This window comes from Mycolicibacter nonchromogenicus (assembly GCF_002101775.1).
Taxonomy (GTDB): domain Bacteria; phylum Actinomycetota; class Actinomycetes; order Mycobacteriales; family Mycobacteriaceae; genus Mycobacterium; species Mycobacterium nonchromogenicum.
This window is the reverse complement of record NZ_LQPI01000042.1, coordinates 1-113,935: the sequence shown is the minus strand read 5'-3', so window position 1 is coordinate 113,935 and position 113,935 is coordinate 1. Positions and strand designations below refer to the sequence as shown.

Annotated in this window: 108 protein-coding genes, 2 tRNA genes, 3 pseudogenes and 1 other annotated feature (1 of these 114 cut by a window edge); of the genes and pseudogenes, 62 read left to right on the top strand and 51 right to left on the bottom strand. The window is 67.5% G+C overall.

The features are described from left to right. The 5 genes from AWC18_RS11125 to AWC18_RS11105 all read left to right on the top strand — a co-directional run. Positions 1-564: the 3' portion of a histidine phosphatase family protein gene (locus AWC18_RS11125; protein WP_085138830.1), read on the top strand. It extends 543 nt beyond the left edge of the window; only the last 564 of its 1,107 coding nucleotides appear in the window; its start codon lies off the left edge, out of view; the stop codon is at positions 562-564. 161 nt (positions 565-725) lie between these two features. Beyond that, positions 726-1,778, top strand: a complete 1,053-nt coding sequence (locus tag AWC18_RS11120) for a histidine phosphatase family protein (RefSeq protein WP_337333727.1) — start codon at positions 726-728, stop codon at positions 1,776-1,778. Between the two features lie 75 nt (positions 1,779-1,853). Then, positions 1,854-2,831, top strand: coding sequence for a class I SAM-dependent methyltransferase (locus tag AWC18_RS11115; protein ID WP_064999745.1), 978 nt, complete (start codon positions 1,854-1,856; stop codon positions 2,829-2,831). Then, on the top strand, positions 2,828-4,042 hold the full coding sequence (locus AWC18_RS11110; protein WP_085138751.1) for a THUMP-like domain-containing protein: 1,215 nt from the start codon (positions 2,828-2,830) through the stop codon (positions 4,040-4,042). The genes AWC18_RS11115 and AWC18_RS11110 overlap by 4 nt, the downstream gene beginning before the upstream one ends. A gap of 77 nt (positions 4,043-4,119) precedes the next feature. Next, positions 4,120-4,818 carry an esterase gene (locus tag AWC18_RS11105; protein WP_085138750.1) on the top strand — a complete coding sequence of 233 codons (699 nt, stop codon included), beginning with the start codon at positions 4,120-4,122 and terminating at the stop codon, positions 4,816-4,818. On the opposite strand, the gene AWC18_RS11100 is transcribed toward AWC18_RS11105, so the two are convergent. Then, positions 4,815-6,077, bottom strand: a complete 1,263-nt coding sequence (locus tag AWC18_RS11100) for a BamB-related PQQ repeat family beta-propellar protein (protein ID WP_082961295.1) — start codon at positions 6,075-6,077, stop codon at positions 4,815-4,817. The two genes, AWC18_RS11105 and AWC18_RS11100, sit on opposite strands and share 4 nt — an antisense overlap. A gap of 127 nt (positions 6,078-6,204) precedes the next feature. On the opposite strand from AWC18_RS11100, the gene AWC18_RS11095 reads away from it, so the two are divergent. Further along, complete coding sequence (locus AWC18_RS11095; RefSeq protein WP_064999749.1) at positions 6,205-6,945, top strand: acyltransferase; 741 nt, start codon at positions 6,205-6,207, stop codon at positions 6,943-6,945. An 84-nt stretch (positions 6,946-7,029) separates the two neighbouring features. Beyond that, positions 7,030-7,428 (top strand): PPOX class F420-dependent oxidoreductase, encoded by a 399-nt coding sequence (locus AWC18_RS11090; protein ID WP_076048238.1) that lies wholly within the window; start codon positions 7,030-7,032, stop codon positions 7,426-7,428. 14 nt (positions 7,429-7,442) lie between these two features. Here AWC18_RS11090 and AWC18_RS11085 read toward each other — a convergent pair whose 3' ends face one another. Further along, positions 7,443-8,288: a class I SAM-dependent methyltransferase gene (locus AWC18_RS11085; protein ID WP_064999751.1), complete on the bottom strand. Its 846-nt coding sequence runs from the start codon at positions 8,286-8,288 to the stop codon at positions 7,443-7,445. Between the two features lie 35 nt (positions 8,289-8,323). Beyond that, positions 8,324-9,301: an LLM class flavin-dependent oxidoreductase gene (locus tag AWC18_RS11080; RefSeq protein ID WP_085138749.1), complete on the bottom strand. Its 978-nt coding sequence runs from the start codon at positions 9,299-9,301 to the stop codon at positions 8,324-8,326. Between the two features lie 93 nt (positions 9,302-9,394). Between AWC18_RS11080 and AWC18_RS22220 the strand changes: the two genes are divergently transcribed. Together AWC18_RS22220 and AWC18_RS11075 are read left to right on the top strand one after the other, a co-directional pair. Beyond that, the gene (locus AWC18_RS22220) at positions 9,395-9,520 is read left to right on the top strand and encodes a hypothetical protein (RefSeq protein WP_272937691.1); all 126 of its coding nucleotides are present in this window, start codon (positions 9,395-9,397) and stop codon (positions 9,518-9,520) included. Then, positions 9,520-10,467, top strand: a complete 948-nt coding sequence (locus tag AWC18_RS11075) for an alpha/beta hydrolase (protein WP_085138748.1) — start codon at positions 9,520-9,522, stop codon at positions 10,465-10,467. Before AWC18_RS22220 ends, AWC18_RS11075 begins: the two co-directional genes overlap by 1 nt. Positions 10,468-10,491: 24 nt before the next feature. On the opposite strand, the gene AWC18_RS11070 is transcribed toward AWC18_RS11075, so the two are convergent. The 3 genes from AWC18_RS11070 to AWC18_RS11060 are packed head-to-tail and all read right to left on the bottom strand — an operon-like array spanning position 10,492 to position 14,121. After that, positions 10,492-11,736, bottom strand: a complete 1,245-nt coding sequence (locus AWC18_RS11070; RefSeq protein WP_064999754.1) for a glycosyltransferase family 4 protein — start codon at positions 11,734-11,736, stop codon at positions 10,492-10,494. Positions 11,737-11,791: 55 nt separating this feature from the next. Beyond that, complete coding sequence (locus AWC18_RS11065; protein ID WP_085138747.1) at positions 11,792-13,327, bottom strand: 1,4-alpha-glucan branching protein domain-containing protein; 1,536 nt, start codon at positions 13,325-13,327, stop codon at positions 11,792-11,794. Further along, the gene (locus AWC18_RS11060; protein ID WP_208858352.1) at positions 13,324-14,121 is read right to left on the bottom strand and encodes a class I SAM-dependent methyltransferase; all 798 of its coding nucleotides are present in this window, start codon (positions 14,119-14,121) and stop codon (positions 13,324-13,326) included. The genes AWC18_RS11065 and AWC18_RS11060 overlap by 4 nt, the downstream gene beginning before the upstream one ends. A gap of 196 nt (positions 14,122-14,317) precedes the next feature. Between AWC18_RS11060 and AWC18_RS11055 the strand changes: the two genes are divergently transcribed. The 9 genes from AWC18_RS11055 (at position 14,318) to mnmA (ending at position 24,699) form a co-directional block, all read left to right on the top strand. After that, a complete protein-coding gene (locus tag AWC18_RS11055) occupies positions 14,318-15,109 on the top strand; it encodes an electron transfer flavoprotein subunit beta/FixA family protein (RefSeq protein WP_064999757.1) in 792 nt (263 codons plus the stop codon). Positions 15,110-15,147: 38 nt separating this feature from the next. After that, positions 15,148-16,104: an electron transfer flavoprotein subunit alpha/FixB family protein gene (locus tag AWC18_RS11050; RefSeq protein ID WP_064999758.1), complete on the top strand. Its 957-nt coding sequence runs from the start codon at positions 15,148-15,150 to the stop codon at positions 16,102-16,104. Between the two features lie 10 nt (positions 16,105-16,114). Continuing rightward, positions 16,115-18,913, top strand: a complete 2,799-nt coding sequence (locus AWC18_RS11045; protein WP_420093326.1) for an AAA family ATPase — start codon at positions 16,115-16,117, stop codon at positions 18,911-18,913. A gap of 116 nt (positions 18,914-19,029) precedes the next feature. Then, positions 19,030-19,773, top strand: a complete 744-nt coding sequence (locus AWC18_RS11040; RefSeq protein WP_085138745.1) for an SDR family oxidoreductase — start codon at positions 19,030-19,032, stop codon at positions 19,771-19,773. Next, a complete protein-coding gene (locus tag AWC18_RS11035; RefSeq protein WP_234806496.1) occupies positions 19,770-20,498 on the top strand; it encodes an SDR family NAD(P)-dependent oxidoreductase in 729 nt (242 codons plus the stop codon). The genes AWC18_RS11040 and AWC18_RS11035 overlap by 4 nt, the downstream gene beginning before the upstream one ends. Positions 20,499-20,708: 210 nt before the next feature. Next, positions 20,709-21,578 carry a GNAT family N-acetyltransferase gene (locus AWC18_RS11030; RefSeq protein ID WP_085138828.1) on the top strand — a complete coding sequence of 290 codons (870 nt, stop codon included), beginning with the start codon at positions 20,709-20,711 and terminating at the stop codon, positions 21,576-21,578. Continuing rightward, positions 21,575-22,378, top strand: coding sequence for a lysophospholipid acyltransferase family protein (locus AWC18_RS11025; protein ID WP_085138743.1), 804 nt, complete (start codon positions 21,575-21,577; stop codon positions 22,376-22,378). The genes AWC18_RS11030 and AWC18_RS11025 overlap by 4 nt, the downstream gene beginning before the upstream one ends. A 63-nt stretch (positions 22,379-22,441) precedes the next feature. Then, positions 22,442-23,626, top strand: coding sequence for a cysteine desulfurase family protein (locus AWC18_RS11020; RefSeq protein WP_064999762.1), 1,185 nt, complete (start codon positions 22,442-22,444; stop codon positions 23,624-23,626). Then, positions 23,623-24,699: a tRNA 2-thiouridine(34) synthase MnmA gene (mnmA, locus tag AWC18_RS11015; RefSeq protein ID WP_085138742.1), complete on the top strand. Its 1,077-nt coding sequence runs from the start codon at positions 23,623-23,625 to the stop codon at positions 24,697-24,699. The genes AWC18_RS11020 and mnmA overlap by 4 nt, the downstream gene beginning before the upstream one ends. Before the next feature lie 85 nt (positions 24,700-24,784). Here the strand turns inward: mnmA and AWC18_RS11010 are convergent, their stop codons facing one another. After that, positions 24,785-25,417, bottom strand: coding sequence for a sensor domain-containing protein (locus AWC18_RS11010; RefSeq protein ID WP_234806495.1), 633 nt, complete (start codon positions 25,415-25,417; stop codon positions 24,785-24,787). 52 nt (positions 25,418-25,469) lie between these two features. Here AWC18_RS11010 and AWC18_RS11005 point away from each other — a divergent pair, with 52 nt between their 5' ends. Further along, the gene (locus AWC18_RS11005) at positions 25,470-26,486 is read left to right on the top strand and encodes a uroporphyrinogen decarboxylase/cobalamine-independent methonine synthase family protein (protein ID WP_085138827.1); all 1,017 of its coding nucleotides are present in this window, start codon (positions 25,470-25,472) and stop codon (positions 26,484-26,486) included. 10 nt (positions 26,487-26,496) lie between these two features. Here the strand turns inward: AWC18_RS11005 and AWC18_RS11000 are convergent, their stop codons facing one another. Beyond that, entirely contained in the window at positions 26,497-26,892 is a 396-nt protein-coding gene (locus AWC18_RS11000; protein ID WP_085138740.1) for an MmcQ/YjbR family DNA-binding protein, read from the bottom strand. A gap of 35 nt (positions 26,893-26,927) precedes the next feature. Between AWC18_RS11000 and ligA the strand changes: the two genes are divergently transcribed. Continuing rightward, complete coding sequence (gene ligA, locus AWC18_RS10995; protein ID WP_085138739.1) at positions 26,928-29,003, top strand: NAD-dependent DNA ligase LigA; 2,076 nt, start codon at positions 26,928-26,930, stop codon at positions 29,001-29,003. A 149-nt stretch (positions 29,004-29,152) separates the two neighbouring features. Beyond that, positions 29,153-31,537, top strand: coding sequence for a PGRS repeat-containing protein (locus AWC18_RS22215; RefSeq protein ID WP_085138738.1), 2,385 nt, complete (start codon positions 29,153-29,155; stop codon positions 31,535-31,537). A 29-nt stretch (positions 31,538-31,566) separates the two neighbouring features. Here the strand turns inward: AWC18_RS22215 and AWC18_RS10985 are convergent, their stop codons facing one another. Together AWC18_RS10985 and AWC18_RS10980 are read right to left on the bottom strand one after the other, a co-directional pair. Then, positions 31,567-32,712 carry a zinc-binding dehydrogenase gene (locus AWC18_RS10985; RefSeq protein WP_085138737.1) on the bottom strand — a complete coding sequence of 382 codons (1,146 nt, stop codon included), beginning with the start codon at positions 32,710-32,712 and terminating at the stop codon, positions 31,567-31,569. A gap of 61 nt (positions 32,713-32,773) precedes the next feature. Then, a complete protein-coding gene (locus tag AWC18_RS10980; protein WP_085138736.1) occupies positions 32,774-34,381 on the bottom strand; it encodes a flavin-containing monooxygenase in 1,608 nt (535 codons plus the stop codon). A gap of 119 nt (positions 34,382-34,500) precedes the next feature. Between AWC18_RS10980 and AWC18_RS10975 the strand changes: the two genes are divergently transcribed. Continuing rightward, positions 34,501-35,094 carry a TetR/AcrR family transcriptional regulator gene (locus AWC18_RS10975; protein WP_085138735.1) on the top strand — a complete coding sequence of 198 codons (594 nt, stop codon included), beginning with the start codon at positions 34,501-34,503 and terminating at the stop codon, positions 35,092-35,094. Positions 35,095-35,128: 34 nt separating this feature from the next. Here AWC18_RS10975 and AWC18_RS10970 read toward each other — a convergent pair whose 3' ends face one another. After that, positions 35,129-35,794: an ACT domain-containing protein gene (locus AWC18_RS10970; protein WP_064999769.1), complete on the bottom strand. Its 666-nt coding sequence runs from the start codon at positions 35,792-35,794 to the stop codon at positions 35,129-35,131. Positions 35,795-35,906: 112 nt separating this feature from the next. On the opposite strand from AWC18_RS10970, the gene gatC reads away from it, so the two are divergent. The 4 genes from gatC to AWC18_RS10950 all read left to right on the top strand — a co-directional run bounded on the left by gatC (position 35,907) and on the right by AWC18_RS10950 (position 39,247). Beyond that, on the top strand, positions 35,907-36,206 hold the full coding sequence (gatC, locus tag AWC18_RS10965) for an Asp-tRNA(Asn)/Glu-tRNA(Gln) amidotransferase subunit GatC (RefSeq protein ID WP_046319516.1): 300 nt from the start codon (positions 35,907-35,909) through the stop codon (positions 36,204-36,206). Then, on the top strand, positions 36,203-37,684 hold the full coding sequence (gene gatA / locus AWC18_RS10960) for an Asp-tRNA(Asn)/Glu-tRNA(Gln) amidotransferase subunit GatA (RefSeq protein WP_064999771.1): 1,482 nt from the start codon (positions 36,203-36,205) through the stop codon (positions 37,682-37,684). The genes gatC and gatA overlap by 4 nt, the downstream gene beginning before the upstream one ends. A 103-nt stretch (positions 37,685-37,787) precedes the next feature. Continuing rightward, complete coding sequence (locus AWC18_RS10955; protein ID WP_064999772.1) at positions 37,788-38,819, top strand: ATP-dependent 6-phosphofructokinase; 1,032 nt, start codon at positions 37,788-37,790, stop codon at positions 38,817-38,819. An 80-nt stretch (positions 38,820-38,899) separates the two neighbouring features. Further along, positions 38,900-39,247: a hypothetical protein gene (locus AWC18_RS10950; RefSeq protein WP_064999810.1), complete on the top strand. Its 348-nt coding sequence runs from the start codon at positions 38,900-38,902 to the stop codon at positions 39,245-39,247. Positions 39,248-39,267: 20 nt separating this feature from the next. Here AWC18_RS10950 and AWC18_RS10945 read toward each other — a convergent pair whose 3' ends face one another. Then, the gene (locus AWC18_RS10945) at positions 39,268-39,654 is read right to left on the bottom strand and encodes a DUF2237 family protein (RefSeq protein ID WP_064999773.1); all 387 of its coding nucleotides are present in this window, start codon (positions 39,652-39,654) and stop codon (positions 39,268-39,270) included. A 37-nt stretch (positions 39,655-39,691) separates the two neighbouring features. On the opposite strand from AWC18_RS10945, the gene tenA reads away from it, so the two are divergent. Together tenA and gatB are read left to right on the top strand one after the other, a co-directional pair. Beyond that, positions 39,692-40,360, top strand: coding sequence for a thiaminase II (gene tenA, locus AWC18_RS10940; RefSeq protein ID WP_085138734.1), 669 nt, complete (start codon positions 39,692-39,694; stop codon positions 40,358-40,360). 37 nt (positions 40,361-40,397) lie between these two features. After that, positions 40,398-41,903, top strand: coding sequence for an Asp-tRNA(Asn)/Glu-tRNA(Gln) amidotransferase subunit GatB (gatB, locus tag AWC18_RS10935; protein ID WP_085138733.1), 1,506 nt, complete (start codon positions 40,398-40,400; stop codon positions 41,901-41,903). A 298-nt stretch (positions 41,904-42,201) separates the two neighbouring features. Here the strand turns inward: gatB and gjpA (AWC18_RS10930) are convergent, their stop codons facing one another. The 4 genes from gjpA (AWC18_RS10930) to AWC18_RS10915 all read right to left on the bottom strand — a co-directional run bounded on the left by gjpA (AWC18_RS10930) (position 42,202) and on the right by AWC18_RS10915 (position 47,602). Then, positions 42,202-43,281 (bottom strand): outer membrane porin GjpA, encoded by a 1,080-nt coding sequence (gene gjpA, locus AWC18_RS10930; protein ID WP_085138732.1) that lies wholly within the window; start codon positions 43,279-43,281, stop codon positions 42,202-42,204. Between the two features lie 340 nt (positions 43,282-43,621). Beyond that, the gene (gene gjpA / locus AWC18_RS10925) at positions 43,622-44,659 is read right to left on the bottom strand and encodes an outer membrane porin GjpA (protein ID WP_085138731.1); all 1,038 of its coding nucleotides are present in this window, start codon (positions 44,657-44,659) and stop codon (positions 43,622-43,624) included. A 379-nt stretch (positions 44,660-45,038) separates the two neighbouring features. Continuing rightward, positions 45,039-46,103 carry an outer membrane porin GjpA gene (gene gjpA / locus AWC18_RS10920; RefSeq protein WP_085138730.1) on the bottom strand — a complete coding sequence of 355 codons (1,065 nt, stop codon included), beginning with the start codon at positions 46,101-46,103 and terminating at the stop codon, positions 45,039-45,041. 377 nt (positions 46,104-46,480) lie between these two features. Beyond that, entirely contained in the window at positions 46,481-47,602 is a 1,122-nt protein-coding gene (locus AWC18_RS10915; protein ID WP_064999811.1) for a PQQ-dependent sugar dehydrogenase, read from the bottom strand. Positions 47,603-47,738: 136 nt separating this feature from the next. Between AWC18_RS10915 and AWC18_RS10910 the strand changes: the two genes are divergently transcribed. Continuing rightward, positions 47,739-48,554: a DoxX family membrane protein gene (locus AWC18_RS10910; RefSeq protein WP_085138729.1), complete on the top strand. Its 816-nt coding sequence runs from the start codon at positions 47,739-47,741 to the stop codon at positions 48,552-48,554. 36 nt (positions 48,555-48,590) lie between these two features. Here AWC18_RS10910 and AWC18_RS10905 read toward each other — a convergent pair whose 3' ends face one another. Continuing rightward, positions 48,591-48,929 carry a PH domain-containing protein gene (locus AWC18_RS10905; protein ID WP_064999812.1) on the bottom strand — a complete coding sequence of 113 codons (339 nt, stop codon included), beginning with the start codon at positions 48,927-48,929 and terminating at the stop codon, positions 48,591-48,593. A 156-nt stretch (positions 48,930-49,085) separates the two neighbouring features. On the opposite strand from AWC18_RS10905, the gene AWC18_RS10900 reads away from it, so the two are divergent. From AWC18_RS10900 to ilvC, 5 genes are all read left to right on the top strand, one after another. After that, a complete protein-coding gene (locus AWC18_RS10900) occupies positions 49,086-49,736 on the top strand; it encodes a TetR/AcrR family transcriptional regulator (RefSeq protein ID WP_064999780.1) in 651 nt (216 codons plus the stop codon). Next, entirely contained in the window at positions 49,733-50,587 is an 855-nt protein-coding gene (locus AWC18_RS10895) for a metal-dependent hydrolase (RefSeq protein WP_076049507.1), read from the top strand. The genes AWC18_RS10900 and AWC18_RS10895 overlap by 4 nt, the downstream gene beginning before the upstream one ends. Positions 50,588-50,787: 200 nt before the next feature. Beyond that, on the top strand, positions 50,788-52,656 hold the full coding sequence (locus AWC18_RS10890; protein WP_085138728.1) for an acetolactate synthase large subunit: 1,869 nt from the start codon (positions 50,788-50,790) through the stop codon (positions 52,654-52,656). Next, complete coding sequence (gene ilvN / locus AWC18_RS10885) at positions 52,656-53,168, top strand: acetolactate synthase small subunit (RefSeq protein ID WP_046284693.1); 513 nt, start codon at positions 52,656-52,658, stop codon at positions 53,166-53,168. The genes AWC18_RS10890 and ilvN overlap by 1 nt, the downstream gene beginning before the upstream one ends. Positions 53,169-53,200: 32 nt before the next feature. Continuing rightward, positions 53,201-54,214, top strand: coding sequence for a ketol-acid reductoisomerase (gene ilvC / locus AWC18_RS10880; RefSeq protein ID WP_085138727.1), 1,014 nt, complete (start codon positions 53,201-53,203; stop codon positions 54,212-54,214). A gap of 80 nt (positions 54,215-54,294) precedes the next feature. Here the strand turns inward: ilvC and AWC18_RS10875 are convergent, their stop codons facing one another. After that, positions 54,295-54,885: a hypothetical protein gene (locus tag AWC18_RS10875; RefSeq protein WP_085138726.1), complete on the bottom strand. Its 591-nt coding sequence runs from the start codon at positions 54,883-54,885 to the stop codon at positions 54,295-54,297. 180 nt (positions 54,886-55,065) lie between these two features. Next, positions 55,066-56,496, bottom strand: coding sequence for a phytoene desaturase family protein (locus tag AWC18_RS10870; RefSeq protein ID WP_085138725.1), 1,431 nt, complete (start codon positions 56,494-56,496; stop codon positions 55,066-55,068). A 100-nt stretch (positions 56,497-56,596) separates the two neighbouring features. Here AWC18_RS10870 and serA point away from each other — a divergent pair, with 100 nt between their 5' ends. Both serA and AWC18_RS10860 read left to right on the top strand, forming a co-directional pair. After that, the gene (gene serA / locus AWC18_RS10865; protein WP_085138724.1) at positions 56,597-58,183 is read left to right on the top strand and encodes a phosphoglycerate dehydrogenase; all 1,587 of its coding nucleotides are present in this window, start codon (positions 56,597-56,599) and stop codon (positions 58,181-58,183) included. Then, on the top strand, positions 58,180-59,196 hold the full coding sequence (locus AWC18_RS10860; RefSeq protein WP_064997326.1) for a 3-isopropylmalate dehydrogenase: 1,017 nt from the start codon (positions 58,180-58,182) through the stop codon (positions 59,194-59,196). Before serA ends, AWC18_RS10860 begins: the two co-directional genes overlap by 4 nt. A 135-nt stretch (positions 59,197-59,331) precedes the next feature. Here the strand turns inward: AWC18_RS10860 and AWC18_RS10855 are convergent. The 12 genes and pseudogenes from AWC18_RS10855 to AWC18_RS10795 all read right to left on the bottom strand — a co-directional run bounded on the left by AWC18_RS10855 (position 59,332) and on the right by AWC18_RS10795 (position 69,829). After that, positions 59,332-60,484, bottom strand: a pseudogene (locus AWC18_RS10855) (PE-PPE domain-containing protein). A gap of 508 nt (positions 60,485-60,992) precedes the next feature. After that, the gene (locus AWC18_RS10845) at positions 60,993-61,655 is read right to left on the bottom strand and encodes a 3-oxoacid CoA-transferase subunit B (RefSeq protein ID WP_420093329.1); all 663 of its coding nucleotides are present in this window, start codon (positions 61,653-61,655) and stop codon (positions 60,993-60,995) included. A 5-nt stretch (positions 61,656-61,660) separates the two neighbouring features. Then, on the bottom strand, positions 61,661-62,329 hold the full coding sequence (locus tag AWC18_RS10840) for a 3-oxoacid CoA-transferase subunit A (RefSeq protein ID WP_085138720.1): 669 nt from the start codon (positions 62,327-62,329) through the stop codon (positions 61,661-61,663). After that, positions 62,326-63,483, bottom strand: a complete 1,158-nt coding sequence (gene pcaDC, locus AWC18_RS10835) for a bifunctional 3-oxoadipate enol-lactonase/4-carboxymuconolactone decarboxylase PcaDC (protein ID WP_085138719.1) — start codon at positions 63,481-63,483, stop codon at positions 62,326-62,328. The genes AWC18_RS10840 and pcaDC overlap by 4 nt, the downstream gene beginning before the upstream one ends. Continuing rightward, positions 63,480-64,682: a lyase family protein gene (locus AWC18_RS10830; RefSeq protein ID WP_085138718.1), complete on the bottom strand. Its 1,203-nt coding sequence runs from the start codon at positions 64,680-64,682 to the stop codon at positions 63,480-63,482. The genes pcaDC and AWC18_RS10830 overlap by 4 nt, the downstream gene beginning before the upstream one ends. Then, the gene (gene pcaG, locus AWC18_RS10825; RefSeq protein ID WP_085138717.1) at positions 64,679-65,227 is read right to left on the bottom strand and encodes a protocatechuate 3,4-dioxygenase subunit alpha; all 549 of its coding nucleotides are present in this window, start codon (positions 65,225-65,227) and stop codon (positions 64,679-64,681) included. Before pcaG ends, AWC18_RS10830 begins: the two co-directional genes overlap by 4 nt. Continuing rightward, positions 65,220-65,969 (bottom strand): protocatechuate 3,4-dioxygenase subunit beta, encoded by a 750-nt coding sequence (gene pcaH, locus AWC18_RS10820; RefSeq protein ID WP_085138716.1) that lies wholly within the window; start codon positions 65,967-65,969, stop codon positions 65,220-65,222. Before pcaH ends, pcaG begins: the two co-directional genes overlap by 8 nt. Beyond that, on the bottom strand, positions 65,966-66,688 hold the full coding sequence (gene phtC, locus AWC18_RS10815; protein ID WP_109560053.1) for a 3,4-dihydroxyphthalate decarboxylase: 723 nt from the start codon (positions 66,686-66,688) through the stop codon (positions 65,966-65,968). The genes pcaH and phtC overlap by 4 nt, the downstream gene beginning before the upstream one ends. A 9-nt stretch (positions 66,689-66,697) precedes the next feature. After that, on the bottom strand, positions 66,698-67,513 hold the full coding sequence (gene hcaB, locus AWC18_RS10810; protein ID WP_085138714.1) for a 3-(cis-5,6-dihydroxycyclohexa-1,3-dien-1-yl)propanoate dehydrogenase: 816 nt from the start codon (positions 67,511-67,513) through the stop codon (positions 66,698-66,700). Beyond that, entirely contained in the window at positions 67,510-67,770 is a 261-nt protein-coding gene (locus AWC18_RS10805; protein ID WP_064996993.1) for a dihydrodiol dehydrogenase, read from the bottom strand. The genes hcaB and AWC18_RS10805 overlap by 4 nt, the downstream gene beginning before the upstream one ends. Next, positions 67,767-68,393 carry a 3-phenylpropionate/cinnamic acid dioxygenase subunit beta gene (locus AWC18_RS10800; RefSeq protein WP_085138713.1) on the bottom strand — a complete coding sequence of 209 codons (627 nt, stop codon included), beginning with the start codon at positions 68,391-68,393 and terminating at the stop codon, positions 67,767-67,769. Before AWC18_RS10800 ends, AWC18_RS10805 begins: the two co-directional genes overlap by 4 nt. Further along, entirely contained in the window at positions 68,390-69,829 is a 1,440-nt protein-coding gene (locus tag AWC18_RS10795; RefSeq protein WP_085138712.1) for a Rieske 2Fe-2S domain-containing protein, read from the bottom strand. The genes AWC18_RS10800 and AWC18_RS10795 overlap by 4 nt, the downstream gene beginning before the upstream one ends. Positions 69,830-69,951: 122 nt before the next feature. Between AWC18_RS10795 and AWC18_RS10790 the strand changes: the two genes are divergently transcribed. Further along, the gene (locus AWC18_RS10790) at positions 69,952-70,770 is read left to right on the top strand and encodes an IclR family transcriptional regulator (RefSeq protein ID WP_085138711.1); all 819 of its coding nucleotides are present in this window, start codon (positions 69,952-69,954) and stop codon (positions 70,768-70,770) included. A gap of 101 nt (positions 70,771-70,871) precedes the next feature. On the opposite strand, the gene thpD is transcribed toward AWC18_RS10790, so the two are convergent. From thpD to AWC18_RS10765, 5 genes are all read right to left on the bottom strand, one after another. Then, positions 70,872-71,783 carry an ectoine hydroxylase gene (gene thpD, locus AWC18_RS10785; protein WP_208858351.1) on the bottom strand — a complete coding sequence of 304 codons (912 nt, stop codon included), beginning with the start codon at positions 71,781-71,783 and terminating at the stop codon, positions 70,872-70,874. Then, positions 71,780-72,181, bottom strand: a complete 402-nt coding sequence (locus AWC18_RS10780; RefSeq protein WP_064996997.1) for an ectoine synthase — start codon at positions 72,179-72,181, stop codon at positions 71,780-71,782. Before AWC18_RS10780 ends, thpD begins: the two co-directional genes overlap by 4 nt. Continuing rightward, positions 72,178-73,455 carry a diaminobutyrate--2-oxoglutarate transaminase gene (gene ectB / locus AWC18_RS10775; RefSeq protein WP_085138710.1) on the bottom strand — a complete coding sequence of 426 codons (1,278 nt, stop codon included), beginning with the start codon at positions 73,453-73,455 and terminating at the stop codon, positions 72,178-72,180. The genes AWC18_RS10780 and ectB overlap by 4 nt, the downstream gene beginning before the upstream one ends. A gap of 186 nt (positions 73,456-73,641) precedes the next feature. Next, a complete protein-coding gene (gene ectA / locus AWC18_RS10770; protein WP_085138709.1) occupies positions 73,642-74,151 on the bottom strand; it encodes a diaminobutyrate acetyltransferase in 510 nt (169 codons plus the stop codon). Positions 74,152-74,177: 26 nt separating this feature from the next. Then, positions 74,178-75,431 (bottom strand): MFS transporter, encoded by a 1,254-nt coding sequence (locus AWC18_RS10765; protein WP_085138708.1) that lies wholly within the window; start codon positions 75,429-75,431, stop codon positions 74,178-74,180. Between the two features lie 194 nt (positions 75,432-75,625). Between AWC18_RS10765 and AWC18_RS10760 the strand changes: the two genes are divergently transcribed. The 4 genes from AWC18_RS10760 (at position 75,626) to AWC18_RS10745 (ending at position 78,200) form a co-directional block, all read left to right on the top strand. Continuing rightward, positions 75,626-76,414, top strand: coding sequence for a fumarylacetoacetate hydrolase family protein (locus AWC18_RS10760; protein ID WP_085138707.1), 789 nt, complete (start codon positions 75,626-75,628; stop codon positions 76,412-76,414). Further along, positions 76,411-77,883 carry a glutamate--tRNA ligase gene (gltX, locus tag AWC18_RS10755; protein ID WP_085138706.1) on the top strand — a complete coding sequence of 491 codons (1,473 nt, stop codon included), beginning with the start codon at positions 76,411-76,413 and terminating at the stop codon, positions 77,881-77,883. Before AWC18_RS10760 ends, gltX begins: the two co-directional genes overlap by 4 nt. Before the next feature lie 99 nt (positions 77,884-77,982). Further along, a tRNA-Gln gene (locus tag AWC18_RS10750) sits at positions 77,983-78,054 on the top strand. Between the two features lie 73 nt (positions 78,055-78,127). Continuing rightward, positions 78,128-78,200: transfer RNA gene (locus AWC18_RS10745), tRNA-Glu, on the top strand. A gap of 63 nt (positions 78,201-78,263) precedes the next feature. Here AWC18_RS10745 and AWC18_RS10740 read toward each other — a convergent pair. Beyond that, positions 78,264-78,764: a pyridoxamine 5'-phosphate oxidase family protein gene (locus AWC18_RS10740; RefSeq protein WP_064997003.1), complete on the bottom strand. Its 501-nt coding sequence runs from the start codon at positions 78,762-78,764 to the stop codon at positions 78,264-78,266. 99 nt (positions 78,765-78,863) lie between these two features. Then, the gene (locus AWC18_RS10735; RefSeq protein WP_064997004.1) at positions 78,864-79,565 is read right to left on the bottom strand and encodes an IclR family transcriptional regulator; all 702 of its coding nucleotides are present in this window, start codon (positions 79,563-79,565) and stop codon (positions 78,864-78,866) included. Between the two features lie 45 nt (positions 79,566-79,610). Between AWC18_RS10735 and leuC the strand changes: the two genes are divergently transcribed. The 3 genes from leuC (at position 79,611) to AWC18_RS10720 (ending at position 82,468) form a co-directional block, all read left to right on the top strand. Further along, on the top strand, positions 79,611-81,029 hold the full coding sequence (gene leuC, locus AWC18_RS10730; RefSeq protein ID WP_064997005.1) for a 3-isopropylmalate dehydratase large subunit: 1,419 nt from the start codon (positions 79,611-79,613) through the stop codon (positions 81,027-81,029). Positions 81,030-81,057: 28 nt separating this feature from the next. After that, positions 81,058-81,654 (top strand): 3-isopropylmalate dehydratase small subunit, encoded by a 597-nt coding sequence (gene leuD, locus AWC18_RS10725; RefSeq protein WP_064997006.1) that lies wholly within the window; start codon positions 81,058-81,060, stop codon positions 81,652-81,654. A 187-nt stretch (positions 81,655-81,841) separates the two neighbouring features. After that, positions 81,842-82,468 (top strand): HU family DNA-binding protein, encoded by a 627-nt coding sequence (locus tag AWC18_RS10720; protein WP_085138705.1) that lies wholly within the window; start codon positions 81,842-81,844, stop codon positions 82,466-82,468. A 48-nt stretch (positions 82,469-82,516) separates the two neighbouring features. Here the strand turns inward: AWC18_RS10720 and mutT1 are convergent, their stop codons facing one another. The 3 genes from mutT1 to cofC are packed head-to-tail and all read right to left on the bottom strand — an operon-like array spanning position 82,517 to position 86,348. After that, positions 82,517-83,449, bottom strand: coding sequence for an 8-oxo-(d)GTP phosphatase MutT1 (gene mutT1 / locus AWC18_RS10715; RefSeq protein WP_064997008.1), 933 nt, complete (start codon positions 83,447-83,449; stop codon positions 82,517-82,519). A gap of 36 nt (positions 83,450-83,485) precedes the next feature. Continuing rightward, a complete protein-coding gene (locus AWC18_RS10710) occupies positions 83,486-85,678 on the bottom strand; it encodes an RNA degradosome polyphosphate kinase (RefSeq protein WP_064997009.1) in 2,193 nt (730 codons plus the stop codon). Continuing rightward, positions 85,668-86,348, bottom strand: a complete 681-nt coding sequence (gene cofC / locus AWC18_RS10705; RefSeq protein WP_064997010.1) for a 2-phospho-L-lactate guanylyltransferase — start codon at positions 86,346-86,348, stop codon at positions 85,668-85,670. Before cofC ends, AWC18_RS10710 begins: the two co-directional genes overlap by 11 nt. A 183-nt stretch (positions 86,349-86,531) precedes the next feature. Between cofC and AWC18_RS10700 the strand changes: the two genes are divergently transcribed. Both AWC18_RS10700 and AWC18_RS10695 read left to right on the top strand, forming a co-directional pair. Next, positions 86,532-87,557 (top strand): NAD(P)H-dependent glycerol-3-phosphate dehydrogenase, encoded by a 1,026-nt coding sequence (locus AWC18_RS10700; RefSeq protein ID WP_064997011.1) that lies wholly within the window; start codon positions 86,532-86,534, stop codon positions 87,555-87,557. 24 nt (positions 87,558-87,581) lie between these two features. Continuing rightward, on the top strand, positions 87,582-88,694 hold the full coding sequence (locus AWC18_RS10695) for a D-alanine--D-alanine ligase family protein (protein ID WP_064997012.1): 1,113 nt from the start codon (positions 87,582-87,584) through the stop codon (positions 88,692-88,694). Between the two features lie 96 nt (positions 88,695-88,790). Here the strand turns inward: AWC18_RS10695 and AWC18_RS10690 are convergent, their stop codons facing one another. Then, entirely contained in the window at positions 88,791-89,336 is a 546-nt protein-coding gene (locus tag AWC18_RS10690) for a DUF3515 domain-containing protein (RefSeq protein WP_085138704.1), read from the bottom strand. Positions 89,337-89,375: 39 nt separating this feature from the next. Here AWC18_RS10690 and AWC18_RS10685 point away from each other — a divergent pair, with 39 nt between their 5' ends. Continuing rightward, positions 89,376-90,353 carry a thiamine-phosphate kinase gene (locus AWC18_RS10685; protein ID WP_272937690.1) on the top strand — a complete coding sequence of 326 codons (978 nt, stop codon included), beginning with the start codon at positions 89,376-89,378 and terminating at the stop codon, positions 90,351-90,353. Between the two features lie 6 nt (positions 90,354-90,359). Beyond that, positions 90,360-91,040, top strand: a complete 681-nt coding sequence (locus tag AWC18_RS10680) for a uracil-DNA glycosylase (RefSeq protein ID WP_085138703.1) — start codon at positions 90,360-90,362, stop codon at positions 91,038-91,040. Positions 91,041-91,100: 60 nt separating this feature from the next. Here the strand turns inward: AWC18_RS10680 and rpmB are convergent, their stop codons facing one another. Then, positions 91,101-91,292 (bottom strand): 50S ribosomal protein L28, encoded by a 192-nt coding sequence (gene rpmB, locus AWC18_RS10675; protein ID WP_064997015.1) that lies wholly within the window; start codon positions 91,290-91,292, stop codon positions 91,101-91,103. Between the two features lie 193 nt (positions 91,293-91,485). Here rpmB and fakA point away from each other — a divergent pair, with 193 nt between their 5' ends. Genes fakA through AWC18_RS10660 form a run of 3 tightly spaced genes read left to right on the top strand, consistent with a single transcriptional unit; the run spans position 91,486 to position 96,082 of the window. After that, a complete protein-coding gene (fakA, locus tag AWC18_RS10670; RefSeq protein ID WP_085138824.1) occupies positions 91,486-93,135 on the top strand; it encodes a fatty acid kinase ATP-binding subunit FakA in 1,650 nt (549 codons plus the stop codon). Positions 93,136-93,137: 2 nt separating this feature from the next. Further along, positions 93,138-95,369, top strand: coding sequence for an ATP-dependent DNA helicase RecG (gene recG, locus AWC18_RS10665; RefSeq protein WP_085138702.1), 2,232 nt, complete (start codon positions 93,138-93,140; stop codon positions 95,367-95,369). Next, positions 95,366-96,082 (top strand): HNH endonuclease family protein, encoded by a 717-nt coding sequence (locus tag AWC18_RS10660; protein ID WP_064997017.1) that lies wholly within the window; start codon positions 95,366-95,368, stop codon positions 96,080-96,082. The genes recG and AWC18_RS10660 overlap by 4 nt, the downstream gene beginning before the upstream one ends. A gap of 27 nt (positions 96,083-96,109) precedes the next feature. Here AWC18_RS10660 and AWC18_RS10655 read toward each other — a convergent pair whose 3' ends face one another. Further along, positions 96,110-96,949, bottom strand: coding sequence for an aldo/keto reductase (locus tag AWC18_RS10655; protein ID WP_064997018.1), 840 nt, complete (start codon positions 96,947-96,949; stop codon positions 96,110-96,112). 1 nt (position 96,950) lies between these two features. Next, the gene (locus tag AWC18_RS10650) at positions 96,951-97,796 is read right to left on the bottom strand and encodes an aldo/keto reductase (RefSeq protein WP_207504728.1); all 846 of its coding nucleotides are present in this window, start codon (positions 97,794-97,796) and stop codon (positions 96,951-96,953) included. On the opposite strand from AWC18_RS10650, the gene AWC18_RS10645 reads away from it, so the two are divergent. The 6 genes from AWC18_RS10645 (at position 97,795) to coaD (ending at position 104,848) form a co-directional block, all read left to right on the top strand. Then, complete coding sequence (locus tag AWC18_RS10645; RefSeq protein ID WP_085138701.1) at positions 97,795-98,898, top strand: alpha/beta hydrolase; 1,104 nt, start codon at positions 97,795-97,797, stop codon at positions 98,896-98,898. The genes AWC18_RS10650 and AWC18_RS10645 overlap by 2 nt on opposite strands. A gap of 66 nt (positions 98,899-98,964) precedes the next feature. Continuing rightward, positions 98,965-99,720: a DsbA family protein gene (locus AWC18_RS10640; protein WP_085138700.1), complete on the top strand. Its 756-nt coding sequence runs from the start codon at positions 98,965-98,967 to the stop codon at positions 99,718-99,720. Then, positions 99,717-100,328, top strand: coding sequence for a vitamin K epoxide reductase family protein (locus tag AWC18_RS10635; protein WP_085138699.1), 612 nt, complete (start codon positions 99,717-99,719; stop codon positions 100,326-100,328). The genes AWC18_RS10640 and AWC18_RS10635 overlap by 4 nt, the downstream gene beginning before the upstream one ends. Positions 100,329-100,337: 9 nt before the next feature. Beyond that, positions 100,338-103,721 (top strand): pyruvate carboxylase, encoded by a 3,384-nt coding sequence (locus tag AWC18_RS10630; protein WP_085138823.1) that lies wholly within the window; start codon positions 100,338-100,340, stop codon positions 103,719-103,721. Positions 103,722-103,764: 43 nt separating this feature from the next. Then, entirely contained in the window at positions 103,765-104,319 is a 555-nt protein-coding gene (rsmD, locus tag AWC18_RS10625; RefSeq protein WP_085138698.1) for a 16S rRNA (guanine(966)-N(2))-methyltransferase RsmD, read from the top strand. Between the two features lie 52 nt (positions 104,320-104,371). Then, the gene (gene coaD / locus AWC18_RS10620) at positions 104,372-104,848 is read left to right on the top strand and encodes a pantetheine-phosphate adenylyltransferase (protein ID WP_085138822.1); all 477 of its coding nucleotides are present in this window, start codon (positions 104,372-104,374) and stop codon (positions 104,846-104,848) included. Between the two features lie 301 nt (positions 104,849-105,149). Here the strand turns inward: coaD and AWC18_RS10615 are convergent. Further along, positions 105,150-106,410, bottom strand: a pseudogene (locus tag AWC18_RS10615) (IS3 family transposase). Then, positions 105,980-106,111: a sequence feature (AL1L pseudoknot), on the bottom strand. (Overlaps the previous pseudogene by 132 nt.) Before the next feature lie 215 nt (positions 106,411-106,625). Here AWC18_RS10615 and AWC18_RS10610 point away from each other — a divergent pair. Continuing rightward, positions 106,626-107,894, top strand: coding sequence for a GIY-YIG nuclease family protein (locus AWC18_RS10610; protein ID WP_064997023.1), 1,269 nt, complete (start codon positions 106,626-106,628; stop codon positions 107,892-107,894). 97 nt (positions 107,895-107,991) lie between these two features. Here the strand turns inward: AWC18_RS10610 and AWC18_RS10605 are convergent, their stop codons facing one another. The 4 genes from AWC18_RS10605 to purU form a co-directional block, all read right to left on the bottom strand. After that, complete coding sequence (locus tag AWC18_RS10605; RefSeq protein ID WP_085138697.1) at positions 107,992-108,228, bottom strand: hypothetical protein; 237 nt, start codon at positions 108,226-108,228, stop codon at positions 107,992-107,994. A gap of 78 nt (positions 108,229-108,306) precedes the next feature. After that, positions 108,307-108,960: a TetR/AcrR family transcriptional regulator gene (locus AWC18_RS10600; RefSeq protein ID WP_085138696.1), complete on the bottom strand. Its 654-nt coding sequence runs from the start codon at positions 108,958-108,960 to the stop codon at positions 108,307-108,309. A 75-nt stretch (positions 108,961-109,035) separates the two neighbouring features. After that, positions 109,036-109,590, bottom strand: coding sequence for a DUF4334 domain-containing protein (locus tag AWC18_RS10595; RefSeq protein ID WP_085138695.1), 555 nt, complete (start codon positions 109,588-109,590; stop codon positions 109,036-109,038). Between the two features lie 40 nt (positions 109,591-109,630). Continuing rightward, positions 109,631-110,563 carry a formyltetrahydrofolate deformylase gene (purU, locus tag AWC18_RS10590; protein WP_234806494.1) on the bottom strand — a complete coding sequence of 311 codons (933 nt, stop codon included), beginning with the start codon at positions 110,561-110,563 and terminating at the stop codon, positions 109,631-109,633. Between the two features lie 144 nt (positions 110,564-110,707). On the opposite strand from purU, the gene sepIVA reads away from it, so the two are divergent. From sepIVA to mutM, 4 genes are read left to right on the top strand one after another with little or no spacing between them, the layout of a single operon-like run. Beyond that, positions 110,708-111,445, top strand: a complete 738-nt coding sequence (sepIVA, locus tag AWC18_RS10585; RefSeq protein WP_064997027.1) for a cell division protein SepIVA — start codon at positions 110,708-110,710, stop codon at positions 111,443-111,445. A 39-nt stretch (positions 111,446-111,484) separates the two neighbouring features. Beyond that, positions 111,485-112,093: a YceD family protein gene (locus tag AWC18_RS10580; RefSeq protein ID WP_082960988.1), complete on the top strand. Its 609-nt coding sequence runs from the start codon at positions 111,485-111,487 to the stop codon at positions 112,091-112,093. Next, on the top strand, positions 112,090-112,809 hold the full coding sequence (gene rnc / locus AWC18_RS10575; RefSeq protein WP_064997028.1) for a ribonuclease III: 720 nt from the start codon (positions 112,090-112,092) through the stop codon (positions 112,807-112,809). The genes AWC18_RS10580 and rnc overlap by 4 nt, the downstream gene beginning before the upstream one ends. 2 nt (positions 112,810-112,811) lie before the next feature. Beyond that, a complete protein-coding gene (gene mutM, locus AWC18_RS10570; protein WP_085138694.1) occupies positions 112,812-113,657 on the top strand; it encodes a bifunctional DNA-formamidopyrimidine glycosylase/DNA-(apurinic or apyrimidinic site) lyase in 846 nt (281 codons plus the stop codon). 41 nt (positions 113,658-113,698) lie between these two features. Here mutM and AWC18_RS10565 read toward each other — a convergent pair. Further along, positions 113,699-113,935, bottom strand: a pseudogene (locus AWC18_RS10565) (IS110 family transposase); the annotation flags it as partial.

Sequence of the window (113,935 nt, the reverse complement as noted above, 5' to 3'; positions counted from 1 at the left end):
TCGGACATCAATCCCAATGGAATGGCGTTCCAGGACAACTACAGTGGCGCCATTCAGGCGATCTACGACGCCGACACCGCCGACCCCGACAGCACCGGGAACAACGTCGCGTTCTCGCACGGCGCGGCGATCATGACGTGGACGATGATGAACGTCAAGAACCCCGATTGGGGGCTGTTCTTAGAGACGCTGGTCGGCGACCGCGGGCTGCCCAACACCGCACAGGTCGTGGTCGAGGGCAACCCGACCGACGGCTGGACGCTGGTCAGCTGGAACGGAACGGAGGTCGCCGAGAACCCGGACCTGCTCACCGGGCTGTTCGTCGACTTCCGTGACCTGATCACCGCGCCGCAGATGGCCGGCTGGCACATCTGGGAAGCCCTCTTGAGCGGCGACCCCGGCGATGTTCTCGCGGCACTGCAGACCGGCGTCAACGACGTGTTCTCGGCGCTCGTCGAGTTCCCGCAGGCGGTGATCGACACCTTCACCGGCGCGTTCAGCGATGCCGCAGACAGCGGCTCCGCTGATGCGTGGGCCGATCTGCTGGGGGCCCTGGCGATCTGAGTCCCGGCCGGGACGAAGTCCGGACCCGGGGCGGTGCGCCCGGGCTTCGGACTCCCTGAGCGTCAGCCGACGCTTCGCTGAAGGTGAGGTATTGCCCACCTCGTCGCGCCATAGATAGGATGTGACATCAGACACACCGCGTCCTATCTGGGGGGATGGACATGAAGCGAGTCGTCAGCTCTACGTGGGTATTCACCGGGATTGCACTGGCTGGTCTGGGGGGCGTCACCGCCACGCCGGTGGGGGCGGCACCGCCGCCTGCGCGTGCCTTCGACATCGCGCTGACTGCCGAAAACATCACGCTGGATCTGGTGCGGCACGGACAATCGACGGACGATCTGAACGACATCCTTGGCACGCTGCCACCCGGTGCTCACCTCACGGAGCTGGGCGAGCAGCAGGCGCAGGAAGTGGCCGCCGCCATCCAGCAGGCGTTCCCCGGAGGTATCGCCGGCCTCTATGCCTCGGAACTCATCCGGACCCAGGAGACCATAGCGGCGCTGGCCCAGCTGCCCGGAATGCCGGCTGTGCAGGTCTTGGCGGACCTCAACGAGATCCCCGCCGGGTTGTTCGAAGAACAACCCCGCAACCTGCTCACCCAGGCGTCCTACTTCCTGCCGATGGCGTCGTGGATCCTGGGCAACCTGTTGGTCTCCGAGCCCGGCACCAATTACAACGGGGTGGTATTCGACGAACAGGTCGAGCGGGCCATCCAGACGATGTACGACAACACCATCGCCGCGGACGGCACGACCGCGGTGGCGTCCTCCAGCGGAGGAGTCATTGCCATCTGGACACTGATGAACGTCAAGAACCCCGATATCTGGCCGATCATCCAGACGGTGATCGAAAACGGCGGTCCGCCCCCCAACGGCGGTCAGGCCATCCTCGAAGGCAACCCCATCGACGGCTGGACGCTGGTCAGCTGGGACGGCATACCGGTCTCGCCGACCCCGGACCTGTTCACCGGGTTGTTCGTCGACTTCCGCGACCTGATCACCGCGCCGCAGATCGCCGCCTGGCACGTTTGGGAGGCCATCCAGGGGGGCGAATCCGCAGACATCTTCGCTGCGCTGCAGACCGGCTTCACCGACGTCCTCGCCGCGTTCGCCGCGTTCCCCCAGGCCGTGATCGACACCATCACCGGTTCCCTGGGGGACAGCGCCGCCTCAGCCGCCGATGTCGTCGCAGACGGTTTGGTGGGAGCAATCTGAGCCACAGCGGCGTCAACGGTGAGGAGTCTGCGCCCGGCTTCGTCGTGCGGATATCACCGATTAGGCTGACCTACCATGACCAGTACGGACCCGACGCCGAACCCGCACGCCACCGCCGAGCAGGTGGAGGCCGCCCGGCACGACAGCAAGCTCGCCCAGGTGCTCTACCACGACTGGGAAGCCGAGCAGTACGACGAGAAGTGGTCGATCTCCTACGACGAACGCTGTATCGACTACGCCCGGGGCCGCTTCGATGCGATCGTGCCGGCCTCGGAGCGGCAAAGCGCGGACGGGCCGCTCTATGACCGGGCACTGGAACTGGGCTGCGGCACGGGATTCTTTCTGCTCAACCTGATGCAGTCCGGGGTGGCGCGGCGCGGCTCGGTCACCGACCTGTCGCCCGGCATGGTCAAGGTCGCCACTCGCAACGGCCAGGCCCTCGGCCTGGACGTCGATGGGCGGGTCGCCGACGCCGAGGGCATCCCGTACGAGGACAACACCTTCGACCTGGTGGTCGGCCATGCGGTCCTGCACCACATTCCCGATGTGGAACTGTCCCTGCGCGAGGTGGTCCGGGTGCTCAAGCCCGGTGGCCGGTTCGTCTTCGCCGGTGAGCCCACCACCGTCGGCAACTTCTACGCCCGCCGGCTGGCCGACCTGACCTGGAAGACCACCGTCGCCGCGATGAAGCTGCCCGGCATGGGCTCGTGGCGCCGGCCGCAGGAAGAGCTCGACGAGAACTCCCGGGCCGCCGCCCTCGAATGGATCGTGGACCTGCACACCTTCGAGCCGAGCGACCTGGAGCGGATGGCCACCAACGCCGGCGCGGTCGACGTGCGCACCGCCAGCGAAGAGTTCACCGCCGCCATGCTGGGCTGGCCGGTCCGCACCTTCGAGTCGACGGTCCCGCCGGGCAAGCTCGGCTGGGGCTGGGCACGGTTCGCCTTCCGCAGCTGGACCGCTTTGAGCTGGGTAGACGCCAACATCTGGCGCCGGGTAGTGCCCAAGGGCTGGTTCTACAACCTGATGATCACCGGGGTTAAGCCGTCCTGAAAGCCGGCTTCAGATTTGAAGTCGACGATGTCGGCTATCTGAGCTCCCCGGCCGGGAGCACCGCCCTGGCCGAGGTCGGCGGATTCGCACTCACCGACGCCACCCGGATCGCCGACGTCGCCGCCCTTCGGGGTCGCTTCGGCGCCCGGACACCGGCGTTGGTCGAGACCGTCCTGCTGCGCCGGCGGGCCGCTGCAAAACTGGCCGAGCTGCCCGAGACGTCGCGGTGGCTGTTCACCGACGAGGCCCTGCAGCAGGCCAGCGCGGCGCCGGTGGCACGGCACCGGGCCCACCGGATCGCAGCCGCGGCCCCGGGTGCCGTGGTACACGACGTGACCTGCTCGATCGGCACCGAGCTGGCAGCGTTCCTGGCAGCCGGCCTGCCGGCGGATCGGATCCTGGGCAGCGACCTGGACCCGGTCCGGCTGGCGATGGCGCGCCACAACGTGGCCGGCGTTGTCGTCGCCCGCGCCGATGCGCTGGCGCCGGTCAGTCGCGGCACCGTGGTCCTGGCCGACCCCGGCCGGCGCGGCGGCGGGCGGCGTCAGTTCGATCCGGCCGACTATCAGCCGGCTCTGGACCGGTTGCTGGATGTCTACGACGACCGTGACATGGCGGTGAAGGTTGCTCCCGGAATCGACTTCGAGAAGCTCGGGGCACTCGGCTTTGCCGGCGAGATCGAAGTCACCTCGTGGCGTGCCTCAGTGCGAGAGGCCTGTCTGTGGTCGCCGGGGCTGACCGAATCCGGGGTGCGCCGCCGGGCGGTGATCCTCGACCGCGACGAGCAGATCACCGACGCCGACCCGTCGGACTGCGATGTGCGTCCGGCGGGGCGCTGGCTGATCGACCCCGACGGCGCGGTGGTGCGGGCCGGCCTGGTCCGCCAGTACGGCGCCCGGCACGGGCTGTGGCAGCTCGACCCCGACATCGCCTATCTGTCCGGCGACGAGTTGCCGCCGGGAGTCCGCGGCTTCGAGGTGCTCGAAACCCTGGCCTACAGCGAAAAGCGCCTCCGTCAGGCATTGGCGGCCCGCGACTGCGGTGCCCTGGAAATTCTGGTGCGGGGCGTACGCGATGTGCAGGCCGATCCGGACGGTCTGCGGCGCCGGCTGCGGTTGCGGGGGACACAGGCCCTGTCGGTGGTGATCACCCGCCTCGGGACCGGGGCAGCAGCCCGCGCGATTGCCTTCATCTGCCGTCCGTCGCGTTGAGGCTCCCGGTAGGCTGGCGGCTTAGGGGCCATTCCTGCTTGCTGCGGCAAGTCGAGACAAAGCGAGACAATCCGACAATGCGCATTCTGGTGGCCGCCCTGTTGGCGGGCGGTGCAATGGGCAGCTGGCTGGGGATGACCGGTGTGCCCGCTGCGGGCGCGGTGTCGCCGTGTGCCGAACTGGGCGGCACGCTCGACGCAGGGCAGTGCCACGTGCACTCGTCCAACGCCAGCTACACCCTCGACATGCGGTTTCCGGTCGACTATCCCGACCAGCAGACCCTCACCGACTACCTGGTGCAGAACCGCGACGGATTTCTGACCGTGGCCAAGTCACCGGGGTCGCGCGACATGCCCTACGAAATGGACGCCACATCCGAGCAGCATCGCTCGGGTCAGGCTCCCAAGGGCACCCAGAGCGTGGTGCTGAAGATCTTCCAAGACCTGGGCGGCCCGCAGCCGTCGACCTGGTATCAGTCGTTCAACTACGACCTCGGAGCCCGTAAGCCGATCACCTTCGAGACCCTGTTCGCACCCAACAGCAAACCACTGGAGGCGATCTTTCCGGTGGTGCAGCGCGACCTCGAGCGCCAGACCGGAGTGCCGGCGATCCTGATCTCCTCCGGCTCGGGGATGGACCCGGGGCATTACCAGAACTTCGCCATCACCGACGACGACGTGATCTTCTATTTCGCTCCCGGCGAACTGTTGCCGCTCAGCGCCGGTGCCGCCTCGGTGAAGGTGCCCCGCACGGCGCTTCCGCCGCTGGAGGTCTAGGCGGGGGCGAAGCTGAACACCTGACCTGCGCTGGTGGCCACCGCCACCCGCCGGTCATTGCCGACCGACACGCCGAGGGGAAACCCGCGCGCTTCGGGCAGCGGATAGCTGTTGAGGGTGTGGCCGTCGGAGGGGTCGAACACCAACAGCGACAGACCCGCGGGCCCGAGGCTGGTGCCGGCGACCACGGTGTAGCCGACCTCGCCGGCCAGACTCGACGACGACAGCGGCACGGTGTCCTCGCGGCGCCATACCTGCTCGGCGTAGTCGCCGCGGTCGGCATAGGCCACCAGTTCGGTGTCGGGGCCACCGCCTGAGACGATCAGCCCGCCGGGCGTCACCGCAGGGGGTGTCTGGGCCAGGAACTTCAACGGCACCGACCATTTCGCTTTGCCGTCCGCGGCGTTGATCGCCCACAGCCGCTGGTCGCGTCCGTTGACGTAGACCGTCGAACCGTCGGCGGACAGGACGGGACTGGCCAGCACCCCGGCCGCGACGGCATCGCTGGCCCACTCCTGAGTGAGCAGCGGAACACCACCCGGGTGGTATCTGAGACCGACCAGGCCGGACTCCTTGGCGCCCGGCTGCCACAGGCTCACCACCGCGATGTTGCTCTGCGGCGAGAAGGCAGGTGCGGCGGCGACCGGACAGTCCGGCCGGGCCGCGGCACAGTCGGACAGCCCGCGCCGGAAGTCGTTCGGGTCGACACCGTCCACCAGGTCCAACGGCGTCCCGACGACCGTGCCGCGATGCGCGTCGAAAATCAGCACCTGGCCCAGATGGGTGACGACCAGCAGCAGGCCGTCACCGAGGATCCGCGGCGTGGAGGGCATGCCGATCACCGGGGCGCGCCAGCGGATCCACTGGGTGGGCGGAAACGACAGCATGGCGCCCGGTTGCCCGACGTAGACGTTGTCGAAGCCATCGATGAGCGCACCGAAGAACCCACCGCCCTGATGCAGTCGCGTGCACCAGCGCTGCCGGCCGCGGTCGGCGTTCTCCCACTGCATCAGCGAGCAACCGGACTCCGTCGCCGCGTTGAGCACCATCCAGCCGTGGACGCCCAGCGCGGGCTGGGCCCCCAGCTCACCTTTGACCGAGCGGATCCAGTCCAGCTGCAGGTCGGTGGCTCCTGCTGTGGCGGTATGACTGCTGTTCGCGGCGTCGGCGTACTGGGCGGGCCAGCCCGGCGCGGGTGCGGCCTGAACCCACGAATCGGTGTTGGCGCAGCCGCCGAGCAGCCCTGCCAACGTCACCATGGCGATTCCGGCCAGGACACCACGTCGCCGCAACACAGTGGAAATCCCCAATCCTCGGCCGGGTGTGTGAACGAGTCCTGGTGAGGGTAGCGCGTGGCGCGAACACGCTCGCGTAGGCTTTCCGGCCATGACGACGATGTGGGGTGCTCCGATCCACAAACGCTGGCGGGGTTCGCGCCTGCGTGACCCGCGCCAGGCCAGGTTCCTGACGCTGGCCTCGTTGCGCTGGGTGCTGGCCAACCGGGCGTACACGCCGTGGTACCTGGTGCGCTACTGGCGGCTGCTGAAGTTCAAGCTGGCCAACCCCCACATCATCACCCGTGGCATGGTCTTCCTGGGCAAGGGCGTGGAGATCCAGGCCACCCCGGAGATGTCGTACATGGAGATCGGCCGCTGGGTGCACATCGGCGACAAGAACACCATCCGGGCACACGAGGGCTCACTGCGGTTCGGCGACAAGGTGGTGCTGGGACGCGACAACGTCATCAACACCTATCTCGACATCGAGCTCGGTGATTCCGTGCTCATGGCCGACTGGTGCTACGTCTGCGACTTCGACCACAAGATGGATGACATCAACGTGCCGATCAAGGACCAGGGCATCATCAAGAGCCCGGTGCGCATCGGCCCGGACACCTGGATCGCGGCGAAGGTCACCATCCTGCGCGACACCAGCGTCGGCCGCGGGTGCGTACTGGGCGCACACGCGGTGGTCAAGGGCGTCATTCCCGACTATTCGATCGCCGTCGGCGCGCCGGCCAAGGTGGTCAAGAACCGCAAACTGGCCTGGGAGACCTCGGCCGCGGAGCGGGCTGAGCTGGCCGCCGCGCTGGCCGACATCGAGCGCAAGAAGGCCGCCCAGGGCTGAGTCGCGAGCGCGGACCCGGCTGTTCGCGCCCGTCGGGGCGCGCGTATGCCCCAACTATTCGTCGAAACCTGCCAGAATCGGCTGATGACGACACCGGCATTCTCCGATGTGTACCGGGAGAAGTACCTGCTGCTGACGACGTTCACAAAAGACGGCAAGCCCAAGCCCACCCCGGTCTGGGGCGCGCCGGTCGGGGATCGGCTCTGGGTCATCACCGACGACGGGTCGTGGAAAACCAAGCGGATCAACAACACTCCACGGGTCACCATCCAAAAATGCGGAGTCCTGGGTAAACCCAAGGGCGATCCCGTTGAGGCAGTCGCCCGTGTCCTGCCCAAGTCCGAGACCCGACAGGTCTACCGTGCCGTCGTCAAGCGGTACTGGTGGCACGCCTGGTGGTTCGTCCCGCACTCGCTGGTGCGCGGCGGAATAGACAAGGTGCACATCGGCCTGGAAATCGTCGCCGCACCCGGCAGCAGCTGACTCGCCCGGTGTGCTCAGCCGAACTCGAGCAGGGTGTATGCGCCCCGGAGGTTCTTGGCTGGTCCCCACTGCCAGAGGGCCGGGTACAGCGTTCCGAAGAACAGGCCCCGCCCCTTCGGTATCGGCACATCGTGCACGGCGCTGATACCGGGCACCGTCTGGGGCAGTCGCGCGAGCTGACCTGCCGACAGGCTGAACGGCATCGGGGGCACGCGATAGTGCTTCGATGCGCGCATTCCCCGCGGAGCCAACCGCTTGACCAGGGTCGGTGGCACATCGAAGAACATCTGACCGCCGGGGAAACGTTGCGCGCACGCCGAGATGAGGTCCATCGCCTCGTGCGGCTGCAGATACATCAGCAGACCTTCGGCGGTGATGAAGACGCCGGAACTGGAGTCGACCTGTTCCATCCAGCTGTAGTCCAACGCCGACTGCGCCAGGTTGGTGATGCGCGGGGAAGCCGGCAGCAATTGTTCGCGAAGCCGCATCACCGGCTCCAAATCCACTGACACCCACCTGAACCGCGGATCGGGGATGGCACGGTTCAAGCGCCAGAAGCTGGTTTGGAAGCCCTCGGCGAGCGCGACGACCGTCGCATCGGGGTGCTCACGCAGATACGCTGTCGCGCATCGATCGACGGCCAGCGACCGCAAGGCCATCTCCTGGCCACGACGCCCGAATTTGTCGAAGTCGAACGCGATGGATTCGACGAGTCGAATCGCCTCCGGGTCGTCGATGATGGCGTCGGGGAGTGCGGCCTGGTGTGCCCGCCCATTGAGCGTCATCAGGGCGGTTTCCGAAACCCCATTCAGTGCACTGGCGTCGACTCTGGGTTCGGCTGGATGGTCCACCGCGCCCATGGTATCGGAGAAGCAGCAGCGCTGGGCCGGCTCGGCTAGGGCGCCAGCGCCGGCAGCACCTTTTCGACCAGAAGGCGCAGGCTCTCCCACCCGTCGTCGAGGGGCAGGCCGCCGATCAGCGGGTGCAGGGTCACCCCGCTACGGCCGGCGCGACACTGCGCGACGAGCTCTTCGGGAGTCAGCACCTCGATCTTGGTGGACGCGCGCATCTCATCGATCGTGGCGGTAGGCGCCTCGTTGGGGCGGGGCACCTCCGGCACAGCCCACGAGCTGTATTCGGTTGCCTCGTGCAGGAAATACCGGCCACATCGCGCCCACGTCGCCTCCGGATCGGTGGTCAGGTGAGTCACGGTGTTGCCGTTCTCGGGACTGAATACGAAACCCTGTCTGCCGTTGCGGGCCAGTTCCTCTCGATACGTCGCCTCGATCTCGGGCATCGGCATCGGCGGCGAGAACGGCAATCCGAATCGGGCGGCACGGCGGGCGGCCGCGGTGCTCATCCCGCCGATGAAGAACATCGGATGCGGCTTGGTGTACGGCTTGGGCGTCACATCGATCATCCGACCGTGGTATTCGAACGGCTCATCGCCCCAGGACTTGAGGAGCACCTGAAGGCATTCGTCCATCAGTCGTCCCCGACGCCGGAAATCTTTGCCCACGGCGTGGTATTCCTCAGGGCGGTAACCGATTCCGGCGACGAAGCTGACCCGCCCGGCAGACAACTGGTCGAGCACCGCGATGTCTTCGGCAAGGCGCACCGGGTCGTACAGCGGTACCAGCAGCGCGTTGACGCTGATGCGGATATCGGTGGTGCATCCCGCGACGGCGGCGGCCATCATCAGCGGGGCCGGCAGCCAGCCGGTGGCCGCAAGATGATGTTCTTCGCAACCGATCGCGGTGACGCCGTTGGCGTCGGCATAGGAGGCCATCGCCAATGCTGCCCGGTAGCGTTCGGCATGTCCGGCGCCGGGGGCATTCGTCATGTTCAGGCGTAAGGCACTCAGCAGTGGCATGGGAATCGACCGGTCACCTCCTGGGCGTCACCGTAGCGCACGAATTGATCAATTGACTGATCACGTCAGTCCCGCGCCGTTAGCCTGGGGGCTGTGACCGGTGTGCTGACCCCGCTGCTGACCGGTGCGCCGCGGATGGTCAACGACTCACCATATGGGTTGTCCGCCAAAGCGGATCCGGAGACCGAGGCCCCCGCGGCGCCCGGGGCGCGGCCCTGATGGCCGGACCTCCCGACCCGCAGGTGCTGGCGGCGTTGCTGGCGATGCGCGACGGTGCGGGTGATGAGCCGGCGCCGCCGGTCGGCGATGTCGCCGGCCGGCGGCGCAGTGTTGGCCACCAGTTCGATCAGGTATTGGAGTCGCGGCCGCCGATCACCGGGGTAGAGACGCAGGAGTTTTCGCTGACCTACGGCGGCGGTGCACTCGCCCTGCGTTGGTACCGGCGATCCGGCGCTGATCAGCCCGGCAGTGCCGTGCTGTACCTGCACGGCGGCGGCATGATCTTCGACTGGGGACACCTGGGTCGGCTCTACGACGTGGCGGTGCGCGGCTACGTCGCAGCATCCGGCGTGCCGATGCTGGTGGTGGATTACCGTGTCGCCCCGGAATTCCCGCATCCGACTCCACTTGAGGACTGTTACGCGGCGTTGTGCTGGCTGAGCGACAACGCCGGGCAGCTGGGCGTCGACCCATCCCGGTTGGCCGTGATGGGCGACAGCGCGGGCGGGGGACTGGCCGCGGGTGTGGGTCTGCTGGCCCGCGACCGGGGTGGTCCGGCGATAGCGGCTCAGCTGTTGATCTATCCCATGCTCGATGACCGCACCCGCGAGGCAGGCGCGGCGGGCGCCACCCTGCTCACCTGGAGCTACGAGGACAATGTCACCGGCTGGACAGCGCTGCTGGGTGAGGGCGACGCCGACGGCTACGCCGCGCCGGCCCGCGCCGGCGACCTGTCCGGCCTGCCGTCGACCTACGTTGACGTCGGCGGGCTGGACATCTTCGCGCCCGAGGACGTCGCCTTCGCACAACGGCTGATCGCCGCCGGAGTCCCCGTCGAGTTGCACGTGTACCCCGGATGCCCGCATGCGTTCGATCTGCTGGCCCCCGACGCCGAAGTGTCCCAACGGGTTATCGCCCACCGAGTGCGGTATCTGGCAGCACTGTAGGGATAGCGGTACCTGACGGCGCGGTTACCGGTCCGGCAGTGCGTGCTCGATGATCGGCCGACGGGGCTGCGGTTCCCGCTCGCGGCGTTTGGCCGCCAGGTACACCTGGGCGGTTTCTTCGGCGACGGTGTGCCAGTCGAAGTCGGAGCTGAGCCGTTCCCGGGCCGCGACAGCGCGGCGCTGGGCGGCGGCCGGGTCATCGAGCACGTGGCAGACCGCCGCGGCCAGGGCCGGTACGTCGCGCGGGGGGCAGGACATGCCGGTTTCGCCGTTGATCACCGCTTCGCCCAGTCCGCCCACATTGGCCACCACCAGCGGGGTTCCGGCGGCAGCGGCCTCCAGTGCCGCCAGACCGAACGGTTCGTAGTGACTGGGCAGTGCCGCCGCGTCGGCCCGGTGCAACAGTGCCAACAGATCGTCGTGATCGACCCGGCCGATGAACCGGGTCGCCTTGAGAACCCGGTTCTTTCGGGCGCACTCGACCAGCCAGTCCTGCTGGGTGCCGTCGCCGGCGACGGTCAGTGTGGTCCCGGGGTAGGCGCGCCGGATCCGCGGCAGGGCCGCGATGATGTCGTGCACGCCCTTCTCGTATTCGAGGCGCCCGACGAACAGGATCTCCGGCGGACCGCTGCGGGGCTGCCGGCGGGCGAACGGCCACCGGGCGGCGTCAATGCCGTTGCGGATCACGGTGGTTTCGGCCAGCCCGGGACCGAACAGGGCGGTGATCTCATCCCGCATCGAGGCTGAGCAGGTGATCAGCGAATCGGATTCGCGGACCAGCCACGACTCCACGGCGTGCACCTGACGGCTCAGTGCCCCGGAAACCCACCCCGAGTGGCGTCCGGCTTCGGTGGCGTGGATCGTGGAAACCAAAGGCACATCGTAGAATTCGGCCAGTGCAATGGCTGGGTGTGCCACCAGCCAGTCGTGGGCGTGCACCAGATCGGGGCGCCACACGCTTTGGCCGCCATCGGTCTTGAGCGACAGTCCGGCGCGGACCATCGAATGACCCATCGCCAACGTCCAGGCCATCATGTCGTCGGCGAAGGTGAACTCGTGCGGGTCTTGGGCCGCGGCGACCACTCGCACGCCCTCGCTGATCTCGTCGGACGAGGGGTGCGTGCTGGGGTCGGTGCCGTAGGGGCGCCGGCACAGCACGACGACGTCGTGCCCGGCGGCGGCCAGCGCGGTGGACAGGTGATGCACATGCCGGCCCAGCCCGCCGATCACCACTGGCGGGTACTCCCATGACACCATCAGGATCTTCACGCGGCGGGTCCGTTCTGACGCGCACCATCGCGGTGCGAGGTCCGGTGGCGGGGGGTCACCGTGGCAGCCTACGGGCATCGAGTGCGCCGAAGAGACCGTCGGCCTTATTCCAGCCGTCGGCCAAGCGCTGTGCGGTGTCTCGGTGGCCGCCGGCCAGTGCGCCGGCGATCTCGCGGGTGGCGTGTGCGTGCAGCTGCGCGCGGTAGCGGGCGTAGTCGGCGGCGGAGTCCTTGCTGACCATGAACGGCCAGTCACTGGAGACCGTCAACAGTGCCTCACGCAGGATCTGATCGGCGACCCGGTCGCGCGGGGTGGGACCCGACGGCGCCGCGGTCTGCGCCAGGGCCTTGTCAACCGCGCCCAGGGCAGTCTCGGTCACCTCGGAGTTCAACTGCACCAGGTCGGCCACCTTCTCGCCGGACCACACCCGCCAGTCCTTGCCCGAGCCCCAGGAACTGGGCGGCAGTTCGACGGATTCGCCGACGAATCCGGCGTTGATGGCATCGGTCAGGGTGCCGACGCGAACCCCCGCCTCCGGCAGTGCCCGCAACACCCGGGCCAGCCAGGTCGGGCCCTCGTACCACCAGTGGCCGAAGAGCTCGGTGTCGAATGCCGCGACCACATGGGCCGGGCGGCCGATCCGCTCGGACTCGGACTGCAGCCGGTTGCGGACCACCGCGACGAAATCGGCGACGTGGGCATCGATGGCGGCATCGGCGCGCTGCGGGTCGTACGGCGCCTTCTGCTCGGGCGAGACGTTGCGGCCCGTCACCCGGGACGGCTTCAAACCGGTGCGGTGGTCGTAGGTGTGGAAATCCCGATAGGCCTCATGCCCGGGGTAGCCCGACTTCGGCGACCAGACCCGGTAGCTGACCGCAAGGTCGCGGCCGAACGCGATCACGTCGGAGTCAGCGACCGGCCGGCCCAGAGTGGTGTCGCCGTGCAGCGACGGGCCGTCGACCATGAAGTGCGAAACCCCGGCGGCGGCGTACTCGGTCTCCAGCCCGGGCGTATACGCGCATTCCGGCGCCCAGATTCCGGTGGGGGTGTGCGCCAACCGGGCCTGGGCGTCGGCCAATCCCTCCTGCAGCGCGAACTGGCGCAGTCGCGGCGCCAGCAGCGGCTGGAACGGGTGCGCCAGCGGTCCGCCGAGCAGTTCGACCGTCTGCGCCTGAACCAGTTCCCGCAGCATCGGGCTGGCGCCGTGGCGCCACAGCAGCGAGAACTCCTCGAGTGCCTTTTCGGCTGCCGCGCATTCGTGGAGCCCGAAGGGGCGGATGTCGGCCAAGGTGGTGGCCTGGGTGGCGCGCAGTTGCCAGTTCGCCAGCCAGTGGTGCATCCCGTCCAGGCAGTACGGATCGTCGAGCTGGGCGGCGACCACCGGTGTCACCCCGAGCGTGAGCAGGTTGCTCCGGCCTTCGGCGGCCAGCGTCCGCAGCACCCGCACCAGCGGCAGGTAGGCCGCCGACCAGGACTGGTAGAGCCACTCCTCACCGACCGGCCAGCGGCCGTGGTGCGCCAGCCAGGGCAGGTGGGTGTGCAGCACCAGGGTGAACAGGCCCGGGACGGAGCCGGGGGATTCTTCGGTCACCGGCGCACCGCGATCGCAACCAGGTCCAGGCTCTCGTCGATGTCGCGTTGGGCGGCTTCGAGGATGTCGAAATCGTCGCTGGTGACCCCGGCGACATCGGCCAGCAGGTCGTCCGGCCAGGGCGCGTCGGCCACTGCCCGCGCGATCTGGGCATCGATGATCGAGCCGCCGTGGCGGGCGTCCAGCTCCTGCAGCGCCGGCCCGTGGAAGACCCCGTACACCCCTTCGATCTCGAAGCCGCCCGCGAGCAGCAGCTCGCGCAGTTCGGCGGCATTGAGTTCGCGGGTGTGGAAGGGGTTGATCGGAGTGTCGCGGCCGGGGGAGAAGGTGATCCGGTTGGGGGTGGACACCATCAGCAGTCCGCCGGGCCGCAGCACCCGGGCGCATTCGGCGATGAACTGCCCCTGGTCCCAGAGGTGCTCGATGACTTGGAAGTTGACCACCACGTCCACGGCCGCGTCGGGCAGCGGCAGCTCGGCGAGGTTTCCCTGCACGGCTTCGACACGCGGGTAGCGGGCCCGTACGTGGGCCACCGCCGCGTCGTCGTAATCCACGCCGATCACCCGCTGGGCCACACCCGCGATCAGGTCGGCGCCGTAGCCCTCGCCGAAACCGGCCTCCAGGACCTCAAGGCCGCGACACCGGGGCGCGAGCTGCTGGTACACCACCTCGTGACGCCGGAACCAGTAGTTCTCAACGTCGAGTCCGGGGATGGTGCGTTCCCCGGTCAGCGTCAGCGTGCTGTCGCCGAGCGGCATGCCGGTGGGGTCTCCGGCGGCATTCGTAGAATTCATCGCACAGGCAGGCTAACGCGAAGGGCACGGTCCACGAACCGGCTACCCCGCACTGGCATTATCACGACCCGCTACGCTGTACAGGCGAACCGCATTAAGTTACCGGTGAGTAACATTCTCGTGCGGCTGCGTGAATCGCTACCCAGTCTTGTGGCCTGCCGCTGCAGGACCCCTTCGAGGAGGACGAACCACACTCATGACGAACATCGTGGTCCTGATCAAACAGGTCCCAGACACCTGGTCGGAGCGCAAGCTCACCGACGGTGACTTCACGCTGGACCGTGACGCTGCCGACGCCGTGCTCGATGAGATCAACGAGCGGGCCGTCGAAGAGGCACTGCAGATCCGGGAGGCCGAAGGCGCCGAAGGCACCGTCACCGTGCTGACCGCCGGCCCGGAGCGGGCCACCGAGGCGATCCGCAAAGCACTGTCGATGGGCGCTGACAAAGCCGTGCACATCCTCGACGATGGCATCAAGGGCTCCGACGTCATCCAGACCGCTTGGGTGCTGGCGCGCGCGCTGGGCGCCATCGAGGGCACCGAGCTGGTCATCGCCGGCAACGAGTCCACCGACGGTGTCGGCGGCGCGGTTCCGGCGATCATCGCCGAGTACCTGGGTCTGCCGCAGCTGACCCACCTGCGCAAGCTGACCGTCGAGGGCGGCAAGGTCACCGGTGAGCGCGAGACCGACGACGGCGTGTTCACGCTGGAGGCCTCGCTGCCGGCCGTGGTGAGCGTCAACGAGAAGATCAACGAGCCGCGCTTCCCCTCCTTCAAGGGCATCATGGCCGCCAAGAAGAAGGAAGTCACCGTGCTCACCCTGGCCGAGATCGGGGTCGAGCCCGACGAGGTCGGTGTCGCCAACGCCGGTTCCAAGGTGACCGCTTCGACCCCGAAGCCGCCGAAGACTGCTGGTGAGAAGGTGACCGACGAAGGCGAAGGCGGCACCAAGATCGCCGAGTACCTGGTTGCCCAGAAGATCATCTAAGCGATCCCCGGACCTGGAAGAAGACGGAAGAAATAGACATGGCTGAAGTACTTGTGCTCGTTGAGCACGCTGACGGAGCGCTGAAGAAGGTCAGCTCCGAACTGATCACCGCCGCGCGTGAGCTCGGCGAACCGTCTGCCGTCGTGGTCGGTGCCCCGGGCACCGCCGCCCCGCTGGTGGATGGTCTGAAGGAGGCCGGCGCCGCCAAGATCTACGTCGCCGAGTCCGACGTCGTGGAGGGCTACCTGGTCACCCCGACCGTCGACGTGCTGGCCGGGCTGGCCGAGTCGGCTTCCCCGGCTGCCGTCCTGATCGCCGCCAACGCCGAGGGCAAAGAGGTCGCCGGCCGGTTGGCGGCCCGGATCGGTTCCGGTCTGCTGGTCGACGTGGTCGACGTGAAGGCCGGCGCCAAGGTGGTGCACTCGATCTTCGGTGGTGCCTACACCGTGGACGCCGAGCCCACCGGCGACACCCCGGTCATCACCGTCCGTGCGGGTGCTGTTGAGCCCGCGCCGGCCGCTGGTGCGGGCGAGCAGGTCACCGTGGAGGTGCCCGCACCCGCCGAGAACGCCACCAAGATCACCTCGCGTCAGCCGGCCGTGGCCGGTGACCGCCCGGAGCTCACCGAGGCCGCCATCGTGGTGTCCGGTGGTCGCGGTGTCGGCAGCGCCGAGAGCTTCTCGGTGGTCGAGGAGCTGGCCGACTCGCTCGGTGCGGCCGTCGGCGCCTCGCGTGCCGCGGTGGACTCGGGCTACTACCCGGGCCAGTTCCAGATCGGCCAGACCGGCAAGACGGTTTCGCCGCAGCTCTACATCGCACTGGGCATCTCCGGCGCGATCCAGCACCGGGCCGGCATGCAGACGTCCAAGACCATCGTGGTGGTCAACAAGGACGAGGAAGCGCCGATCTTCGAGATCGCCGACTTCGGCATCGTCGGTGACCTGTTCAAGGTCGCCCCGCAGCTGACTGAGGCGATCAAGGCCCGCAAGGGTTAATTTCGTCTGCGTGAGCAGACGCGAAAGCCCCCGCACGCCGAGCGTGTCGGGGGCTTTGGCGTCTGTTGGCGGGCCTGGGCAGCTGCGCGGTCGCGACGCCGAATGCAGCCGGCTGCGTCAACTGCTCGCCGACGCCCGTGCCGGACACAGCCAGGTGCTGGTGTTGCGAGGCGAGGCCGGGATCGGCAAGACCGCCCTGCTGGACTACCTGGCCGAATCCGCCCCGGAGTTTCAGGTGATCCGGGCGGCCGGGGTGGAGTCCGACATGGAGCTGGCGTTCGCCGGCTTACAGCAGCTGTGCGCACCTGCCGCCGACGGCATCGACCTGTTGCCCGAACCGCAGCGCGATGCGTTGGCCATTGCGTTCGGTATGAGCAGCGGGTCGGCGCCCGACCGGTTTCTGGTGGGGCTCGCGGTGCTGGGGTTGCTCGCCGGGATTGCCGCGCGACAGCCGGTGTTGTGTCTGATCGACGACGCCCAGTGGCTCGACCGGGTGTCGGCTCAGACGCTGGGATTCGTGGCGCGCCGACTGCGGGCCGAACCCCTCGCCCTGGTGTGCGCACTGCGCGAGCCGGTCGAGGGGCTGACCGGGCTGCCGAAACTGATGCTGCGCGGCCTGGCCGAGTCCGACGCTCGCGCCGTGCTCGACTCGGCCTTGCCGGGCCCGATCGATCCCCAGGTGGCCGACCGGATTGTCGCCGAGACCCACGGCAACCCCCTGGCGCTGCTGGAGCTGCCGCGGGGACTGTCCACGGCCGAGCTGGCCGGCGGCTACTACCGCCCCGACGTGGTGCCGGTGGCCGGACAGCTCGAACGCCACTACTTGACCAGGGTTCAGGCGTTGCCCGGCGATACCCAACGACTGTTGTTGCTGGCCGCCGCCGAACCGGTGGGCGATGCGGCGCTGCTGCTGCGGGCGGCGAATCTGGTGGGGCTGACGGCTTCGACCATGGCTCCGGCCGAGGAGGCCGGTCTGATCGAAGTGGGCGCACGGGTGCGATTCCGTCATCCCTTGGTGCGCTCGGCGATCTACCGCGCGGCCAACCTGGAGGACCGCCGGGATGCCCACCGCGCTTTGGCACAGGCCACCGACCCCGCGCACGACCCCGACCGGCGGGCGTGGCATCGCGCCCACGCGGCTGCCGGCCCGGACGAATCGGTCGCCGCGGAGCTGGTGCGCTCCGCTGACCGAGCGGCGCTGCGCGGCGGAACAGCCGCGGCGGCAGCGTTTTTGGCCCGTGCCGCCGAACTGACCCCCGACCCGCTGCAACGCGGATCTCGTGCGCTCGATGCCGCCGAAGCCAAGCGGTCGGTGGCGGAGCTGGACGCGGCCGATGCACTGCTGGGCGCCGCCGAGCTGGCGCCCCTTGACGAGCTGCAGCGCGCCCGAGCAGGCCGGATGCGCGCGCAGCTGGCATTCACCCGCGGCCGCGGCAGCGGCCACGCGCCCACCATCCTCGAGGCAGTTCATCAATTCTTCAGCGCAGCAAGCAGTTTGGAGACCATCGACGAGGCGATGGCGCAGGAGACCCTGTTGGAGGCCGTCAGCGCGGCGATGTATGCGGGCCGGGCGTTCGGAGCGCAGGTGCGCCACCACACCGCGGCGGCCTTGGCCGCAGGTACGCGCACGTCCTCGAACCGGCCCGCCGATCTGCTGCTGCTTGCGTTGACCACCCGGATCAGCGGCGGCTGCCGGGCCGGGCTTGAGCCGTTGCGCGCCGCAATCGCCGCACTGACCCCGAACACCTGGTCATGGCAGGCATTTCCGATCGGCTACGAAGCCGCCGTCCACGACGTGTGGGACGACGAGGCCTGGTATCGGATCGCCAGGGACGCCGTCCGGGTCGCGACCGACACCGGCGCGCTGGCCATGCTGCCGGTTGCGTTGACGACCCGGGCCGGCGTGCACGTGCAGGCGGGTGAGTTCGCCGCGGCGCGCGCGCTGATCGCCGACGCCGACACCCTGACCGCAGCGGCCGGACAGGCGCCGGTGCGCTACCACGCGTTGGTGTTGGCCGCCTGGAGGGGCGATGAGGCCGAGGCGACCGTGCTGATCGACGCCGCCGCCCGCAGCGGGGCGGCTCGCGGAGAGGGCCGCATCACCGCACTGATCGGATACGCCTCCGCGTTGCTCTACAACGGCCTGGGTCGCTACCAGGCGGCATGCGAGGCGCTGCGCCGGGTGCTGGACTACGAGGACCTCGGCCTCTACGGCATGAACCTGGCTGAACTGGTCGAGGCAGGGGTGCGCGGCGATGAGCCGACGCTGGCCGCCGAGGCGCTGCGGCAGCTGGATGAGCGCGCTACGGTCAGTGGAACCGATTGGGGACTGGGTGTGCTGGCCCGATCGCGAGCACTGATGTGTGACGATCCGGCCGCCGAGGACCACTATGTCGAGGCCATTGAGCGGCTGGGTCGAACCCGGATCGCCGTGGACCTGGCTCGTGCGCACCTGGTGTACGGCGAATGGCTCCGTCGGGAGAAGCGGCGCGGCGACGCGCGCACGCAGCTGCGTACGGCGCACGAGATGTTCACCGGATTCGGGGCGCAGGCGTTCGCGCAGCGCAGCCGCCGCGAACTGCAGGCGCTCGGCGAGAAGGTCAGCAGCCGACCGGCGACCGGTGGTGACGTGATGACCCCGCAGGAGCGCCAGATCGCCGAGCTGGCCGGTGCCGGCTTGACCAATGCCGAGATCGGGGCGCAGCTGTTCATCAGCGCCCACACCGTGGAATGGCACCTGCGCAAAGTCTTCGCCAAGCTGGGAATCCGCTCCCGCCGGGAACTGCGCGACACCGCTGCCGGCCGCTGAGCAGGCTTCCGCACCCCGCGGGGCGGGGGACAGACTACGGACTTTCCGGGGTTCCCCCACGGGTCGCACGGTGCCAGGGTCGAAGTATCGAAACCGTGAGCGGAGAGGGTGCCGAAATGAAGATCACTGTGATGGGTGCCAGCGGGCAGATCGGCACCAAAGTCGTCGAGCTGCTGCGTGCCGCCGGCCATGAGACCGTGGCAGCCGCCCGTAATTCAGGTGTCGACGTGCTGACCGGAGAGGGCTTGGCCGAGGCGCTGTCCAGCGCCGATGTGCTGGTCGATGTGGTGAACTCGCCGGACTTCGCCGACGGACCGGTGCTGGACTTCTTCACCAAATCCACCACCAACCAGGTGGCCGCGGCCAAAGCCGCCGACGTCGGCCACTACGTGGTGCTGTCCATCGTGAACTGCGACGGCCTGCCCGACAGCGGCTACATGCGTGCCAAGGTCGCCCAGGAACGCATCATCGCCGACTCCGGGCTGCCCTACACGATCGTTCGTGCCACCCAGTTCGATGAGTTCGCCGACGGCATCACCGCCTCGCTGACCGTCGACGGCGAAGTCCGGGTGCCCGAAGGCCTGATCCAGCCGATCGCCGGTGCCGAGGTGGCCGCCGAAGTGGCCCGCGCTGCTCAGGCCGCACCGGTCGACGGGATCGTCAACATCGGCGGCCCGGAGAAGCTGACCTTCGCTGAACTGGCCGCTCTGACGCTGGCCCATCGGGGCGAGGACATCCCGATCGTCGTCGACCCGGATGCGGTCTACTTCGGCACCAAGATCGGCGACACCGGCCTGGTCACCGGCGACGACGCGACCCTGGCGGCCACCCGACTGGTCGAATGGCAGGCGGCCCAGTGAACGAGCTGGCGGGTCAGACCGCTCTGGTGACCGGCGGGACCGCGGGCATCGGACTCGAATCCGCGCGGTTATTGGCACGACACGGCGCCTCGGTGATCATCACCGGCCGTTCCGCCGCGCGTGGCGCCGCCGCGGTCGCCGATCTCGGCGCCGGGGTGCGATTCGTGGCCGCGGATCTGTCCGACCTCGATTCGGTGAAGTCTCTGGTGCACCACTGCGGCGATGGCGTCGACATCGTGGTGAACAACGCCGCCAGCTTCCCCGGGGCGCTGACCGTGGAACAGGACGTGGCCTCGTTCACCGCGACGTTCGACACCAATGTGCGGGGCGCCTACTTCCTGGTGGCCGCTCTGGCGCCGGGGATGATGCGCCGCGGGCGCGGCAGCATCGTCAACGTCACCAGCATGGTCGCCTTCAAGGGCGTTCCCGGGGCGTCGAGCTACAGCGCCTCCAAAGCCGCACTGGAGTCGCTGACCCGCACCTGGGCCGCTGAGTTCGGCCCGCACGGTGTGCGGGTCAACAGCGTTGCTCCGGGGCCGACCGCCACCGAGGGCGTCGTCGCCGAATGGGGTGACGTCAACGACGAACTGGGCCGGGCTCTTCCACTTGGGCGCACCGCCCGCGCCGTCGAGATCGCCGAAGCCGTGCTGTTCCTCGCGTCGCCGCGCTCCAGCTTCATCACCGGATCGACGCTGCACGCCGATGGCGGCGGGGCCGCCGCCTGACCCGCGCCCGCATTTCAGCGGTGGGCGTTGAGATTGCGCTGAGGGTTGTGCACGCCGTGAATTCACGACCCTAGATGCAATCTCAACTGCCATGGCATCGTCCATGGGCGCTGCGCTGACGAGTGGTGCGCACAACTCGTCACCAAGAGTGCATCGACAGGTCATCCCGTGCTTGCCTCGTCGCTGCCTGGCTGCGCGACCGTGCAGCGTGTGAGCACTCCTTCTGTTCTCATCGCCCCTGAGGCCGCCGCCGATTCTCCCGCTTCTGGGACCGACAACACCCCGCGCTACTCGCTGCTGTTGTCCACCGACCCCGACATGATCGAAGCCGCGCAGCGGATGCGATTCGAGGTGTTCAACACCGAGCCGGGATTTCGCCTGACCGACTCCCGCGACGGCCCGCCCGGCCTGGACGCAGACCATTTCGACCAGTACTGCGACCATCTGCTGGTGCGCGACGACGCCACCGGCGAGCTGGTCGGCTGCTACCGAATGCTTCCTCCCACCGGGGCGGTCGCCGCCGGAGGTCTGTACAGCGCAACCGAATTCGATGTCACAGCGCTGGATCCGCTGCGGCCGTCACTGGTCGAGATGGGCCGCGCGGTGGTCCGGCCGGCGCACCGCAACGGCGCGGTCGTGCTGCTGATGTGGGCCGGAATCCTGGCCTACCTCGACCGCCACCAGTACGACCACATCGCCGGCTGCGTGTCGGTGCCGGTGTGCGGGCAGGGCGCCCCCGGCGCGCAGATCCGCGGTGTCCGCGACTTCGTTCGGCGGCGCCATGCCTCCCCGCACCGGGTGCGGCCGTATCGGCCGGTGATGGTCGACGGCAAGGGCATCGACGAGATCGCGCCGCCGGCTCGCCCGACCATGCCACCGCTGCTGCGCGGCTACCTAAGGCTGGGTGCGCGGGTCTGCGGCGACCCGGCCCACGACCCGGCCTTCGGGGTCGGGGACTTCCCGGCCCTACTGCACCGCAGCGAGGCCGACACTCGCTACCTGCGCCGGCTGCGGTCGGTTTCCGCGGCGTCGGCGCTGGCCGGGCCTGCAGAGACCGCTGACACCGCGGCGCACGCGTGAACGCGTGGGCTCCCCGGGCCGTCTGTACGCCGCGATGCGTCGGCGGCCCCAGCGAGCGGCCGTTCCCGGCGGTGGTGGCACTGCGGATGGCACTGGCGGTGCTGCTCGTGCCGCTGCTGCCCCTGCTGGCAGCGCCGGTTCCAGGCCGCGTCCGGCTGCAGCGCGGCGGCTGCCGAGTGGTGTTGCGCTGCTTCGGGGTGCAGGTCAGCACGACCGGCGGGCCGGTGCGCAACCTGCGCGGCATGTTGGTGGTCAGCCCGCATGTGTCCTGGCTGGACGTGTTCGTCATCGGTGCGGTTTTGCCCGGGACGTTCGTGGCGCGCGCCGACCTGATCAGCTGGCCCGGCATCGGAGCGCTGGCCCGTCTCATGCGCATCATCCCCATCGAGCGGGGCAGTCTGCGGGGGTTGCCGGCCGTGGTGGACACGGTGGCGGCCCGACTGCGGGCCGGCCGCACGGTCGTGGCCTTCCCGGAGGGCACCACCTGGTGTGGACGGGTCCATGGCCGGTTCTATCCGGCGCTGTTTCAGGCAGCCGTGGACGCGGGCCGGCCGGTGCAGCCCGTGCGGCTCACCTACCACCACCAGGACGGGGCGCCGTCGACCGTGCCCGCCTTTGTCGGTGACGACACTCTGCTGGCCTCGATGCGGCGTCTGATCACGGCGCGGCGCACCGTCGCGCGGGTGCATGTCGCTGCCCTGCAGTTGCCGGGAACCGATCGGGGTGAGCTCGCCGCGCGTTGCCAGGCGCAGGCGGGTGAGCCGCTCCGGCCCTGCCGAGGACCCCACGTCGCCTGTTGAGCAGGGCTGTGGCCTCGCCGCAGCGCCGGGACGGCAGCGCGAGCCCGGTATCCTGGGCAGGTCATGGTCTATCTGGATCACGCCGCCACCACCCCGATGCACCCTCAGGCCATCGAGGCGATGGCTGCTGTGCTGGGCACCGTGGGCAACGCCTCCTCGTTGCACGCCGCAGGCCGCGCCGCGCGCCGGCGGATGGAGGAGTCCCGGGAGTCCATCGCGGCGCGACTGGGCGCGCGGCCCTCGGAGGTGGTCTTCACCTCCGGCGGCACCGACGGCGACAATCTCGCCGTCAAGGGCATCTACTGGGCTCGCCGCGACGCCGATTCGAAGCGGCGCCGGATCATCACCACCGAGGTCGAACACCACGCCGTCCTGGATTCGGTGGGCTGGCTCGCCGAACACGAGGGCGCCGAGGTCACCTGGCTGCCCACCGAGGCCGACGGGTCGGTGTCACCGGACGCGCTGCGCGAGGAGTTGGACGGTGGCCGGGCCGACGATGTCGCCCTGGTTTCGGTGATGTGGGCCAACAATGAAGTCGGGACGGTCTTGCCGGTCGCTGAACTGGCCGCGATCGCTGCGCAGTTCGGGGTGCCGATGCATTCTGACGCCGTCCAGGCCGTCGGGCAGCTGCCGGTCGACTTCGGTGCCAGCGGGTTGTCCGCGCTGAGCCTGACCGCGCACAAGTTCGGCGGGCCGTGCGGAACCGGTGCACTGCTGATCCGTCGCGACGTGACCTGCGTCCCGCTCACACACGGCGGGGGACAAGAACGTGACATCCGTTCGGGTACGCCCGATGTGGCCGGGGCGGTCGGAATGGCGGCCGCACTTGAGATCGCCGTGGGCTCGTTGGAGGCCACCGCCGAGCGGGTTGCGGGCCTGCGCGACCGGCTCATCGACGGAGTGCTCGCCCGGATCGACAACACCCGTGTCAACGGGTCGCTCACCCGGCGACTGCCCGGCAACGCGCACTTCACCTTCGCCGGCTGCGAAGGCGACTCCCTGCTGATGCTGTTGGACGCCAACGGAATCGAGTGCTCCACTGGATCGGCCTGCACCGCCGGTGTGCCGCAGCCCTCCCATGTGCTGATCGCGATGGGCGCGGACCCGGTCGCTGCCCGCGGATCGCTGCGACTGTCGTTGGGGCACAACAGTGTCGAGGCCGACGTTGATGCTGTGCTGGCCGTACTGCCCGGCGCGGTGGACCGGGCTCGCCAGGCGATGCTGGCCGCAGCGGGAGCAGTGCGATGAAGGTCGTGGCCGCGATGAGCGGCGGGGTGGACTCCTCGGTGGCGGCAGCCCGCATGGTCGATGCCGGGCACGAGGTGGTCGGCGTGCACCTGGCGCTGTCGCGCAACCCGGGCACCCTGCGCACCGGCTCGCGCGGGTGCTGCTCGCGGGAGGACTCCGACGATGCCCGCCGCGTCGCCGACGTGCTGGGCATCCCGTTCTACGTGTGGGACTTCTCCGAGCAGTTCAAAGAAGAGGTGATCGACGACTTCGTCGACTCCTACGCACGCGGCGAGACCCCCAATCCGTGCATGCGGTGCAACGAGAAGATCAAGTTCGCCGCGGTGGCCGCGCGAGCCCTCGCGCTGGGCTTCGACATGGTCGCCACCGGTCACTATGCCCAGCTCACCGATGGTCGACTGCGCCGCGCGGTGGACGCCGACAAGGACCAGTCCTATGTGCTCGCGGTGCTGTCCGCCGAACAGCTCCGTCACGCTGCGTTCCCGATCGGGGACACCCCCAAGCCACAGATCCGTGCCGAAGCCGCCGAACGTGGCCTGGCGGTGGCCAGCAAGCCCGACAGTCACGACATCTGCTTCATCCCGACCGGTGACACCCGCACCTTCCTCGGTGGCCACATCGGGCTACGGCCAGGGGCCGTGGTGGACACCCGCGGGTCGGTCTTGGCCGAACATGAGGGTGTGCACGGCTTCACCATCGGTCAGCGCAAGGGCCTGGGCATCGCTGGGCCCGGCCCGGACGGTCAGCCGCGCTACGTGACCGACATCGACGCCGCCACCGGCACGGTGACTGTGGGATCCGCCGCCGATCTGAACGTGGTGGAGCTGACCGGGCGGGCACCGGTGTTCACCTCGGGGCAGCCGTGGCGTGGCCCCGTCGAGTGCGAGGTGCAGGTGCGTGCTCACGGTGAGACGGTCGGTGCGGTGGCCGAATTGGTCGGCGAGAAGTTGCAGGTGCGGCTTCGTGAGCCGCTGCGTGGCGTGGCCCGCGGCCAGACGCTGGTCTGCTACCGCCCCGACGCGCGAGGCGATGAGGTGATCGCCAGCGCCACCATCGCCGCCACCCGCGCTTAGCGGTGGCACGTGCACCGACCGTGCACGCAGATCGGCGGTGGGGCGTTCTTCTCGGTCTGGATGCACGTTCGGCGCGGGTGCGGGCCTACCCGGGTACCGCGGCAGCCATGTTCGTCACCACCAGCTCGGCGTCGGACTCCGAAAAGCCGCAGTAGGTGACCTCCAGCAGGACCACCGACTTGACCAGGTAGGACCGGCCACAGTCACCGGCCTGGGTGCGCAGCGAGTCCTCGTCGGAATCCCAGTCGCTGACCAGGCCCTGGCCGGCGGAGGTGTCGGCGCACTCGACGACCACGTTGACCAGCGCGGCCAGCGCCTGGCGGGCCGTCGCGGGGTCGGGGTAGACGGCAGCGCCCTCGGAGACCATTGCGGCTTTCGGTGGGTATTGGTAGGTGGTCTTGTGGAAACGTGTCGCCGCGGACCCGAACACCGCGGTCTCGGCGAAGATGAAGCGGCACGGCGGCGGGACGGTGGCGGCCAGGTCGTCGATGTCGGTGGGTGCACTGGAATCCATGGTGGGGATGACCGTGAGCCGCTCGTCGGCGCCGACGATGGCCCGCATCCGGGGTGTGCCGAGCATGATGCGGCTGAGATCCACCGCGCCGACGGGGACCGGCAACGCCACGAGGGGCAGCGCCGTGCCGTCGACCAGCCGGGTGCAGCCCACCAGCGCTGAGGCCACCGCCCAGATCGGCACCAGCCGCGACATCCTCACCATCGAAGGCTAGCCCGCTGTCAGCGGGGCCATGTCACTTCAATACGGTTGCCCGGTGAGTGCTTTCGCCACCGGGACGGGGCTGGGTTCGTGGCCGGGCACCTCGGCGCGTGCAGCGGCTGAGGTGGTGGTCGGCGAGTTGGGCGGTGGTGGCCTGGCCCACCTGGTCGAGCTGCCGGACCGTGGAGTGGGCGCCGACATGATCGGCCGGACCGGCGCGCTGCTGGTCGACATCGCCATCGACACCGCCCCGCGCGGCTACCGACTGGCAGCGCGTCCCGGAGCTGTGAACCGCCGCGCGGTGAGCCTGCTCGGCGAGGACGCCGACGCGCTTGAGGAGGCGTGGGAAGTCGCCGGCCTGCGCGGTGGCGGACACCCGGTCAAGGTGCAGGCGGCCGGTCCGCTGACCTTGGCCGCAGAGCTGGAGCTGGCGAACGGGCACCGGGCGATCACCGATTCCGGTGCGTTGCGAGATCTGGCCGCATCGCTGGCCGAGGGCCTCAGGTGGCACCGGTCGGAACTGTCCCGCCGGCTCGATGCGCCGGTGATCGTGCAGCTCGATGAGCCATCTCTGGGCGCCGCAGTCACCGGCCGGCTGGCCGGCGTCACCGCATTGAGCCCGGTGGCCCCCATCGACGAGGCGGTGGCAACCGCCTTGCTCGACAGCTGTGCCGACACCATCGGAGGCGAGGTGCTGGTGCACAGTTGTGCGTCGGGACTTCCCTGGAAGGTGTTGCAGCGTAGCGCGATCACGGCATTGGCGCTGGACTGCACCGGATTGGATTCTGCCGACTACGACCAGATCGGTGCATTCGTCGATTCCGGCCGCACCGTGGTGATGGGGCTGGTTCCTGCGCGTGCTCCGGAGCGGACGCCCGCTGCCGAAGAGCTGGCGACCGCGGTCGCGGCGATCACCGACCGGATCGGGTTCGCCCGCTCGGTGCTGGCCGAGCGGGTCGGGATCAGCCCGGTGTGCGGGATGGCCGGCGCGGGCGCCGCGTGGGCGCGCACCGCACTGGGGCTGGTGCGCAAGGTTGCCGAGGCCCTGGCCGGCGACCCCGAAGCGATCTGACCGCGGTAGCTCAGGCCCCGTCCAGGCAACGGATCAACCGCGGCGGTGCGGCCAGCCGAAACGACGCGTCGACCAACTCGCGGACCTCGTCCCAATCCACCGCCGCCGCGTCGAAGTCGAGTCCGAGCCAGCCGAACGGGCCCATGTACATCGGATAGAAGAACCGCGGATCCTGCTCCAGGGCCCGCCGCTCGGACTCCTCCACCTTGACCAGCAGCGCATGCGGATGGGACACCACCTCGCCGGCGGCCTTGCTGTTGCCGCCGTAGATCGCGAACATTTTCCGGGCGCTGAACACCGGGCGGCCCCAGGAGATCTTCTCGATCGCTTCGGGAAAGCCCAGCGCGAGCCGCCGGAGCTCCGGCAGGCCGGGGTCGTCGTCGCGGAACATGATCGGGTGCGGCATGCCGCCAGGGTAGCCAGAACAGATAACCTGCGAAGGTGAGTCCAGAGGTCGACAACGTGCCCCCCGACCTCCGGCGGCAGTGGTATGACCTGGCTGAAGAGGTGCGCGAACACCAGTTTCGCTACTACATCAAGGACGCGCCGATCATCACCGACGGCGAGTTCGACGAGCTCTTCAACCAGCTGCTCGCGCTGGAGGAGGCGCATCCGGAGCTGCGTACCCCCGACTCGCCGACCCAGCTGGTGGGCGGCGCCGGTTTCACCACCGATTTCACGCCCGCTGAGCATCTGGAGCGAATGCTGTCGCTGGAAGATGTGTTCTCGCCCGATGAACTGATGGCCTGGGCGGGCCGCGTCAGCGCGGAGATCGGCGGCGACACCACCTATCTGTGCGAACTCAAGGTCGACGGCGTGGCTCTGGGGCTGGTGTACCGCGACGGCAGACTGATCAGCGGAGCCACCCGCGGCGACGGCCGGGTCGGTGAGGATGTGACGCTGAATGCGCGCACCATCGCCGACATCCCCGAATTCCTCAACCCCGACACCGAATTCCCGGTCCCGGCCGTGTTGGAGGTACGCGGGGAGGTGTACTTCCGGCTGGAGGACTTCGCGAACCTCAACGCTGGACTGGTCGCCGAGGGCAAGCCGCCGTTCGCCAACCCCCGCAACAGCGCGGCAGGCTCGCTGCGGCAGAAGAATCCGGCGGTCACCGCCCGGCGCAACCTGCGCATGGTCTGCCACGGGCTCGGCTACGCCGAGGGATTCAGCCCCGACACCCTGCACTCGGCCTACCGCGCGATGGCAGCCTGGGGGCTGCCCGTCTCACCGCACACGGTCCGCGTCGAGGGCGTGGCCGCCGTGGCCGAACGCATCGCCTACTGGGGCGAACACCGGCACGACGTCGACCACGAAATCGACGGTGTGGTGGTCAAGGTCGACGACCGGGCGCTGCAGCGCCGGCTCGGGGCCACCTCCCGGGTGCCGCGCTGGGCGGTGGCCTACAAATACCCGCCGGAGGAGGCGCAGACCACGCTGCTCGACATCCGGGTCAGTGTCGGGCGCACCGGTCGCGTCACCCCGTTCGCCTACATGACACCGGTCAAGGTCGCCGGCTCCACGGTGAGCCTGGCCACCTTGCACAACGCCTCTGAAGTGCAGCGCAAGGGCGTGCTGATCGGCGACACCGTGGTGATCCGCAAGGCCGGTGACGTGATTCCCGAGGTGCTGGGCCCCGTGGTGGATCTGCGCGACGGCACCGAGCGGGAGTTCGTCATGCCGACGCAGTGCCCGGAATGCGGAACGCTGCTGGCGCCGGCCAAGGAAGGCGACGTCGACATCCGCTGTCCCAATTCCCGCTCCTGCCCGGCGCAGCTGCGCGAACGGGTCTTTCACGTGGCCGGCCGGGGCGCGTTCGACATCGAGGCCCTGGGCTACGAGGCGGCCACGGCGCTGTTGAGCGCGGGGGTCATCACCGACGAAGGCGATCTGTTCACCCTCACCGAAGACGACCTGTTGCGCACCGCGCTGTTCACCACCAAGGGCGGTGCGCTGTCCAAGAACGGCCGGCAGCTGTTGGCCAACCTCGACAAGGCCAAGTCCCAACCCTTGTGGCGGGTGCTGGTGGCGTTGTCGATCCGGCACGTCGGACCGACCGCAGCCCGGGCACTGGCGACGGAGTTCGGCAGCCTGGATGCGATCACCGCGGCATCCACGGAGCAGCTGGCTGCCGTGGAGGGCGTCGGCCCCACCATCGCCGCCGCGGTCACCGAATGGTTCGACGTCGACTGGCACCGCGCGATCGTCGACAAGTGGCGGGCCGCCGGGGTCCGGATGGCAGACGAGCGCGACGCGAGCATCGAGCGCACGCTGGAGGGGCTGAGCATCGTGGTGACGGGGTCGCTGACCGGATTCTCCCGCGACGAGGCCAAGGAGGCCATCATCGCGCGCGGCGGCCGTGCGGCCGGGTCGGTGTCGAAGAAGACCGCTTATGTGGTGGCAGGCGACGCCCCCGGCTCGAAGTACGACAAGGCCGTCGAACTCGGGATCCCCATCCTGGACGAGGAGGGGTTCACCCGGCTCCTGGCAGAGGGGCCCGTGTCCAGCGAGGATTAGCCAGCTCTCAGCTTATTGACAGTCTCGGTGAAGTATGGCAGCGTTCCCAAGCGAAGTGCAACATACTGTTGCAGTTCATCGGGTGGGGTGCCGCTGACCGCAGCGCGTCAGCTCCTGCGTCGTTCACAGGCCGGAAGAGCGGGGACACGATGAGCACGAGTGACAACGTCTTGTGGGGCACCGACACGCAGTCCCGCGGAAGGGCGCGCAAACGGGTTCGCCAGGCCAATCTCGCGATCGGGGCGTTCTTGAGCTGCGGCATGCTCCCGCTGGCCGCCGCGCCCGCGGCACAGGCCGATCTCGAGGACGTGTTCGACCAGCTGTTCTCGCCGTTTGTCGACACCGCCAGCAGCAGCCTCGACTGGGAGGCGTTCTCCGACGCGACGGCGTGGGAGACCTTCTTCGACCCGGCGCACTGGGATGCCGCATGGGCCGGGCTGAACGACCTCGGCACTGTGCAGGCGGCGCTGGCTTCGCCGGTCGGTCTGACCAGCTTGTTCGATGACTTGATCTACACCCCGATCCACACCGGCGTCGACAATTTCATCAACAGCGATCTGGGCCAGCAGGTCGGCGGGCTGATCAATTCGCTGGTGGGTTCGTATGCGATCGGTGACGGCGCGGACGGCACCGCCGAGAACCCTGACGGCGGGGCCGGCGGTTGGCTGTTCGGCGACGGTGGTGCCGGCTACTCCAGCACCACCGACGGTGTTGCCGGGGGTGCCGGTGGAGCTGCGGGGTGGTTCGGCAACGGTGGCGCCGGCGGGGCGGGCGGCGAGGGTGCCGCCGGTGGGGCCGGCGGCAGCGGCGGTTGGTTGCTGGGCATCGGTGGGGCCGGCGGTGACGGTGGCGACGGGGAGATCGGCGGAGCCGGTGGGGTCGGCGGTGCCGGTGGCTGGCTGTTCGGCATCGGTGGCGCCGGCGGCGTTGGCGGTGATGGTGTCGACGGCGGGCGCGGTGGTGACGGCGGCAACGCCATCGGCCTTTTCGGCAGCGGTGGTGACGGCGGCGACGCCGGCGACAGTGGCGTGGGCGGCAGCGCCACCCGGCTGCCCGCCCTGGGCGGGACCGGAGGCAACGGCAGTCAGTTGGGGCTCGGCGCCCACGGCGATGTCGGCCGGTTCGGCACCGGTGTTCCGCTGAGCGGCGGTACTGGCGGCTACTCGACAGTGGGCTCGTGGATGATCGACAGCGAGGGCCGCGTGGTGATCCTGCACGGTTTCGACCACGTGAACAAGCTGGCCCCTTATGAGCTGTCGGCCAACGGATTCGGCGAGGACGACGCTGCGTTCCTGGCCGCCAACGGCTTCAACAACATTCAGCTGGGCCTGATCTGGGCAGCGGTGGAACCGGAGCCCGGGGTCTATGACTACGACTACCTGGCCTCGGTCGCGCAGACCGTACAGACCCTGGCCAACCACGGCATCACCAGCAACATCTACCTGCATCAAGATCTCTACAGCACTCCGTTCGGGGGCGAGGGGGCGCCGGAGTGGGCGGTGCAGACCGGCGGGCTGCCCAACATCGACGTGGGCTTCCCGTGGAGCTACTTCGTCAACCCCGCGCAGAACCACGCCTGGGATGCGTTCTGGGGTAACGCCAAGGCACCGGATGGAATCGGGTTGGAGACCCATCACGCGCAGATGCTGCAGGTGGTGGCGCACTACTTCAAGGACAACCCCGGCGTGGCCTCCTTCGGTGTGATCGCCGAACCGCACGCCGGATCGCACTGGCTGTCAACCGCGTTGGGTAATCCCTACTTCGACGCCCAGCAGCTGACGCCCTTCTACAACCAATCAGTCGCGGCCATCCGGTCGGTGGACCCCGATACGCCGATATTCGTGCAGCCCAATGTGCTCTTCAACCTGGGGATCCAGACCCAGCTGGGCGAGGTCGACGACGACAACGTCATCTACTCGTTCCAGCACTTCTGCCCGTCCGTCGACCTGTTCGGTGTCGACTTCTTCTGCAGTTTCTTCGCCGACATCGGGATTCAGAACGCCTCGACCTACCCGGATACGTACAACATCCCGGCACATATCGGTGGGTTCGGCGCCAGCAACGTTCCCGGCGCGCACAGCTCCGTGGTGGATGCCGCGGCGCGACACCAGTACGGCTGGGCGACGTGGGTCTACAACGGCATGAACGACATCACCACCACCTCCAAGTCACGCGATGCCGAATCGATCGTGTACGACACCAACCTGCCGCCGACCGGAGACAATGTCGACGCCACGAAGCTGGCGATACTCGCCGAGCCGTACCCCCAGGCGGTGGCCGGGATCCCGACCGCCTGGACATTCGACAACGGCACGTTCCAGTTGAGTTACTCGACCGACATGGCCGGTGGGGGAGTCTTCGGCGCCGGATCCCAGACCAACATCGCGGTACCTGAGGTCATCTACCCCAACGGCTACGAAGTGAGTGTCACCGGCGGCCACGTGGTCTCGGCGCCCAACGCCACCGTGCTGGTGATCGCGTCGGATGACGGAGCCGCCACCATCAACGTGACCGTGACCGCCGCGGCCGGCTGAGCGCCACCGGCCGCGGCGCGACGCGCGCCTTACGACGTCGGGTCGATGAGGATCTTCGCGTGGTCGTCGGGAGAGGCCAGCGACTCGAACGCCGCATCGACCTCGGCCAGCGAGACGGTGGCGGTGATCAGCGGGGTCGGGTCTACCTTCTTTTTGGCGAGCATTCTGACGGTCTTGCGGAACTCGACCGGGGTGTATCCCAGGGCGAAATGAATGTCGAGTTCCTTGTTGATCGCCATCGCGAGCCGCAGCCGGTCCTCGCCCATGCACACCCCGGCGACGACGATGCGCGACATGATCGGCGCGGAGGTGATCACCGAATTCAGGACTCCGGGGACGCCGACACATTCGAAGATCACCGGGGCTTTGGGGCCGATCCCCAGGGATTCCAGCGCCCGCCAGGTCTGCCACAGTGGGACCGGCACGGTGTTCGCCGCTTCGGTGGCGCGCAGCAGCAGGCGCATCGCGGCTACTGAGCTGGTGAAGTACCCGGGCCGTTTCTCGACGTAGTCGATGGGGGATTCGGTCGCCGGATCGACGACGATGTCGGCCCCGCATCTCTTGGCCAACGCGCGTCGCGCCGCGCTGTAGTCACTGGCGATCACCGTGCGGACGCCCCGCGCCTTGAGCATGAGCACGACTGCGAGCCCGATGGGGCCCGCGCCGATGACGACGGCGATCTGGCCTCGCCGGATCTTGGAGCGCCGCACGGTGTGCAGTCCGACCGCCATGGGCTCGGTCAGCGCGGCGATGTCGGTGCTGAGTTCGTCGGGGACGGGCACCATCAGCGATTCTTCGACGAGCAGTTCCTCGGCGTAGCCGCCCGGCGCGGACGCCGAGAGCCCGATCGGATGGATGCCCTCGCCCGCGCGCCGCAGCGGAAACGCCACGACGCGGCTTCCGATCGGGGCCCGCTTCTTGCACCGCGGACCGTATTCGAGGATCTCGCCGCAGAACTCGTGCCCGAACACGGTGTGGTCGGTCGAGCGCATCGCCCCCAGGTACCCCATGTCGGCGGCGACGTCGGCGAGATCGTCGCTGTGGTGCCGCGCGTGTAGGTCAGACCCGCAGATGCCGCACCGGAGCACCTTCAGGCGGACTTGACCGCGGCCCGGACGCGGTGAGGGAAGTTCGGAAACCGACAAAGTGCCGTCGTGGCAAACAACTGCTTTCACGCTGTACTGGCCTGTCTGGGTGGGTCGGCGGGTCGTGGAACGGAAGTGCTGCTGGGACGCCTCAGCCGGTGCCGGCTACGTCGAAGTCGGTGTGGTGCGCATCGGCCGACGGGCGGCCGGTGGCGAACAGGTAGTCGTTGAGCGGAAACCGCTTGGCGCGCCTCGCGGTATGCCAGGTCGTGGTGGGCCGGATGGGCACGTCGCCGTGCTTGTCGAAGTAGTAGCTGTTCGAATTCTGGCAGCCGGTCTGCCAGAAGATCTGACGGTACCGGCGGGACAGCATGTCTTCGAAGAACCGGGCGTTGGCGTCGGCCGTGACCTCGACGTAGTTGCTGTGGGTGTCGCGGGCATGGGTCAGGCAGCGCACGATATGCGCGGTCTGGGCTTCGATCAGGTTGAAGTAGGACGAACCGTTGTATCCGTAGGGGCCGTACACGGAGAAGTGGTTGGGGAACCCCGGAACGCTCACCCCTTCGTAGGCCTGCAACCGGTTGGTGTCCCACCAGTCCGCCAGCCGCCGACCGGAGTTGCCGATCAGCTCGTAGGTCGGATTCGCATCCGGGGAGGCGATTTTGAATCCGGTGGCAAGGATGAGCACGTCGAGTTCGTGTGTGGTCCCATCGGCGGTGATGACGCCACCCGCATCGACGCGGCTGATCGCATTGGTCTCCAGATGGACGTTGGCTCTGTTGTAGGTCGCGTAGTAGGTGTTGTGGAAACTCGGCCGCTTGCATCCCAAGGTGTACTTCGGCAGCAGTTTGTCGCGGAGCTCGGGGTCCTTCACCTGGCTGTACAGGTAGAGCTTCGCCTGGCTCTGCGCGACCTTTCCCACGGGGAAGAACTTGTGATAGTGCGCCACGATGGGAAAGGTGATCTCGACAAACGCCTGACTGGCGCCGCGGAGAGCGAGTTCGAGGGCGGGGACTTTGCCGATCCAGTTCTGGAGGCGCCGCGGAATCTTGAGGTCCAGCTTCGGCATACACCAGATCGGAGTCCGCTGGAATACGGTGAGACTGCGGGTTTGAGCAGCGATTGCGGGAATGATCTGAACCGCGGAGGCTCCGGTTCCGATTATTCCGACACGGGCGTCGGAGTAGTCGACCGACGCATCCCAGCGGGCGCTGTGCATGACAGTCCCGGCGAAGAGTTCAATGCCCTCGATGTCGGGCATCTTCGGCGTGGTGAGCGCGCCGGAGGCGTTGATCACGAACCGCGCACTGATTTCTCCATGGCGCTCGGTCTCCAGTCGCCAGAGTGAATTGGCCTCATCAAAGCGGGCCGATGTCACGCTCGTGTTCAGCCGCAGTTTGTCGCGGAGGCCGTATTTGTCCACGCAGTGGTTGGCGTAGTCGGCAAGTTCTTCGCCGTTGGCATAGGAACGTGACCAGGTGGCCCGCTTCTCGAACGAGAATTGATAGCTGTACGAGGGGATGTCGACGGCGACCCCGGGGTAGGTGTTCCAATGCCAGGTGCCGCCCACCCCGTCGCCGTCGTCGATGATGACGAAGTCGTCGAAGTTGTTCTCGCGGAGCTTGATTGCCGCACCGATGCCGGAGAATCCGGCGCCGATGATGACGACCTCATGGTCGGGGGTGGGGGACCGGTCCGGCCGGGCGTCGGCCGCACGACTGTCGTGTGGTGGCGCCCCGGCGTGATCAGTGGTGGCCATGTGTCCTCGCTAGTTGCCCGGGGTCCGGGTACCGGCGGACCACCCGAGGGGGGTTGAAATGCAACAAGGTGTTGCATTTCGGTGCTGGAAGTGTGGCACGCGTCGATTAGGCTGTCAACATGGCGCGAGGGGGTTCGTCGGTCGATACGACCCGGATGCGATCGGACGTGGTCGAGAACCGACTGCGGATTCTCGACGCGGCAACGGCAGTGCTCGCGGGCGATCCGAATGCGTCCATGCAGGAGATCGCTGACGCCGCCGAACTCAATCGCGGCACCCTCTACCGGCATTTCCCGAGCCGCGAACGGCTCGTCGGCGCAATCCACCAGGCCGCGGTCGCGAAAATGCGCGAGCTGTATCTCTCGCTGCCGAAAACCGCGCCGGTGCTGCCGAGCCTCATCGAGTTGGTCGGACCCACAGTCGAGGTCGCCAGTCGCTACCGGGTGTTGATCCTGGCCCCGATCGCCGATCCCAGCCGGTTGGTGGCCGAGGCGCAGTCGGTCGAGGTGCTCGCCGGCGCAATGCGCCGGGCCCAGGTGGCCGGCGAGATCGACCAGCGGATTTCGCCCATCGCCGCGGCCACCACCTTCGGCATCCAGATTCTGGCGGCTGCCACGCTGATCGCCCGCGGCGGTGTCGCACCGGACGACGCGATCGCTCAGACCCGCCTGGTCCTGCACAAGGCGTTGCAGGCGCCCACGCACGACACCTGAACAGCCCGGTCGCGGTTGCCGGCGAGTCGGCCGCTCAGCGCAGCAGGGTGGCCACGATCCCGGCCAGGTAGCCCAGGCGGACCACTTCGGCCGGCAGGAAAGCGGGTCCGCCCGTGCGGCCCAGCACCACGGCGGTGCTCGGATTGCCCAGTGGCGCGGCCGCCAGGGCGATGTCCATGTCCCGCCATACCGTGGGCACCCAGTCGGCGGTGTTGTCCAGGGAAGTGGCACGTTCGATCGGCAGCCACGGCACCGCGGCGACGTCGGTCTCCGGGGTTCCCCGACTGCCCGCCAGCCGGCGGAAGGATCCGTCGGCCCCCTCGCTGGCCAGCACGGTGCACCAACTGACCCGCAGCACCCGCGGCGCCTCGTCAGCCAGCTTCTGCAACTTGGCGTTGCGGTCCCCGGCCGCTGCGACGTGATCGATGAGCTCGAGTTCGCGGTGGGCGTCCAGCAGGCCGGTATGCGGGCGCACACTGTGCACCCGCACTCCGGGCAGCCGCTCGGCGGCGGTGATCAGCACATCTGGCATCGATCCCCGTGGCAACTCGACCACCAGGTCATCGATCGCCGAGCCGGTGCCGCGTTCCACGACGTCCAGCGACAGGATGTCGGCGCCCACCGAGCCCAGGCCCACGGCCAGCGAACCCAGGCTGCCGGGGCGATCGTCGAGTTCGACGCGCAGCAGATAGGAAGGCATGGGCAAACTTTCCCACAGCGCCCGCCGCCCCGCGGAGAGTGAGGCTGAGGTCACGCTCGCTACCCCCGCTGGCTTCACGCTCCGGGCGAGCGGACGACTAGGCTTTGCACCCGTGTCCCAGATCTCTCGTGACGACGTAGCCCACCTGGCCCGGTTGGCCCGGCTGGCACTGACCGACGCCGAGTTGGACGGCTTCGCAGGCCAGCTCGACGCCATCCTGACCCATGTCAGCACAATCCAGTCAGTCGACGTCACCGGCGTCGAGGCGACCGACAATCCGCTCAAAGCCGTCAACGTCACCCGGCCCGACGAGATCGTGCCCTGCCTGACCCAAGAGCAGGCGCTCGCGGCAGCCCCCCGCGCCGAGGACGGCCGTTTCGCGGTTCCGCAGATCCTGGGAGAGAGCCAGTGAGTGAGCTGATCCGATCCGACGCGGCCACCCTGGCGGCCAAGATCGCCGCCCGCGAGGTGTCCTCGGTCGAGGTCACCCGCGCCCACCTCGACCAGATCGCGGCCACCGATGATCGGTACGGGGCGTTCCTGCACGTCGGGGCCGAGGAGGCGCTGGCCGCGGCGGAGGCCGCCGACAAGGCGATCGCCGCCGGCGAGGCGCCGTCGGCGCTGGCCGGGGTGCCGCTGGCCCTCAAGGACGTGTTCACCACCATCGACGCGCCCACCACCTGCGGATCGAAGATCCTAGAAGGCTGGCGGGCCCCCTACGACGCGACCGTCACCGCGCGGCTGCGCGCGGCCGGCATCCCGATCCTGGGCAAGACCAACATGGACGAGTTCGCCATGGGCTCCTCGACCGAGAACTCCGCCTTCGGCCCGACCCGCAATCCGTGGGATGTGGAGCGGGTGCCGGGTGGTTCCGGCGGTGGCAGCGCCGCGGCGCTGGCGGCGTTTCAGGCGCCATTGGCCATCGGCACCGACACCGGCGGCTCCATCCGCCAGCCCGCCGCGCTCACCGCGACCGTCGGTGTGAAACCCACGTACGGCACCGTGAGTCGTTACGGGCTGGTGGCGTGCGCGTCGTCGCTGGACCAGGGCGGGCCGTGCGCACGCACCGTGACCGACACCGCGCTGCTGCACTCGGTGATCGCCGGGTATGACCCGCGTGACTCCACGTCGCTGGATGTGCCGGTGCCCGACGTCGTCGGCGCCGCGCGAGCCGGGGCCGGCGGCGATCTGTCGGGTGTGCGGATCGGAGTCGTGCGCCAGCTGCACACCGGCGAGGGCTACCAGCCGGGCGTGCTGGCCTCGTTCAACGCCGCCGTCGAACAGTTGAAAGCGCTGGGCGCGCAGATCTCCGAGGTGGACTGCCCGCACTTCGACTACTCGCTGAGCGCCTACTACCTGATCCTGCCGTCCGAGGTGTCGTCGAACCTGGCCCGCTTCGATGCGATGCGCTTCGGTCTGCGGGTAGGCGACGACGGCACCCACAGTGCCGAAGAGGTGATGGCACTGACTCGCGCGGCCGGTTTCGGCCCGGAAGTCAAGCGCCGCATCATGCTTGGCACCTACGCGCTGTCGGCGGGCTACTACGACGCCTACTACAACCAGGCGCAGAAGGTGCGCACGCTGATCGCCCGCGACCTCGACGAGGCGTACAAGTCGGTGGATGTGCTGATCTCGCCGACCACGCCCACCACGGCGTTCCGGCTGGGGGAGAAGGTCGATGACCCCCTGGCGATGTACCTCTTCGACTTGTGCACGCTGCCGCTGAACCTGGCCGGACACTGCGGGATGTCGCTGCCGTCCGGGCTTTCCGGCGATGACGGGCTGCCGGTGGGCCTGCAGATCATGGCGCCGGCGCTGGCTGACGACCGGCTGTACCGGGTGGGCGCGGCCTTCGAGGCCGCCCGCGGGGAGTTGCCGTCGCCCGTCTGACGCGGCCAATTCCGTGCGCGAGCAGACACGCATTCACGAGACGCTCGCCACGATTCTGTGTCAGCTCGCGCGGGAACGGAATTCGCGCGGCAAGATAGGCGTCATGCGGATCGGAGTGCTCACCGGCGGCGGCGACTGTCCGGGACTGAATGCGGTGATCAGAGCGGTGGTGCGCACCTGCGACTCCCGCTATGGCTCCACGGTGGTCGGATTCCAAGACGGCTGGCGCGGCCTGTTGGAGAACCGTCGCATTCAGTTGGCCAACGACGACCGCAACGATCGGCTGCTGGGCAAGGGCGGCACCATGCTCGGGACAGCCCGGGTGAACCCGGACAAGCTGCGCGCCGGCCTGGATCAGGTGAAACAGACCCTCGATGACAACGGCATCGACGTGCTCATCCCGATCGGGGGCGAGGGCACTTTGACCGCGGCGCACTGGCTGTCGCAGGAGAACGTCCCGGTGGTCGGGGTGCCCAAGACCATCGACAACGACATTGACTGCACCGACGTCACTTTCGGCCATGACACCGCGCTGCAGGTCGCCACCGACGCCATAGACCGGCTGCACTCCACCGCCGAATCGCACCAGCGGGTGATGCTGGTCGAGGTGATGGGCCGCCACGCCGGGTGGATCGCGCTCAACGCCGGCCTGGCCACCGGTGCGCACATGACGCTGATCCCCGAGCAACCCTTTGACGTCGAAGAGGTGTGCCGGCTGGTCAAACAGCGCTTCCAGCACGGGTCGTCGCACTTCATCTGCGTCGTCGCCGAAGGGGCCAAACCCGCGTCCGGCTCCATGGAGCTGCGGGCCGGCGGGGTCGATGAGTTCGGCCACGAGCGGTTCACCGGCGTGGCCGCCCAGCTGGCTGTTGAAATCGAAAGGCGCGTCAAGAAAGAAGTCCGCACGACAGTGCTGGGTCACGTCCAGCGCGGTGGCACCCCGACCGCCTACGACCGGGTGCTCGCGACCCGCTTCGGCGTGAACGCCGCGGATGCCGCCCACGCGGGCGAGTACGGGATGATGGTGTCGCTGCGCGGCCAGGAGATCGGCAGGGTGCCGTTGGCCGACGCCGTCCGGCAGCTCAAAGTGGTGCCGCAGAGCCGCTACGACGATGCGGCGGCGTTTTTCGGCTGACCCGCGATGTGACAACGTCGCGAAAAAGCCTCACACTGGTGAGGTTGTGCTTGTTGCTGCCGAAGTGGTTGGAGGTGAGTATGGGAAAGATGGCTTGGTGTGCCGCGGTGCTGTGCGGTCTGCCGGTGGGGCTGGTGCTGTCGATTCCGGCTCACGCCAACGGTGACCAGATCGGTGACTACGTCGCCGATCACGGAGGCGATGTCTGCGCCTTGATCAAGGACCAGCCGAACCTGGTAGGGGTCAAACTCGCTGTGAGCCACATCCTGGCTACCAGTGGCCTGCCCGCGGACCAGACCGGGCGCCTGCTGGCCGGGTCGGTGCGGGCCGACTGCCCCGAGGACGGCGCACTGGTCGACGAATTCGTCTGGTACGAGAAGCGCCGTCAGCAGAGCAACACCGGTGTGGGAGCAACCCTCGGCAACTGACCGGCGAACGCCGGCCGGGCTCAGAGGTCGCTCGGGTCGTCGGGCACGTCGACGGCGTATTCCGCCAGCACCTCGAGGGCGACCACTTCCAGGGTGCGTTCGTGGGTGGACGCCAGCACCACAGGAGCGGCGCAGCCGTCGCGGTGGGCCCGCAGCCAGTTCAGCGCGGTGACGCACCAGCGATCACCGGGCGTCAGCCCCGGGAACCGGTAGGCCGGCATCGGGGTGGACAGATCGTTGCCGATCGAGCGCTGGTGTTCCAGGAATTCGCCGGTGACGACGGCACAGATCGTGTGCAGGCCGATGTCTTCGGGTCCCGAGGAGCAGCAGCCGTCGCGGTAGAAACCGGTGATCGGGTCGTTGCCACACGGCTCCAGGGGGCCGCCCAGTACGTTGCGCTCGGGCATGCGGCTCAGTCTAGGGCGGTGTCACCTACCGTGAGGTATGACCGAGCGGAACCGTGAGCGGCTGTGGGCCCCCATCGACGGCATCTACCGGCAGATCTGCGAGCATCCGTTCGTCACCGAGCTGACCAAGGGAACGTTGGGGCGCAATCAGTTTCGCCACTACCTTGTGCAAGACGGGCATTACCTGCGCGGATATGCACGCGCACTGGCGGCTTGCGCGGCCAAGGCGCCGATCGAGTCGGAGCTGACGATGTTCACCGAACACGCGGGTGTGGCGATCACCGCCGAAGCGGACCTGCATGCCGGGCTGCTGGCGGATCTGGGGCTCGACGCCCAGGCCGCTGCCGCGCTGCCGATCGCCCCGACGACCCAGGGCTACACCAGCTATCTGCTGGCGGTCACCGCTTACGGCTCCTACGCCGAGGCCGTCGCCGCCGTGCTGCCCTGCTATTGGGTCTACGCCCGGGTGGGTGAGCACCTGCAGCGCCATGGCTCGCCGGAGCCGCTGTTCCAGCGGTGGATCGACACCTACGCGGGCCAGCAGTACCAGGCGGTGGTCGAGGCGGTACTCGCCGTCACCGACCGCATCGGGACTCATGTTCGCGGTGCGGAGTGGGAGCTGATGCGCCGGCATCTGCACACCGCCGCGCGTTATGAATGGATGTTCTTCGACGCCGCCTACCGGATGGAGGACTGGCCGGTGTGACCAAGTCTGACTGAGCGGGTCACCTAGACTTTGCGGCATGACCGCTGCTGTCGCCGAACTGCTCGATTACGACGACGTCGTCGCCCGCTTCGATCCGGTGCTGGGCCTGGAAGTGCATGTCGAGCTGTCCACCGCCACCAAGATGTTCTGCGGATGCTCGACGGCATTCGGCGCCGAGCCCAACACCCAGGTGTGCCCCGTGTGCTTGGGCCTGCCCGGCTCGCTGCCGGTGCTCAATGCCACGGCGGTCGAATCGGCGATCCGGATCGGGTTGGCGCTCAACTGCGAGATCGCCTCCTGGTGCCGGTTCGCGCGCAAGAACTACTTCTATCCCGACCAGCCGAAGAACTACCAGATCTCCCAGTACGACGAGCCGATCGCATTCAACGGCTACCTGGACGTACCGCTGGAGGACGGCTCGGTGTGGCGGGTGGACATCGAGCGCGCCCACATGGAGGAGGACACCGGCAAGCTCACCCACGTGGGCAGCGACACCGGTCGCATCGAGGGCGCCAGTGAGTCCCTCGTCGACTACAACCGCGCCGGCGTGCCGCTGATCGAGATCGTCACCAAACCGATCACCGGCGCAGGCGAACGCGCACCCCAGATCGCTCGGGCCTATGTGACCGCGCTGCGGGATCTGCTGCGGGCGTTGGATGTTTCCGACGTGCGGATGGACCAGGGGTCGATGCGCTGTGACGCCAATGTCTCGCTGAAGCCCACCGGGGCAGCCGAATTCGGCACCCGAACCGAGACCAAGAACGTCAACTCGCTCAAGAGTGTCGAGGTGGCGGTGAGTTACGAGATGCGCCGCCAGGGTGCGGTGTTGACCAGCGGCGGCACCGTCGTTCAGGAGACCCGGCACTTCCACGAGGCCGGCTACACCAGCCCGGGCCGGGCCAAGGAGACCGCGGAGGACTACCGCTACTTCCCCGAACCCGATCTGGAGCCGGTGGCGCCGTCGGCGGACTGGGTCGCAGAGCTGCGGGAGACCATTCCGGAGCTGCCGTGGTTGGCTCGCAAGAAGATCCAGGAGCAGTGGGGCGTCTCCGACGAGGTGATGCGCGACCTGGTCAACGCGGGCGCGGTTGAGTTGGTGGCCGCCACCGTGGCAGCCGGCGCATCCAGCGAGGCGGCGCGGGCCTGGTGGGGAAACTTCCTGGTGCAGAAGGCCAACGAGGCCGGCGTCGAACTCGACGCGTTGGCGATCACGCCGAAGCAGGTCGCCGAGGTGGTGGCACTGGTGGAATCGGGTGAGCTGTCCAACAAGTTGGCCCGGCAGGTGGTCGAAGGTGTGCTGGCCGGCGAGGGGGAGCCCGCGCAGGTGATGGCCGACCGGGGCCTGGTCGTGGTGCGGGACGACTCAGTGATCCAGGCGGCGATCGACGAAGCCTTGGCCGCCAATCCCGATGTCGCCGAGAAGATTCGGGGCGGGAAGGTGCAGGCCGCCGGCGCTATCGTCGGCGCGGTGATGAAAGCCACCAAGGGTCAGGCCGATGCTGCCCGGGTGCGGGAACTGGTGCTGGCCGCCTGCGGCGGATAGTGCGCCGCCTGCCTCAGCCGGCGGTGATGGCGCGTGTCTGCGACAGGCGGCGGGAGCCCCGGTGGTCGAAGATGAACTGCAACCACCGGAAGTCGATCAACATCGTGGGCCATCCTTTTCGCTCGTCGGGCTGGTGCGGCGGTGACGTGGTGAGTCACCGCTGTCGACCCGTTGAAACCCAAGGTAAGCCCGATATTTAAGGCGTCAGGGCGGAGTCAGTAATACTTCTGTGAGAACCGGCGCCGACCGGGTGGCCCCTGTGTCGGAGACCACCCGGCCGGAATCGATGTGCCGGTTACTAGAACAGGCCGGAGAGGATGTCGCTGACGCCGTCCCAGCCCAGCGACATTGCGATCGACTGGCCGAGCTCGACGAGCGAGGCGATCGGACCCACCGCCAGGCCGGACAGGTCCAACGAGCCGAAGTCGGGGCCGCCGTCGGCACCCAATCCGATGGCGTCGAACAGTGAACCCCCGCCGCTGAGCAGCCCGCCCAGTTCCAGGTCGAGCCCGGTGACGTCGGTCGGCAGACCGGCGATGAGTTCGATGGTCGGCAGGCTGATGCCCAGCTGATCCAGCAGTGGCAGCAGGTCCACCGATCCGTAGCCGTTGAGGTAGGCGTCGGTGATGTTCGCCGGCATATTCGCCAGGCTCTGCAGGGCGGTGTCCCAATCCGGGGTGGCGCCGAAGAGCGCATCGGAGATGGCGTGGACGTCGTCGTTGAACTGCAGGACCGGGCTGAGCATGGTGCCGATCTGGCCGACTAATACGCCGCTCAGCGGGGATTCGGAGAAGTCGAGCAGCGACTGCACCAACGGCAGCGCCGACTCGTCGAGGCCGAGGGGTTCGAGAAGGTTCGGAAGTGCGCCGCCCAACAGGAGCGATAGTTGCTCGTGGTTGAGCGTGATGATCTCGAACAGGCCGGTACCGGTGCTGTTGACCGTGGTGTCGAGCGACTGGTACAGCGTGTCGGTGGGACCGCCCTCGGGCAGGAACGGCCCGAACAGCGCGCCGGGGTCGGCGGGGGTGTCGCCGCTCGCGGGTGCACCGAACACCGCAGTCGCGTGGTCCGCGATGTCCTGGATCACGTCGTTGAAGTTCAGTGAACCGTCGAGCAGGCCCTGGACGTAGCCGATCTGGTTGGCCAGTTGCTGCTCCAGTGCCGGGAACGGCACGGCGGAGAAATGGTTCCAGATGTCCCCGGCGTTCGCCTCGGCGGCGGCGAGCACGTCGGACCAGCTGGCGGTCAGTTCTACGGGATGAGCCTGCAGACGCGGTAGCGAGGGGAGCGGGACGTCGACCGGGGTGGCGGCGATAGCGCCGGCGCCGACCAGCGCCACCCCGGCGGCGACCCAGGGGGAGGGGATGGTGTGTTGCATTGGTCTCCTTATTACGCAGCCGTGACGGGTGCCACGACCGCCGTAACCCTACTTGAAAGTAGGGTAATAGAGGTTGTGACCATTAACGTCGAGAAACCGTTCGGGCGAAGCGCAAATGCGCAGCTCAGAGGGTGTATTGGGGCCTGGATCCGTGGCCCATTCCTGTGAGCACAGCCAAAAATCGGTAGGAGATTCCCAGTGCTCGCGCAGCAATTCTGTCGAGCTGGGCGCCCAGACAGCGCAAAGGCCGCCGCAACGTCCGGGAAGGACTGTTGCGGCGGCCATGCGGGCTCGGTAACCGCTGGGGCCACCTGGCGATTCCGAGCGGAGTTATGCGGACTCAGAAGCCCCAGGAACTCGCGAACGCGGCAAACAGATCGGCGTCCACGCCGCCGCCCAGGTCGTCAAGCGGGCTGCTCACGCCGTCCCAGCCGAGCGTCATGGCGATGATTTCCTGCATGCTCTGCCACGCGCCCATCAGCCCGACTCCTTGCCCCTCAACCACCAGCGGGAATCCCATGAGGCCGGTGGTGAGGCCCAGGCCGTTGATGATCGAGCCGCCGATCCCGGGCGAACTGCCGTCGGAGATCTCGTTGATGAAGCCCTCGACATCGGAGGCGGTGAGGCCGGGCGACAGCAGTCCGCCGAAGGTGTAGCTCAGCGCGGTGACGTCCAGGTCCTCGGGCAGCAGGCCGGCCTCGGTCAGGCTCGGCAGCAGCGCATCCAGATTGATGGTGGCCCCGTTGAGGAACCCACCGACCATGTTGGGCGGGATGTTGACCAGATCCTGCAGCGCCGCGGTCCAGTCCGGGGTGTCGCCGGACAGAGCGGTGCTGATGTCGTCGATGCTGTTGCCCAGTGCCACCAACGGGCTGATGGACGGGGCGAGCGCACCGATCAGGACCCCGCTGAGCGGTGACGCCAAGAACGACAGAATCGGCGTGAGCTCATCGGTGGTGAGGGGGAAGTCCTCGGGCATGAACTGAGGCATCACCAGCGTGATCAGTGCCTGCAACGCGTCGTTGCTCAGCAGCAGCGGCGACATCGGCAGGTCGGTCGCCATGTTGGGCTGAACGATCGCCCCGAGTACCGCCTGCGGGTCGATCGACGTGCCGTCGATGAGGTCGGCGATCAATTGCTGGGCGGCCACCCCCGGGACCGCGGACATGTGGTCCCACAACGTGCTGGCGTTGTCCTGGGCGGTGGTGAACACGTCCTGCCAGGCGGCGAACGGGTCGATGCCGGCGGTCAGCGTCACAGCGGCGGGCGTGCCGGTCGGACCGGGCGCCGATACGACGACCGGAGTGGCGGCGATGGTGCCGGCGCCGACGAGAGCGACGCCTGCTGCGACCCAGGGAGCGGGGGCGAAGTGTTGCATTGGTCTCCTAGTTACGTAAGCGTGACGAGTGCCACGGGAACGAAACGCTACTTGAAAGTAGCTTAGGTGTAAATGAGAATCTCAGCTAACAAAAGCCAAGGTCAGCTCATATTCACCTGATATGACCAGGCATTTTCGCGCAACGAGAAAATTGATTGTCAGCTAACTCACAGAAACTTAATTTCCCTGGGGTGGACGAGTGTGCGAACGCGGTGAACCAAAGTGGCATCAGGTAGCCGTCTGGCCTCGCTGCTGTGGCGCTGCTCGGCGACGGGGCCGCAGGACTTGGCAGAGGCGGGTGGGCCGCAACGGCCGGTGGCCCCTTTCCCGTCGGGAAAGGGGCCACCGGTTCCGCCCAGCCGGGCGGGTGCTGCTCTGACTAGCCTTCGCCGCCGAACCAGTCCAGGATCGGGAAGCTCAGGTCGGCGAGCGGGTTCACCCCGCCCTCCCAGCCGATCGCTCCGGCGATGATCTGCGGCAGCGCCACCAGCGAACCGAGCGGGCCGACGGCATTGCCCACGATGTCGATCCCGATGACGCTGAGGCTCAGGGCGTTCCACAGCGAGCCACCGATGAAGAGGTCCTCGCCCAAGTCGACAGTCTCCTCGATGTCGGCGCCGATCGGCAAGATGGTCTGGCCGGGGGTCAGCAGCCCGCCCAGCGACAGGCCCAGCGCGTCGATCGTGATGCCCTCGGGCAGAATGCCCGCGTCGGCGATCAGGGGGATCAGGAAGCTGAGGTCGAGCTCGCTGCCGTTGAAGAACGAACCGATCACCCGGGCCGGCAGGTCGAAGAGGTCCTGCAGCGCCGCGGACGGGTCTTCGTCCAGGTCGGCGACGATGTCACCGACGACGTTGCCGAACTCCACCAGCGGGCTCAGCACCGGACCGAGCGCGCCGATCAGGGCGCCGGTCAGCGGCGAGGCGAGGAAGTTCAGAGCCTCGGTGACGATCGCGAGGGTCTCCGGGTCCAGGTCCCCGCCCATGATGTCCGGGAATGCCAGGGCCATGACGCTGTGCATGACGTCGTTGGCCTGTGCCAGCGGCACCAGGCTGCTCCAGTCCCCGAGGTCGAACTCCGCCCCGAGCAGGGTGGTGTTGGTGAACACGTTTCCGATGTTGTCGCGGATGTCGGAGAACACGTCGAGGATGCTGCCCGGGTTGTTGAGGAAGTCACCGAGGTAGCCGAACTGGTTGACCAGGATCTGCTGGCCGACGGCGCCCGGTGCCACGAAGAAGGTGTCGGCCAGCGCCTCGGCATTGGCCGACGAGGTGTTGAACACGTCGATCCAGGCGCCGAACGGGTCGAATGCCGTCAGCTGCACGTCGGGCAGGTGCAGGTCGGTGGTGGTGGGGGTGGGTGCGACCGGGGCGACGGCGATCAAGCTCGCGCCGACGACGGCTATTCCAGATGTGACCCAGGGGCGGGTGGTGAGCGACTGCACTGGCAACTCTCCTTTGATTTTGCTGTGATAATGCTTCGAGAAACCAACGTAACGTAACTCATGTTAGCGCGTATTTGTTTTGCCCGATAATTTTTGACGGGTTTCTGAAGGGGTGCGGCCGGCGGTGGCATCGAACAAGGCGGGGGCGTCGATTGTGAGCGACACAATGGGATCTACCAGGGATTATGTCTGGATCTTCAGGGGAAGGGGCTTGGTTGCCCCGGGTGCGCCGCTGGGCGGGGCGAGGGTCTGAATGTTTGTTACTCGCGGTTAGCAAAGCTAAGGCTAAGCTGAGGCCAGCCTTGGTTGAGCGCAGGGTGTCGCACCGTCAACGCCACCGCATGCGCCGTCATCCGGCGCCGAATCACGGCGGGCCGCTAGTCCTTGTCGTCGTTGGCGCGCGGGAATCCGCCGCCGGACGGGAACAGCGGGAAGACCACGTCGTCGAGCTTCTCGGCATCCCCGGCGGTCTTGTTCACCGTCGCGCCCCAGACGTTGCCGTCCGGCGACATCTTGACGGCCCAGACATGGCCGTGGGTGTCTTGGCGCATGACCTCGGGCTCGCTGGTGACCGATCCGGTGCCGGCGGCCAGTCGCACGGCCACCGTCTGCTTGGTGTTGACCAGGTTGACCAGCACGATGCCGTCCATCGCGGCGCAACCGGCAACGCCGGGTTTGTCCGGCCACGTCCACACCGTCGACACCCGGGAATCCTTGGTGATGCGCTGCAGTCGGTCGCCGCTCGGCGTGCGGTCGGTGATGTAGAGCGAGCCGTCGATGTGGTCGATGCACAGCCCGCCCCCGGCACCCATCCCGCTCAGTGCGGTGGTCGGTGGAGCCTGGCCGATGGTCGTGGGCTGCTCGATGCGCAGCACCTTGCCGGCGGTCGAGCCGGGATCGGCGGCCGCGGCAGGATTGCCCGCGTCGCCGGTCAGCACCACCAGGGTGGTCGGGCTGGTGAAGATCAGCGCACCGGTATTGCCCGTGGCGCCCTTGGGGATCCCGGTCAGAATGTCCTTCGGGACGTCGCCGTCGGCGATCCGGATCACCCGATTGTCGGTGGGCGTGCTGATGTAGGCGTACATCAACCGGTCTTGGGTGTAGGTCGGTGACAGCACGATGTCCATCAGGCCGCCGTCGCCGGACGGGTCCACGTCGATGACGGTCTTCACCTTGGGTTCGGCGGACAGCGAGACTTCTTTGACCGCACCGGTGGTGCGTTCGGCGACCAAGGCCGATTTGCTGTCGCCGTGCATGATCAGGCCACTGGTGCTCTCCAGGCAGCCCTGCATCACACCGGGCGCCGGGCACTGCTTGGGGAAGGGGTTGGCGGGCAGCGGCGGCGGCGGCGGAGTAGACGTGGGCGGCACCATGCCTCGTCGCGGCACGGTGGTGAACGGTTGAGACTGAGCGTCGTCGAAGTGTGCGCAGCCGGTCAGAACGAGCAGTGCCGCGCACAGTACGACAGGCACCCGGTGAACAGCCCCGCGCATCCGCATGCCCGTCAGGTTACGGACACCGGGTCGGGTTTCGCCACGACGGTCCACCGCAGCGTGCCGCACCGGGCCGGAATCGATTCGCTAACGAAGCCGTTCAAATCCCCAATCCAGCCGGGGTTGCCCTTACTCTGGCAGGGTGACCAGTCATGGTGAGGGCTCGCTTTGGCGTCGGCCGGGTGAGACTGCCGACGCAGGCAAAGGGCGGCCCAAGTCGGCACGTCTGGTAGATCCGGAGGACGACATGCCATCGCCGACCTACACCGGTGATTTCGAGACCGCGGCCATCCCGCCGTATGACCCCACCGGCACGCGCGCGGCCGGCACCGGCTACCACCCGCTGCCCTACGCCGAACCGCAGGCCAACCCCGGTCGCGTCGGAGTCGCCATCGGTGGCGACACCGACGCCGACGAGCCGTTTCGGGCGCTGGACCGGCGCGGCACCCAGGATCTCGGTCTGCTGGTGCTGCGGCTGGGGCTCGGCGTGCTGCTGGTGGCCCATGGGCTGCGCCAGCTGTTCGGGTGGTGGGGAGGCCAGGGGCTGGCCGACTTCAAGAGTTCCATCGCCGCGGCCGGCTACCAGCACGCCGACATCCTGACCTACGCGGCGGGGGGCGGGCAGATCGCCGCCGGCCTGCTGCTGGTACTCGGACTGTTCACGCCGGTCGCCGCGGCCGGCGCGCTGGCCTACTTCATCAACGGTGTGCTCACCGGCATCTCGTCGCACAACGAGGGGCGGTTTGGCCTTTTCCTGCCCGACGGCCACGAATACCACCTCATGCTGATCGTGGTGGCGGTGGCGATCGTGCTGGTCGGACCGGGGCGGTACGGCCTCGATGGCGACCGCGGCTGGGCCCGCCGACCCTTCATCGGATCCATCGCGGCTCTGGTGCTCGGGTTTGCCGGGGGTGTCGCGATGTGGGTGTTCCTCAACGGGGCCAACCCGCTGGGTTAGCAACGGGAGCGACGGTTTGGGCGTCGCTCTGATGGTTCAGCGATAGGGATTCGGCACCCGCCCACCGCTGGCCTCGGTCAGCAGCGGCAGGGTGGCGAAAGTTACCGCGGGCAACCGCACTGTCTCGCCGTCGCGCAGGTGCGCCCGCGCCCAGGATCCCCGGGTGAATCCCAGGCCGTCGATGTCATCCCAGCTCATCGAGCGGCTGCCGAACAGGGTCCGCACGCTGATCTGCTGAGCATCGGCGACCGTCTGCCACCGGACCACCAGCACGGAGAGCAGAATCGGCAGCGCCAACAGGGGCGCGGTCACTGACCAGGTCATCACCGGGATCAGCAGGCCGAGGGCCAGGAAGCCGACCGCGAAGTGGGCCATCGGCGAGATGCGGATCACCAGGGGAGCGGACTCGGGAGAGGGTGGGGCCACCCTCGCATGATGTCACCGCCGGAGTATCGCGACTCGGTGGGTGGCAGCGGCACCGCGGTAAGAATAAATATTGACTACTTATTTTAAGTGCCCCATCATGGACGCGTGGCCCGGACCAAACCCCGTCGAACCCAGGCGGAGCGCACTGCCGAGACCCGGCACGCACTGCTCAACGCGACGCTCGACGCGCTGGTGGAGGTCGGTTTCAAGGGAACCACCACGACCGAGGTGGCGCGCCGGGCCGGCGTGTCGGTCGGAGCGCTGCAGGGACACTTCCCGACGAAGGTCGGTCTGTTGACCGCCGCCATCGAGTTCTCGCTGAACCGCCGCATCGAAGAGTTCGAGGTTCTGATGGCGGGGCTGGATTCAGCCGCGGACAAGCTCGACGAGGCCATCGATCTGCTGTGGTCGATGTATTCCGGCCCGACCTTCACCGCGACGTACGAACTGTGGGTGGCGGCTCGCACCGACCCGGACCTGGCGCCCGCGGTCATCGAGACGGATCGCCAGTTCTCCGAGGCCTGCGACCGGATATACACCGAACTGCTCGCCCCGGCGGACACTGCCGGCGGTGACACCCCGCCGTCGCGGATCGGGCCGCAGATGACCTTCGCGCTCATGAACGGCCTGGCGATGTCCCGATCGATCGCCGGCTACCAGCCGCTGGCCGCCGACGAAATTCTTGACGCCTTCAAAATGCTGGTTCGTCCGTTGGTGACCGGCCTTGCAGACCCACAACCCGAGAGAGAGTCATGACCGCCAACGAGAACCGCCAGCCGGCGGTACAGCCGCGCCGCATCCGGTTCAACTACCCCGTCGCGGCCCTGGATCGTCACTTCGTCCAGGGCGACCTGGTGATGAGCCACATGATCGCGCATCTGTCGGCCGTGTTCCCCCCGGGTGAGGACTTCTTCATTCGCTCGGTGCGTCGCTACGCCGACCAGATCACCGACCCCGGCCTCAAAGAACAGGTCAAGGGATTCATCGGTCAGGAAGTGACCCACGGACGCGAGCACCGCGCACTCAATGAGCGGCTGCAGGAGATGGGTTACCCGACCCGCAGGGTCGCGCAGCTGGTCGATCGCCGTCAGCAGGCCATCGAACGGCGGTTCTCGCCGCTGACCTGCCTGGCCATCACCGCCGCGCTCGAACATTTCACCGCCGTGTTCGCCGAGACCCTGCTCTCGGATGAGAAGGCGCAGGAAGTGCTGGGCACCAGCGAGGTGCGGTCCATGCTGTTGTGGCACGCCATCGAGGAGTCCGAGCACCGGGCGGTGGCATTCGACGTCTATCGGGCCGTCGGTGGCGGCGAGACCCGGCGTATCCGGACCATGCGGATCATTCGCTTCAGTTTCCCCCTTGCCGTCGTGATCAACACCCTGATCTCCCTCTTCGGCGACCGGGCCGCCTACCACCCGGTGCGTCTGTTCCGCAGTTTCGCGGCCCTGCGGCATTCGCCGTTTCTGACTCGCGCCGTCTTCAGCCGACTCGGCGAGTACATGCAGCCGGGCTTTCACCCCAACGACCGTGACAACACCGACCTGCTCGAGCATTGGGAGGCGAAGCTGTTCGGCGAGCAGGGATCGCTGGTCGACCACCTGAACTGAGCGCTTGCTCATTTGACGCGCGCTCGGTCCAGGGGCTACCGTCGTCTGCTATGGACAACGGCATGCTCGTAGTAGCCCACTGCGCGTTGGTTGTTGCCTGAACTACCAACACCGACGCGCAACCCTCGTGCAGCAGCTGAGCTGGCGGGGGTTTTTTGTTGCCACCAGTTCTGTAGCACCGAGGAATTGAAGAGGAAACCGTGAGCGCACCCACCACCCGGCCGCCGGAGCGGTCGGCCCCGGCGCAAGCCGCCAACGGGGCTTCGGCCCCGGACGCCGTTTCAGGCAAGGCCAAGTCATCGGCCAAGCGGGTCCAGGCCGAGCAGATGACCGGTGCCCAATCGGTGATCCGATCGCTGGAAGAGCTCGATGTCGACGTGATCTTCGGCATCCCCGGCGGCGCGGTTCTGCCGGTCTATGACCCGCTGTTCGACTCGAAGAAGTTGCGTCACGTGCTGGTTCGGCACGAGCAGGGCGCCGGGCACGCGGCCAGCGGCTACGCGCACGCCACCGGTCGGGTCGGGGTGTGCATGGCCACCTCGGGGCCCGGTGCCACCAACCTGGTCACCCCGCTGGCCGACGCACAGATGGACTCCATTCCGGTGGTCGCGATCACCGGCCAGGTCGGCCGTTCGCTGATCGGCACGGACGCCTTCCAGGAGGCCGACATCTCCGGCATCACCATGCCGATCACCAAGCACAACTTCCTGGTCAGCAATGGCGATGACATTCCCCGGCTGATCGCCGAGGCCTTTCACATCGCGGCCTCGGGGCGTCCCGGCGCGGTGCTGGTCGACATCCCCAAGGACATCCTGCAGGGACAGTGCACGTTTGCCTGGCCACCCCGGATGGATCTGCCCGGCTACAAGCCGACCACCAAGCCGCACAGCCGGCAGGTCCGCGAGGCCGCCAAGCTGATCACGGCTGCGACCCGCCCAGTGCTCTATGTGGGCGGCGGCGTGATCCGTGGGGAGGCCTGTGCGGAACTGGCCGAACTGGCCGAGCTGACCGGTATCCCGGTGGTCACCACGTTGATGGCGCGCGGCGCATTTCCGGACAGTCACCGTCAGCACCTGGGTATGCCCGGCATGCACGGCACGGTGGCCGCGGTGGCCGCGCTGCAGCGCTCGGATCTGCTGATCACCCTGGGTGCCCGCTTCGACGACCGGGTCACCGGCCAACTGGATTCGTTTGCCCCGGACGCCAAGGTGATTCACGCCGACATCGACCCCGCCGAGATCGGTAAGAACCGGCACGCTGACGTGCCGATCGTCGGTGACGTCAAGGCCGTCATCACCGAGCTGCTCGAGGTGCTTCGCCACGGCAAGCTGGAGCTGGATATGGCGGACTGGTGGAGCTACCTCGACGGGGTGCGCTCGACCTACCCGCTCAGTTACGGGCCGCAGAGCGACGGCAGCCTGTCGCCGGAGTTCGTGATCGAGACGCTGGGCCGCATCGCCGGACCCGACGCGCTCTATGTCGCCGGCGTCGGCCAGCACCAGATGTGGGCCGCGCAGTTCGTGAAGTACGAAAAGCCGCGCACCTGGCTGAATTCCGGCGGCCTGGGCACCATGGGATTCGCGGTCCCCGCAGCGATGGGCGCCAAGATGGGCCGCCCGGAGGCCGAGGTGTGGGCGATCGACGGCGACGGCTGCTTCCAGATGACCAACCAGGAACTGGCCACCTGCGCCATCGAAGGGCTGCCGATCAAGGTGGCGTTGATCAACAACGGCAATCTCGGCATGGTGCGGCAGTGGCAGACGCTGTTCTACGGCGAGCGCTACAGCCAGACCGACCTGGCCACCCACTCACACCGCATTCCCGACTTCGTGTTGTTGGCCGAAGCGCTCGGTTGCGTCGGATTGCGTTGCGAGCGTGAGGAAGACGTCGAAGACGTGATCAACCAGGCGCGCGCGATCAACGACCGCCCGGTGGTGATCGACTTCATCGTCGGCGCCGACGCGCAGGTCTGGCCGATGGTGGCCGCCGGCACCAGCAATGACGAAATCCAGGCGGCACGCGGCATTCGGCCGCTGTTCGACGACGAGAACAACGAGGGGCACGCGTGATGGCGACAGGTTGGAAGACCCACACGCTCTCGGTGCTGGTCGAAGACAAGCCCGGTGTGCTGGCGCGGGTGGCTGCCCTGTTCTCGCGCCGCGGCTTCAACATCGAGTCGCTGGCCGTCGGCGCCACCGAGACCAAGAACATGTCGCGCATGACGATCGTGGTCTCGGTGGAGGACACCCCGCTGGAGCAGATCACCAAGCAGCTCAACAAGCTGATCAACGTCATCAAGATCGTGGAGCAGGAGGAGGACAATTCCGTCTCCCGCGAGATTGCGCTGATCAAGGTCCGTGCGGACGCCAGTACGCGCGGACAGATCGTCGAAGCGGTGAACCTGTTCCGCGCCAGGGTGATCGACGTCTCTCCGGAGTCGCTGATCATCGAGGCCACCGGCACGCCGGCCAAGTTCGATGCGCTACTGCGGGTGCTGGAGCCCTATGGCATCCGCGAAATCGTCCAATCGGGTCTCGTATCGTTGTCTCGCGGTCCGCGCGGCATCGGCACCACCAAATAGTCCCCCAGTAAAGATAGTTAGGAAGAAATCCAGTGGCAGTTGAGATGTTCTACGACGACGACGCTGACCTGTCGATCATCCAGGGCCGCAAGGTCGGCGTGATCGGTTACGGCAGCCAGGGACACGCGCACTCGCTGAGCCTGCGTGACTCCGGTGTGCAGGTGAAGGTGGGCCTGAAGGAAGGGTCGAAGTCGCGCGCCAAGGTCGCCGAGCAGGGCCTCGAGGTCGACACTCCCGCCGAAGTCGCCAAGTGGGCGGACGTGATCATGCTGCTGGCCCCTGACACCGCCCAGGCTGAGATCTTCACCAACGACATCGAGCCGAACCTGGTGGCTGGCAACGCGTTGTTCTTCGGCCACGGCCTCAACATCCACTTCGGTCTGATCAAGCCGGCCGCCGAAATCACCGTCGGGATGGTCGCACCGAAGGGCCCGGGGCACCTGGTTCGGCGGCAGTTCGTCGACGGCAAGGGCGTGCCCTCGCTGATCGCGGTCGCCCAAGACCCCAAGGGTGAGGGCGAGGCGCTGGCCTTGTCCTACGCCAAGGGCATCGGCGGCACCCGTGCCGGTGTCATCAAGACCACCTTCAAAGAGGAGACCGAGACCGACCTGTTCGGTGAGCAGGCCGTGTTGTGCGGCGGCACCGAAGAATTGGTGAAGACCGGTTTCGAGGTCATGGTCGAGGCGGGCTACGCCCCCGAGATGGCCTACTTCGAGGTGCTGCACGAGCTCAAGCTGATCGTCGACCTGATGTATGAGGGCGGCATCGCACGGATGAACTACTCGGTGAGCGACACCGCGGAATTCGGCGGCTACCTGTCGGGTCCGCGGGTGATCGATGCGGGCACCAAGCAGCGGATGCGCGAGATCCTCGCCGACATCCAGGACGGCACCTTCGTCAAGCGTCTGGTGGCCAACGTCGAGGGCGGTAACAAGGAACTCGAGGCGCTGCGCAAGGAGAATGCCGAGCACCCCATCGAGGTCACCGGCAAGAAGCTGCGCGACCTGATGAGCTGGGTCGACCGTCCCATCACCGAAACGGCCTGATCGGTGCGCTAGCCGTACCCGAGCCGAAAAGACGAGTGGCCCCTCCCAAAAGGAAGGGGCCACTCGCTTTTTCTGGGGGGTTACACGCCGCCGAGCCCGCCGAGCAGGCCATCGAACAGGCCGTCGAGAATGGCCGAGAAGTCGATGTTGGCGAAGATGTCGTCGAAAATGGCCGAGAAGTCGATGTTGGCCAACAGGTCATCGAAAATGGCCGAGAAGTCGATGCTGGCGAACAGGTCCGAGAGGTCGATGTTGGTCAGCAGATCGCCCAGGCCGGCGAAGATGCCGGACAGGTCGATGTCGGCCAGGAAGTCACCGAAGCCGGCGAAGAGACCGGACAGGTCGATGTCGGTCAGGAAGTCGCCGAAGCTGGCGAAGATGCCCGACAGGTCGATGTTGGTCAGGAAGTCGCTGAGGCCGGCGAAGAGGCCGGACAGGTCGAAGTTGGTCAACAGGGCGCTCAGGCTGCTGAAGATGGCTTCGAAGTCGAACCCGTTCAGCAGGTCGTTGATCACGTCGCCGATGCCGCCGAGCGGGCCGGCGTCGGCGGTGAGTTCGATGGCCGGCATGTGCAGGTTCGGCGGGGCGACCACCACAGGGGTGGCGGCGATAGCGCTGGCGCCGATGACCGCGGCGCCGGCCAGGGCAAAGGGACGCAGGGTGCGGTGCAAAGTTTTCCTCCTCATGGGCATGTGACTTGTGCCACTCATGGGAGTTTTTGTAACGCCCAACACAAGTTACCTGAGGTTACATCGAAACTGGCATTCAGTCACTAGTTGACTGGGAAAAATCTGAGTGAAATATAGAAGTCCGCAAAGCTCGCCTGTTCGCTGGCTTCGTGGTCGCAGCCGTCAGGGTCGCAGGCTTGGTAGCTGCGTGATCCCGAACTCGCGCCGCAGCAGGGTGCGGGCGGCGTAGTAGCCGGCCATGCCGTGCACCCCGGCGCCGGGCGGGGTGGCCGCCGAGCAAAGGTAGACCCCGGGAATCGGTGTGGCCCAAGGGTTCACCCGCGGCGTCGGCCCGGCCAGCGCCCGCCAGGCACTGTTGCCGCCGGCGGCGATGTCGCCGCCGACATAGTTGGCGTTGTGGTTTGCCAGCTGCGCCGCCGGCACGGACCTGACCGCCACCACGACGTCGCGGAAACCGGGGGCGAATCGCTCGATGCCCGCGATCACCGTCTCGGCCTGGTCGACAGTTGATCCGGCCGGAACGTGGGCATAAGTCCACATAGGACGCCGTCCGGCGGCGTCGATGCGGGACGCGTCGACCACGTGCGGCAGCGCCGCCAAGATCATCGGCCGGGGCGCGTGCCGGCCGGCAGCGATCGTGGCTTCGGCCTGGGCCATCTGTTTGCGGTCGCCTCCCAGATGCAACGTGGGAGCCTGGGCGAGGCGCGGATCGCTCCACGGCACCTCGCCGGAAAGCACGAAGTCGACCTTGGCGGCCGCGGAGCCGAACCGGTAACGGTGCAGTGCCTTGGCATACCGGGCCGGCAGTGCGTCCCCGTACACCGAGAGCAGCTCGGTCGGGGCGGTGTCGAACAGCACCACCGGGCCGGGGGGCTTTCGCACCGGGCTATCGGCCGCCAGCCGGCCGCCGTGCGCGGTCAGGTCGGCGATGAGTGCATCGGTGATGGTCTGGCTGCCGCCGACGGGGATGGGCCAGCCGACCGTATGGCCAAGGGTTGCCAGCATCATGCCGGCACCGGCCGTGGTCACCGACGGAAGTCGCGAGATCGTATGCGCGGCCACCCCGGTGTAGAGGGCGCGGGCGTCATCGCCGGACAGCGTGACGTTCCAGGCGGGGCCGGCCTGCTGCAGCATGCGCAGCCCCAGCCGGGCGACCGTCACGATCCCGGACGGCACCGACCGTTTGTCGCCCAGCAGAAACTTCACGACGGCCTGGCTGTCGGCCACCAGTGGGCCCAGCAGGCGTCGCCAGGACGACCCGTGCTCCAGTTCTGCGCAGGTGCGCTCCAAGTCGCGGTAGGCGATCGCCGCGGGCCGGTCATCCAGCGGATTGCCATAGGAGATCTCGGGCGAGATCAGCTGCACACCGCGGGCCGCCAGATCGAACTCGGCGAAGAACGGCGACGCCAGCCCGAGCGGATGTACCGCTGAGCAGATGTCGTGGGACACGTCGAACTCCGGATCGGGCGCCGTGCGTGCTCCGCCGCCGAAGGTGGGCTGGGCTTCGAGAACCTGAACCGACAGGCCTGCGCGGGCACAGATGACTGCGGCGGCCAGGCCGTTGGGTCCACTACCGACGACGGTGACGTCCATTCGTCGATGGTAGGGACCGGGGCCGGTCTGCGCCGTGGGAGTGGCCGGCAATCGGCAAACCCGGACGAAGACGCCGAGCGCAGCCAACTAGGCTGTCCGAGTGACTCTGCCCGTGGTATTGATCGCTGACAAACTCGCCCAGTCCACCGTCGCCGCCCTCGGCGACCAGGTCGAGGTTCGCTGGGTGGACGGCCCGGACCGCGAAAAGCTGCTGGCCGCCGTCCCGGAAGCGGATGCGCTGCTGGTGCGCTCGGCCACCACCGTCGACGCCGAGGTCCTCGCGGCCGGCACCAAGCTCAAGATCGTGGCGCGCGCCGGGGTCGGACTCGACAACGTCGACGTCGAGGCGGCCACCGCCCGCGGGGTGCTGGTGGTCAACGCGCCGACGTCGAACATCCACAGCGCCGCCGAGCATGCGATCGCGCTGATGCTCGCCGCCGCCCGGGAGATCCCCGCCGCCGACGCCTCGCTGCACGCCAAGCAGTGGAAGCGGTCCTCGTTCTCCGGCACCGAGATCTACGACCACACCGTCGGGGTGGTGGGCCTGGGGCGCATCGGACAGCTGGTCGCGGCGCGGCTGGCCGCCTTCGGTGCCCACATCGTGGCCTATGACCCGTACGTGTCGGCGGCCCGCGCCGCCCAGCTCGGCATCGAGCTGCTCAGCCTCGACGAGCTGCTGGGCCGCGCCGACTTCATCTCTGTGCACCTGCCGAAGACCCCTGAGACCGCGGGCCTGATCGGCAAGGAAGCCCTCGCCAAGACCAAGCCGGGGGTGATCATCGTCAACGCTGCCCGCGGCGGGTTGATCGACGAGCAGGCACTGGCTGATGCGATCACCAGCGGCCACGTCCGGGCGGCCGGGCTTGACGTGTTCGCCACCGAGCCGTGCACCGACTCGCCGCTGTTCGACCTGCCGCAGGTGGTGGTGACCCCGCACCTGGGCGCATCGACCGCCGAGGCTCAGGACCGAGCCGGCACCGACGTCGCCAAGAGCGTGAAGCTGGCCCTGGCCGGCGAATTCGTTCCCGACGCGGTCAACGTCGGCGGCGGCGCGGTCAGCGAGGAAGTCGCGCTCTGGCTGGATCTGGTCCGCAAGCTCGGCCTGCTGGCCGGTGCGCTCTCCGACAGCCTGCCGGTCTCGCTGTCCGTGCAGGTGCGCGGCGAGCTGGCGTCTGAAGATGTTGGCGTGCTGCGCTTGTCGGCGTTGCGCGGACTGTTCTCGGCGGTCATCGAAGACCCGGTGACCTTCGTCAACGCGCCGGCGCTCGCCGCCGAGCGCGGCGTCGACGCCGAGATCGGTACCGCCACCGAAAGCCCCAACTACCGCAGCGTCGTCGAGCTCAAGGCGGTCACCGCCGACGGCTCGACCGTCACGGTCGCCGGCACGCTGTCGGGCACCCAGCAGGTGGAGAAGATCGTCGAGATCAACGGTCGGCACTTCGACCTGCGGGCTCAGGGCGTCAACCTGATCATCAACTACTCCGACCAGCCCGGCGCACTCGGCAAGATCGGCACGCTGCTGGGGTCGGCGGGTATCAACATCCAGGCCGCGCAGCTGTCCGAAGACGCCGAAGGCCCCGCGGCGACCGTGCTGCTGCGGGTCGACCGCCCGGTGCCCGCGGACGTGCAGTCGGCCATCACCGCCGCAGTCGGCGCCAACAAGATTGAAGAGGTAGACCTGTCATGAGCCTCAAGCTCGCTGTGATTCCCGGCGACGGGATCGGCCCCGAGGTCATCGCCGAGGCCGTCAAGGTGCTCGACGCGGTGCTTCCGGGCACTGCGAAGACCGAATATGACTTGGGCGCCAAGCGTTATCACGCCACCGGCGAGATCCTGCCGGATTCGGTGCTGGAAGAGATTCGCGGCCACGACGTGATCCTGCTCGGCGCGATCGGTGACCCGTCGGTGCCGTCGGGTGTGCTGGAGCGCGGCCTGCTGTTGCACGCCCGCTTCGCGCTGGACCATCACGTCAATCTGCGTCCCAGCCGGTTGTACCCGGGGGTTGCCAGCCCGCTGGCCGACCCGCCGGAGATCGACTTCCTCGTGGTGCGCGAAGGCACCGAGGGGCCCTACACCGGCAACGGTGGCGCGCTGCGGGTCGGCACTCCCCACGAGGTCGCCACCGAGGTCAGCGTCAACACCGCGTTCGGGGTGGCCCGGGTGGTCCGATTCGCCTTCGAGAAGGCCCGCGCTCGGCGTAAGCACCTGACCCTGGTGCACAAGAACAATGTGCTGGCCTATGCGGGTTCGCTGTGGACCCGGACGGTGGCCGAGATCGCCAAGGACTACCCAGACGTCGAGACCGCCTACACCCACGTCGACGCCGCCACCATCTACATGGTCACCGACCCGGGCCGGTTCGACGTGATCGTCAGCGACAACCTGTTCGGCGACATCATCACCGACCTCGCAGGAGCTGTCTGCGGCGGAATCGGACTGGCGGCCAGCGGCAACATCGACGCCACCGGTGTCAATCCGTCGATGTTCGAGCCGGTGCACGGCAGCGCGCCCGACATCGCCGGGCAGGGCATCGCCGACCCGACGGCGGCGGTGACGTCGGTGGCCATGCTGCTGGGGCACATCGGCGAGCACGACGCCGCCGCCCGGGTCGAAGCGGCCGTCGCCAAGCACCTGGCTACCCGCGGGCCGGAGAAGCTGTCGACCGCCGCCACCGGTGACCGGATCCTGAGCCTGCTCTAGCTGCATTCGGCTGGCGCCGAGCCGCCTTAACGCGCCTACAGCCCCGAGCCGCCTTAGCCGCTTACAGCCCCGAGCCGGAATCTGACGACGTGACGCGGGCGTGTCGCGTCGCGAAAGTCCGGCTCGGCGTAGCGGTTAGCCCCAGACCTCGTCCAGGAACGGAATTCCCACGTCGAAGTCGCTCAGGATGGATGCAAGCGTCTCGACCGTAGCGCCCAACTCGATGGCACCCACTTGAGTGACCGCGGCGACCGCTGTTCCGGCGGCCAGGCCCAGCCCGGTCAACGGATCGGCGAGGTTGTCCCACAGAATGCTGATCAGATTGGCCGGCAGGGTGATCGCCAGCGTTGTCAGGGTGTCCGCGGCCGGCAGCAGCAGCGAATAGAGCTGTGCGAACGCACCGGTGAGCGTGTTGACGAAGTCCATGGGCGAGGACAACAGGTCCGTTGGCTTGGTGGACCAGGAGTCGGCCAGGTCGGCCAGCAGTGACGACGGGTTCGACACCAGGTCGCTGATGTCCTGGACGAACGCGTTGAAGCCCTGCTCGGCGGCGGGACCGAGGTTGTTGAACGCCACCATCACCTGATCCCAACTGGGGAAGAGGCCAAACCCGGTGGGCACGTTGGCACTTCCTTCGTCCCAGCCGTCATTGTTCGGGTTGTCATAGCCGAGGTTGACGAGCTGTTCCAGGACCGGATTGAGCAGATTGGCCAGTGGCTGGCCGATGATCGGGAGCTGTCGCAACAAGAACAGCAACGGCAGCTCGTCGGTGGGGATCATGTAATAGGTGGTGGCGCCGTCATAGTCGGCGGTCGTTCCCACCTGTATTGCATTGTCGACCTGTTCGGCGGTCAGTTTGTAGTACGTAGGGTGCACGAAGAGCTCACCCATCGCCGCATTGAGGACCGCCAGAAAATTCAGCGGGTATTTCGGGAAGTCCGCGAAGCCGTCGTACTCCAGTGAGTAGATCGAGGTCTGGTAGGGAGTGTCAGGGGCCGTAGCCGCTGAACGTGGCGCCGAATGCCGGAATCGTCATCCCAAGCCGCTCGAAGAGGCCGCCGTCCGGGTTGGTGACGGTGCCTGTCAGCACGAATTTCACGGCGTCGTCGGGCACGCCCTGCGCCAGCAGGTCGGTCATCAGGTTCGTGGCGATCGCGGTGCTCTGGGAGTAGCCGGAAACCACGACGGTGTTGCCGGCGGCGACGTTGTCGCTCACGTACTGGTTCACCATCGCGGTGCCCTGGGCCACGGACACGTCGAACGGCAGGCTCTTGATGCCGGAGAACATGGGCTGGGCGCCTTCGGGAGTGAACACCGGAACGCTGTGGGCTCCCGGCAGCACACGCTGGACAAACAGCTCGTCCATGTTTTCCACGTAGCCCGGACGCTGCTGCGGCAACGGCATACCGCTCCCGCCGACGATCAGCCCCACCAGATTGTTGGGGGAGTCGACCACGTAACCGCTGCCGGTGGAGGTGAGCTGCACCGCCGGTACGGCCGCGGCGGATGACAGTGGCGCCGCCGGGAAGCCGGCGATCAGGCCGGTGCCCATCGCTGCGGCAACGGCCATGGCACAGGGACGAAGCATGTAGGACACGGCATCTCCTAACCGAGAACAGGACAACCTGAAAGGCGCACCGTTGAACCTGGTCTGAATATAGTCAGAACGTAAGAATTTCTAGGTGTAGGTGGGCCGTGTTCGGTCGGCTGGGTCAGCGCCGCCGAGCCGGAATCTGACGACGTGACGCCAGCGTGTCGCGTCGCGAAAGTCCGTCTCGGCAGAGCACATCCGGGAGTCAGATACTGACGGGCAACCGCGCCGCGAGGTCGGCGACGCTGATGCCGAAGGTCTCGCGTGCCCGGACTGTCCCCGCAGCGGTGTCGATGTCGAAGACCGCGTACTCGGTGTAGACCCTGCTGACACACCGCAGACCGGTCAGCGGATAGGTGCACGAGGGAACCAGTTTGGCGGCACCGTCCTTGGTGAACAGGTCCATCATCACGAACACGCTCTTGGCTCCGATCGCCAAGTCCATGGCTCCGCCGACGGCGGGGATCGCACCGGGTTCCCCGGTATGCCAATTGGCCAGATCGCCACACTGGCTGACCTGTAATGCCCCCAGCACGCACACATCGAGGTGTCCGCCGCGCATCATCGCGAACGAGTCGGCGTGGTGGAAGTAGGAGGCGCCGGGCAGCTCGGTGACCGGTAACTTGCCGGCATTGGTGAGGTCGGGATCGACGTCTTCACCCCGCGCTGCCGGCCCCATACCGAGCATGCCGTTCTCGGTGTGCAGCACCACTGCGTCGTCGGGTGATAGGTGGTCGGCGACCAGCGTGGGCTGGCCGATACCGAGATTGACGTAGGAACCCGCCGGGATGTCACGGGCGATGAAGGCGGCGACCTCGTCGCGGGACAGGGGTCCGCGGTCAACATGCTCGACTGTGCGGGAGGGCATCGGCGTCATGAGCCCGTCTCCAAGATCCGATCGACGTAGATGCCCGGTGTGACAATCATTTCGGGATCCAGCTGGCCGGTGTCGACGACGCGGGACACCTCAGCGATCGTCAGCGTTGCCGCGGTGGCCATCACCGGACCGAAGTTGCGCGCGGTCTTGCGATACACCAGGTTTCCCGCGCGGTCTCCGACGTGGGCGCGGATCAGCGCGACATCGCCGTGAATCGGATACTCCAGCGCGTAGTCGCGGCCGTTGATGGTCCGAATCTCCTTGCCCTCGGTGAGCAGTGTGCCGACGCCGGTGGGGCAGTAGAACGCCCCGATCCCGGCACCGGCGGCGCGGATGCGCTCAGCGAGGTTGCCCTGCGGCACCAACTCCAGGGCGACCTTGCCGGCGCGATACAGGCCGTCGAACACATAGGAATCGGCCTGGCGCGGAAACGAACAGATCACTTTGCGTACGCGCCCGGCGGCCAACAGTGCAGCCAGTCCGGTGTCGCCGTTGCCGGCATTGTTGCTGACGATCGTCAGGTCACCGGCTCCCTGGGCGATCAATGCGTCGACCAGCACGGCGGGCATCCCGGCCATACCGAAGCCGCCCACCAGAATCGTTGCACCGTCGCTTACTCCGGACAGCGCCTGGGCAGCGGTGTCGCAGATTACGGTGCGGCTCACCCGGCGCCCTCAGCGGTGTCGTAGTCGGCAAGCACCTGCGACGCGATGCGGAACGCGGTGTTGGCATCGGGTACTCCGCAATAGATGGCGGTCTGCAACAACACCTCTTTGATCTCGTCGTTGCTCAGGCCGTTGCGGCGCGCCGCGCGCAGGTGCATGGCCAGCTCCTCGTGGTGGCCCCGAGCCACCAGCGCGGTCAGGGTGACTATCGAACGGCTGCGCCGGTCGAGGCCGTCACGGGTCCAGATGCTGCCCCAGGCATAGCGCGTGATCAGATCCTGAAAGTCGGCGGTGAACGCGGTGGTGCGCGCGATCGCCTGGTCGACGTGGGTGTCGCCGAGAACGCTGCGGCGCACTGATATTCCCTCGGTGTAGACCGGATCGCGGGTCAGAAGGTGATCGAGAATGAGGTTGGCGGTCGCGTGGGGCGCTTCGACAGGCGCAAGGTGTGCGACGCCGTCGAGCACCACCAGTCGGCCGTGCCGGACGCCGGAAGCAATGCGTTCCAACGTCTCTGGGGGAGTGGCGCCGTCCTGGCCGCCGGCAATGGCCAACACCGGAGCGGTGATCTGCCCCAGGCGAGCGGTGACATCGAAATCTGCCAGTGCTTCGCATGCCTGGGCATACGATTCGTCGTCGGTGGCCCGCAGAGCTTCCACCAGTGCAGCGGCCAGGTTCGGGGCCCGGTCGACGAAACCGGCTGCGAACCAGCGCTGTACGGCCGCCTCGACCAGCGTCGTGGTGCCCGACGCACGCACGGTGGCGGCACGGGCGGCCCAGTCCTCGGCGCGGCCGATGCTGGCACCGGTGCACTGCAGCGTGGCACTCGACACCCGCTCGGGCGCATCGAGCAATAACTGCAAGCCGACCACGCCGCCGATGGAGTTGCCGGCGTAGTGGAAGGGTGTGCGCGGCGTGATCTCGTCCACCAAGGCCAGCACGCCCGCTGCCAGATCGGGTATCCGGAAGCCGGCCGCCGGACTGCGGCCGTGACCGGGAAGATCCCAGCCGATGACGCGCACACGCTTGGCGAGTCGTTCGGCGGCTGCGCCCCAAAGGGCGGTTGCCGACGTACCCAGCGAGGGCCCGAGTATCAGGAGATCGGCGTCCGGCGGACCGCCGAAGTCGGTGCCGACCAGGCGCGGCACGCTCATGTTGCCTCCATCAGGTGGTGTTTCGCGCGTTGCAGCACGGCATCGATGAGATGGCCTGCCGCCCCGGTGTAGTCGCCACGAGCGGTGTGGCCGGTCAGTTCGGTCATCGCCCGCTGCTCCCCGAGCAGATCGCCGGCCGCGGCAAGGTTCGCCGCGGCCCGATCGGTGTCGACGACCAGCCCGGTGAGCAGGTCGGTGGTCTGCGCTGCGGCGGTGACGGCATAGCGGGACAACGTTCGCAGGGTGGCCCATTCGGCGTGCCAGCCGCCGTCGGAGCGCTCATCGATGCTGCCTGCCGACGCGGCGTGCAGGCCGGCGGCCAGCGGTGGTGCCAACAGCCCGGCACGGCGGATCAGCATCGATAGCACCGGATTGTTCTTGTGCGGCATCGTTGATGAGCCACCGCCGCGGCCCTCCGCCAATTCACCGATCTCGGCCCTGCTGCTGGCCGCGACATCGTTGGCGATATGCGACCACGCGTCACAACATGTCACCAGTGCGTCGCCGGCGCGGGTGATGACCGAGCGGGTGGTGTGCCAGGGCGGGCCGTCAGCGAGGCCAAGTGCTGCGGCCAGTCGTCCGGACAGATTTATGGCCTCGTCGGGAGACCCGGCCAATTCGGTGGCAGCGGCCATCGTTCCCGCCGCGCCGCCGGCCTGCACCGAGAGCTGCGGCAGAGTGGCGACGCAGTCGGCGCCGTCCAACAGGCCGGCCAGCCAGTGCGCAAATCTCAGTCCGATGGTGGTGGGCAAGGCGGGCTGGGTCAGGGTGCGGGCAAGCATGGGGCTGTTACGGTAGGTCTCGACCAACGCGGCCAATGTGCTCACCTGGGCGCTGATCTCGTCGCGGATGCGATCGAGCGTTTGCTGCAGGCAGAGCATCAGCGCGGTGTCGACCACGTCTTGGCTGGTCAGCCCGCGGTGCAGCCAACGTGCCGGTTCGCCGCCGGTGCGTGTCCGCAGCAGTTCGAGCAGGCCGGGCACCGGATTACCGGTCGCCTCGGCGGCCACAGCCACCGCTTCTACGTCCGCTGCCGAGACGAGCGCGGTCAGGTCGGCCCGCGCGGGCTGCGGCGCGATGCCGGATTCGACAAGCACATCGAGCCAGGCGCTTTCGACGCGCAGCATCGCGGCCAGGTACGCCGCATCGCTGAAGATCAGCCCAGCCCGGTGATCGCCGGGCCACAACAAGTCGGTCATGGTTGCCCCCGGTAGCGCAGGAACACCGTCTCCTCGGCGCCCTGCAGCCTGATGTCGAACCGAAAGCCGACGTCGTCCGGCTCCGCGATGAGGGTATGGCGACGATCGGGTGCCACAGAGTTCAGCAGGCGATCGCCATCGAGGTGATCGCCGGGCACATACGCCCGGGTGAACAACCGGTTGAGCAGGCCCCGCGCAAACACCGCGACGGTGATGAACGGTGTCGATCCTTGTGGCGCACCAGGTTTCACCGTCGTGAAGCTGTAGTGGCCGTCGGCATCGGTCGCCGCGCGCCCCCACCCGGTGAAGGTGTGGCCGTCACGGCGAAGGGAACCCGACGTCGCCACCGCCCCATTCGTGTCGGCCTGCCAGATCTCCAGCAGCGCATCGGGAACCGGGGCGCCGGCGCCGTCGGTCACGGTGCCGTGCAGCTGGATTGCGCCCGTCGAGCCGGGGGCCACCAGCTCGTTACCGCGCTCGAACGGCAACGCATAGCCGAAGAACGGCCCGATGGTCTGTCCGGGCGTGGCCGTCAACTCAGGCATCGTGATCCTCGAAAGGTGTTGCGGCTGGACCGGTGAGCACGATGTCCCACCGATAGCCGGTGGCCCACTCATGGCTGGTGATGTCGTGATCGTAGGTCGCGACCAGCCGATCACGAGCCTTCTGGTCGGTGATCGATTGGTAGATCGGATCCAGCGCGAACAGCCGGTCGCCGGGGAAGTACATCTGCGTGATCATCCGCTGCGTGAAATCAGTGCCGAACAACGAAAAATGGATATGCGCGGGACGCCAGGCGTTGTGGTGGTTGCGCCAGGGGTAAGGGCCGGGCTTGATGGTGGTGAAGCGGTAGAACCCGTCGTCGTCGGTCAGGCAGCGCCCCGCCCCGGTGAAATTGGGGTCCAATGGTGCGGGATGCTGATCCCCCTGATGGATGTAGCGCCCGCTGGCATTGGCCTGCCAGATTTCGACGAGTTGCCGGCGTACCGGTCGCCCGTTGCCGTCGACGATCCGCCCGGTCACCACGGTGCGCTCACCGATCGGTGCGCCGGCGTGCTGGACCGTCAGATCCGCGTCCAGCGGGTCGACGTCGTCCTCGCCGAAACAGGGCGCCCGCAGTTCTGCGGCCTCCGGGTCTGCCAGGTGCAGCGCATGCTTGGGATGCCGAAGCACGCTGCTGCGGTACGGCGGAAAGTCCAACCGAGGTTGGGTTTCCTCGATACCCGCACACTCGTAATCGGCGTGGAGCGCCCGGATTTCGGCGCTGATCTGCGTTTGGCCGGTCATCGCCGCTCCAGCCGGGCCAGTTCATGGCGCCAGGCGGCGTCCGCGGTGAATGAGGGACCGAGATCGGGCAGATCGGCCCAATCCGCGTCGTCGATCGGTTTGCAGGTGCCGCCGGCGGCGCGAATCCGCAGGGACATCGAGGCCAGCTGATCCAGGCTAATCGCCTGCAGCACAGCCTGGGCGGCCGTGGCAGCGGCACTGGTGATCCCATGACCGCGGCAGATCACCACCGGCTTGTCTGCCATGGCGGCGACCATCTCCTTCCCCAGCTCTGGGGTGCGGATCAGCACAGCCCGCGGGTAGACCGGAACGCCCCGGCGGGCGAGCCAGGCGCCCGGAATGTCGAAGGCCCCGTAGATGGGTTCGATGGTGATACCGGCGAGGTCGGCGGCGACCACGGCCGGCGGGTGCAGGTGGGCCACTGCCCGGTGTTCGGGATGGGCCAGCAGGGTCTCGACGTGAATCGGCAACTCGTTGGGTACGCGATAGCCGTCCAATTCCCCTGGCATCCCGGGGGTTCCGTCAAAGCGGATGAGCCGAATGTCGCCGGGACGAGTGAATGCCACACCGTCGTCAGAGTCGCTTCGGCACCGCACGAGCAGGTGCTCCTCATCGACTCGGGCGCTGATGTGTCCGAGAATTCCGTCGACCAGGCCCCGAGCGGCAGCCACTCGGCATGCCTGCGCGACCTCCAGCCGCAGCGGCGCAAGCTCGTCGATGTTCACGGATCAGCCTTCCGGCCGCGAGGAGTGCCGTGCCGGGCCCATTGCGAATCCGCCATCGGGATGGGTGCTCCCGGCCGTGATGCCGCGGGAGCGGTCCGATGCCAGGAAGACGTAACTCCACGCGTGGTCCTGCGGCGTGAGTGCCACGTTGAGCGGGGTGCGTGCCGCGAGGTCGCGTGCCCGGTTGGGGGTGTCGTCCAGGCGGATGTGGTCGAGCGACAAGTTCTGCAATCCGCGCAGGTCGGTGTTCAATGTGCCACCCGGCGCAACGCCGTTGACCCGGATGTGCGGGGCCAGTTCGTAGGCGAGTGTGGTGACCAGGCCACGCACGGCGAACTTGGACGCGACGTAGAGCACGCCCCCGCGACCCGGATAGAACGACGACGCAGACTCGGTGAGGACGATGGACGACCCCTCCTGGGCTTGCAGTGCCGGGACGGCGGCTTTCACCGACTGCAGATGACTCAGCACGTTCGTCCTGAACATCTCGTCGAACGCCGGCGCCAGCTCCTCGGTCGAGATGTCGGTGATGCCCTTGTAGAAGTCGAAGATCCCGACGCAGTTGACCAGCGTGTCCAGGCCACCGAAAGCTTCCACGGCTGCGGCGACAGCACGCTCGTTGGCCTCGGCGATCGTGGCATCGCCCTGGGTCACCGGGACTTCCGGCAGTTGACCGGCCAACGCGGAGCACTTCGCGCCGCTGCGTTCCAGCACCGCGACCTGGGCTCCCTCCTCCAGGAAGGCGTCAACAACCGCTCGACCGATACCCGAACCGCCGCCGACGACCAGCGCCCGCTTACCGTCCAGCCACCGCGTCATGGCAAGTCGCTGTCGTCGGAGAGGAGTGGTTGATGCATGTTGCCGACCATCGCCGCCAGAGTGTAGGCGTTCTGCCAGGTCAATGCCTCAAGTTCCAGGGCGTCCAGACTGATCCATTGCCCCGACTTCGGCGATGTGATCAGCAGCCGCGAACCGTTGCGGGTATCGACCCGCTGCAGTGTCACCTCGGTGAATTCGTTGGCGATGGTGATGGCGTCGCCGACCGCGTTGGCCAGGAGGTCGTCGCGTGCGCTCACAGGAAGACCGCCAGGTTCTGCATCCGCAGGACGGACTCATCGACATAGATGGTGCGGCGCGCCAACTTCCATTGATCATCAGTGCGCCGCAGCAGATCTTCTCGGCCGCAGGAGACGAGGGCGGCCTCGTTCACATCGCCACGGCTGCGGAAGAGCAATTCGGCCGACTCGACGATCAGATGCTGATCATCGTCGCAGGCAAAGGTGCGCACGTTGGTGATGTGATGACGCAGCCGTGACGGTGGATCTTCGGTCCAGGCGTGTTCGGTCGCAAAACGCGCGACCCGGCGGTTCAGGGAGTACTTGTTCTCATCGAAGTGAGCCATGCCGGGAGAGGTGTCGAATCCAGCGCCCGCGGCGGTGGTGACCCGGACAGGCATGAAGTAGTGGATGTCCTCGGTGAGGGTGTCGAGCCATTCGGTGTATTGCTGTGCGTCGAGCAGATAGGCCTCGTCGACCAGGAACTGGTGTGCCTGTAGGTGCCGGGGGTCGTTGAACGGCAAGGGCTTACCGGTACGGACATACTTTGGAGCATGGCCGCCGAGAACCGCCAACTCCCATGGGCCGGCGGCGTCCTTCGGTCGGGCATACCCCGCCCGCTGACCATTCTCGGCGGATGTCATACCCGGGCCTCCTCGCAGTCTGCGTCGCACGCAGATGTGCCGTTTGTCTGCACCAGAGGGGTGATCGCCTCGCGCTGGGTGCCCATCGCTGCGGCGGCCGCCGACACCGGCGGCATCTCGAGGTGATCGGCCCACATCCGCAGGATCGCCCGCTGATTGTTCTCGTTGTAGCCGACTTGAGCGGTGCCCGGGCCGTGGAACAGTTCCGGCGGCAGCGCATTGACCACCGGGGTGTCGTCGGCGAGCAGGCCCATCCGCCCGTTGAGCAGCAGTTGACGGGCCATGGAGCCGGCTGCGGTGTTGGTCAGTGACACCCAGTTCTCCACATCATCCTGTTCGAACATGCCCGTGGATCCAAAGCACATCAGGTAGGCCTTGTAGGAGTCCTTCTTGAACTGCTCGGGAGCGGCCGCGTCGACCGCGAACCACGAATACACCTCGGTTTCGTTCTCACTGATCGGCTGCCAGGTTCGAATCGATATGAACGGCAACACTTCTTCGCTGTCTTGGATCTTCGGCCAGTTGTGCACCAGGCTCATGTTGGGAAAGCACGATGCCGCCGAGATCATGAAGCCGTCGTCGGCCACCATGCGCTGGTGGTCGGCCGACCACACGTCCTTGATTCGCTCCACCATCTCGTCGGGGTAGCCGACGTAGCGCATCCGTTCCTCGAAGTCGCCCGGTGGCAGTTTGTAAGTAGTGCCGCCGCCGCAGGTCGCCCAGTACGTCGCACCGTCTTTTCGCTTCTGCGCCTTGGGTTCACGAAACAGCCCGATGTCGACGACCGAGGCGTGGGTGTGCGGGGTGTGATACATGTCCCCGGCGAAGTTCTCGACACCGATCTTCCAGTTCGCCTTGATGCGCCACCGTTGCGGGCCGCGCACCTCCAGGCCGCTGCGGCTCTGCTTGGTGTAGAAGTCGAGATAGAACTTGAAGTCGCCGAGAAACTCTTCGAGCGGGGGAGCCTGCGGATCCAGGCTGATGAAGATCAGACCGTTGTAACTGGCGAGACTCGGCGCCGGCAGCAGAGTCTGGCCTCGCTTGGAGAAGCCGGCTTCGCCGCCATAGGCCTCTTGGTGGAAGGGCAGGCCGGTGATGCGTCCGTCGTTGCGATACGTCCAGCCGTGATAGGGACAGCGGAAATTGGACGCATTGCCCATCTCGGCGCGGCATAGCTGCATGCCACGGTGCAGGCACATGTTGAACATGGCCCGAACGTCGCCTTTGGAGTCGCGCGCAATGATGAAGGAATCGTTGAGCAGGCGGCGCACGACATAGTCGCCGTCTTGCGGGATCTCCGATTCATGTGCCACGAACATCCAGGCGCGCCGGAAGAGCCGCTCCTTTTCGAGTTCGAAGATCTCGGCGTCGTTGTAGATGTGCGCCGGGATCATTCCCCGCCTGACCTCATCGAGGACATGCCGGTGATCACTCATCGATGCTTCTCCAGTCGTGAGGGCCCGCAATGTCTGCTATGCAGAGAATATCTCCGGGACGTAGGGAGAAACTTTGCCAGGTAGAGCGCTTATAGGCAACAACGCTGGGTAGTGTCTCTGGTATGCAGAGCAAGGATCTTGTCGGATCGCTTGACGACGGCGCCGGGGAAGCCGCCCCGGATTGGGGAGTGCCCCAGTATCCGATCGGATCGGTGGACCGGGCGCTGAAGCTTCTGCTGTTGCTGGGAGAGCAGCCGCAGATCCGCCTGACTGACGCGGCGAACCACTTGGGCGTCGCATCTTCGACGGCCCACCGGTTGTTGGCCATGCTGCAATACCGGGGCTTTGTGCGCCAGGACCCGGTGTCCAAGGCCTACCACCCCGGCCCCGCACTGATGAGCGTGGCGTTTTCGGTGTTCAACCGCATCGACGTCGAAGGCGTGGCGAAGCCGGTGCTGCTTCGCCTCAGTGAACGCCTCAACGAGACCGTGCATCTGGGCATGCTCGAGGGCGCCAACGTTCGTTTCATCGCCGCCGCCGAAGGACAGGCGGCGGTGCGGGTTGCCTCGCGGCTCGGACGCACCATGCCCGCGCACTGCACCTCGACCGGCAAGGCACTGCTGGCGCGTCTGTCGGATGCCGACATCGCCCGCCTGTATCCCGATGACGAGCTGCCGCGGGTGACCGCGCATTCGGTCGGCACCAGGACAGAGCTGCAACGTGAGCTCGGCCGGATCCGACAGCAGGGTTACGCGGTGAACCGCGAGGGGAGCGAGGAGGGAGTCGCCTCGGTCGCGGTGCCCATTCCCACCCGTGCGCCGGGCGTGCTGCTGGCACTCAATGCTGCGGCGCCCGTTCACCGGCTGAGCACGTCGCACTACCCAGGTGTGGCGGCTGTGCTGGTCGAGGCGGCCAAAGAGATCGGCGAGCAGATCGGCTAGCAGCCCGGGTTTCCCGGTCCAGTTTCCCCGGGCGAGCAGACGCGTAAGCCCCCAAAACTCGTCTGTTTTAGGGGCTTACGCGTCTGCTCGGCGGTGAAAAATCAGCGCGGGCATACCGGGTCGAAGTCGCGGCTGGCGATGAATGCCGGCCGCGGCACGGCAGCGCCGAATGGTTCGACCAGGGCGTTGTCCACGCTGTTGTAGACAATGAATACGTTCGAGCGCGCATACGGCGTGATGTTGCTGCTCGACCCGTGCATGCAGTTGCTGTCGAAGAACACCGCCGACCCGGCTGGGCCGGTGATCTGACGAATCCCGTGCTGATGGGCCAACCAGGTCAGGCTCGCATCGTCGGGCGTGCCGATCTCCTGCTGTTTGAGCGACGAGCGGTAGTGATCCGGCGGGGTCTGGCCGGGGCAGGACACGAACCACCGGTGCGAACCGGGCATGATCATCAACGACCCATTGCTGTCCAGGTTCTCGGTGAGGGCCACCGAGACGCTGACCGCACGGGGGCTGGGCATCCCGTCCTCGGCATGCCAGGTCTCAAAATCGGAGTGCCAGTAGAACTCTCGGCCATTGAACCCTGGCTTGAAGTTGACGCGGCTCTGGTGCACATAGACATCGGAGCCGAGTAGTTGACGGGCCGGTCCCACCAGACGCGGATCGGCGACCAGCGCGGCGAACACTCGGCTGATTCGGTGCACCTCAAAGATGGACCGGATCTGGCCACTGTCGCGCTCGCAGATCGAGCGCTCGTCGGCGGCCAGCGCGGCGTCGGCCCGCAGGCGGTCCAGTTCGTGCCGCAGGTCCGTCACCGCCTCGGCGTCCACCAGGGTGTCGAAGGCCAGAAATCCGTCAGCGTCGAACTGCGCGACGAGGTCCGGGCTCAACGGGCCGCCGCCGGGCTCGGTATTCCAGACCACCGGGTCGTGCCGGGGTTCGACACCGATCGTGACGTTGTTGCGGGTGGGGTAGCGGTCGGTGAGGGTTTCGATCACAGGAGGGGTCACGATGCCGTCTCCTGTTCGATGAGCAACGGGTACGCGCCGGTGTCGTCGTGCACCTCCTGCCCGGTGACCGGCGGGTCGAAGACGCACACCATGCGCAGGTCGGTGTGGGCGATAACCCGGTGGTGCTCGTGGCCATCGAGCAGATACAGCGTGCCGTCACGCAATGGGTGCACTTCGCCGGTCTCGTCGTTGATCAGTTCACCTTCGCCGCCCACGCAGTACACCGCCTCGACGTGGTTGGCGTACCACATAGAGGTCTCGGTACCGGCGTAGAGGCACGTTTCGTGCATCGAGAACCGCTGCCCGTCGCGGGCCAGCAGCAGCCGCTGGCTGTTCCACGTCTTGGACTGGACATCGCGGTCGGTGCCCTTGATTTCGGCGAGGGTGCGGACGATCATCGGCGGACTCCTGAGGTGGTTGTGGTCAGTTCACGGGCGGTGACGGCTTCGATCGACTGCGCGGTGATCGTCAGCCCCTCGGCCAAGTCGTCGTCGTCAATGACCAACGGAGGCATCAGTTTTACGACCTCGCCCTCAGGGCCAGAGCTCTCCAGCAGCAGCCCGCGGTCGAACGCCTCGCGGCAGACCGCCCCGGCCAGCTCCGGGCGTTCGAAGACCACGCCGTGCACCAGTCCGCGGCCCCGAGTGGTGACGCCGGGGATCGGGTCCACCACCTCGGTCAGCGCCCGCTCGATCTGCTCGCCCTTGCGAAGTACCGACTTCTCCAGGCGATCGTCGGTCCAGAAGTTCAGCGCCGCAGCGGCTGTCACGAACGACGGGTTCTGGCCGCGGAAGGTGCCGTTGTGCTCGCCCGGGTCCCACACGTCCAGTTCCGGCTTGATCAGCGTCAATGCCATCGGGAGCCCGTATCCGCTGATCGACTTGGACAGGCAGACGATGTCGGGAACGATGCCGGCCGCCTCGAAGCTGAAGAACGGTCCGGTTCGCCCACAACCCATCTGCACGTCATCGACGATCAGCAGAAGGTCGTGGCGTTGGCACAGCTCCCACAGGCCGCGAAGCCATTCCAGGCGGGCCACGTTGATTCCGCCCTCACCCTGAACGGTTTCGACGATCACCGCAGCCGGGTCGTTGAGCCCGCTGCCGCTGTCCTCGAGCAGACGCTCGAACCAGATGAAGTCGGGTACCACCCCGTCGAGGTAGTTGTCATAGGGCATGGGTGTGGCGTGCACCAGCGGAATCCCGGCGCCGCCGCGCTTCATCGAGTTGCCGGTGACGCTGAGCGACCCCAGCGTCATGCCGTGAAAAGCGTTGGTGAAACTGATGATGCTCTCGCGGCCGGTGACCTTGCGCACCAGCTTCAGTGCCGATTCCACAGCGTTGGTCCCCGTGGGCCCGGGAAACTGCACCTTGTATTCGAGTCCGCGTGGTTTGAGGATCACGTCCTCGAAGCGCTGCAGGAACTCAGCTTTGGCGACGGTGTTCATGTCGAGGCTGTGCACCACCCGATCCGAGCTGAGGTATTCCAGCAGCGGACCCCGCAGATCCGGGTGATTGTGGCCGTAGTTGAGGGCTCCGGCGCCGGCGAAAAAGTCCAGGTATTCCTTGCCGTCGACATCCCACATCCGGGAGCCGCTGGCCCGGTCGAACGTCACCGGCCAAGACCGGCAATAACTGCGTACTTCGGATTCCAGGGTCTCAAAAATCGTCACAATTCCTCCGTCCGTCGGTCGCACACAACGGAACGGAACGACGGGTCGAAATCAAACTCGCCGCGGGTGATCTCGGCTCGACCCACCACCCCGCTCGGATGCCCCCGGCCTAGGTCTGTCGGGGCTCACGTTTGCGTATTCGTGACCTTACCGAGACCATTTTGTGATCTCAACCGTGCCACGCCCTCACTGGCGTCGTCGGGGTACCCCAAGCGGTCCGATGCGAAACAAGTCTTCTGCCAGATGGGATTCGGCGAACAAATCCGCTCCGAACAGCTCAGAAGTCTCCAGCGCGGCGTCCCACCGGCGGGCGAAGGAGCCGAATAGCCGTCGGCTGGCCTCGTTGTCCGGTGTGATGGAGGTCTCAAGATGTGTCACGCCCGCAGCCACCTGCTCGGCCGCCAGGTGGTCGAGCATCCGGCCGGCCAGCCCGGCTCCCCGGTGGGCGGCATTGACCGCCACCTGCCAGACCATCAGGGTCTGCGGCTGTTCGGGGCGCCGGTAGCCAGTGACGAAGCCGCCCAGCTCCCCGTCCACCTCGGCAACTACCGAGGTAGCGGCGAAATCGCGGCACCACAACAGGTAGGCGTAAGGCGCATTGACGTCGAGAGTGGCGCTGTCGACGGCCATCTGCCACAGGGCCTGGCCGTCCGCCACCGTTGGTGTCCGAAGCCGGTAAGGAGCGGTATCCGTCATCGTTTCGACGGTACTTGCCGAAGCGCTCAGGGTGTTGACGTGTCGGGCGGGGGCCCGGGCGGCACCCGTAGGGTGCGCAACGCTTCGAGTACTGAACGGCCTTGGGGCTCGGCACTCACCGGCACCAACCGCAGCGCGGCCATGGGGAACAGTCCGCACAGCGCAAACGCGGCGGGATAGCCGACTGCGCCGATCAGCGCACCGAAGAGCGGGGGAGCGATCCCAGCGGTCAGTCGCTGGGTGGTGTTCTGGATTCCCAGCGCACGACCGCTCCAGTAAGGACCGGCGATCTCCGCGACTGCCGTCGAGGCCAATCCGTTGTCCAGCACCGTGATAACCGCCGCGACGACCATTGTCATCTCGGCGAGGCGGGAGTGAAGATGGTCGGCGGCTCCCAGCGCCAGCATGGCCAGTGCCGCGCCGACGGCGAGGCTGCGAATCGGCCGCAGTCGTGACCGTACGCGGTCGGACCACCGGCCAGCCGCCACCCGCCCGGCGGCGCCGAGTAGCTGCGACACCGTCACCAGGCCGCCGGCGGCGGCGATCGACCAGTGGGTGTCCACGATCAGCCAGACCAGCATGAACGTGGCGAGCACCGACTGCGGGACCATCAACAGAGCCGAAGACAGGTGGATGCGCCACAGCACCTTCGAGTCGCGGTAGGGGCTGGCGAGTTCGGCGCCCGAGGCCGCCGAGCGGGGTCTGCGCGGTGGATCGACTACGCCGATCGCACACGCAACAGCTGCCACGGCGCACAGCGTCGCCGGGAACATCAGCGCCCGCGTCAGACCGTGTTCAGCCAGTTCGGGAATCACCTCGGCGCCCAGCGCAATGCCCAGGGGTTGTGCGGTTTGGCGGATTCCCATCACCAGGCCCCGCTGGTGGGGCGGGAACCAGCCCGTCACCAACCGGCCGCTGGCACTGTTGGCGCTGGCGGCGGCCATGCCTCCGAGAAAGAGGAAAGCGCCGACCGCCACCAGTGACTGCATCGATGCGGCGGCGAAGGTGGCCAGCGCGGTCAACGCGGAGCCGACGCTCAACACGATCCGTTCACCTATGCGGTCCAACAGGGCTCCCCAGGCGAACAGGGTCAGCACCATTCCGAAGCTCGGCATGGAGGCCAGCAGGCCGGCCATTGCCAGGTTGGTCTCCCGCTTGGTCTCCAGCATCGGGATGACGAAGGCGATGCCGTTGATGAACACGAACGAGCACAGCGTGGCCATCAGGGCGACGAACACGACCGACCAGCGAGCGGCATTCCCGATCGGCTCGGCGGACATCCGACCATGCTTGCACAGGCGGCTGACCAGGAAAGCGAGCTGAGCGACGGTCCCGCGCTGGTGACCGGGCTGTGCGCCTTGTCGGCGCCCCACTGCACCCAACTCCGCGGCGCGTGTGAACGCCGGGTCCCAGGTGATGGCGACGCACTGCGCCCGGCTCCGCTGGGCTTGTGAACGCCATTAGGCTTGTGCAAATGCGACTAGGCCGAATTGCCAGCCCGGACGGTGTCGCCTTCGTCAGTATTGAAGGGGACCCCGACCGGCCACACGAGATGACCGCCCGCGAGATCGCCGAGCACCCGTTCGGCACACCGGAGTTCACGGGCCGGTCCTGGCCGCTGGCAGACGTGCGCCTGCTGGCGCCGATCCTGGCCAGCAAGGTGGTCTGCATCGGAAAGAACTACGCCGCCCACATCGCTGAAATGGGCGGCGCCCCACCGGCCAATCCGACCATGTTTCTCAAGCCCAACACCGCCATCATCGGTCCGAACGTGCCGATTCAGCTGCCCGCCAATGCTTCCCCGGTGCATTACGAAGGCGAGCTGGCTGTGGTCATCTCCCGACCGTGCAAAGACGTTCCGGCCGCACGGGCCAAGGACAACATCTTGGGTTACACCATCGGCAACGACGTGTCGGCCCGTGACCAGCAGCAGTCCGATGGGCAGTGGACCCGGGCCAAAGGCCATGACACCTTCTGCCCGATCGGGCCGTGGATCGTCACCGACGTCGACCCCGCTGACCTGGCGATTCGCACGGAGGTCAACGGCGAGGTCAAGCAGGACAGCCGGACGTCGCTGATGATGCACGACGTCGGCGCCATCGTGGAGTGGATCTCCGCGGTCATGACGCTGTTGCCCGGCGACATCCTCCTGACCGGCACCCCCGACGGTGTCGGCCCCATCGAGCACGGCGACACCGTGTCCATCTCCATCGAAGGCATTGGCACCCTGTCCAATCCGGTTATCCGCAAAGGAAACTCGTGACCGCATCTGGTGTTCGCGTCCGGTTCTGCCCGTCCCCGACCGGCACGCCGCACGTTGGGCTGATTCGCACCGCCCTGTTCAACTGGGCCTACGCCCGCCACACCGGGGGCACCCTGGTCTTCCGGGTGGAGGACACCGACGCGCAACGCGACAGCGAGGAAAGTTATCTGGCGCTGCTGGATGCGCTGCGCTGGCTGCATCTGGACTGGGATGAGGGGCCCGAGGTGGGCGGGCCCTACGGCCCGTACCGCCAGTCGCAGCGCGCCGACATCCACCGGGATGTGGTGGCACAGCTGCTGGCGGCGGGCGAGGCGTATGAGGCCTTCTCGACGCCAGAGGAAGTCGAGGCCCGCCACCTCGCGGCCGGCCGCAACCCCAAACTGGGTTACGACAACTTCGACCGTGAGTTGACCGCGCAGCAGCGGGCCGGTTTCCTGGGCGAGGGGCGCAAGCCCGTCGTACGGCTACGGATGCCCGACACCGAGCTCGGTTGGACGGACCTGGTGCGCGGACACACGTCCTTCCCGGCGGGCACCGTTCCCGACTTCGCGCTGACACGGGCCAACGGGGACCCGCTCTACACGTTGGTCAACCCGGTCGACGACGCCCTGATGAAGATCACTCACGTGCTGCGTGGTGAGGATCTGCTGCCGTCCACGCCACGCCAGATCGCGCTGTATCAGGCGCTGATCCGTATCGGTGTGGCTGACCGAGTTCCGGAATTCGGCCACCTGCCAACTGTTTTGGGTGAAGGCACCAAGAAGCTGTCCAAGCGCGACCCGCAGTCGAACCTGTTCGCGCATCGCGACCGCGGATTCATCCCCGAAGGGCTGTTGAACTACCTGGCGCTGTTGGGCTGGTCTATCGCTGATGACCGCGACGTGTTCAGCCTCGACGAGATGGTCGCCGCGTTCGATGTGGTCAACGTCAACTCCAACCCGGCCCGATTCGACCAGAAGAAGGCCGATGCGCTCAACGCCGAGCACATCCGGATGCTCGACCTGGACGACTTCACCGCCCGGTTGCGTAGTTTCCTCGACACCCACGGACACGACACCGGCCTGGACGAAGCCGGCTTCGCGGTGGCCGCCGCCCTGGTGCAGACCCGCATCGTGGTGCTCGGCGACGCGTGGCCGCTGCTGAAGTTCTTCAACGACGCGCACTACGAGGTGGACCCGCGGGCCGCCGCCAAGGAACTGGGCCCCGACGCGGCTCCGGTGCTGGATGCGGCCATCGCGGCGCTGGAGGGCGTGGGGGAGTGGACCACCGCCAACATCGAGGCCGCCCTGAAGACCGCGCTGCTGGACGGTCTGGGGCTGAAACCCCGCAAGGCGTTCGGCCCGATCCGGGTCGGGGTCTCCGGTGGACTGGTCAGCCCGCCGCTGTTCGAGTCGCTGGAGTTGCTGGGCTCCAACCGCAGCTTGGCCCGGTTGCGGAGCGCCCGAGACGGCATTGGGGAAGCGCGATGACAACTTCGCGCTAGAAGTTTGGTAGTCTGCTCGTCGGCCCAAGAACGGCTGTCCAGTAGTGCCCCACCGGCACTCTGACCAGCAATAATGGCCGGCCAATGGGGTATGGTGTAATTGGCAACACAGCTGATTCTGGTTCAGCCATTCTAGGTTCGAGTCCTGGTACCCCAGCAAAAGCGGTCCGCTGCAAGCGATTAGGCGGGCCGTGCGGGTTGAGCTATGCTGACAACCCGGAAATGTTCTAGCCCCCGTCGTCTAGCGGCCTAGGACGCCGCCCTCTCACGGCGGTAGCGTGGGTTCGAATCCCATCGGGGGTACAACACAAAAGGCCCGCACCGTCAAGGTGCGGGCCTTTTGGCGTCGAGCAGGCCTTGAGGGTTTCAGTCGCCCTTGGGGGCGGTGGAACCGGCCAGCGGCATGGCCGGCAACCCGAGCTTGCGGTGGTCCCAGGAGCGGGTGCGCTGTGTGACGATGCGCACAGCCACCCGGTTATTCATCATCGCGTCGACGCCGGGCTTCATCTCGTCGGTGTAGGGGCCGGTGTAGCGCTCCCAGACGCTGACGCCCACCCGGAAGAGGGTGTCTGGGTCGTCGACGATCTCCGCGACGCCCTCGAAGGCGGCCCCACGCAGGGTGTCGTAGGTCAGGCCGTCTTCCAGGAGGAAGGTAACCCGCGGATCGCGGCGCAGGTTGACCGCTTTCTGGGACTTGGCTTTGGTCTCGAGCCAGATCTCGCCGTCGAGCACCGCGTACCACATCGCGGTCAGGTGGGGCTGCCCGTCCGGCCCGATGGTGGCCAGTGTTCCGGTGCGGTGCGAGTTGACGAAGTCAGCGACCTCGGCATCGGTCATCACGATCTGTGCGCGCTGTTTGGTTCCCATCTCTGCAGTCTGACAGGCGGATCAGATCCTCCGGCGAGCAGAGGCGGAATCGCATTGGTCCCGCCGGCGGCAGGCGAAACTGGGACTGCTCGCGCCCAGTTACAGCCGGTCAGCAAGCGCGTCGGCCGCCGCGAGCAGGTCGGCGGCCCAGCGTGCGCCCGGCCGCCGCCCCATCCGGTCGATCGGGCCCGACACCGAGATCGCTGCCACCACCGTGCCGCTGTGATCGCGCACCGGCGCCGACACGCTGGCCACCCCCGGCTCGCGCTCGGCGACGCTTTGTGCCCAGCCTCGGCGGCGGGTCTCGGTGAGGGCGCGGCTGGTGAACTTGGCCTCCGGCAGCACTTCCTGTTGCAGGCTCGCGTCGGCGTAGGCCAGCAAGACTTTGGCCCCTGAGCCGGCGGTCATCGGCAACCGGGTGCCGACCGGAACCGTGTCTCGCAGTCCAGCGGGGGGTTCCAGCGCCGCAACGCAGACTCGTTCGGAGCCTTCGCGGCGATACAGCTGCACGCTCTCCCCGGTGATCTCACGCAGCCGCGGCAGCACCGCCGCACCGGCCGCTCGAAGCGGATCGTCGGCGCGGGCGGCCAGCTCACTGACCGCGGGCCCGACTCGCCAGCGGCCCTCGTTGTCACGCCCGAGTAGCCGGTGGGTCTCCAGGCCTGCGGCCAGCCGGTGTGCGGTGGCGCGGGGCAGGCCGGTGCGGTCGCACAGTTCAGCGAGTCCACATGGTGATTCGGCGACGGTGTGGAGCACCGACAGTGCTTTGTCCAGAACGCCGATACCGCTATGCTGTCCCATATATAGATACTAGCGTCTCAAAATATGAGACCCACAGATTTGGGGATGGCAATGACCGAGCAGCCTCGCACCCTGGCCGAGAAGGTCTGGGCAGACCACGTCGTGGTGTCCGGCGGGGGGACCGAACCCGACCTCATCTACATCGATCTGCACCTGGTTCATGAAGTCACCAGTCCGCAGGCGTTCGAGGGGCTGCGGCTGGCGGGTCGTCGAGTGCGGCGGCCGGATCTGACCATCGCCACCGAGGACCACAACGTGCCGACGGCCGATATCGACAAGCCGATCGCCGACCCGGTGTCACGCACTCAGGTCGAGACGCTGCGGCACAACTGCGCCGAATTCGGTATCCGGCTGCACCCCATGGGCGACATCGACCAGGGAATCGTGCACATCATCGGCCCGCAGCTCGGGCTCACCCAACCCGGGACGACGGTGGTCTGCGGTGACAGCCACACCTCCACCCACGGCGCTTTCGGTGCGCTGGCAATGGGAATCGGCACCTCCGAGGTCGAACACGTACTGGCCACTCAGACACTGCCGCTCAAGCCGTTCAAGACCATGGCGGTCAACGTCGACGGTCAGCTCGCCGACGGTGTGACGGCCAAGGACATCATCCTGGCGGTGATCGCTCAGATCGGCACCGGCGGCGGCCAGGGCTACGTCATCGAGTACCGCGGCAGCGCTATTGAGGCGCTGTCGATGGAGGCGCGCATGACGATCTGCAACATGAGCATCGAGGCGGGCGCCCGCGCCGGCATGGTCGCCCCGGATGAGACCACCTATGAGTACCTGCGGGGCCGGCCCCACGCGCCGACCGGTGCGGACTGGGACGCCGCCGTGGCCTACTGGAGCAGCCTGCGTACCGACCCGGGAGCGGCTTTCGATACCGAGGTCCACCTGGACGCGGCTGCCCTGACCCCGTTCGTGACCTGGGGCACCAACCCTGGCCAAGGTGTCCCGCTGGGCTCCGACGTACCCGACCCGGAGGCCATCCACGACGAAGCCCAGCGGCGGGCCGCGGAGAAGGCGTTGGCGTACATGGACCTTCAACCGGGGACGCCGATGCGCGACATCGCCGTAGACACGGTGTTCGTCGGATCCTGCACCAACGGCCGCATCGAGGACCTACGTGCCGCAGCAGAGGTGCTGCGTGGACGCAAGGTCGCCGACGGTGTGCGGATGCTCGTGGTGCCGGGCTCGATGCGGGTGCGCAATCAGGCCGAAGCCGAAGGACTGGCGGAGGTTTTCACCGCCGCAGGCGCCGAGTGGCGCCAACCGGGCTGCTCGATGTGCTTGGGAATGAACCCCGATCAGCTGGAGCCGGGGCAACGGTCCGCGTCGACCTCCAACCGCAATTTTGAGGGCCGGCAGGGCAAGGGCGGACGCACCCACCTGGTGTCTCCGGTCGTCGCCGCTGCCACCGCCGTCCGTGGGAAGCTGTCGGCTCCCTCCGACTTGAACTGACCGCCACGGTATTAAAAGGAGCCTAATCATGGAAGCTTTCAGCACTCATACCGGAATCGGAGTCCCGCTGCGGCGGTCCAATGTCGACACCGACCAGATCATTCCGGCGGTCTATCTCAAGCGCATCACCCGGACGGGATTCGAGGACGGCCTCTTCGCCACATGGCGCACCGATCCGTCCTTCGTGCTGAATCTCAGTCCTTTCGACAAAGGTTCGGTTCTGGTGGCCGGACCGGACTTCGGCACCGGATCGTCGCGGGAGCACGCGGTGTGGGCGCTGCTCGACTACGGGTTCCGGGTGGTGATCTCCTCCCGATTCGCCGACATCTTCCGCGGCAATGCCGGCAAGGCCGGTCTGCTGGCAGCCCAGGTGGCCCAAGATGATGTGGAACTGCTGTGGAAAGTCATCGAGCAGAACCCGGGGCTGGAAATCACTGTCAATCTTCAAGATCGGAATATCACCGCCGGAACGGTGGTGGTGCCGTTCACGATTGACGACTACACCGCATGGCGGTTGTCCGAAGGACTCGACGATATAGGCCTTACGCTGCGGAAACTCGAAGAAATCGACTCTTTCGAAGCCGCTCGCCCGAGCTGGAAGCCGCGCACCCTGCCAGCTTCTTGAGGCCCTCTTGGGAGCTGAATTTCGTGGGTAGGACGCGCTCGTCAGCGCCCAAGGGCGGTAACCGGATTGCCGAATTTCGCCCATAATCTCGTTTGAAATTGCGCGTGGCTCTTGGATATCTGTGGTATCAGGGATTACCGTGTGCTCTAGTCGGCTCAAGTAGGGCCACTGGGTTCGGAGGGATTGGATGAACAAAGCAGAGCTCATCGAGGTGCTCACAAAGGAATTGGACACCGACCGTCGGTCGGCGACTGACGCCGTCGAGCATTTCGTCAATGCCATTGTGCGCGCCGTCCACAAGGGTGAGAGCGTCACCATCACCGGGTTCGGCGTTTTTGAGCGTCGCCGTCGCGCCGCGCGCGTGGCCCGCAATCCCCGCACCGGTGAAACGGTCAAGGTGAAGCCGACGTCCGTTCCCGCTTTCCGGCCGGGTGCGCAGTTCAAGGCGATTGTTTCTGGCGCGCAGCGTGTCCCGGCTGAGGGTCTCGCCGTCAAGCGCGGTGCTGGTGCCAGTGCGGCTCCGGCGAAGAAGTCTCCGGCCAAGAAGGCCACCAAGGCTGCTGCCAAGAAGACTGCGGCCAAGGCTCCGGCGAAGAAGGCTCCGGCGAAGAAGGCCGTGACCAAGGCTCCGGCGAAGAAGGCCGTGACCAAGGCTCCGGCGAAGAAGGCTCCGGCGAAGAAGGCCGTGACCAAGGCTCCGGCGAAGAAGGCCGTTACCAAGGCCCCGGCCAAGAAGGTTGCCGCGAAGAAGGCAGCGACCAAGGCCCCGGCCAAGAAGGCCACGAAGGCTCCAGCCCGCAAGGGTCGCAAGTAACAACGAACAGCCGAGCGCCGCGGGGTCAGCCCCGCGGCGCTCGGTCGTTCATACCAGTGCTTGGGTAGCCAGCGGACTACCGATGTGGTCGGCGGCGATCAACCGGCCTCCCGACAGCGACAGCACCCAGGTGCTGCCCTTGCGATTGCGCGACTTGTCCGGACTGATGCCGTCGCGCTCGCACCACCAGGCGATCAACCCCGGAATCACCTTGCCCTGGGTACAGATGACGGGTGTGCCGCCCAATTTCGCGATCTCCACCAGCCGGCGCCGGGCCTGCTTCGGGTTGTCTGCGTAAGACTCCTCGGTCAGCGTCGGCTCGTTGTGCACGGGTACTCCGAGCTCGGCGGCCAATGGTTCCACGGTCTGCTCGCAGCGCACCCGGTCGGCGGCGTACACCGCGCTCGCGCCGAAGGCCAGCAGCTGATCGGTGAGCGCCTCGGCCTGTGCGCGGCCCTTCTTGTCCAGCGGGCGCTGCCGGTCGTCGCCGGAGAACCGCGACCGGCGCCCAGCGGTACCGTGCCGAACGATCAACACCGTCTGGGTGTCCGCGGGCTGCTTGGCGAACCGCCGCAATATCTTCCGGTCATGGGCGTAGGGGAGTTCCTTCATTGCGGCATCGACCGGTAGCCAGACCAGGTCGTCAACCTCGTGATTGGGCACAAACTCTCCGCCCAGCGCCTGTGCGGCCCAATACCGGACCTTCTTGACGCCCTGGGCCACCGGATATCGGACCGTCCCCAGCCGGCGGCCCAGCCGTGCGTGCTGGCCGGTCTCCTCGAGGATCTCCCGTACGGCCGTCACCGGCTCGGTCTCCCCGGGATCGACTTTGCCCTTGGGCAGCGACCAGTCGTCGTAGCGCGGGCGGTGGATGAGCGCCACCTCAACGGTCTTGCGCCGCCTGCGCCACAGCACCGCGCCCGCGGCGTGGATCACCTTGCCTTCGGTCCCCGCGCCATCCGGAACTGTCGTTTCGAGCACCTTGGACTCCCTGCAGGTTCTGAGGCGGTGGGCGGGTCAGGGATTGCGGTGGCGGTCCATCAACGAGACCTGGTGATCACGTACGGTGGCGCCGTCCTGCGGCGCGGCCGTCCACTTGCCGTCGGATCCGAGTTCCCAGCAGCGAGTGGCCGGATCCATTGCGGAGTCGAAGACATCGGCCAGTTGTGCGGTCAGCCGAGGGTTCTTCACCTGCACCATCACTTCGACGCGACGGTCGAGATTGCGGTGCATCATGTCGGCGCTGCCGATCCAGAATTCGTCGATGGCGCGGAAATGGATGATGCGGGAGTGCTCCAGGAATCGGCCGAGAATCGATCGGACGATGATGTTTTCGGAGAAGCCCTCGACCCCGGGCCGCAGTGCGCAGATGCCCCGGACGAACAACTCAATCTGCACGCCGGCTTGGGAGGCCCGATAGAGCGCGTCGATCACCTGCTCGTCCACCAGCGAGTTGAGCTTGAGCCGGATCCGCCCGTTGCCGGAGCGGCGGTGTGCTGCCACCTCACGGGCGATGAGTTCGATGATGCCGGTCCGGACACCGTAGGGCGCCACCAACAGGTTGCGGTAGGCGACTTTCCGCGAATAGCCCGTCAACGAATTGAACAGGTCGGTCAGGTCGGCACCGATGTCCGGGTCCGCGGTGAGCAGCCCCACATCTTCGTAGAGGCGCGCGGTCTTGGTGTTGTAGTTGCCGGTGCCGATATGGCAGTACCGCCGGATCACGGAGCCCTCGCGGCGCACCACCAGACAGACTTTGCAGTGGGTCTTCAGACCGATGAGTCCGTACACCACATGCACGCCGGCCTGCTCCAGCTTGCGGGCCCACTTGATGTTGGCCTGCTCGTCGAAGCGGGCCTTGATCTCTACCAGCGCCACCACCTGCTTGCCGGCCTCGGCGGCGTCGATCAGCGCGGTGACAATCGGCGAATCACCGGAGGTGCGGTAGAGCGTCTGCTTGATCGCCAACACGCCCGGGTCGGCCGCCGCCTGTTCGATGAACCGTTGCACGCTGGTGGCGAATGAGTCATAGGGGTGATGTACCAGCACGTCGCCCTCCCGCAGGGTGGCGAAAATGCTTTTGGGGGTTTCCCGTTCGGCAAATGCCGGGTGGGTGGCCGGAACGAAGGTGCGATCCTTGAGATCGGGCCGATCCTGACCGTAGAGCTGCCACAACGATGACAGGTCCAGCAGACCCGGGACCTCGATGACGTCACCGGGATCCACGTCGAGTTCGCGCAGCAACAGCTCCAGCATGTGTTCGGTCATGTCGTCGGCGACCTCAAGGCGCACCGGCGACCCGAACCGGCGCCGCGCCAACTCCCGCTCCAAGGCCTGCAACAGATCTTCGTCGCGATCCTCTTCGACCTCGAAATCGGCGTTGCGGGTGATACGGAACGCGTGATGCTCAACGATCTCCATGCCGGGGAACAACACCGGCAGGAACGCCGCGATCAGCTCCTCCATCGGCAGGAAGCGAACCTCGCCCCGGCGGTCGCCGGCGTCGAGTGTGACGAAACGGTCGACGTTGTCGGGGACTTTGACCCGCGCGAAGTGGCTGCCGCCGTCTTCGGGGCGCTTGACGGTCACCGCCAGGTTCAAGCTGAGCCCGCTGACGAACGGGAACGGATGCGCCGGGTCGACTGCCAGCGGCGTCAACACCGGGAACACCTGCTCGTGGAAATACACCGACAGCTGCTCGCGCTCGGCCTGCGAGAGGTCGGCCCACGTCACCACGTGAATGCCTTCGGTGGCCAGCGCCGGGCGAACCGAGTCGAGGAACACCCGCGCATGGCTGGTGGCGATCTGTTGGGTCCGTTCGCCGATGCGGCGCAGTTGTTCACGCGGAGTCAGGCCGTCGGCCGAGCGCACCGAAAGACCCATCTCGTCGCGGCGCTTGAGGCCGGCGACCCGGACCATGTAGAACTCGTCGAGATTGGAGGCGAAGATCGCCAGGAACTTGGCCCGCTCCAACAGGGGCAGTGAGGGGTCGGCGGCGAGCGCCAGCACTCGCGCGTTGAAGTCCAGCCAGCTCAGTTCACGGTTGAGGTAGCGGTCCGCGGGCAGCTCGTCGCCGTCGGCGGGAAGCACTGCGGTGGCAGCGGGAGGGGCGGTGGGAGCGTCGTCGTGCGGACGCGAGTCGGTCGTGTCGGTACGCGTCTCGATGAGTTCGCCGGCCTCGATGTCGTCCACTCCGAAATCATGGCTCATTGCGGGTGCTGCTGCCAATGGACTTGGCATGCGCGAGCGCACGTGCCGTCGCCGGGCCGACTCCGAGCCGTCGCGCCACCGCCAGGTCTTCGGGGGTGTCGATGTCACAGCGCAGACCGGGCCAGGCGCCGGTCAGTTCCAGCGCACCGGATTGCCGGTGGCGCTTCGAGGAATCGCGGCCGAACTGGGGATCCAGCGCGGTGCCGAAGGCGAACAGCGCCGCGGTGCCCATCCCGTGGCGATCGGCGACGAAGCTGCGTTGGTGCGTTCGTGCCGCGGCTATCGCCTCATCGAGTTCGTAGGTCTGTAAGGCTGGCAGATCACCCTGCAACACAACGATATTCGGAACGGATTCGGCCACCGAGGCTTCGGCCGCGGCGAGCGCGTTGTTCAGGGGGTCGCCGTGACCGTCGGGAGTGGGGTCCTCCAGCACCTCGGCCCCCAGCTCGGCGGCTGCCGCGGCGGCGGCCTCATCGGGGGTGACCACGGTGATGTGTTCCAGTCCCCGGGCGGCAGCAGCCGCGGTGATGGTGTCCACCAGCATCGCCAGCACCACCGATTCGCGCAGCGGCGCGGGAAACGCCGGCGCCAACCTGGTCTTGGCCACGCCGAGCCGCTTGACGGCAATGATCAGGCCGATGCCGGATACCTCAGCCGGTGCGGAGTTCACACCTCACATCCTGCCAGCGTCGGGCCGGCTGTCCCACGGGCTGGGTTGCTGGCGGTGACCCGCTTCGCCCGGCTCCGCCGTGCTTGCGATCACCGCTGGGCTGTTGGCGGTGACCCGCTTCGCCCGGCTCCGCCGTGCTTGCGATCACCGCTAAGGTGATGCGCCTAAGGGAGGTGGTGTGCGATGGGCGGCACCGAGGGCACGGTCGCGGTGATGGGCGCGGGCGCGTGGGGCACTGCGCTGGCCAAGGTCCTCGCCGAGGCCGGCAGTGACGTCAGACTCTGGACACGTCGGCCCGAGATCGCCGCGCAGATCAACGAGACTCGGCACAACCCCGACTACCTGCCGGGTTTCGCGGTCCCCGACGCGGTGCGCGCCACCAGCGATCCGGCCGAGGCGCTGGATGGCCTGACCACCGTGGTGCTGGCTGTTCCGGCGCAGACGATGCGGGCCAATCTCCAGGCATGGACGCCGTACCTGACCGGCAGCGCCACATTGGTCAGCGTCGCCAAGGGCATCGAGCTGGGCACGCTGATGCGGATGAGCCAGGTGATTGCCTCGGTGACGGGGTTCGACGCCGGTCAGGTCGCGGTGGTGTCTGGTCCCAACCTGGCCGCCGAGATCGCGGCCGGGCAGCCCGCGGCCACCGTCGTCGCCTGCACCGACTCCGGGCGTGCGGTGGCACTGCAGCGGATGCTCAACACCGGCTATTTCCGGCCCTACACCAACTCCGACGTGGTCGGCACCGAGATCGGCGGCGCCTGTAAGAACGTCATCGCGCTGGCCTGCGGGATGGCCGCCGGAGTGGGTCTGGGGGAGAACACGGCCGCCGCCATCATCACCCGGGGCCTGGCCGAGATCATCCGGCTCGGCGTCGCGCTGGGCGCCAAGGGCGCCACCCTGGCGGGCCTTGCCGGCGTGGGCGACCTGGTGGCCACCTGCACATCGCCGCATTCGCGCAACCGCTCGTTCGGAGAACGGCTGGGCCGGGGTGAGGCGATGCCGCCGGTGCCCGGGTCGGCGGGGTTGAGCACCTCTGAGGGTCACGTCGTCGAAGGCGTGACGTCGTGCCAGTCAGTGCTGGCGCTGGCCTCGAGCTACGACGTGGAGATGCCGCTGACCGATGCCGTGCACCGGGTTTGCCACACGGGCTTGTCGGTCAATGAGGCGGTGGCCCTGCTGCTGGGACGTCGCACAAAACCGGAGTAACACGCCCCCGGTACCCTCTGGCGTGTGAATTCCCACGAACGCACCCGCGTGGCCGTCGTGTTCGGTGGCCGCAGCAGCGAGCACGCCATCTCCTGCGTCTCGGCGGGCAGCATCCTGCGCAACCTGGATCCGCAACGCTTCGAGGTCGTCGCAGTTGGCATCACCCCGGAGGGGGCGTGGGTGCTCACCGACGGCAACCCCGACGCGCTGGCGATCACTGATCGTCGGCTGCCGGCGGTCAGTGATGACTCGGGCGCCGAACTGGCGCTGGCGGCCGACCCGCAGCGGGCCGGTCAGCTGGTTGCGTTCTCCACCGCCGGACGTGCCGAGGTGCTGGAGTCGGTCGACGTGGTGTTTCCGGTGCTGCACGGCCCCTACGGCGAGGACGGCACCGTGCAGGGACTGCTGGAGCTGGCCGGGGTGCCCTATGTCGGTGCCGGCGTGCTGGCCAGCGCGGCGGGCATGGACAAAGAGTTCACCAAGAAGCTGCTGGCCGCCGACGGCCTGCCGATCGGCCCCTACGCGGTGTTGCGGGCCAACCAGGAGACGTTGTCGAACGACGATCGGGAGCGCCTCGGGTTGCCACTGTTCGTCAAACCGGCGCGCGGTGGGTCCTCGATCGGGGTCAGCCGGGTGACGTCCTACGACGAGCTTCCCGCGGCCATCGCCGAGGCACGCCGGCACGATCCCAAGGTCATTGTCGAGGCCGCGATCGTCGGTCGTGAAATCGAATGCGGGGTGCTCGAATTCCCCGACGGCACGGTGGCTGCCAGCACGGTGGGGGAGATCCGGGTGGCCGGCGTGGCCGACCGGGACGACTCGTTCTACGACTTCGCCACCAAGTATCTCGATGACGCTGCCGAGCTCGACGTGCCCGCCAAGATCGACGACGACGTCGCCGAGGCCGTGCAGCAGTTGGCGATTCGCGCGTTCGCCGCCCTCGACGGTCAGGGGCTGGCCCGGGTGGACTTCTTCTTGACCGACAGCGGCCCGGTGATCAACGAGATCAACACCATGCCCGGATTCACCACGATCTCGATGTATCCGCGGATGTGGGCGGCCAGCGGCGTCGACTACCCGACGCTGCTGGCGACGATGGTCGACACGGCCCTGGCTCGCGGCGTGGGCCTGCGCTGACGGGATCGATCGCCGCTGCGCGCCGAACGTGTACGGAGCACGAGAAACTGGTCACGTTCTCGGTCTGAGTTCACGCTCGGCGCAAGGCGCAACTGGTCAGCGCGGCGGGCCCGGCCGGATCGGGACCGCCCCGATGGTGTCGGCGATCAGATCGGACACCTCCTGAATCGGTGTGGGACCTGATCCCGGCGGCAGCGTCAGCGCCAGATAGACCTTCCGGTCCACCGCATACCAGGTGGCGCGGTCGCCTTCGCGGACTTCGAACCACTGCACGTGATCGACCACTTGGATGGGTGAGCCCACCACGAAGTCGGCCGGCCGGTCCAGTCCACAGCGCAGCACCACGGCCTCGCCGCTGTCGCCGGTCCAGGCCGCGGCGCCCTGCGGGGCGGGCGCGGCGAGCTCGGCGCGCCGAAAGTCGCCCAGCTGGGCCGGTAGCGCCTCGAGCAGGGCCCGGCAGTCTTGGCTGTCGGCTTGCGGAGCAGGCACCGTCACGACCGGGACCGGTGCCGGCGGCCGTTTGCCCGGCTGGTGTAGTGCGGCCACCGTCAGTGCAGCGCCTACCGCGGTGACGGCCACCACCAGCGCGACAATCAGCGCGAGCCGCGGCGGTCCGTCCGCGTCGTTGTCCGGATTGGTCAAGCCCCGCCTACCGTTCTGATCACACCTACACTCCAGGCTGTGCGCGGTAACGAGCCCACGCTGGGTCAGCTTGGAGAGTTTCCCATGATCGACCGGCTGGTGGCCGGGCGACGTCAGCCTGACACCACTGTGCTGGGTCCCGGGGACGACGCGGCGGTGGTGCGGTGCGCCGACGGCCGGGCTGCGGTGTCCACCGACATGCTGGTGGAAGGCCGCCATTTCCGGCTGGACTGGTCAACCCCGCACCAGGTCGGGCGCAAGGCGATCGCGCAGAACGCGGCCGATATCGAGGCGATGGGTGCGCGCCCCACCGCATTCGTGGTCGGCTTCGGCGCCCCCGCGCACACCTCGGCCGCCGATGCCGCCGAGCTGGCCGACGGGATGTGGGCCGAGGCGGAGCAGCTGGGTGCCGGCGTGGTCGGCGGCGACCTGGTCCAGGCCGACTGCTGGGTGGTGTCGGTGACGGTGCTGGGGGATCTGGCCGGCCGGGCCGCGGTGCTGCGCTCGGGGGCGCGGCCGGGCGCGACCCTGGCGGTGGCCGGGGACCTGGGCCGCTCGGCGGCCGGGCTGCGGCTGTTCAGTGCGGGCGTGGATGCAGCAGACTTTGCGGAGCTGAGGCTGCGCCACCTAGTCCCGCAGCCGCCCTACGGGCAGGGCGCGGCTGCCGCCGAGGCGGGGGCGCAGGCGATGACCGATGTCTCCGACGGCCTGCTCGCCGATCTGGGACATGTGGCCACCGCATCGCAGGTGACGTTGGAGGTGTCCACGGCGGCACTGGCGGCCGATTACCGGGCTCTGGAAGCCGCGGCTGCTGCCGTGGGCGCCGATGCGTGGTCGTGGATTCTGGGCGGGGGAGAAGACCACGCCCTGATCGCCGCGTTTCCCGGCGACGTGCCGGCCGGTTGGCGGGCAATCGGGCAGGTGTTGCCGGGGCCGGCGCGCGTGCTGGTGGACGGAGCGCCGTGGGACGGGGAGGCGGGCTGGCAGTCGTTTGACTCGCCGGGCCCATTACCTTGAGACACCATGACTGCGCGTCCACTACCTGAACTCGTCGAAAGCGGTTGGGCCAGCGCACTGGCACCGGTGACCGAACACGTCGCAGCAATGGGGCGCTTCTTACGCGAAGAGACGTCATCCGGTCACGGCTATCTGCCCGAAGGTCGGAACATCTTGCGTGCCTTCACGTTTCCCTTCGACGACGTCAGGGTGCTGATCGTCGGCCAGGATCCGTACCCGACGCCCGGACACGCCGTGGGCCTGAGCTTCTCGGTCGCGCCGGACGTTCGGCCGCTGCCGCGCAGTCTGGAGAACATCTTCACCGAATACACCGCCGATTTGGGCTATCCCAAGCCGTCCAACGGTGATCTGTCCCCGTGGGCTCAGCGGGGTGTGCTGCTGCTCAACAGGGTGCTCACCGTGCGACCGGGCACGCCGGCGTCACATCGCGGCAAGGGCTGGGAGGCCGTCACCGAATGTGCGATCCGCGCGTTGGTCGCCCGCAGGCAGCCGATGGTGGCGATCCTGTGGGGACGCGACGCGGGAACGCTCAAGCCGATGCTGTCCGACCCCTGCGTCGCGATCGAGTCAGCGCACCCGTCGCCCTTGTCGGCGTCGCGCGGATTCTTCGGATCGCGGCCGTTCAGCCGCGCCAACGAGTTGCTGACGCAGATGGGGGCCGAGCCGATCGACTGGCGATTGGAGTAGCGGTCGAGACGATCGCGCAGACTCGCCGCCGCAACCAGAGGCGGCGAGAACAGAGCGGACTTAGCCGCGGGAGACCTTGCCGGCCTTGATGCAGGAGGTGCAGGCGTTCAGGCGCTGCTTGTTACCACCGGGACGAGCGGCGTGCACGACCTGAATGTTCGGGTCCCACCGACGGCTGGTCCGACGGTGCGAGTGGGACACCGACTTGCCGAAGCCGGGGCCCTTTCCGCAGATATCGCACACGGCAGCCATATGTGACACTCCTCAAAACGTCTGCTTGAGGGCCAACAACCTCAGCGGGTGGCCCGACAACCTGATCAGGATACCCGTCCGGCGGGGTATCCACCAAAACGCCCTCTCCCGGTCGGCCATAGGTGACCTGTGCTGTCGCCCGCAGTGATTAGGCTTGCGGCCACCGGCGGTGCCGTCAGGAAGGTGGGTGGAGGTGGGCAATCCCGATCGTCGGCTGGATGCGGCGACCTTGCGGGACTGGGCACACACCGCCGTCGGTGACCTGATCACCCACACCGACGAGATCAACCAGCTCAACGTCTTCCCGGTCGCCGATTCCGACACCGGAACAAACATGCTGTTCACCATGCGTTCAGCCCTGGCCGAGGCCAACACCGAGGCCGCCTCGGGCCAGGTGGGCCGGGTCGCGGCCGCACTGTCAGCCGGGGCGCTGCACGGTGCGCGGGGCAACTCCGGGGTGATTCTGTCGCAGATATTGCGCGGTCTGGCCGATGTCACCGCTGCCGACCCCACCGTCGCCGTCATCGACACCGCCCTGCTCGGCGCTGGCCTGCGGCACGGAGTCGAACTGGTGATCGCCTCGATGGGCGGCCGCGAGGTCCCGGGCACCATCGTGTCGGTGCTGCAGGCCGCGGCCGCCGCCGTCGAGCGGTGCGCGGCGCAGGGAGCCGAGCTGGGCCCGGCCCTGGTGGCCGGCACCGACGCGGCCGCCGAGGCACTGGAGGCGACCACCGCCCAGCTCGACGTGCTGGCCGACGCCGGAGTGGTCGACGCGGGTGGTCGCGGGCTGCTGGTGCTGCTCGACGCGCTGCGCTCCACGATCACCGGACAGGCACCGGTTCGCCCGGTGTATCAGCCGTCGCCGCGCCCCCGGTCGCCGGAGGCGGGCACCGAGCCGCCCGCGCCCCAGTTCGAGGTGATGTACCTGCTGGGTGAATGCAGCCCCGAAGACACCGAGGCCCTGCGCGAACGGCTGAACCAGCTCGGCGAATCGGTCGTGATCGCCACCTCGGGGGTGGTCGGCGGATATTCGGTGCATGTGCACACCGATGACGCCGGTGCCGCCGTCGAGGCGGGCCTGGCGTTCGGCCGGCCGCGGCGAATTCAGATCTCGGCCCTGGCCGGGGCCACCGGCCCGTCCCCGGGCAGCTGGGTCCGCGAGCGGGCGGTGCTGGCCGTGGTCGACGGCGACGGCGCCGAGGCGCTGTTCGACTCCGAAGGCGCCTGCGTGCTGCGGCCCGACCCACACTGTGCCGAGCCGGCCATGATGATCTCCGCCCAGCAACTGCTGCGGGCGGTCGTGGACACCGGGGCAGCGCAGGTGATGTTGCTGCCCAACGGCTACGTCGCCGCCGAGGAACTGGTGGCGGGCTGCACCGCGGCCATCGGCTGGGGTATCGACGTGGTGCCGGTGCCGACCGGCTCGATGGTGCAGGGGCTGTCCGCCCTGGCGGTCCACGATCCGGGCCGTCCGGTGGTCGACGACGGCTACACCATGGCCCGCGCCGCCGGCAGCACCCGGCTCGGATCGGTCCGGGTGGCCACCGAACAGGCGCTGACCTGGGCCGGTTCCTGCCAGCCCGGCGACGGCCTGGGCATCGCCGGCGACGAGGTGCTGATCGTGGCGCGCAATGTCGGCGCCGCCGCGATCGGCCTGATCGATCTGCTGCTGGCTGCAGGTGGTGAGCTGGTCACGGTGCTGTTCGGGGCGGGCGTCGACGGGCTGGAAGAAGATGTGGTGGACGTCTTGTCCCGGCATGTGCACGACCAGCACCCGGGAACCGAACTGGCGACCTACTTCACCGGACATCGGGGGGACGCACTGCTGATCGGGGTCGAGTAGCGATGGTCACCCTGAGCGACCGGCTGGACTACATCGTGGGTTCCGATACGGCCGGAAAACTCGATGAGTTCTTCGGCATCCGCACCGTCGACGACCTGCTGCGGCACTATCCGCGCAGCTACGTCGAGGGCGCGACGAAACGCGGCCTCGACGACGCGCAGGCGCTCGAGGGCGAACACATCACCCTGGTCGACACCATCACCACCGCCGTGGCCAAACCGATGAAACGGCAACAGGGTCGGCGACCCAACGAATACCTGGTGATCACCCTGGGGACCGGCCAGAAAAAGGTCAGTGCGACGTTCTTCAACGCGCGTGGCCTCAAGTACAAGCTCACCCCCGGAACCCGGGTGATGCTGTCCGGCGAGGTCGGCTACTTCAACCGCAAACTGCAGTTGACCCATCCCGACTTCCTCATCCTCGACGGGTCGGACAACGACAACTTCGGCAGCGACTCGCTGCGCAACATCGCCGATGCCTCGCAGAAGATCAGTGGTGAAGTGCTGCAGTCGGAGTTCGAGCGAGCCTGCTATCCGATCTATCCCGCCAGCACCAAATTGCAGAGCTGGGACATCTTCGCCTGTGTGCGACAGGTTCTGGAGGTCTTGGACCCCATTCCGGATCCGCTGCCTGCCGCGCTGCGCGCCGAGCGCGGCCTGATCAGTGAGGACGAGGCGCTTCGTGCCATCCACCTGGCCGAGAGCGCCGCGCAGCGGGCGCGGGCTCGCGAGCGACTGACCTTCGACGAGGCGGTCGGTCTGCAGTGGGCCCTGGCGGTGCGCCGCAATGGTGAGCTCTCCGAATCCGGTCCGCCGGCCCCGGCCCGCGACGATGGCCTGGCCCGGGAACTGTTGGGGCGGTTGCCCTTCGAGCTGACCGCCGGGCAGCGGGAGGTGCTCGAGGTACTGCAGTCCGAACTGGCCGCGTCGCGCCCCATGAACCGGATGCTGCAGGGCGAGGTCGGCTCCGGAAAGACGATCGTGGCGCTGCTGGCGATGCTGCAGATGGTGGATGCGGGTTACCAGTGCGCGCTACTGGCTCCGACTGAAGTGCTTGCCGCCCAACATGTTCGATCGATTCGGGACATGCTCGGCCCGCTGGCGCTGGGAGGCCAGCTCGGCGGGGCCGACAATGCGACCGCGGTGGCACTGCTGACCGGATCGATGCCGGCGGCCACCAAGAAGCAGGTCCGCGCGGAGATCAGCGCAGGCACCGCCGGGATCGTGGTCGGTACCCACGCCCTGCTGCAGGACGCCGTGGAGTTTCACAAGCTGGGCATGGTCGTCATCGACGAGCAGCACCGCTTCGGTGTGGAACAGCGGGATCAGTTGCGCGCCAAGGCGCCCGACGGCATAACCCCACACCTGCTGGTGATGACGGCCACTCCGATCCCGCGCACCGTCGCCCTGACCGTCTACGGGGACCTGGAGACCTCAACGCTGCGCGAGTTGCCCCGCGGGCGCCAGCCGATCCGCTCCTCGGTGATCTTCGAGAAGTCCAAACCGGCCTGGCTGCAGCGGGCCTGGCAACGGATCCGTGAAGAGGTCGCGGCCGGCCGGCAGGCCTACGTGGTGGCGCCGCGCATCGACGAGACCGATGAAGCGGCACAGGTCGGCGATCAGGAGCAGGGTGCGACCCGCCCCTCAGCGACGGCGGTGGACCTCTTCCAGCGACTGGGAGCCGGACCGCTGGCCGGATTGCGGCTCGGGCTGATGCATGGCCGACTGTCCAGCGACGAGAAGGACGCGGTGATGAGCGCGTTCCGATCCGGAACTGTCGACGTGTTGGTGTGCACCACGGTGATCGAGGTCGGCGTCGACGTGCCGAACGCAACGGTGATGGTGGTGGCCGACGCCGACCGGTTCGGCATCAGTCAGCTGCACCAGCTGCGTGGCCGGATCGGCCGCGGTGAGCACGCCGGCCTATGCCTGCTGGTCACCACCGCCTCCGAGGGGTCCCGGGCGGGCAAGCGACTAGAGGCCGTAGCCGGCACGCTGGACGGGTTTGCGCTGGCCGATCTGGACCTGCGCGAGCGCGGTGAGGGAGACGTGTTGGGCCGTAACCAGTCCGGTTGGCGCGGCGGCCTGAAGCTGCTGTCGCTGACCGACCACGGCGAGGTCATCGAGGCTGCTCGCGCGTGGTGTGACCAGGCGTGGAAGGCAAACCCGGGTGATCGCGGATTGGCCTCGCTGGCTGCGCAGTTCACAGACATCGAATACCTGGGCAAGGCATGAACCCGAGCCGCAAAACGCTGCTGTGGCTAGCCGTGGCGGCGTTGCTCGCCGTGGTGGTGGCCTACCAGACGGTGTCGGCCGTGGGCCATCGCAGCCGGGCCCTGACGGCGCAGGCCGGCATGCCCACGGTGGCAGCCGGCACCGATGTCCTGGCCGGCATCACCGTGGTTGCGGCCCGCACCCACCGTCACGACTACCGCCGTGCGCTGTACGGCGACGCCTGGACTGACGACAATGACGCGCCGGGCGGACACAACGGCTGCGACACCCGCGATGACATCCTCAACCGGGATCTGGTGGACATCACGCATGTGTCGACCAAGCGCTGTCCCGACGCGGTGGCCACCGGAACCCTGCACGATCCCTACACCAACGCCGTCATCGCCTTCACCCGCGGCGCGAAGGTCGGCGAGGCGGTGCAGATCGACCACATCGTGCCGCTGGCGTATGCGTGGGACATGGGGGCCTCAGCCTGGCCGTATCGACAGCGAGTGCGCTTCGCCAACGACCCGGCCAACCTGCTGGCGGTCGCCGGGCAGGGCAACCAGGACAAGGGCGATGCGGGACCGGGGCAGTGGATGCCGCCGAACAGCGCGTTCGCGTGCCAGTACGCCATCGCCTTCATCACGGTCGTGCGGGGCTACGCGCTACGCCTCGACCAGCCCTCCGCCGACGTGCTGCGTGCGGCAGCGGCCACCTGCCCGGCCGGATAACCGACCAGCCGGCGCCGGGGGTGGCAATCAGATACCGGCGTAGGTGAGCGGGTCTTCCCGCACCCGGGTGCCGTCATTGAGGCCGTTGAGGCTCTCCATGTGCTCGTCGGCCAGCTCGAAGCCGAACACGTCGAGGTTGGCCGCGATGCGCTCGGGCTGGGCCGACCGGGCGACCACGGCGTTGCCCAATTGCAGGTTCCACCGGATCAGCACCTGCGCCGGGGTCTTGCCGTACTCACCGGCGATCGACGTCACGGTCGGGTGGTCGAGCAACCGGCCCACCGCCAGTGGGCTGTAGGCCTGCGTGATGATGCCGCGCTCGGCGTTGGCGGCGCGCAGCTCTGCCTGGTTGAGCAGCGGGTGCAGTTCGATCTGGTTGACCGACGGCGTCTCGAACGCCAGCTCGATCACGTCGTCGAGGTGAGACTCGGTGAAGTTGGACACCCCGATGGACCGGGTCAGCCCCAGCTCGCGAGTCTGGATGAGTCCGCCGTAGCTGTCGACATACATGCCCAGCGACGGAGCCGGCCAGTGGACCAGGTACAGGTCCACATAGTCCAGTCCGAGCCGCTCCAGGCTGGCCTTGCAGGCTTCGATTGCGGCGGTCAACCCCTGGTCGGCGTTGGCCAGCTTGGTGGTGACGAACACCTCCTCGCGCGGGATCCCCGACGCGGCGATGGCGCGGCCGACCGCGGCCTCGTTGCCGTACACCTTGGCGGTGTCGATCAACCGGCAGCCGAGCTCCAGTGCCGTCGAGACCGCACGCTCGGCCTCGGCTTCGGACAACTCGCCCACCCCGATGCCCAGAACCGGCATGGTGCGGTCGTCGTTGAGGGTGACGGTGGGGATCGCAGTGCCCGACGTCATTTCACCTACCTGTGTAATCGAATGTTCGCGGATCGGGTCCCAGTCGGGCGCCGTCGTCGAGCGAGGATATCGCGGCCATCTCTGCCGCGCCGAGCTCGAAGTCGAACACGTCGAAGTTGCCGACGATGCGCTCCGGGTGCACCGATTTCGGAATCACAATATTACCCAGTTGGATATGCCACCGGATCAGCACCTGCGCCGCTGTCCTCCCGCACCGCCGCGCCACATCGGAAACAACCGGATGAGTCAGCAGCGAACCCCGCCCCAGGGGCGCCCAGGCTTCGGTGGCGATTCCGAGCCGGGCGTGTAGCTGACGCAGTTCGGGCTGGCTGAAACGCGGGTGCAGCTCGACCTGGTTGACGACCGGCACGATCCCGGTTCCGTCGATGAGTGTCTCGAGGTGCTCAGGCATGAAGTTGCTCACCCCGATGGAGCGGATCCGGCCCTGATCCCGCAGGTGGGCCAGCGCCCGGAAGGTCTCCACGTACCTGCCGGCCGCCGGCAGCGGCCAGTGGATGAGGTACAGGTCCAGAACGTCCAGGCCGAGGCGGTCCATGCTCGCGTCGAATGCCGTCAATGTCGAGTCGTAGCCCTGGTCGGCGTTCCACACCTTGGTGACCAGGTACACCTCGTCACGCGGCAGGCCGGATGCCGCGACGGCCCGGCCCACCTCCCGCTCGTTGCCGTAGAGGGCCGCGGTGTCGATATGGCGGTATCCGGCGGCCAGCGCGGTGCGCACCGCTTCCTCGGTCTCGGCGGGCGAAATCTTGTAAACCCCGAAACCGACGCTGGGGATGGAATTACCGTCGTTGAGCGTGACCGAACGCAAGTTGTCTCCGGCAGCCATGACACGAAGTCTGCCAGGCGGGTCCGGTTCCGGCCGGGGCGCGCGCTGGGCGGACCGGCTGCAGGGCCCGTTGATGGCGGTCGGCCTGAAGGTGATGCCGGCGCTGCCGATCGGGGTCCAGCGGGTGATGACCGGTGGGCGTGCGGTGACCATCGACGGCAAGACCTTGGACCCCACCCTGCGGTTGACGCTGGCCGCGCAGCGCGCCATGGGCATCAACGGGTTGGTCATCGACGACGACGCGGAGGCCTCGCGCGCCCAGTTGCGCGAGACGGGCGCCGGGCTCGGCGGCGGCGATATCCACGTCGATGTGCGCGACATCGTGTTGCCCGGCCCGGTCGGCGACATCCCGGCTCGGCATTACCGCCCGGTCGGTGGTGGTGCCAAGTGTCTGCTGGTCTTCTATCACGGTGGCGGATTCGTGATCGGCGACCTGGACAGCCACGACGCGATCTGCCGGCTGACCTGTCGAGACGCCGACGTCGCGGTGCTGTCGATCGACTATCGGCTGGCGCCCGAGCACCCGGCGCCGGCCGCGTTCGACGACGCTGTTGCGGCATTCCGCTGGGCCTATGACCATGCGGAAGAGCTGGGCGGGATTCCGGGGCGGGTAGCGGTCGGCGGGGACAGCGCCGGCGGCAATCTGGCCGCCGCGGTCGCGCTGCGGGCCCGCGACGACGGCGGCCCGGCGCCCATCCTGCAGTGGCTGATCTATCCGATCACCGACTGCACCGCCCAGACCCGTTCTCGCACCCTCTACGGCGACGGCTTTCTGCTGACCAAGCACGACATCGACTGGTTCACCGACCAGTACGTGGGCCGCTCGCAGGTGGACCCGACCGACCCGCGGGTATCACCGCTGCTGGCCGGCGACCTGTCGGGGCTGCCGCCCGCACTGGTGGCCGTCGCCGGGTTCGACCCGCTGCACGACGAAGGCGAAGCGTTCGCGGAGGCATTACGGGAGGCCGGAGTGGTGGTGGATCTGCGGCGGATGCCGTCGTTGACGCACGCCTTCATCAACCTGTTTCCGTTGGGAGGTGGCAGCGCGACCGCGACCAGTGAGTTGATCTCGGCGCTGCGCGCGCACCTCAGCCGAGGCTGAGCTCCGGAGCTCACGCCGGTAGGCTGAACCGCGAAACCGACCACCGAACACGAGGACCAACCGACTGTGGCCAGCAAACCCAAACGCCCCGTCGTCTCCGGCCTGAGGGCCAGCGATCAGAAGCGCAACCTCGCAATGCAGATCGGCCTCGTGGCCATCGTGGTGGTCTTCGCGGTGGGGCTCATCGGCTACATCGTGGTGTCCAACGGTCACAAGAAGGGCGCCGGCGCCGGCGAGGCGATCCGGGTCACCTCCAGCAAGCTGGTCACCAAGGAGGGGACCGACGAGCCCAAGGCCGTGCTGACCTTCTACGAGGACTTCCTCTGCCCGGCCTGCGGCAACCTCGAGCGGGCCTTCGGCCCGACCGTGTCGCGGCTGATCGACAGCGGGGCCATCGCGGCCGACTACCACATGGTCGCGATCCTGGACCGGCCGCAGAACGACAACTACTCCTCGCGCGCCGGTGCCGCCGCCTACTGCGTCGCCGACGAGGACATCGACGCATTCCGCCGGTTCCACACCGCGCTCTACACCGAGCAGCTGCAGCCCTCGGAGATCGGCACCGACTTCCCCGACAACAAGCGCCTGATCGAGCTGGCCCGCCAGGCCGGGGTGGTCGGCGGTGTTCCGGCGTGCATCAACAGTGGCAAGTACCTCAAGATGGTCGGCGGTATGGCTGCGGCCGGAGGCATTCACGCCACTCCCACCCTGCGCATCAACGGTGAGGACTACCGGCCCTCGACTCCGGAGGCCCTGGTCGCCAAGATCCGCGAGATCGTCGGTGACGTGCCGGGCATGGACGTGCCGGCTTCTGAGTCGTGACCGTCACCGGCCCGGCGGTCGAATCGCCCGCCCCCGCGCCGCCGGTCGCGGCGTCGCGGGCCTGGGCGGTGCTGATCGGCGGCGTCATCGGATTGGCCGCCTCGGTCACACTGACCGTCGAGAAGATCAAGCTGCTCACCGACTCGGGGTATGTGCCGTCGTGCAATCTCAACCCGGTGCTGTCCTGCGGTTCGGTGATGGTCACCCCGCAGGCGTCCGTCCTGGGCTTCCCCAACCCGCTGATGGGGATCGTCGCCTTCACCGTGGTGGTTGTCACGGGCGTGTTAACTGTCGCGAAAGTGCCTTTGCCGCAATGGTATTGGGTGGGCTTGACGCTCGGCACCCTGGCCGGTGCCGGCTTCGTGCACTGGCTGATCTTCCAGAGTCTGTACCGGATCGGTGCGCTGTGCCCGTACTGCATGGTGGTGTGGTCCGTCACATTGTGCCTGCTGGTGATATTCGCAGCCCTAACATCGGAGCAGACCGGTATACGCAATAAATTGCACCATTTGCACCGATGGCGTTGGACCATCGTTGCGTTATGGTTTATTGCGTTATTCCTGTTGATATTTATTCGGTTTCAGGATTACTGGGTAACGCTGTTGTAGGGGTGCATGGTGATCTCCAAAGTTCTGGTGGCCAACCGCGGAGAGATCGCTGTCCGTGCTTTTCGGGCCGCCTGCGAACTCGGGATCGGCACCGTGGCCGTCTACCCGTACGAGGACCGCAACTCACTGCACCGTCTCAAGGCAGACGAGTCGTACCAGATCGGCGAAGAGGGTCATCCGGTACGCGCATACCTGTGGGTCGACGAGATCGTCAACACCGCACTGCGATGCGGGGCCGACGCCATCTACCCCGGTTACGGCTTCCTGTCGGAGAATCCCGAACTGGCGGAGGCCTGTGCGGATGCGGGCATCACCTTCGTGGGCCCCAGCGCGGAGCTGTTGTCGCTGACCGGCAACAAGTCCCGGGCGGTGGCGGCCGCGCGGGAGGCCGGACTGCCGGTGCTGGCATCCTCGGCGCCGTCGGCCTCGGTCGAGGAACTGCTGGCCGCGGCCCAAGACATGTCATTCCCGCTGTTCGTCAAGGCGGTCGCCGGTGGCGGTGGGCGCGGGATGCGCCGGGTCACCGACATCGGCGGGCTGGCCGAAGCGGTGGAAGCGGCCAGCCGGGAAGCGGACTCGGCGTTCGGCGACCCGCACGTGTACCTCGAGCAGGCGGTCCTCAACCCGCGCCACATCGAGGTGCAGATCCTGGCCGACAACCACGGCAACGTGATTCACCTCTACGAGCGTGACTGCAGCGTGCAGCGCCGGCATCAGAAAGTCGTGGAGTTGGCGCCGGCACCCAACCTCGATCCGGCTCTGCGCGAGAAGATCTGCGCGGACGCCGTCGCGTTCGCGCGCCACATCGGTTACACGTGCGCGGGCACGGTGGAGTTCCTGGTCGACGAGCGTGGCCACCACGTCTTCATCGAGATGAACCCGCGAATCCAGGTGGAGCACACCGTCACCGAGGAGATCACCGACGTCGACCTGGTGTCGTCGCAGCTGCGGATCGCGGCCGGTGAATCGCTGGCGGACCTTGGCCTCTCGCAGGAGTCGATCACGCTGCACGGGGCTGCACTGCAATGCCGGATCACTACGGAGGACCCGGCCAACGGATTTCGGCCCGACACCGGACGAATCAGCGCCTACCGCAGCCCGGGCGGGGCGGGCATCCGACTGGACGGCGGCACCAACCTGGGTGCTGAGATCAGCGCCCACTTCGACTCGATGCTGGTCAAGCTGACCTGTCGCGGCAAGGATTTCCCCACCGCCGTGAAGAGGGCTCGGCGGGCGATCGCGGAGTTCCGCATCCGTGGGGTGGCCACCAACATCCCGTTCCTGCAGGCGGTGCTCGACGACCCGGACTTCTCCGCCGGGCACATCACCACGTCGTTCATCGACGAGCGCCCGCAACTGCTCACTGCGCGCTCGTCGGCCAACCGCGGGACCAAGATCTTGAACTACCTGGCTGACGTCACGGTCAACAGGCCGCACGGCACCCGACCGTCGACGGTGTATCCGCGTGACAAGCTGCCCGAGGTGGACCTGTCGGTCCCGCCGCCGGCGGGGTCCAAACAACGACTGACCGAGCTGGGTCCCGAGGGGTTCGCCCGCTGGTTGCGGGAATCGCCGGCAGTCGCGGTCACCGACACCACCTTCCGTGACGCCCACCAGTCGTTGCTGGCTACCCGGGTGCGTACCAGTGGGCTTGTCAAGGTGGCGCCGTACGTGGCCCGCACCATGCCGCAGCTGCTGTCGGTCGAATGCTGGGGCGGCGCGACTTACGATGTGGCGCTGCGGTTTCTGAAGGAAGACCCGTGGGAGCGGCTGGCGGCGCTGCGCGAGGCGCTGCCCAACATCTGTCTGCAGATGTTGCTGCGCGGGCGCAACACGGTCGGGTATACGCCCTACCCGGAGCTGGTGACCTCGGCGTTTGTCGAGGAGGCTACCGAGACCGGTGTCGACATCTTGCGGATCTTCGATGCGCTCAACAACGTCGACTCGATGCTTCCCGCCATCGACGCGGTGCGCGAAACCGGCAGTGCGGTAGCCGAAGTCGCGATGTGTTACACCGGTGATCTGAGCAGTCCGGGCGAAACGCTCTACACACTGGACTACTACCTCAAGCTTGCCGAGCAGATCGTGGACGCCGGCGCCCACGTGCTGGCGATCAAGGACATGGCCGGCCTGCTGCGCCCCGCCGCGGCCACCACGCTGGTGAGCGCTTTGCGCAGTCGGTTCGACCTGCCGATCCACGTACACACCCACGACACCGCGGGTGGTCAGCTGGCCAGCTACATCGCGGCCTGGCAAGCCGGGGCAGACGCCGTCGACGGCGCGGCCGCGCCGCTGGCGGGCACCACCAGCCAACCGGCGCTGAGCTCGATCATCGCCGCGGCAGCCCAGACCGACTACGACACCGGGATTTCGCTGGACGCCGTCGGTGACTTGGAGCCGTACTGGGAGGCGCTGCGAAAGGTGTACGCGCCGTTCGAGTCCGGAATGGCGGCGCCGACCGGTCGGGTGTACCGCCATGAGATTCCCGGCGGTCAGCTGTCCAACCTGCACCAGCAGGCCAAGGCGCTGGGGTTGGCGGATCGGTTCGAGGACGTCGAGAACAACTATGCCGCTGCGGATGCCGTGCTCGGTCGGCTGATCAAGGTGACTCCGAGTTCGAAGGTGGTCGGCGATCTGGCGCTGGCACTGGTCGGTGCCGGCGTGACCGCCGACGAGTTCGCCGCCGACCCGTCCCGGGTCGACATCCCGGACTCGGTGATCGGCTTTCTGCGCGGCGAGCTGGGCGAGCCGGCCGGCGGCTGGCCGGAGCCGTTGCGGACCAAGGCACTTGAGGGCCGCGGCCCGGCCGGGAAGGTGCAGGAGCTTTCGGCCGACGACGAGGCGGTACTGGCACGTTCTGGCCCGCAACGCCGGGCCCGGCTGAATCATCTGCTGTTCCCCGGCCCGACAAAGGAATTCGAGACGCATCGGGAACTCTACGGCGACATCTCGCGGTTGTCGGCCAACCAGTTCTTCTATGGCCTGCGCCAAGGCGAGGAGCACCGGGTCAGGCTGGAGCGTGGGGTGGAGCTGCTGATCGGGCTCGAGGCCATCTCCGAGCCGGACGAACGCGGCATGCGGACGGTGATGTGCATCATCAACGGTCAGCTGCGGCCGGTCGAGGTGCGTGACCGCAGCATCGCCAGCGAAGTGCCGGTCGCCGAAAAGGCCGACCGCACCAAGCCGGGCCATGTCGCGGCGCCGTTTGCCGGTGTGGTCACCATCGGGGTTGCCGAGGGAGACAAGGTCGCCGCCGGACAGACGGTGGCCACCATCGAGGCGATGAAGATGGAGGCGGCCATCACCGCGCCGGCCGACGGCACCGTCGCGCGGGTGGCGGTAGCCGCGACCGCACAGGTCGAAGGCGGAGACCTGCTGGTGGTGCTGAGCTGATCGCCGGTGACGACGCAGCGCGACGCAATGCTGGGCGGCGCGGATGACCCGCATCGTCGCGGGGGCGGCCGGGGGACGACGCCTGGCCGTGCCGCCGCGCGGCACCCGGCCGACGACCGATCGGGTGCGTGAGGCGCTGTTCAATGTGCTCGATTCCCGGATGGATCTGACCGGGATGTCGGTGCTGGACCTCTATGCGGGGTCGGGGGCGCTCGGCTTGGAGGCGCTGTCTCGGGGCGCCGCGTCAGCGCTGTTCGTCGAATCGGACCGCCGCGCCGCCGACGTGCTGGCCGCCAACATCGGCGCGCTGGGGCTGGCCGGTGCCGTGCTGCGCCGCGGCACGGTGGCCGCGGTGCTGGCCGGGGGCACCGACCATCCGGTAGATCTGGTGTTCGCCGATCCGCCCTACGAGGTCGATGCCGCCGCGATCGATGCGCTGCCGGGCTTGTTGACCGCCGGCGGCTGGGCAGGCCCGGGCACGGTCGTGCTGATCGAACGGTCCGCCGCCAGTCCCGCGGTGGCGTGGCCCCCGGGCTGGGACGCTTGGCCCTCGCGCCGTTACGGCGACACCCGCCTGGAGTTGGCCGAGCGGGAGTAGCGCCGTAGTGGGTCGCCGCAATCGGGCCGATCTGCTGCTAGCGTCGAGCACCATGAGTGGAGCGGTATGCCCCGGTTCCTTTGATCCGGTGACATTGGGACACGTCGACATCCTGGAACGCGCAGCGGCCCAATTCGACGAGGTGGTGGCCGCCGTCCTGATCAATCCCGCCAAGAAGGGCATGTTCACCCTCGACGAGCGCCTCGAGATGATCGCCGAAGCCACCGCGCATCTGCCCAACGTGCGCGCGGAGTCGGGCCGGGGACTGGTGGTCGACTTCGTCCGCGAGCGGGGGCTGACCGCCATCGTCAAGGGCCTGCGCACCGGCACCGACTTCGAGTACGAGCTGCAGATGGCCCAGATGAACAAGCACATCGCCGGTGTCGACACGTTTTTCGTCGCGACCGCTCCGCGGTACTCGTTTGTGTCGTCGTCGCTGGCGAAAGAGGTCGCGTCGATGGGCGGCGATGTCTCCGACCTGTTGCCCCCGCCGGTTAACCGCAGGCTGGCCGCCAAGCTGGGCTCTTAGTAGCGACGGTATTCGTCTCCGCCGCCGCGGATCGGTGATCGCCCAGCCAAGGTTCTCAGTTGGGCGCAGGTGGTGCTTGGGTTTGGAAGGTTTGGCACCAACACTATTGGGCGTGTTCGCCGGTGGGGCTGGGCCAGGGTGCGACGGTGGGTGGTTGGCTGGTCAGCATGCGGGTGCAGTGGTTTGCCGGGTTGCGTGGAAGTTCAGTGCGCGCGGGGGCGCTGACACAAAAGCTGCGGCCCACCGGTAAGCAAATCGGCTGAGTCGGAATGAATCGCCCTGGATCCGCCGGAGGCTCGGGCTATTGGATTTCGACCAGGGGTTGGTCGCTCCGTTGGGCATCGTAGAACGCGGCTTCGAACTCGGCCGGCGGTAGGTCATCGAGGTAGCCGTGTAGGCGGGTGGTGTTGTGCCAGTGCACCCAGCCCAGGGTGGCCAGCTCGACGTCCTCGACGGTCTTCCACGGCCCGCTGCGGGCGGGTCCGTAGATCAACTCGGCCTTGTAATAGCCGTTCACCGTCTCGGCCAGGGCGTTGTCGAAGCTGTCCCCGATGCTCCCGATGGAGGGCACCGCACCGATCTCGGCGAGCGGTTCACCATAGCGAATCGAGGTGAACTGCGCCCGGCATCGGAGTGACATGTCAAGCCCGACAACAGAGTTCCCCGCGACCAGCGAGCCATCTCGATCGCATCGAGCACCATGGTGGTGCGCATGTGCGAGGCCACCCGCCACCCGACGATCATCCTGCTGAACGCATCGATCAGGAAGCACACGTAGGCCACCCCGGCCCAGGTCGGCACGAACGTCAGATCGGTCACCCACAGCGCGTTCGGCGCGCTCGCGGTGAACTTCCGCTTGACCAGGTCGGGATGCCGATCGGCGGCCGGGTCGGCTCGGGTGGTCTTGACCCGTTTGCCGCGTCGCGCGCCTTCGATGCCGGCCGCCCGCATCAGCCGGGCCACCTGGTCACGGCCCACGTCATATCCGGCCCGACGTGCCGCTTTCCACAGCTTGCGGGCCCCATAGACCTTGTAGTTGTCCTCCCAGAGCGACACCAGCACCGGGGTGAGGACGGCGTCACGTTGGGCCCGCGCCGACGGCGCCCGGGTCTTGGTGTCGTAGTAGGTACTCGGGGCCATCGACACCCCTGCGGTGCGCAGGACAGCGATGATGGGCTCGACCCCGAACTCCGCCCGCTGGGCGTCGATGAAGGCGACTATTTCTTGTGTTGGCGGTCGAGCTCCGCCCCGAAGAAACTGGCTGCTCGTTTCAGGATCTCGTTGGCACGCTTGAGTTCTCGAATCTCCTGCTCGAGCTCGCGGACCCTGCGTGATTCAGCGGTCGAGACTCCCGGGGCCAGGCCCTCGTCGATGTCGGCCTGTCGCACCCAGGACCGCACCGACTCCACGCCGTAGCCCAGCTGGCGGGCCACCCGCGCCACCGTGCCCTGCTCGGCGCCCAACTCGGTGCGCAGGGTCCGGACCATCCGCACCGCGGCGGCCTTCTCCTCCGGGCTGTAGCGGCGTGTGGTCGGCTTCCCCGGCGACTGCTCCTTCGGCATGACTCCATCCTCGTTTCCAAGGTCAGGAGCCTCCGGCATTTCCAGGGCGATTCAGAACGCCAACACACCCGTCGCAGGTGCTGTCTATGCTCTGATGCATGGCCGGGGAGGTCTACCGATACGCAAGGGTGCCACTCAGTCCAGGACTGTTCGCACGCCTAGCTGTCCAACTGTGTCCCGGCGAATTGATTCGACGCAATGATCTAGCGGCCGCCGTGAACCAGTACCACCTGAGCAACGGTGGTGCGGAAGGGGTCCAGCCCCTCGACAGGATCGCTAAGAGAGCCTTAAATCAACTGAACAAGAGCGGCCAAGTCGAGAGTGTCGACGGCGGCTTTGGGATGTGGAGGATTGGCGGCGCTCAAACCATCCAAACCGCGCCCCATTCGCCCCAATCCGCTCCCGCGATTGCTCCAAACACACTGGACCCGGTACCCGCAACAGGAGCGGCCTACGAGTACGCAGGCATCGCCCTCACACCGAGACTGTTCGCGAAGCTGGCAGAGATGCTTTTCGACGGGCAAATGGTCAAACGCAAGACCATCGCGGACACGGTTATGGAGCATCATCTTTCGCGTGGGGGCATTGGCCCAACGATGGACCCGCTCACTGTCTGTAAACAAGGTTTGAAACTCCTGGCCCGAGACGGCCTCGTCGAGTCCGTAGAGGGCGGTTTCGGAATGTGGCGTTTCGCAGCCGATGGGATCGGCCAGCCGGTCCCGCTCGACGCAACTCCGCCGCAAGGAGTTACGCCGGATCCGAGCGCCGACACAAATTACGAAAATGCAGGCATCACCCTCACTCCGAGCCTTGCCGGCAGACTGGCGATGCAGTTGTTCGGCGGCCAGATGGTCAGACGCAACACCATCATCGACGGAGTAATGCAGTACCACCTTTCGCGCGGTGGACTTCCGCCACTTATGGAACCTAAGGATGCAGTCCGAACCGGACTCAGCGACCTCCGTCGCGACGGCTTAATCGAGTCCGTAGAAGGCGGGTACGGATTGTGGCGGTTTCCCGATAGCGGAGAGAGCATACGCATCGCCTTCGATAAACACGCAGCAGCCGAAGTGGAATCATCGCCAGATTCGGCAGCCGACTACATCCACAGCGACGGCGAGGATCCCCCTGAAGATGAATCCACCGCCGAGCTTCACTACGTCTACGTCTACGACCTACCTACTTACGCGCAGCTGGCAGATGCCACCGGCAAGAGCCATTGGCCCCACAAAGTTGGATTCACCCGTCTCACACCCGAGGCACGTATTTCCGCTCAAGTGGGCACCGCGCTCCCCGAACACCCCCGCCTGGTGCTCTCCGTCAAACACCCCAATGCCCTTCGTTTGGAACGCGCAGTTCACGCTGTCCTCGACCTGCGAGGCCGCAAGATCGATGGTCCAGGTGCAGAGTGGTTTATGACGAACCCGACCGAGATCAAGGCACTCGTGGACATGCTGCTGCACTCTGAGGTGTTGGAGTCCTAGGCGAACAGCACCTTGCCGGTCCGCCGACGCAAGCTGCGTCGCCAACGGCGCATCACCGGCGTGGGACACTGCCACCGTTCGCGTCGTCCAGGAACGCCTACACCCAGCTGCCGTCGTCCACTGAACTTGTAACCCGCCACGCGGCCAGCGTCTGCTCCAGCGACCGCGGCGCTCTCGCACCGTCCACCACGACTGGGATGCGCTTGCCAGTACCGCCAATGACGAACTGCGCCGCCACCAATAGGTCGCCCACCGACATCAACTCGACGTGGTTGCCGATGCCCCGATTCCGCACCCCGGCAACGGCCACCGTGCGATCGAGGTCATAAACCACAGCATGGCAGGAGGAGCGGACACGAATTGGAGCCTCGGTTCTCGAACACGGCGGAACACGACAAAGGTGCCGGCGCCGTCAGGCCGACCCGAGCCGTCCCTCGGTGCTCTTGCGGATGGCGGTGAAGTCACCGGTGTAGCCCAGAACGCGTAGTGCCGCTTCGGCAATGGTCCACGGATAATCCGGCGGGCAGGAGCCGTCGTCGGAGCGGTGGTTGATCACCGCCTCCGCCAACCGAAACGGCAGGTCTTCGGCGTCTGCGGGGCCGTCATGGTCGGCGATCACCGCGCGCGACAGCTCTTGGTAGTGGCTGCGCAACTCACCGCGGCGGGCCCGGAATGCGGCGAAGCGCTCGAGCCGAAGTTCCGGCAGCAGATACAGGGTGCCCAGATTCCAGGCACCGCCGCACAATTGAGCGGTATCGGCGACCACGAGCGTGTGTAACCGGAAAGCGCTTGGTCCGCCCTCGGCCAGCAGCTCGGCGGCCAGCTGCAGGGAGGAGTCGACGGTCCCGGCCAGCAGGGCGTCGAGGATGTCGTCCTTGGCGGCAAAGTGGTGATACAGCGAGGCCTGCCGGATCCCGACGCTCTCGGCGATGCGCCGCGTCGAGGTGGCGGCGTAGCCGACGGTGGTGAACAGTTCCGCCGCGGCGTCGAGGATTTCCTCGCGGGCACTGCTGCCCGGCCTGCTGGAGGCCACCAGTCGCGGACGTCCTCGTCGCTTGGTCTGCACACCGTATTGCTTACCACGGGAGGGCCGGCGATCTAAGGGCTATACGTGGCACGCGGCCGGTGAAATCGACGGCGGTCAGGCCAATTTCAGCGAGTCGTCCCGGCACAACACGAAGAAGTACGGAGAAGACGAGCCCCGCAGGTCCATTGCGCCGATCACCGCGTCATCGGACAGGCGCCGGAAGACATCGTTGACCGGGGCCTGGTCATAGACCATCGTGGCGCTGTCGACACCGCGGAACCGTGTGGTGCGCAGCCGAGCCCGGGGCGAACGGGTGCGCACCAGTGGCTGCAGCACGGCGATCGACCCGCCGAATGCGCGGTTCTTCAGAGCCGGCACCTTGGTGGCGAGCCCGAGCACGCTGAACGCCAGCACCGGGTTGAACGCCCACAGTGCAGACCCGTCCCGGGTGGGGAACAACAGCGGATGGACCGTCTCGGCATCCACGAACTGCTTGCCCCACCAACCGCTGGCCGCCAACAGGCCGTCGAGCGGGTGACCGGTCGGCAGCTCGGATCCATGCCAGGTGCCGATCATGAAATCGGGGTCGACCGGGTCGGCGGCGTCGAAGACCTCACACGCCTCGGCGGTGGTCGTCGGCACGTGCGAAAACAAGTCCTGGACGGCCATGGGCAACACCGTACTTGACAGAGGTCACCCGCGGAGTCGCTTAGAGCACCACCGTCTCGTTGCCTACCCGAAGCACTCGGTCCTGGCAGTGCCACTGCACCGCCCGAGACAACACTGCCCGCTCCACATCGGCGCCCAAGCGCACCAGATCGGTGACGCTGTGGGTGTGGTCCACCCGCACCACATCCTGTTCGATGATCGGACCCTCGTCGAGCACCTCGGTGACGTAGTGCGCGGTGGCGCCGATCAGTTTCACGCCGCGTTCGCGCGCTCGCTGATAGGGCGCTGCGCCGATGAACGCCGGCAGGAAGGAGTGGTGGATGTTGATCAACGGGCAGCCCACCGCGTCGATGAAATCGCCGGTGATGATCTGCATGTAGCGGGCCAGCACCACCAGATCCACGTTGCCGCAGAGCAACTGCAGCTGACGCTGCTCGGCCTCGGCGCGAATGTCGCGGGTTGCCGGGATGTGGAAGAACGGCACCCCGAACGGGCGCACCTGCTCGGCCAGATCCGGGTGATTGGAGATCACCATCACCACATTCATCTCCAGCTCGCCGCGGCGGTTGCGCCACAACAGGTCCAGCAGGCAATGGTCGGTCTTGGACGCCATGATCGCCACTCGCTTGGGCTTGGCCGCAGCGGTGAACCGGTAGTCCATCGCGAACCGCTGGGCGACCGTGGCGCCGAAGCGCTCTTGGAGTCCGTCCAGGGCCGCCGTCAGCCCGGGCAGGTGAAAGATCGCCCGCTGCACGAAGGTCCCGTCTTCGGGAGCGGTCGAGTGCTGATCCAGCGAGATGATGTTCGCTCCGGCCTCGGCCAGAAAGGCGCTGACCGCGGCGATGATGCCGTGACTGTCGCGACAGCTCAGCAGCAGTCGGCCGATATCGGTGCTCGCCTGCGTCCCGGACTGTTGTGGATAGCCCTGCCCGGACGTCGCGGTGCCCCCGTGGCCCCCAGCACTGTGTGTCATGGCCGCCCTTCGCCGATCTTCGACTTCAACGGGCCAGGCTACCGGGGGAGTGAACGAGAATCCGACACACCGGGCGACTTAACACAGTCACACGCGTAACACGGGGCACACTAGTAACAACAACTATGCCTGGAGGGTGCTGCCGTGTACCGAGTGTTCGAAGCCCTTGACGAACTGGGCTCCATTGTCGAAGAGGCCCGTGGCGTGCCGATGACGGCAGGCTGCGTGGTCCCTCGTGGTGACGTCCTGGAACTGATCGACGACATCCGTGACGCCATCCCCGGCGAGCTGGACGACGCCCAAGACGTCCTGGACGCCCGCGACTCGGTCCTCAACGAGGCCAAGGAGCACGCGGAGTCGATGGTCAGCTCGGCCACCGCCGAAGCAGACTCGCTGGTCAGCCATGCTCGCGCGGAGGCCGACCGGTTGCTGGCCGACGCCAAGGGCCAGGCTGACCGGATGGTGGCCGAGGCCCGCGGACACAGCGAGCGAATGCTCGCCGAAGCCCGCGAGGAAGCGGCGCGGCTGAGCGCCACCGCCAAGCGTGAGTTCGAGACCGCCACCAGCCGCGCCCAGGCCGAATGCGACCGGCTGGTCGAGAGCGGCAACGCCGCCTACGAGAAGGCCGTGCAGGAGGGCATCAAGGAGCAGCAGCGGCTGGTCTCGCAGAACGAGGTCGTGACCGCGGCCCGCGCCGAATCCACCCGGCTGATCGATTCGGCACACGCCGAGGCCGACCGGATGCGCGGCGAATGCGACATCTACGTCGACGCCAAGCTGGCTGAGTTCGAGGACTTCCTCAACGGCACGCTGCGCTCGATCAACCGTGGTCGGCACCAGCTGCGTACCGCCGCGGGCACCCACGACTACGCGACTCGCTGACCCGGGAACGCCCCGTAGCGCGCTGCGTAGAATCGCGGCATGGCGAGGCACACCGGCGCAGGTATCAACGCAACGCGACGGCAGCTGCCTGCGCCGTTCGTGGTCAACGTCTCCCGGTTGGGGCGGCGCCCCGGCGCGTTGATGCCGCTGCACGAGCAGCGGATCAGCCCGACCCGCATCGGGCTGGATCTGGTGGCGATTCCAGCAGACGGCGCAGTCGAGCTGGATCTGCGAGTGGAGTCGGTCTCCGAGGGCGTTCTGGTCACCGGGGTGGTCTCGGCGTCCACCGCGGGCGAATGCGCGCGTTGCCTGCAACCGCTGACCGGCGAGATCGAAGTCGAGTTGACTGAGTTGTTCGCCTACCCGGACAGCACCACCGACGCCACCACTGACGAGGACGAGATGGGCCGCGTCGTCGACGACGCGGTGGATCTGGAGCAGGCCATCGTCGACGCGGTCGGCCTGGCACTGCCGTTGTCCCCGCTGTGCACTCCCGACTGCCCGGGACTGTGCCCGGACTGCGGGGAGGTGCTGGCCACCGCCGAGCCCGGCCACCACCACGACAAAATCGATCCGCGCTGGGCGAAACTGGCGGGAATGCTGGAACCGCAGGAAGACTCCGCACCGAGCGGAGACGGTGAGCGGTGAGCCGACCCCGGCAAGCCGTGCTGGACGCACTCGGCGTGGACCTCGACGACGACCTGCTCACGCTGGCCGTCACCCATCGCAGTTACGCCTATGAGCACGGTGGCCTGCCCACCAACGAGCGCCTGGAGTTCCTGGGTGATGCCGTACTCGGACTGACCATCACCGACGAGCTGTTTCACCGCCACCCGGACCGGCCCGAAGGAGATCTGGCCAAGCTGCGGGCCAGCGTGGTCAACACGTCCGCCCTGGCCGATGTGGCGCGGGGCCTGACCGAGGATGGTCTGGGGGCCCACCTGTTGCTCGGCCGGGGTGAGGAAAACACCGGCGGCGCAGACAAATCCAGCATCCTGGCCGACGGGATGGAGTCATTGCTGGGGGCGATCTATCTCCAGCACGGAATCGACACCGCGCGCGAGGTGATTCTGCGCCTGTTCGGTCCGCTGCTCGACACTGCGGCCACTCTGGGCGCCGGACTGGATTGGAAGACCAGTCTTCAGGAACTGACGGCCGCCCGAGGACTGGGTGTGCCGTCTTATCGGGTCACCTCCACCGGACCCGACCACGACCGCGAGTTCACCGCGACGGCCGTCGTCTCCGACACCGCATACGGCACCGGCGTCGGCCGGACCAAGAAAGAAGCCGAGCAGAAGGCCGCCGCGGCGGCCTGGCAGGCCTTGGACGCGTCGGCTGCGGTGAAAGACGCATCGCAGGCCTGAGAATGCCGGAACTTCCCGAAGTCGAGGTGGTTCGGCGTGGTCTCAATGAGCACTTGGTCGGGCGCACGATCACCGCGGTGCGGGTACACCATCCACGGGCGGTGCGCCGGCATGAGGCCGGTCCCGCCGATCTGACCGGCCGGCTGCTGGGCGCGCAGATCACGGGCACCGACCGGCGGGGCAAGTACCTGTGGCTGCTGCTGAGCGGAGTCGCCGCCGACGCGGCGCTGGTGGTGCACCTGGGCATGAGTGGTCAGATGCTGCTCGGCGAGTTGCCCGACACCAGGCACCTGCGGATCGCCGCCGTGCTCGACGACGGCATGAAGGTCAGCTTCGTCGACCAGCGGACCTTCGGGGGGTGGCAGCTCACCGATCTGGTCGCCGTGGACGGGAGCATGCTGCCGGTGCCGGTCGCCCATCTCGCCCGCGACCCGCTCGACCCGCGCTTCGATGCCGAATCTGTGGTCGAAGTGCTGCGCCGCAAGCACTCCGAGATCAAACGCCAGCTGCTCGACCAGACTGTGGTGTCGGGAATCGGAAACATCTATGCCGACGAAGCACTGTGGCGGGCGGGAATTCGAGGAACCCGAACGGCCGACCGGCTGTCGCGGCCCCGGCTGCGGGCCTTGCTGGCTGCCGCAGCGGAGGTGATGAACGACGCCCTGGCAGCCGGGGGCACCTCGTTCGACTCGCTGTATGTCAACGTCAACGGTGAATCCGGTTACTTCAGCCGGTCATTGGACGCCTATGGCCGTGAAGATCAGCCGTGCCGGCGTTGCGGAACGCCGATCCGGCGGGTGAAGTTCATGAACCGATCGTCGTACTTCTGCCCGAACTGCCAACGCTGACCGCCGTCCCCCTCTTTCGGCGAGCGGGCATTGCTCCTATGTCAAGCGGCGGTGTGGAGGTCGTTGGTTGGTGGGGTGGTTCGGGCTGCTTCGTCGGTGTGGAGGCGGTGGTAGACGGTGCGGGCGAGGTGGCGTTTGAGGGCGCGTAGGGCTTCTTTGGTGGTCTTGCCGTCGGCGAGGCGGCGCCGGTAGTAGCGTTGCCCGGCACTGTCGGGGATGCGCAGTTGGGTGATGGCGATGCGGTGCAGGGCGGCGTTGAGTTGACGGTTTCCTGACCG

Coding starts and splice junctions, on each gene's coding strand:
- AWC18_RS22215 (WP_085138738.1), top strand. CDS start 29,153: ATGAGCACGAGTGACAACGTCTTGTGGGGCACCGACACGCAGTCCCGC.
- gjpA (WP_085138731.1), bottom strand. CDS start 44,659: ATGCAACACTTCGCCCCCGCTCCCTGGGTCGCAGCAGGCGTCGCTCTC.
- AWC18_RS11060 (WP_208858352.1), bottom strand. CDS start 14,121: ATGAATTCTACGAATGCCGCCGGAGACCCCACCGGCATGCCGCTCGGC.
- AWC18_RS10950 (WP_064999810.1), top strand. CDS start 38,900: ATGGGAAAGATGGCTTGGTGTGCCGCGGTGCTGTGCGGTCTGCCGGTG.
- pcaDC (WP_085138719.1), bottom strand. CDS start 63,483: ATGAGCGTGCCGCGCCTGGTCGGCACCGACTTCGGCGGTCCGCCGGAC.
- AWC18_RS10975 (WP_085138735.1), top strand. CDS start 34,501: ATGGCGCGAGGGGGTTCGTCGGTCGATACGACCCGGATGCGATCGGAC.
- AWC18_RS10955 (WP_064999772.1), top strand. CDS start 37,788: ATGCGGATCGGAGTGCTCACCGGCGGCGGCGACTGTCCGGGACTGAAT.
- AWC18_RS11055 (WP_064999757.1), top strand. CDS start 14,318: ATGACGAACATCGTGGTCCTGATCAAACAGGTCCCAGACACCTGGTCG.
- purU (WP_234806494.1), bottom strand. CDS start 110,563: ATGACACACAGTGCTGGGGGCCACGGGGGCACCGCGACGTCCGGGCAG.
- AWC18_RS11075 (WP_085138748.1), top strand. CDS start 9,520: ATGGCCGGACCTCCCGACCCGCAGGTGCTGGCGGCGTTGCTGGCGATG.
- rpmB (WP_064997015.1), bottom strand. CDS start 91,292: ATGGCTGCCGTGTGCGATATCTGCGGAAAGGGCCCCGGCTTCGGCAAG.
- mutM (WP_085138694.1), top strand. CDS start 112,812: ATGCCGGAACTTCCCGAAGTCGAGGTGGTTCGGCGTGGTCTCAATGAG.
- AWC18_RS10700 (WP_064997011.1), top strand. CDS start 86,532: ATGGGCGGCACCGAGGGCACGGTCGCGGTGATGGGCGCGGGCGCGTGG.
- AWC18_RS10740 (WP_064997003.1), bottom strand. CDS start 78,764: ATGGGAACCAAACAGCGCGCACAGATCGTGATGACCGATGCCGAGGTC.
- AWC18_RS10760 (WP_085138707.1), top strand. CDS start 75,626: ATGCGACTAGGCCGAATTGCCAGCCCGGACGGTGTCGCCTTCGTCAGT.
- AWC18_RS10765 (WP_085138708.1), bottom strand. CDS start 75,431: ATGTCCGCCGAGCCGATCGGGAATGCCGCTCGCTGGTCGGTCGTGTTC.
- mnmA (WP_085138742.1), top strand. CDS start 23,623: ATGAAGGTCGTGGCCGCGATGAGCGGCGGGGTGGACTCCTCGGTGGCG.
- AWC18_RS10735 (WP_064997004.1), bottom strand. CDS start 79,565: ATGGGACAGCATAGCGGTATCGGCGTTCTGGACAAAGCACTGTCGGTG.
- AWC18_RS11040 (WP_085138745.1), top strand. CDS start 19,030: ATGAAGATCACTGTGATGGGTGCCAGCGGGCAGATCGGCACCAAAGTC.
- recG (WP_085138702.1), top strand. CDS start 93,138: ATGGTCACCCTGAGCGACCGGCTGGACTACATCGTGGGTTCCGATACG.
- ilvN (WP_046284693.1), top strand. CDS start 52,656: ATGGCGACAGGTTGGAAGACCCACACGCTCTCGGTGCTGGTCGAAGAC.
- AWC18_RS10830 (WP_085138718.1), bottom strand. CDS start 64,682: ATGACCGACTTGTTGTGGCCCGGCGATCACCGGGCTGGGCTGATCTTC.
- AWC18_RS10970 (WP_064999769.1), bottom strand. CDS start 35,794: ATGCCTTCCTATCTGCTGCGCGTCGAACTCGACGATCGCCCCGGCAGC.
- AWC18_RS11090 (WP_076048238.1), top strand. CDS start 7,030: ATGACGACACCGGCATTCTCCGATGTGTACCGGGAGAAGTACCTGCTG.
- gjpA (WP_085138732.1), bottom strand. CDS start 43,281: ATGCAACACACCATCCCCTCCCCCTGGGTCGCCGCCGGGGTGGCGCTG.
- AWC18_RS10710 (WP_064997009.1), bottom strand. CDS start 85,678: ATGAGCCATGATTTCGGAGTGGACGACATCGAGGCCGGCGAACTCATC.
- gatB (WP_085138733.1), top strand. CDS start 40,398: ATGACCGCTGCTGTCGCCGAACTGCTCGATTACGACGACGTCGTCGCC.
- AWC18_RS10895 (WP_076049507.1), top strand. CDS start 49,733: ATGACCGCCAACGAGAACCGCCAGCCGGCGGTACAGCCGCGCCGCATC.
- AWC18_RS10720 (WP_085138705.1), top strand. CDS start 81,842: ATGAACAAAGCAGAGCTCATCGAGGTGCTCACAAAGGAATTGGACACC.
- coaD (WP_085138822.1), top strand. CDS start 104,372: ATGAGTGGAGCGGTATGCCCCGGTTCCTTTGATCCGGTGACATTGGGA.
- AWC18_RS10860 (WP_064997326.1), top strand. CDS start 58,180: ATGAGCCTCAAGCTCGCTGTGATTCCCGGCGACGGGATCGGCCCCGAG.
- AWC18_RS11095 (WP_064999749.1), top strand. CDS start 6,205: ATGACGACGATGTGGGGTGCTCCGATCCACAAACGCTGGCGGGGTTCG.
- AWC18_RS11050 (WP_064999758.1), top strand. CDS start 15,148: ATGGCTGAAGTACTTGTGCTCGTTGAGCACGCTGACGGAGCGCTGAAG.
- AWC18_RS10800 (WP_085138713.1), bottom strand. CDS start 68,393: ATGACATCCGCCGAGAATGGTCAGCGGGCGGGGTATGCCCGACCGAAG.
- AWC18_RS11115 (WP_064999745.1), top strand. CDS start 1,854: ATGACCAGTACGGACCCGACGCCGAACCCGCACGCCACCGCCGAGCAG.
- AWC18_RS10660 (WP_064997017.1), top strand. CDS start 95,366: ATGAACCCGAGCCGCAAAACGCTGCTGTGGCTAGCCGTGGCGGCGTTG.
- AWC18_RS10655 (WP_064997018.1), bottom strand. CDS start 96,949: ATGACGTCGGGCACTGCGATCCCCACCGTCACCCTCAACGACGACCGC.
- AWC18_RS10845 (WP_420093329.1), bottom strand. CDS start 61,655: ATGCCCTCCCGCACAGTCGAGCATGTTGACCGCGGACCCCTGTCCCGC.
- AWC18_RS11085 (WP_064999751.1), bottom strand. CDS start 8,288: ATGGGCGCGGTGGACCATCCAGCCGAACCCAGAGTCGACGCCAGTGCA.
- ectA (WP_085138709.1), bottom strand. CDS start 74,151: ATGACGGATACCGCTCCTTACCGGCTTCGGACACCAACGGTGGCGGAC.
- tenA (WP_085138734.1), top strand. CDS start 39,692: ATGACCGAGCGGAACCGTGAGCGGCTGTGGGCCCCCATCGACGGCATC.
- AWC18_RS11120 (WP_337333727.1), top strand. CDS start 726: ATGAAGCGAGTCGTCAGCTCTACGTGGGTATTCACCGGGATTGCACTG.
- AWC18_RS11000 (WP_085138740.1), bottom strand. CDS start 26,892: ATGCCGCACCCGATCATGTTCCGCGACGACGACCCCGGCCTGCCGGAG.
- AWC18_RS11105 (WP_085138750.1), top strand. CDS start 4,120: ATGCGCATTCTGGTGGCCGCCCTGTTGGCGGGCGGTGCAATGGGCAGC.
- hcaB (WP_085138714.1), bottom strand. CDS start 67,513: ATGACGCGGTGGCTGGACGGTAAGCGGGCGCTGGTCGTCGGCGGCGGT.
- AWC18_RS11020 (WP_064999762.1), top strand. CDS start 22,442: ATGGTCTATCTGGATCACGCCGCCACCACCCCGATGCACCCTCAGGCC.
- AWC18_RS10650 (WP_207504728.1), bottom strand. CDS start 97,796: ATGGCTGCCGGAGACAACTTGCGTTCGGTCACGCTCAACGACGGTAAT.
- AWC18_RS11100 (WP_082961295.1), bottom strand. CDS start 6,077: ATGGTGACGTTGGCAGGGCTGCTCGGCGGCTGCGCCAACACCGATTCG.
- AWC18_RS10795 (WP_085138712.1), bottom strand. CDS start 69,829: ATGAGTGATCACCGGCATGTCCTCGATGAGGTCAGGCGGGGAATGATC.
- leuC (WP_064997005.1), top strand. CDS start 79,611: ATGGCAATGACCGAGCAGCCTCGCACCCTGGCCGAGAAGGTCTGGGCA.
- AWC18_RS10780 (WP_064996997.1), bottom strand. CDS start 72,181: ATGATCGTCCGCACCCTCGCCGAAATCAAGGGCACCGACCGCGATGTC.
- AWC18_RS10680 (WP_085138703.1), top strand. CDS start 90,360: ATGACTGCGCGTCCACTACCTGAACTCGTCGAAAGCGGTTGGGCCAGC.
- AWC18_RS10790 (WP_085138711.1), top strand. CDS start 69,952: ATGCAGAGCAAGGATCTTGTCGGATCGCTTGACGACGGCGCCGGGGAA.
- AWC18_RS10915 (WP_064999811.1), bottom strand. CDS start 47,602: ATGCGGATGCGCGGGGCTGTTCACCGGGTGCCTGTCGTACTGTGCGCG.
- AWC18_RS11080 (WP_085138749.1), bottom strand. CDS start 9,301: ATGCCACTGCTGAGTGCCTTACGCCTGAACATGACGAATGCCCCCGGC.
- AWC18_RS10945 (WP_064999773.1), bottom strand. CDS start 39,654: ATGCCCGAGCGCAACGTACTGGGCGGCCCCCTGGAGCCGTGTGGCAAC.
- AWC18_RS10980 (WP_085138736.1), bottom strand. CDS start 34,381: ATGGCCACCACTGATCACGCCGGGGCGCCACCACACGACAGTCGTGCG.
- AWC18_RS10595 (WP_085138695.1), bottom strand. CDS start 109,590: ATGGCCGTCCAGGACTTGTTTTCGCACGTGCCGACGACCACCGCCGAG.
- leuD (WP_064997006.1), top strand. CDS start 81,058: ATGGAAGCTTTCAGCACTCATACCGGAATCGGAGTCCCGCTGCGGCGG.
- AWC18_RS10905 (WP_064999812.1), bottom strand. CDS start 48,929: ATGGCCCACTTCGCGGTCGGCTTCCTGGCCCTCGGCCTGCTGATCCCG.
- AWC18_RS10870 (WP_085138725.1), bottom strand. CDS start 56,496: ATGGACGTCACCGTCGTCGGTAGTGGACCCAACGGCCTGGCCGCCGCA.
- AWC18_RS10580 (WP_082960988.1), top strand. CDS start 111,485: ATGGCGAGGCACACCGGCGCAGGTATCAACGCAACGCGACGGCAGCTG.
- pcaH (WP_085138716.1), bottom strand. CDS start 65,969: ATGACCGGCCAAACGCAGATCAGCGCCGAAATCCGGGCGCTCCACGCC.
- AWC18_RS11010 (WP_234806495.1), bottom strand. CDS start 25,417: ATGGTGAGGATGTCGCGGCTGGTGCCGATCTGGGCGGTGGCCTCAGCG.
- rsmD (WP_085138698.1), top strand. CDS start 103,765: ATGACCCGCATCGTCGCGGGGGCGGCCGGGGGACGACGCCTGGCCGTG.
- AWC18_RS10645 (WP_085138701.1), top strand. CDS start 97,795: ATGACACGAAGTCTGCCAGGCGGGTCCGGTTCCGGCCGGGGCGCGCGC.
- pcaG (WP_085138717.1), bottom strand. CDS start 65,227: ATGCCTGAGTTGACGGCCACGCCCGGACAGACCATCGGGCCGTTCTTC.